Source organism: Lysinibacillus sp. 2017, from assembly GCF_003073375.1.
GTDB lineage: Bacteria > Bacillota > Bacilli > Bacillales_A > Planococcaceae > Solibacillus.
The window spans coordinates 288,358-403,700 of the sequence record NZ_CP029002.1 but is presented as its reverse complement, the minus strand read 5'-3'; the positions used below and the strand labels follow the sequence as shown (position 1 = coordinate 403,700).

General features: G+C 39.1%; 99 protein-coding genes, 11 tRNA genes, 3 rRNA genes, 1 pseudogene and 1 riboswitch (2 of these 115 only partly in view). Of the genes and pseudogenes, 32 read left to right on the top strand and 82 right to left on the bottom strand.

Features of this window, described 5'->3' with window-relative positions:
• Together DCE79_RS01880 and DCE79_RS01875 are read right to left on the bottom strand one after the other, a co-directional pair.
• Positions 1 to 32 carry the beginning of an NADPH-dependent FMN reductase gene (locus DCE79_RS01880; protein WP_108711438.1) on the bottom strand. The gene continues 523 nt to the left of window position 1, outside the view, so the window shows 32 of its 555 coding nt (coding positions 1-32); its start codon is at positions 30 to 32; the stop codon falls past the left edge of the window.
• 163 nt (positions 33 to 195) lie between these two features.
• Positions 196 to 1,005 carry a Rossmann-fold NAD(P)-binding domain-containing protein gene (locus DCE79_RS01875; RefSeq protein ID WP_108711437.1) on the bottom strand — a complete coding sequence of 270 codons (810 nt, stop codon included), beginning with the start codon at positions 1,003 to 1,005 and terminating at the stop codon, positions 196 to 198.
• Positions 1,006 to 1,441: 436 nt separating this feature from the next.
• On the opposite strand from DCE79_RS01875, the gene DCE79_RS01870 reads away from it, so the two are divergent.
• From DCE79_RS01870 to DCE79_RS01845, 6 genes are all read left to right on the top strand, one after another.
• Positions 1,442 to 2,902 carry an IS1182 family transposase gene (locus DCE79_RS01870; RefSeq protein ID WP_108711276.1) on the top strand — a complete coding sequence of 487 codons (1,461 nt, stop codon included), beginning with the start codon at positions 1,442 to 1,444 and terminating at the stop codon, positions 2,900 to 2,902.
• 384 nt (positions 2,903 to 3,286) lie between these two features.
• A complete protein-coding gene (locus tag DCE79_RS01865) occupies positions 3,287 to 4,321 on the top strand; it encodes a PseG/SpsG family protein (protein ID WP_108711436.1) in 1,035 nt (344 codons plus the stop codon).
• A gap of 69 nt (positions 4,322 to 4,390) precedes the next feature.
• The gene (locus DCE79_RS01860; protein ID WP_108711435.1) at positions 4,391 to 4,576 is read left to right on the top strand and encodes an SE1832 family protein; all 186 of its coding nucleotides are present in this window, start codon (positions 4,391 to 4,393) and stop codon (positions 4,574 to 4,576) included.
• 57 nt (positions 4,577 to 4,633) lie between these two features.
• Positions 4,634 to 6,214: an ABC-F family ATP-binding cassette domain-containing protein gene (locus DCE79_RS01855; RefSeq protein WP_108711434.1), complete on the top strand. Its 1,581-nt coding sequence runs from the start codon at positions 4,634 to 4,636 to the stop codon at positions 6,212 to 6,214.
• Positions 6,215 to 7,439: 1,225 nt separating this feature from the next.
• Positions 7,440 to 7,841 (top strand): transcriptional regulator Spx, encoded by a 402-nt coding sequence (gene spx / locus DCE79_RS01850; RefSeq protein ID WP_108711433.1) that lies wholly within the window; start codon positions 7,440 to 7,442, stop codon positions 7,839 to 7,841.
• Positions 7,842 to 7,865: 24 nt separating this feature from the next.
• Positions 7,866 to 8,291: a MarR family winged helix-turn-helix transcriptional regulator gene (locus DCE79_RS01845; protein ID WP_108711432.1), complete on the top strand. Its 426-nt coding sequence runs from the start codon at positions 7,866 to 7,868 to the stop codon at positions 8,289 to 8,291.
• A gap of 35 nt (positions 8,292 to 8,326) precedes the next feature.
• On the opposite strand, the gene DCE79_RS01840 is transcribed toward DCE79_RS01845, so the two are convergent.
• From DCE79_RS01840 to DCE79_RS01825, 4 genes are all read right to left on the bottom strand, one after another.
• On the bottom strand, positions 8,327 to 9,364 hold the full coding sequence (locus DCE79_RS01840; protein WP_108711431.1) for an NAD(P)/FAD-dependent oxidoreductase: 1,038 nt from the start codon (positions 9,362 to 9,364) through the stop codon (positions 8,327 to 8,329).
• A gap of 164 nt (positions 9,365 to 9,528) precedes the next feature.
• Complete coding sequence (locus tag DCE79_RS01835) at positions 9,529 to 10,077, bottom strand: RNA polymerase sigma factor (protein WP_108711430.1); 549 nt, start codon at positions 10,075 to 10,077, stop codon at positions 9,529 to 9,531.
• Positions 10,078 to 10,297: 220 nt separating this feature from the next.
• Positions 10,298 to 11,824 carry an aminotransferase class V-fold PLP-dependent enzyme gene (locus DCE79_RS01830; protein WP_108711429.1) on the bottom strand — a complete coding sequence of 509 codons (1,527 nt, stop codon included), beginning with the start codon at positions 11,822 to 11,824 and terminating at the stop codon, positions 10,298 to 10,300.
• Positions 11,811 to 12,371, bottom strand: coding sequence for a glycerol-3-phosphate acyltransferase (locus DCE79_RS01825; protein ID WP_108711428.1), 561 nt, complete (start codon positions 12,369 to 12,371; stop codon positions 11,811 to 11,813). The genes DCE79_RS01830 and DCE79_RS01825 overlap by 14 nt, the downstream gene beginning before the upstream one ends.
• A gap of 145 nt (positions 12,372 to 12,516) precedes the next feature.
• Here DCE79_RS01825 and DCE79_RS01820 point away from each other — a divergent pair, with 145 nt between their 5' ends.
• The 3 genes from DCE79_RS01820 to DCE79_RS01810 all read left to right on the top strand — a co-directional run bounded on the left by DCE79_RS01820 (position 12,517) and on the right by DCE79_RS01810 (position 15,768).
• A complete protein-coding gene (locus tag DCE79_RS01820; RefSeq protein ID WP_108711427.1) occupies positions 12,517 to 13,047 on the top strand; it encodes a DUF4275 family protein in 531 nt (176 codons plus the stop codon).
• 244 nt (positions 13,048 to 13,291) lie between these two features.
• Positions 13,292 to 14,674, top strand: a complete 1,383-nt coding sequence (locus DCE79_RS01815) for a dipeptidase (protein WP_108711426.1) — start codon at positions 13,292 to 13,294, stop codon at positions 14,672 to 14,674.
• 512 nt (positions 14,675 to 15,186) lie between these two features.
• The gene (locus DCE79_RS01810; RefSeq protein WP_108711425.1) at positions 15,187 to 15,768 is read left to right on the top strand and encodes a TetR/AcrR family transcriptional regulator; all 582 of its coding nucleotides are present in this window, start codon (positions 15,187 to 15,189) and stop codon (positions 15,766 to 15,768) included.
• 52 nt (positions 15,769 to 15,820) lie between these two features.
• Here the strand turns inward: DCE79_RS01810 and cyoE are convergent, their stop codons facing one another.
• Entirely contained in the window at positions 15,821 to 16,717 is an 897-nt protein-coding gene (cyoE, locus tag DCE79_RS01805; RefSeq protein WP_108711424.1) for a heme o synthase, read from the bottom strand.
• A gap of 93 nt (positions 16,718 to 16,810) precedes the next feature.
• Positions 16,811 to 17,818, bottom strand: a complete 1,008-nt coding sequence (locus DCE79_RS01800; RefSeq protein WP_108711423.1) for an AbrB family transcriptional regulator — start codon at positions 17,816 to 17,818, stop codon at positions 16,811 to 16,813.
• Between the two features lie 499 nt (positions 17,819 to 18,317).
• Between DCE79_RS01800 and DCE79_RS01795 the strand changes: the two genes are divergently transcribed.
• Positions 18,318 to 19,838, top strand: a complete 1,521-nt coding sequence (locus DCE79_RS01795; RefSeq protein WP_108711422.1) for an acetaldehyde dehydrogenase ExaC — start codon at positions 18,318 to 18,320, stop codon at positions 19,836 to 19,838.
• A 78-nt stretch (positions 19,839 to 19,916) separates the two neighbouring features.
• Positions 19,917 to 20,243 carry a DUF779 domain-containing protein gene (locus tag DCE79_RS01790; protein ID WP_108711421.1) on the top strand — a complete coding sequence of 109 codons (327 nt, stop codon included), beginning with the start codon at positions 19,917 to 19,919 and terminating at the stop codon, positions 20,241 to 20,243.
• A 132-nt stretch (positions 20,244 to 20,375) separates the two neighbouring features.
• On the opposite strand, the gene DCE79_RS01785 is transcribed toward DCE79_RS01790, so the two are convergent.
• The 17 genes from DCE79_RS01785 to DCE79_RS01705 form a co-directional block, all read right to left on the bottom strand.
• Positions 20,376 to 21,539, bottom strand: coding sequence for an MFS transporter (locus DCE79_RS01785; protein WP_159083035.1), 1,164 nt, complete (start codon positions 21,537 to 21,539; stop codon positions 20,376 to 20,378).
• A gap of 37 nt (positions 21,540 to 21,576) precedes the next feature.
• A complete protein-coding gene (locus DCE79_RS01780) occupies positions 21,577 to 22,857 on the bottom strand; it encodes a TRAP transporter large permease (protein WP_108711419.1) in 1,281 nt (426 codons plus the stop codon).
• Positions 22,854 to 23,363, bottom strand: coding sequence for a TRAP transporter small permease (locus tag DCE79_RS01775; protein ID WP_108711418.1), 510 nt, complete (start codon positions 23,361 to 23,363; stop codon positions 22,854 to 22,856). Before DCE79_RS01775 ends, DCE79_RS01780 begins: the two co-directional genes overlap by 4 nt.
• A gap of 37 nt (positions 23,364 to 23,400) precedes the next feature.
• Positions 23,401 to 24,426 (bottom strand): TRAP transporter substrate-binding protein, encoded by a 1,026-nt coding sequence (locus DCE79_RS01770; protein ID WP_108711417.1) that lies wholly within the window; start codon positions 24,424 to 24,426, stop codon positions 23,401 to 23,403.
• Between the two features lie 15 nt (positions 24,427 to 24,441).
• The gene (locus DCE79_RS01765) at positions 24,442 to 24,642 is read right to left on the bottom strand and encodes a 4-oxalocrotonate tautomerase (protein ID WP_108711416.1); all 201 of its coding nucleotides are present in this window, start codon (positions 24,640 to 24,642) and stop codon (positions 24,442 to 24,444) included.
• 13 nt (positions 24,643 to 24,655) lie between these two features.
• Positions 24,656 to 25,429 (bottom strand): 2-keto-4-pentenoate hydratase, encoded by a 774-nt coding sequence (locus DCE79_RS01760; protein WP_234417307.1) that lies wholly within the window; start codon positions 25,427 to 25,429, stop codon positions 24,656 to 24,658.
• Positions 25,426 to 26,439 (bottom strand): 4-hydroxy-2-oxovalerate aldolase, encoded by a 1,014-nt coding sequence (gene dmpG / locus DCE79_RS01755; protein WP_108711415.1) that lies wholly within the window; start codon positions 26,437 to 26,439, stop codon positions 25,426 to 25,428. Before dmpG ends, DCE79_RS01760 begins: the two co-directional genes overlap by 4 nt.
• Entirely contained in the window at positions 26,436 to 27,329 is an 894-nt protein-coding gene (locus tag DCE79_RS01750) for an acetaldehyde dehydrogenase (acetylating) (protein ID WP_108711414.1), read from the bottom strand. Before DCE79_RS01750 ends, dmpG begins: the two co-directional genes overlap by 4 nt.
• A 127-nt stretch (positions 27,330 to 27,456) precedes the next feature.
• Positions 27,457 to 28,236 carry a 2-keto-4-pentenoate hydratase gene (locus tag DCE79_RS01745; protein ID WP_108711413.1) on the bottom strand — a complete coding sequence of 260 codons (780 nt, stop codon included), beginning with the start codon at positions 28,234 to 28,236 and terminating at the stop codon, positions 27,457 to 27,459.
• Positions 28,237 to 28,252: 16 nt separating this feature from the next.
• Complete coding sequence (locus DCE79_RS01740; RefSeq protein WP_108711412.1) at positions 28,253 to 29,713, bottom strand: aldehyde dehydrogenase; 1,461 nt, start codon at positions 29,711 to 29,713, stop codon at positions 28,253 to 28,255.
• A 117-nt stretch (positions 29,714 to 29,830) separates the two neighbouring features.
• Complete coding sequence (locus DCE79_RS01735) at positions 29,831 to 30,289, bottom strand: RidA family protein (protein ID WP_108714398.1); 459 nt, start codon at positions 30,287 to 30,289, stop codon at positions 29,831 to 29,833.
• 2 nt (positions 30,290 to 30,291) lie between these two features.
• Positions 30,292 to 31,296 (bottom strand): amidohydrolase family protein, encoded by a 1,005-nt coding sequence (locus DCE79_RS01730; protein WP_108711411.1) that lies wholly within the window; start codon positions 31,294 to 31,296, stop codon positions 30,292 to 30,294.
• Entirely contained in the window at positions 31,293 to 31,850 is a 558-nt protein-coding gene (locus DCE79_RS01725; protein WP_108711410.1) for a 3-hydroxyanthranilate 3,4-dioxygenase, read from the bottom strand. Before DCE79_RS01725 ends, DCE79_RS01730 begins: the two co-directional genes overlap by 4 nt.
• Positions 31,851 to 31,938: 88 nt before the next feature.
• A complete protein-coding gene (locus tag DCE79_RS01720) occupies positions 31,939 to 32,688 on the bottom strand; it encodes an IclR family transcriptional regulator (protein WP_108711409.1) in 750 nt (249 codons plus the stop codon).
• A gap of 16 nt (positions 32,689 to 32,704) precedes the next feature.
• Complete coding sequence (locus DCE79_RS01715; protein WP_108711408.1) at positions 32,705 to 34,183, bottom strand: 4-hydroxyphenylacetate 3-hydroxylase family protein; 1,479 nt, start codon at positions 34,181 to 34,183, stop codon at positions 32,705 to 32,707.
• A gap of 21 nt (positions 34,184 to 34,204) precedes the next feature.
• Complete coding sequence (locus DCE79_RS01710) at positions 34,205 to 34,684, bottom strand: flavin reductase family protein (protein WP_108714397.1); 480 nt, start codon at positions 34,682 to 34,684, stop codon at positions 34,205 to 34,207.
• A 516-nt stretch (positions 34,685 to 35,200) separates the two neighbouring features.
• Entirely contained in the window at positions 35,201 to 36,175 is a 975-nt protein-coding gene (locus DCE79_RS01705) for an S-layer homology domain-containing protein (protein ID WP_108711407.1), read from the bottom strand.
• A 413-nt stretch (positions 36,176 to 36,588) separates the two neighbouring features.
• Between DCE79_RS01705 and mutT the strand changes: the two genes are divergently transcribed.
• Positions 36,589 to 36,981, top strand: a complete 393-nt coding sequence (gene mutT / locus DCE79_RS01700; RefSeq protein WP_108711406.1) for an 8-oxo-dGTP diphosphatase MutT — start codon at positions 36,589 to 36,591, stop codon at positions 36,979 to 36,981.
• A gap of 18 nt (positions 36,982 to 36,999) precedes the next feature.
• Positions 37,000 to 39,870 carry a DEAD/DEAH box helicase gene (locus tag DCE79_RS01695; protein WP_108711405.1) on the top strand — a complete coding sequence of 957 codons (2,871 nt, stop codon included), beginning with the start codon at positions 37,000 to 37,002 and terminating at the stop codon, positions 39,868 to 39,870.
• 47 nt (positions 39,871 to 39,917) lie between these two features.
• Here the strand turns inward: DCE79_RS01695 and DCE79_RS01690 are convergent, their stop codons facing one another.
• Entirely contained in the window at positions 39,918 to 40,823 is a 906-nt protein-coding gene (locus DCE79_RS01690; protein ID WP_108711404.1) for an HNH endonuclease, read from the bottom strand.
• 183 nt (positions 40,824 to 41,006) lie between these two features.
• Here DCE79_RS01690 and DCE79_RS01685 point away from each other — a divergent pair, with 183 nt between their 5' ends.
• From DCE79_RS01685 to DCE79_RS01675, 3 genes are all read left to right on the top strand, one after another.
• Entirely contained in the window at positions 41,007 to 42,710 is a 1,704-nt protein-coding gene (locus DCE79_RS01685; protein WP_108711403.1) for an ABC transporter ATP-binding protein, read from the top strand.
• A gap of 59 nt (positions 42,711 to 42,769) precedes the next feature.
• On the top strand, positions 42,770 to 43,708 hold the full coding sequence (locus tag DCE79_RS01680) for a dipeptidase (protein ID WP_234417305.1): 939 nt from the start codon (positions 42,770 to 42,772) through the stop codon (positions 43,706 to 43,708).
• Between the two features lie 86 nt (positions 43,709 to 43,794).
• Positions 43,795 to 43,992 carry a YwbE family protein gene (locus DCE79_RS01675; RefSeq protein WP_108711401.1) on the top strand — a complete coding sequence of 66 codons (198 nt, stop codon included), beginning with the start codon at positions 43,795 to 43,797 and terminating at the stop codon, positions 43,990 to 43,992.
• A 48-nt stretch (positions 43,993 to 44,040) separates the two neighbouring features.
• Here DCE79_RS01675 and DCE79_RS01670 read toward each other — a convergent pair whose 3' ends face one another.
• From DCE79_RS01670 to DCE79_RS01610, 13 genes are all read right to left on the bottom strand, one after another.
• The gene (locus tag DCE79_RS01670) at positions 44,041 to 46,455 is read right to left on the bottom strand and encodes a collagen-binding domain-containing protein (protein ID WP_108711400.1); all 2,415 of its coding nucleotides are present in this window, start codon (positions 46,453 to 46,455) and stop codon (positions 44,041 to 44,043) included.
• A 271-nt stretch (positions 46,456 to 46,726) separates the two neighbouring features.
• On the bottom strand, positions 46,727 to 47,443 hold the full coding sequence (locus DCE79_RS01665) for an amino acid ABC transporter ATP-binding protein (RefSeq protein ID WP_108711399.1): 717 nt from the start codon (positions 47,441 to 47,443) through the stop codon (positions 46,727 to 46,729).
• The gene (locus tag DCE79_RS01660) at positions 47,436 to 48,092 is read right to left on the bottom strand and encodes an amino acid ABC transporter permease (RefSeq protein ID WP_108711398.1); all 657 of its coding nucleotides are present in this window, start codon (positions 48,090 to 48,092) and stop codon (positions 47,436 to 47,438) included. Before DCE79_RS01660 ends, DCE79_RS01665 begins: the two co-directional genes overlap by 8 nt.
• A 166-nt stretch (positions 48,093 to 48,258) precedes the next feature.
• Entirely contained in the window at positions 48,259 to 49,056 is a 798-nt protein-coding gene (locus tag DCE79_RS01655) for a transporter substrate-binding domain-containing protein (RefSeq protein ID WP_108711397.1), read from the bottom strand.
• Between the two features lie 15 nt (positions 49,057 to 49,071).
• Entirely contained in the window at positions 49,072 to 50,376 is a 1,305-nt protein-coding gene (locus DCE79_RS01650; protein WP_108711396.1) for an aspartate aminotransferase family protein, read from the bottom strand.
• A gap of 577 nt (positions 50,377 to 50,953) precedes the next feature.
• Positions 50,954 to 51,595: a GntR family transcriptional regulator gene (locus tag DCE79_RS01645; protein ID WP_234417304.1), complete on the bottom strand. Its 642-nt coding sequence runs from the start codon at positions 51,593 to 51,595 to the stop codon at positions 50,954 to 50,956.
• A 187-nt stretch (positions 51,596 to 51,782) separates the two neighbouring features.
• A complete protein-coding gene (locus tag DCE79_RS01640; protein WP_108711395.1) occupies positions 51,783 to 53,060 on the bottom strand; it encodes a TRAP transporter large permease in 1,278 nt (425 codons plus the stop codon).
• Entirely contained in the window at positions 53,057 to 53,578 is a 522-nt protein-coding gene (locus tag DCE79_RS01635; RefSeq protein WP_108711394.1) for a TRAP transporter small permease, read from the bottom strand. Before DCE79_RS01635 ends, DCE79_RS01640 begins: the two co-directional genes overlap by 4 nt.
• Before the next feature lie 141 nt (positions 53,579 to 53,719).
• Entirely contained in the window at positions 53,720 to 54,775 is a 1,056-nt protein-coding gene (locus tag DCE79_RS01630) for a TRAP transporter substrate-binding protein (RefSeq protein ID WP_108711393.1), read from the bottom strand.
• An 84-nt stretch (positions 54,776 to 54,859) separates the two neighbouring features.
• Positions 54,860 to 55,240, bottom strand: a complete 381-nt coding sequence (locus tag DCE79_RS01625; RefSeq protein WP_108711392.1) for a RidA family protein — start codon at positions 55,238 to 55,240, stop codon at positions 54,860 to 54,862.
• On the bottom strand, positions 55,233 to 55,958 hold the full coding sequence (locus DCE79_RS01620) for a 4-carboxy-4-hydroxy-2-oxoadipate aldolase/oxaloacetate decarboxylase (protein ID WP_108711391.1): 726 nt from the start codon (positions 55,956 to 55,958) through the stop codon (positions 55,233 to 55,235). The genes DCE79_RS01625 and DCE79_RS01620 overlap by 8 nt, the downstream gene beginning before the upstream one ends.
• Positions 55,958 to 56,695, bottom strand: coding sequence for a PIG-L deacetylase family protein (locus tag DCE79_RS01615; protein WP_199912296.1), 738 nt, complete (start codon positions 56,693 to 56,695; stop codon positions 55,958 to 55,960). Before DCE79_RS01615 ends, DCE79_RS01620 begins: the two co-directional genes overlap by 1 nt.
• Before the next feature lie 28 nt (positions 56,696 to 56,723).
• Entirely contained in the window at positions 56,724 to 57,695 is a 972-nt protein-coding gene (locus DCE79_RS01610) for a VOC family protein (protein ID WP_108711390.1), read from the bottom strand.
• A gap of 312 nt (positions 57,696 to 58,007) precedes the next feature.
• Here DCE79_RS01610 and DCE79_RS01605 point away from each other — a divergent pair, with 312 nt between their 5' ends.
• Positions 58,008 to 59,141, top strand: coding sequence for an MFS transporter (locus DCE79_RS01605; protein WP_159083034.1), 1,134 nt, complete (start codon positions 58,008 to 58,010; stop codon positions 59,139 to 59,141).
• A gap of 25 nt (positions 59,142 to 59,166) precedes the next feature.
• Here the strand turns inward: DCE79_RS01605 and DCE79_RS01600 are convergent, their stop codons facing one another.
• From DCE79_RS01600 to DCE79_RS01580, 5 genes are all read right to left on the bottom strand, one after another.
• The gene (locus DCE79_RS01600; RefSeq protein ID WP_108711388.1) at positions 59,167 to 59,799 is read right to left on the bottom strand and encodes a 3-oxoacid CoA-transferase subunit B; all 633 of its coding nucleotides are present in this window, start codon (positions 59,797 to 59,799) and stop codon (positions 59,167 to 59,169) included.
• Positions 59,799 to 60,497 carry a CoA transferase subunit A gene (locus tag DCE79_RS01595; protein ID WP_108711387.1) on the bottom strand — a complete coding sequence of 233 codons (699 nt, stop codon included), beginning with the start codon at positions 60,495 to 60,497 and terminating at the stop codon, positions 59,799 to 59,801. Before DCE79_RS01595 ends, DCE79_RS01600 begins: the two co-directional genes overlap by 1 nt.
• Before the next feature lie 141 nt (positions 60,498 to 60,638).
• Entirely contained in the window at positions 60,639 to 61,259 is a 621-nt protein-coding gene (locus DCE79_RS01590; RefSeq protein WP_108711386.1) for a general stress protein, read from the bottom strand.
• 375 nt (positions 61,260 to 61,634) lie between these two features.
• Positions 61,635 to 62,198, bottom strand: coding sequence for a nitroreductase family protein (locus tag DCE79_RS01585; protein WP_108711385.1), 564 nt, complete (start codon positions 62,196 to 62,198; stop codon positions 61,635 to 61,637).
• 76 nt (positions 62,199 to 62,274) lie between these two features.
• On the bottom strand, positions 62,275 to 62,778 hold the full coding sequence (locus tag DCE79_RS01580; protein ID WP_108711384.1) for an amidase domain-containing protein: 504 nt from the start codon (positions 62,776 to 62,778) through the stop codon (positions 62,275 to 62,277).
• 163 nt (positions 62,779 to 62,941) lie between these two features.
• On the opposite strand from DCE79_RS01580, the gene DCE79_RS01575 reads away from it, so the two are divergent.
• Entirely contained in the window at positions 62,942 to 63,964 is a 1,023-nt protein-coding gene (locus DCE79_RS01575) for a DUF2804 domain-containing protein (protein WP_108711383.1), read from the top strand.
• 141 nt (positions 63,965 to 64,105) lie between these two features.
• Complete coding sequence (helD, locus tag DCE79_RS01570; RefSeq protein ID WP_199912295.1) at positions 64,106 to 66,334, top strand: RNA polymerase recycling motor HelD; 2,229 nt, start codon at positions 64,106 to 64,108, stop codon at positions 66,332 to 66,334.
• A 47-nt stretch (positions 66,335 to 66,381) separates the two neighbouring features.
• Here helD and DCE79_RS01565 read toward each other — a convergent pair whose 3' ends face one another.
• On the bottom strand, positions 66,382 to 67,254 hold the full coding sequence (locus tag DCE79_RS01565) for a GNAT family N-acetyltransferase (RefSeq protein ID WP_108711382.1): 873 nt from the start codon (positions 67,252 to 67,254) through the stop codon (positions 66,382 to 66,384).
• 473 nt (positions 67,255 to 67,727) lie between these two features.
• Here DCE79_RS01565 and DCE79_RS01560 point away from each other — a divergent pair, with 473 nt between their 5' ends.
• Positions 67,728 to 69,731: a sensor domain-containing protein gene (locus DCE79_RS01560; protein WP_108711381.1), complete on the top strand. Its 2,004-nt coding sequence runs from the start codon at positions 67,728 to 67,730 to the stop codon at positions 69,729 to 69,731.
• 38 nt (positions 69,732 to 69,769) lie between these two features.
• Here the strand turns inward: DCE79_RS01560 and DCE79_RS01555 are convergent, their stop codons facing one another.
• Positions 69,770 to 70,258: a threonine/serine exporter family protein gene (locus DCE79_RS01555; protein WP_108711380.1), complete on the bottom strand. Its 489-nt coding sequence runs from the start codon at positions 70,256 to 70,258 to the stop codon at positions 69,770 to 69,772.
• A gap of 22 nt (positions 70,259 to 70,280) precedes the next feature.
• On the bottom strand, positions 70,281 to 71,027 hold the full coding sequence (locus DCE79_RS01550) for a threonine/serine exporter family protein (RefSeq protein ID WP_108711379.1): 747 nt from the start codon (positions 71,025 to 71,027) through the stop codon (positions 70,281 to 70,283).
• Between the two features lie 227 nt (positions 71,028 to 71,254).
• Here DCE79_RS01550 and DCE79_RS01545 point away from each other — a divergent pair, with 227 nt between their 5' ends.
• Positions 71,255 to 72,658 (top strand): polysaccharide deacetylase family protein, encoded by a 1,404-nt coding sequence (locus tag DCE79_RS01545; protein ID WP_108711378.1) that lies wholly within the window; start codon positions 71,255 to 71,257, stop codon positions 72,656 to 72,658.
• Positions 72,659 to 72,748: 90 nt separating this feature from the next.
• Here DCE79_RS01545 and DCE79_RS01540 read toward each other — a convergent pair whose 3' ends face one another.
• The 4 genes from DCE79_RS01540 to DCE79_RS01525 form a co-directional block, all read right to left on the bottom strand.
• On the bottom strand, positions 72,749 to 74,914 hold the full coding sequence (locus DCE79_RS01540) for a beta-propeller domain-containing protein (protein WP_108711377.1): 2,166 nt from the start codon (positions 74,912 to 74,914) through the stop codon (positions 72,749 to 72,751).
• Between the two features lie 138 nt (positions 74,915 to 75,052).
• On the bottom strand, positions 75,053 to 76,246 hold the full coding sequence (locus tag DCE79_RS01535; RefSeq protein WP_108711376.1) for an acyl-CoA dehydrogenase family protein: 1,194 nt from the start codon (positions 76,244 to 76,246) through the stop codon (positions 75,053 to 75,055).
• 10 nt (positions 76,247 to 76,256) lie between these two features.
• Positions 76,257 to 77,429, bottom strand: a complete 1,173-nt coding sequence (locus tag DCE79_RS01530; protein WP_108711375.1) for a saccharopine dehydrogenase family protein — start codon at positions 77,427 to 77,429, stop codon at positions 76,257 to 76,259.
• 65 nt (positions 77,430 to 77,494) lie between these two features.
• Positions 77,495 to 78,976: an aldehyde dehydrogenase family protein gene (locus DCE79_RS01525; RefSeq protein WP_108711374.1), complete on the bottom strand. Its 1,482-nt coding sequence runs from the start codon at positions 78,974 to 78,976 to the stop codon at positions 77,495 to 77,497.
• A gap of 179 nt (positions 78,977 to 79,155) precedes the next feature.
• Between DCE79_RS01525 and DCE79_RS01520 the strand changes: the two genes are divergently transcribed.
• Positions 79,156 to 79,953, top strand: a complete 798-nt coding sequence (locus DCE79_RS01520) for a TIGR00266 family protein (RefSeq protein ID WP_108711373.1) — start codon at positions 79,156 to 79,158, stop codon at positions 79,951 to 79,953.
• A gap of 97 nt (positions 79,954 to 80,050) precedes the next feature.
• Here the strand turns inward: DCE79_RS01520 and DCE79_RS01515 are convergent, their stop codons facing one another.
• The 7 genes from DCE79_RS01515 to DCE79_RS01485 form a co-directional block, all read right to left on the bottom strand.
• The gene (locus DCE79_RS01515) at positions 80,051 to 81,340 is read right to left on the bottom strand and encodes a globin-coupled sensor protein (RefSeq protein ID WP_108711372.1); all 1,290 of its coding nucleotides are present in this window, start codon (positions 81,338 to 81,340) and stop codon (positions 80,051 to 80,053) included.
• Positions 81,341 to 81,479: 139 nt separating this feature from the next.
• Positions 81,480 to 82,304: an undecaprenyl-diphosphate phosphatase gene (locus tag DCE79_RS01510; RefSeq protein WP_108711371.1), complete on the bottom strand. Its 825-nt coding sequence runs from the start codon at positions 82,302 to 82,304 to the stop codon at positions 81,480 to 81,482.
• 18 nt (positions 82,305 to 82,322) lie between these two features.
• Positions 82,323 to 83,396, bottom strand: a complete 1,074-nt coding sequence (locus tag DCE79_RS01505) for a metallophosphoesterase (protein ID WP_108711370.1) — start codon at positions 83,394 to 83,396, stop codon at positions 82,323 to 82,325.
• A 134-nt stretch (positions 83,397 to 83,530) separates the two neighbouring features.
• Positions 83,531 to 85,717, bottom strand: a complete 2,187-nt coding sequence (locus DCE79_RS01500; RefSeq protein WP_108711369.1) for a HAMP domain-containing sensor histidine kinase — start codon at positions 85,715 to 85,717, stop codon at positions 83,531 to 83,533.
• A 16-nt stretch (positions 85,718 to 85,733) separates the two neighbouring features.
• On the bottom strand, positions 85,734 to 85,946 hold the full coding sequence (locus tag DCE79_RS01495) for a hypothetical protein (protein WP_108711368.1): 213 nt from the start codon (positions 85,944 to 85,946) through the stop codon (positions 85,734 to 85,736).
• The gene (locus DCE79_RS01490) at positions 85,936 to 86,622 is read right to left on the bottom strand and encodes a response regulator transcription factor (protein WP_108711367.1); all 687 of its coding nucleotides are present in this window, start codon (positions 86,620 to 86,622) and stop codon (positions 85,936 to 85,938) included. Before DCE79_RS01490 ends, DCE79_RS01495 begins: the two co-directional genes overlap by 11 nt.
• A gap of 454 nt (positions 86,623 to 87,076) precedes the next feature.
• Positions 87,077 to 87,943 carry an EamA family transporter gene (locus DCE79_RS01485; RefSeq protein ID WP_108711366.1) on the bottom strand — a complete coding sequence of 289 codons (867 nt, stop codon included), beginning with the start codon at positions 87,941 to 87,943 and terminating at the stop codon, positions 87,077 to 87,079.
• Positions 87,944 to 88,073: 130 nt separating this feature from the next.
• Between DCE79_RS01485 and DCE79_RS01480 the strand changes: the two genes are divergently transcribed.
• Positions 88,074 to 88,304: a DNA-binding protein gene (locus tag DCE79_RS01480; RefSeq protein ID WP_108711365.1), complete on the top strand. Its 231-nt coding sequence runs from the start codon at positions 88,074 to 88,076 to the stop codon at positions 88,302 to 88,304.
• Between the two features lie 43 nt (positions 88,305 to 88,347).
• On the opposite strand, the gene DCE79_RS01475 is transcribed toward DCE79_RS01480, so the two are convergent.
• A complete protein-coding gene (locus DCE79_RS01475; RefSeq protein ID WP_108711364.1) occupies positions 88,348 to 89,334 on the bottom strand; it encodes a homoserine dehydrogenase in 987 nt (328 codons plus the stop codon).
• Between the two features lie 377 nt (positions 89,335 to 89,711).
• Between DCE79_RS01475 and DCE79_RS01470 the strand changes: the two genes are divergently transcribed.
• The gene (locus DCE79_RS01470) at positions 89,712 to 90,488 is read left to right on the top strand and encodes a carbonic anhydrase (RefSeq protein WP_108711363.1); all 777 of its coding nucleotides are present in this window, start codon (positions 89,712 to 89,714) and stop codon (positions 90,486 to 90,488) included.
• Between the two features lie 177 nt (positions 90,489 to 90,665).
• Here the strand turns inward: DCE79_RS01470 and DCE79_RS01465 are convergent, their stop codons facing one another.
• From DCE79_RS01465 to DCE79_RS01455, 3 genes are all read right to left on the bottom strand, one after another.
• Positions 90,666 to 91,766 (bottom strand): NAD/NADP-dependent octopine/nopaline dehydrogenase family protein, encoded by a 1,101-nt coding sequence (locus DCE79_RS01465; RefSeq protein ID WP_108711362.1) that lies wholly within the window; start codon positions 91,764 to 91,766, stop codon positions 90,666 to 90,668.
• Between the two features lie 133 nt (positions 91,767 to 91,899).
• Positions 91,900 to 93,330, bottom strand: coding sequence for a sodium:solute symporter family protein (locus tag DCE79_RS01460; RefSeq protein WP_108711361.1), 1,431 nt, complete (start codon positions 93,328 to 93,330; stop codon positions 91,900 to 91,902).
• Between the two features lie 130 nt (positions 93,331 to 93,460).
• A complete protein-coding gene (locus tag DCE79_RS01455) occupies positions 93,461 to 94,666 on the bottom strand; it encodes a CdaR family transcriptional regulator (RefSeq protein ID WP_108711360.1) in 1,206 nt (401 codons plus the stop codon).
• 262 nt (positions 94,667 to 94,928) lie between these two features.
• Here DCE79_RS01455 and DCE79_RS18695 point away from each other — a divergent pair.
• Positions 94,929 to 95,096, top strand: a pseudogene (locus tag DCE79_RS18695) (IS5/IS1182 family transposase); the annotation flags it as partial.
• 156 nt (positions 95,097 to 95,252) lie between these two features.
• On the opposite strand, the gene DCE79_RS01445 reads toward DCE79_RS18695, so the two are convergent.
• From DCE79_RS01445 to DCE79_RS01375, 15 genes are all read right to left on the bottom strand, one after another.
• Positions 95,253 to 95,324 (bottom strand) — tRNA-Glu (locus DCE79_RS01445).
• A gap of 1 nt (position 95,325) precedes the next feature.
• Positions 95,326 to 95,401, bottom strand: a tRNA-Asn gene (locus DCE79_RS01440).
• Between the two features lie 12 nt (positions 95,402 to 95,413).
• Positions 95,414 to 95,487, bottom strand: a tRNA-Ile gene (locus DCE79_RS01435).
• A gap of 5 nt (positions 95,488 to 95,492) precedes the next feature.
• Positions 95,493 to 95,566, bottom strand: a tRNA-Gly gene (locus tag DCE79_RS01430).
• Positions 95,567 to 95,569: 3 nt separating this feature from the next.
• Positions 95,570 to 95,645 (bottom strand) — tRNA-Asp (locus DCE79_RS01425).
• Between the two features lie 3 nt (positions 95,646 to 95,648).
• Positions 95,649 to 95,723: transfer RNA gene (locus tag DCE79_RS01420), tRNA-Met, on the bottom strand.
• 27 nt (positions 95,724 to 95,750) lie between these two features.
• Positions 95,751 to 95,827, bottom strand: a tRNA-Met gene (locus DCE79_RS01415).
• A gap of 90 nt (positions 95,828 to 95,917) precedes the next feature.
• Positions 95,918 to 95,994: transfer RNA gene (locus DCE79_RS01410), tRNA-Arg, on the bottom strand.
• A 17-nt stretch (positions 95,995 to 96,011) separates the two neighbouring features.
• Positions 96,012 to 96,096 (bottom strand) — tRNA-Leu (locus DCE79_RS01405).
• A gap of 19 nt (positions 96,097 to 96,115) precedes the next feature.
• Positions 96,116 to 96,191, bottom strand: a tRNA-Lys gene (locus tag DCE79_RS01400).
• A 15-nt stretch (positions 96,192 to 96,206) separates the two neighbouring features.
• Positions 96,207 to 96,281 (bottom strand) — tRNA-Gln (locus tag DCE79_RS01395).
• A gap of 23 nt (positions 96,282 to 96,304) precedes the next feature.
• Positions 96,305 to 96,420: ribosomal RNA gene (rrf, locus tag DCE79_RS01390) — 5S ribosomal RNA — on the bottom strand.
• A 124-nt stretch (positions 96,421 to 96,544) separates the two neighbouring features.
• Positions 96,545 to 99,472: ribosomal RNA gene (locus DCE79_RS01385) — 23S ribosomal RNA — on the bottom strand.
• A 322-nt stretch (positions 99,473 to 99,794) separates the two neighbouring features.
• A 16S ribosomal RNA gene (locus DCE79_RS01380) occupies positions 99,795 to 101,347 on the bottom strand.
• The 16S, 23S and 5S rRNA genes sit together here with 11 tRNA genes alongside, the layout of an rRNA operon.
• 390 nt (positions 101,348 to 101,737) lie before the next feature.
• Complete coding sequence (locus DCE79_RS01375) at positions 101,738 to 102,613, bottom strand: LysR family transcriptional regulator (RefSeq protein ID WP_159083033.1); 876 nt, start codon at positions 102,611 to 102,613, stop codon at positions 101,738 to 101,740.
• 135 nt (positions 102,614 to 102,748) lie between these two features.
• Between DCE79_RS01375 and hutG the strand changes: the two genes are divergently transcribed.
• Complete coding sequence (gene hutG, locus DCE79_RS01370) at positions 102,749 to 103,675, top strand: formimidoylglutamase (protein WP_108711357.1); 927 nt, start codon at positions 102,749 to 102,751, stop codon at positions 103,673 to 103,675.
• A gap of 14 nt (positions 103,676 to 103,689) precedes the next feature.
• Positions 103,690 to 104,874 (top strand): sodium/glutamate symporter, encoded by a 1,185-nt coding sequence (gltS, locus tag DCE79_RS01365; protein WP_108711356.1) that lies wholly within the window; start codon positions 103,690 to 103,692, stop codon positions 104,872 to 104,874.
• A gap of 121 nt (positions 104,875 to 104,995) precedes the next feature.
• On the opposite strand, the gene DCE79_RS01360 is transcribed toward gltS, so the two are convergent.
• Together DCE79_RS01360 and DCE79_RS01355 are read right to left on the bottom strand one after the other, a co-directional pair.
• On the bottom strand, positions 104,996 to 105,394 hold the full coding sequence (locus tag DCE79_RS01360) for a hypothetical protein (RefSeq protein WP_108711355.1): 399 nt from the start codon (positions 105,392 to 105,394) through the stop codon (positions 104,996 to 104,998).
• 232 nt (positions 105,395 to 105,626) lie between these two features.
• Positions 105,627 to 106,931 carry an O-acetylhomoserine aminocarboxypropyltransferase/cysteine synthase family protein gene (locus DCE79_RS01355; protein ID WP_108711354.1) on the bottom strand — a complete coding sequence of 435 codons (1,305 nt, stop codon included), beginning with the start codon at positions 106,929 to 106,931 and terminating at the stop codon, positions 105,627 to 105,629.
• Positions 106,932 to 107,053: 122 nt separating this feature from the next.
• A riboswitch (SAM riboswitch) is annotated at positions 107,054 to 107,170 on the bottom strand.
• 423 nt (positions 107,171 to 107,593) lie between these two features.
• Between DCE79_RS01355 and DCE79_RS01350 the strand changes: the two genes are divergently transcribed.
• Both DCE79_RS01350 and nfsA read left to right on the top strand, forming a co-directional pair.
• Positions 107,594 to 109,072 (top strand): DASS family sodium-coupled anion symporter, encoded by a 1,479-nt coding sequence (locus DCE79_RS01350; protein ID WP_108711353.1) that lies wholly within the window; start codon positions 107,594 to 107,596, stop codon positions 109,070 to 109,072.
• Positions 109,073 to 109,156: 84 nt separating this feature from the next.
• Positions 109,157 to 109,891 (top strand): oxygen-insensitive NADPH nitroreductase, encoded by a 735-nt coding sequence (gene nfsA, locus DCE79_RS01345; protein ID WP_108711352.1) that lies wholly within the window; start codon positions 109,157 to 109,159, stop codon positions 109,889 to 109,891.
• 851 nt (positions 109,892 to 110,742) lie between these two features.
• On the opposite strand, the gene DCE79_RS01340 is transcribed toward nfsA, so the two are convergent.
• Positions 110,743 to 111,630, bottom strand: coding sequence for an IS3 family transposase (locus tag DCE79_RS01340; protein ID WP_108711351.1), 888 nt, complete (start codon positions 111,628 to 111,630; stop codon positions 110,743 to 110,745).
• Positions 111,570 to 112,196 (bottom strand): helix-turn-helix domain-containing protein, encoded by a 627-nt coding sequence (locus DCE79_RS01335; protein ID WP_108711350.1) that lies wholly within the window; start codon positions 112,194 to 112,196, stop codon positions 111,570 to 111,572. Before DCE79_RS01335 ends, DCE79_RS01340 begins: the two co-directional genes overlap by 61 nt.
• A 210-nt stretch (positions 112,197 to 112,406) precedes the next feature.
• Between DCE79_RS01335 and DCE79_RS01330 the strand changes: the two genes are divergently transcribed.
• Positions 112,407 to 112,820: a hypothetical protein gene (locus tag DCE79_RS01330; protein WP_108711349.1), complete on the top strand. Its 414-nt coding sequence runs from the start codon at positions 112,407 to 112,409 to the stop codon at positions 112,818 to 112,820.
• 45 nt (positions 112,821 to 112,865) lie between these two features.
• Here the strand turns inward: DCE79_RS01330 and DCE79_RS01325 are convergent, their stop codons facing one another.
• Entirely contained in the window at positions 112,866 to 114,545 is a 1,680-nt protein-coding gene (locus DCE79_RS01325; protein WP_108711348.1) for a hypothetical protein, read from the bottom strand.
• A gap of 89 nt (positions 114,546 to 114,634) precedes the next feature.
• Between DCE79_RS01325 and DCE79_RS01320 the strand changes: the two genes are divergently transcribed.
• Positions 114,635 to 115,282: a lysoplasmalogenase gene (locus DCE79_RS01320; RefSeq protein ID WP_108711347.1), complete on the top strand. Its 648-nt coding sequence runs from the start codon at positions 114,635 to 114,637 to the stop codon at positions 115,280 to 115,282.
• Between the two features lie 45 nt (positions 115,283 to 115,327).
• Positions 115,328 to 115,343, top strand: the 5' portion of a protein-coding gene (gene pepT, locus DCE79_RS01315; RefSeq protein ID WP_108711346.1) for a peptidase T. The gene runs 1,211 nt beyond the window's last position; only the first 16 of its 1,227 coding nucleotides appear in the window; it begins with the start codon at positions 115,328 to 115,330; the stop codon falls past the right edge of the window.

The following is a 115,343-nucleotide window of genomic DNA, read 5'->3' as shown; positions in this document are numbered from 1 at the left end:
AAAATTGTGCCGTCAACAAGTAAAATTTTCATAGTTGTTCCTCCATATAACGAATTCTACTCATATTGTATCAGAACGGAGCATAGTTATTATAGGTAGTTGCTTGCAAAAGTTCAATTTCAGTCTTTCGGCCGACATCGTTATTTTAAGATAGAGTAACCCTTCAACCAATAGGATTCCTACTGCCGGATAATGCTAGTTATCTCGGTCCACCTCATTTATTTTACTGCGATCAAACACAACTTCCTTATCAACTGGTGGTAGTTCATCCTTTTTATACTTGTTCCAATTAAAACCGACCTCTTCCTCAGTAAAATGCTCTGGATTTTCTTCGGAGATTGGCATTTTCATCGTTACAATTTCATCGGATAAATAAATGGCGACCTTTTCTTGCTTTCCGTGTAGCGCCATCACTTTCATTGCTAAGGCAATTTGCTCTGCAGGAATCGAGCGAACTTTTTTTAGTGGTCCAACTAATAGTGGATTCATCACACTAAGTGCTTTGGCCCCTATCATTTCCCCGAGACGAAATTCACTGCGGTTTCCTGTAATTAGTGAAGGCCTGACAATCGATAATCTCGAGAAATCCATTTTAATAAGCCCTGTTTCTAATTTGCCTTTCACACGACTATAGTATGCAAGAGCTTTTTCGTCTGCTCCCATGGCAGAAATAACGATAAAATGTCCGATACCTTTATTTTTTGCGAGTGCTGCAATGGTCATAGGATACTCAAAATCCACTTTTTCAAACGCTTCTCGTGTCCCTGCTTTTTTTATCGTTGTCCCTAAACAGCAAAATACTTCATGTGCAAATTCAATATCACTTTCAGCAATTTGATCAAATTCACGCAATGTCACGATTAATTTTGGATGAAAATAATCGAGTGGTCTTCGTGAAATAACATTAACCGCAGCATATTCTTCACTTTCGCACAATAATTTCACCAATGTCGAACCGACCAATCCTGTTGCTCCAACGACTAAAGCTGAGCGCATTTCTTTCATTACCTTCACCCTTTCTTTTGGTTCATCACAGTAACATCAGGTTGATTTTTATTTGTATTCGTAGTGTCATTCATTTAACCTGGTTAAATGCGTCTGATAATACCGCTTGCGCTATCGCGAGGCGGTGGGTATTGATCAAGTTTATCCTCTATTCTTAGTGAATTTTGAATCATAGTTCGTTATTAAAATGAAAGTGAATGCCATGGTTTATTTATGATGAACACACTTTCCTATAAACTATTTTAATTTTTATAAAAGATACTTTATCGAATAAATCTTTTCTAAAAACAACTTATTAAAAAAATTGTATTTCAAATAGAGTGACGCGAAGCGCAGGGGGCGACTCCTTGGGGATTAAGCGGAGGGCACTGAAAAAGTCCCGCAGTCGCTTTTTTTCATAGTATAATAAAATTAATTAATTACAGGCGGTGTGACCATGATTCCTAAACAAGAAACCCTAAATTTAAGCCCTTATATGGCTCTTTATGATTTAATCATTCCAAAAGATAATATGCTTCGCCAAATCAATGAACTTGTTGATTTTTCATTTATTTTGGATGAGCTAAAAAATAAATATTGTTTAGATAATGGTCGAAATGCCATCCCACCGATTCGTATGTTTAAATATCTACTTTTAAAAGTGATACATGATCTATCGGATGTAGATTTAGTTGAACGTTCAAAATATGATATGTCATTCAAATATTTCTTAGATATGGCGCCAGAAGATGAAGTCATTAATCCAAGTTCTCTCACAAAATTCCGTCGTCTTCGACTTCAAGATGTGAATCTCTTAGATTTATTAATTCAAAAGACCGTTGAAGTTGCTTTAGAAAAAGACATTCTTACGAGTAAAATGCTTATAGTCGACGCAACACATACAAAAGCACGTTTTAATCAGAAATCTCCTAAAGAATTTTTACAAGAAAAAGCGAAAAATGTGCGTAAAGCTGTTTATCAAATTGATGAACAAATGAAAGAAAAATTTCCTGTCAAGCCAACAACAAATGAGCTAGAAGATGAATTAGCTTACTGCCATCAAGTGGTACAAGTCGTTGAAACACAATCAAAAATGGCACAAGTTCCAGCTGTACAAGAAAAGTTAAATGTTTTAAAAGAAGTGATTGAAGATACAAACTTTCATCTTAGTTACTCAAGTGACCCAGATGCACGTGTTGGTCATAAAACAGCGGACTCCTCTTTCTTTGGATTCAAAACCCATATTGCGATGAGTGATGAACGAATTATTACAGCGGCAGTGGTAACGACGGGCGAAGCAAGCGACGGGCACTACTTGAAAGAGTTAATTGAAAAAAGTAAAAGCACAGGCATGGCATTCGATACCCTATTAGCAGACACAGCGTATTCAAGTAAAGAGAATTTAACCTATGTCAAAGATGAAAAAATTCAACTCGTATCAAAACTACACCCATTAATTACGAATGGACATAAAAAAAATGACTTATTTACTTTCAATAAAGACGCTGACTTATACGTATGTCCAGCAGGGCATTTAGCAAAAAGAAAAGCGATTGTGAAAAGACCTGACGAATCCAAAAGAAACGATCAATTGAAATATTACTTCGATATTAAAAAATGTAAGGTTTGCCCTATCAAAGAAAATTGTTATAAAGAAGGTGCTAGAACAAAAACCTATAACGTAACAATTAAATCAACAGAGCATGTAGAACAGGAAGAATTTCAAAATACGGAGGAATTCAAAAAACTTTCTAAAGAACGTTATAAAATTGAGGCAAAAAATAGTGAATTAAAGAATGGGCACGGCTATCATACGGCAAATAGCACGGGTCTATTTGGCATGGAAATACAAAGTGCCACAACCATCTTTGCGGTCAATTTAAAACGGATATTAAAACTAATAAACTTAAAAGAATAAGGAATAGACAAAGTAATAAGACATTTTCTGTTGAAATTGAACCGAACATGCCTTATTTTTTTATGTCAAAAGGGATTCAATCTAAAAAACGATAGTTTTTCAGTGCCCTCGATTAAGCGTGTGCGGAATATCCACTTGTTGCTTGCCGCCGTAGAGGCAAGTAACAAGTTAGATGGAGCCACGCCCCCAGGAAAGCGTCCCCCGTAGCGTAGCAGAACGGACTTGATTAAAAAGGAATCACTTTCAATCAAAATTATGTCATCTCCAACTTATGGCGACGATCCTTTATTTTCAAATTTTTCTTCCTTATCCCATATTCTCTCTATACATACTTTCGGACAAATTACCATATTTTATAGGGATAGCGGAAAGGATGGGATTGTATTGCCAAAAAAGAAAATTGTATGGATCGTGGAGCATTGCGAAACGAAAGGTACTTATGCATTCGAACGAGCGGTCACTTTAGCAAACCTTTTGCAGGAGGAAACCGTTTTTCTTTTTATAAAGACAAACAATACGCGAATCATTAATGAATTGGCACAGACGAAGTTAACGATTATTTTGTTCGATCATTTTCACGAAATTAAGAAAAAATTACGGGAGCTCGAACCGCAATTAGTAATTCATGATGGAAAAGATACGCAAGTAGAGCAAATTGAAATGATTCGTCCGTTTTGCACAACGCTTGTCCATTTTGATGATTTTGGACTCGGTGCACAGCTTACAGACTGTCATTTAATCGCATTATTTGAAGAATCCTATGAGCAGCCACTCGCACATGAGCTTGCGGGTAGCTATGCATTTGCCGTACCACCAAACTTAGAAGCAACCGCAAAACGAATCCTCGCCAATCCTGATTGTTCAATTAAAGATACGTTGCCTCATATCGTCATTGCATTTGAAGATGGGGACGCAAATAATTTAACGTACCGTACACTACGTCATTTAACACAACTTCAGATTCCGTTGAAAATTTCCGTTGCAGTGGATGATGACTATCATCATGATGTTGATAGTTTGCAAATGATGGCCCTAAGTCGACGTAACACCGAAATCGTTCGACGTCCAGATGCCCTACTTCACCTAATGCCACAAGCAGACTTAATCATTTGTAATTCGAATTACACACCGTATAAAATTGCCGCGGCTGGTATTCCGTGCATTACAACCGCACAGCATGAATCTGAACTAGGCTATGCATTTTCACGAGAGGCTAATGGTTTTATTCATATTGGGCTCGGTAGAAAAATGAAACAATCGATTTTGCAAAATGCTGTCATGGAACTGTTATTACATGATCAACGCCGAGAAAGAGCCGTTCGTAAGCAGCGTTCGCTCGAAATCTTAACGAACAATGAAATTTTACAAACTTTGCTACTCGATTTAGCTTATTCTCGTCATAATATTGCACTCATATAGTGAAAAAAACTTGTGCCTTGTGATACAATACTAAAAGAATAATTTTGGTTATCAGAAGGAGCTATCACAATGCTAACAAAGGACCAGCTACAACAAGAAATCGCTGAATTAAAGATGGATTATATCAATCTTCAAGGCGATATGGAAAAGCTAGAATCAGTCGGTCATCCAGATTCAGTGAAACAAGCGCTTGTACGTCTTGAAAATATGGAAGTAAGACTTGCAGAACTAAATAAACAGCTCGCAGCATTATAGGCCTGCGAGTTTTTTTTGAGTAAATAATAGATATTTTAAACATTCGGAGGAATATACATGGCAATTTTAACAGTTGAAAATTTAGGTCATTCATTTGGTGACCGTACATTATTTAAAGACGTAACGTTTCGTTTAGTTGAAGGTGATCACATTGGTTTAGTTGGTGCAAATGGTGTTGGTAAATCAACATTAATGAGCATCATCACTGGCCAAGCCATTCATGATGAAGGGAAAGTAGAATGGCTACCAAATACACATTACGGCTATTTAGATCAACATACTGTCCTTACTGCCGGCCGTACAATGCGCGACGCCTTACGCGATGCCTTCCTTCCTTTATACAAAAAAGAAGAAGAATTAAATGCCATCACAGCGAAAATGTCTGAGCCAGACGCTGATTTTGACCAATTATTAGCAGATATGGCTGAAATTCAAGATGCACTAGATGCAGGTGATTTCTACACATTAGATATGAAAATCGAAGATGTAGCACGTGGTTTAGGTTTAGACGCTATTGGCCTTGAACGTGATGTAGCAGCCCTTTCTGGTGGTCAACGTACGAAAGTTTTACTAGCAAAACTTTTACTTGAAAAACCAAAAGTATTATTACTAGATGAGCCTACCAACTATCTTGATGAAGAGCATGTCACTTGGTTAAAGAACTATTTGAAAAACTATCCACATGCATTCCTTTTAATTTCGCATGATACAGAATTTATGAATGAAACGGTAGATGTCATTTTCCAATTGGAGTTCTCTAAATTAACACGTTACACAGCAACTTATGAAAAATTCTTAGAGCTTGCTGAGATCAATAAACGTCAGCATATCGACGCATACGAAAAGCAACAAGAGTTCATCAAAAAACAAGAAGACTTCATCAATCGTAACAAAGCGCGTTATTCAACTTCTGGCCGTGCAAAATCTCGCGAAAAACAACTTGGCCGTTTAGAGCGTATTGACCGCCCTGAAACAGCTGTGAAGCCTGAATTTGGCTTTAAAGAAGCGCGCACACCTAGCCGCTATGTAGTAGAAGCAATGAACTTAGTCATTGGTTACGATAAAGAAAAACCTTTACTTCCACCACTTACATTCGAAATCGAGCGCGGTGAAAAGATTGCCCTTGTCGGCATGAACGGTGTTGGTAAATCAACATTACTAAAAACAATGCTTGGTAAAGTACAACCACTTGATGGGAAGGTTATTTTAGGTGATTATCTGGAGCCTTCATACTTCGAACAAGAAGTAAAAGCAGACAAAATTACACCAATTGACGACGTATGGAATGCCTTCCCTTCTATGGAGCAAGCATCTGTCCGTGCAGCATTAGCAAAAGCTGGTTTAAAAACAGATCACATTACACGCCCATTGAACTCATTATCAGGTGGGGAACAAGCAAAAGTACGTTTATGTAAATTAATGATGGACCCTGCGAACATCTTAATCTTTGACGAACCAACAAACCACTTAGACGTGGATGCAAAAGAAGAATTAAAACGTGCCATGAAAGAATTCAAAGGGACAATCGTTCTCGTATCACATGAACCTGAATTCTACGACGGATTAGTATCGAAAATTTGGAACGTCCAAGATTGGTTCACAACGGGTGAAACAAACGAGTTAAACGAATTTAAGTAATAATTTCAGTAGTTAGCACGCTCAATTTTTATTGGGGGTGCTTTTTTCTATTGGGCAACTTCATAAATGCTTGTTTTTCTAATAAAGTGGGATTTGGGGTAGTCATTTGGCGGGCTCAGCACACATTCACAAAGCCTCTTTGCAGAGTCTTTCGCGAATGTTCTTTGTGCTGTGTGTAAGGCCCGCCGATATCAGGTGTGTCTTTACCAACCTTTTTAAATATCGTAGGCGCTGTGCTATCGCAAGGCGCAGGTTTTTCTATATATCAAAGCATTTCCTTCTAAAATAGTGGATATTTCGGGATAATCATTCGGCAGGCTCAGCACACATTCACAAAGCCTCTTTGCAGAGTCTTTCGCGAATGTTCTTTGTGCTGTGTGTAAGGCCCGCCGATATCAGGTGTGTCTTTACCAACCTTTTTAAATATCGTAGGCGCTGTGCTATCGCAAGGCGCAGGTTTTTCTATATATCAAAGCATTTCCTTCTAAAATAGTGGGGATTTGGGGATAGTCATTCGGCGGGCTCAGCACACATTCACAAAGCCTCTTTGCAGAGTCTTTCGCGAATGTTCTTTGTGCTGTGTGTAAGGCCCGCCGATATCAGGTGTGTCTTTACCAACCTTTTTAAAATACCGTAGGCGCTATGCTAAGCAAGGCGCGGTCTTCTAAAAAAAATAGCTATTCCTATGTAAATGATTAAGGTATTATCACTGCATTTCAATTGCTTTATTTAGCAAATTCATTTTATTTATGAACGGCGCCTTTGCTTGCAACAGTGCCTTACTTCTTTAAACACAATTTAATAGACTATGCCTTATTTGGCAGGCTTTGCATAAAGCGCAAAGATGAGTCGTACAGATTTGTGCAACAAAGCTGTGCGATTCATGCACTTAGCCCGCCAAACCCCATACACTTCCTTAGCCCCTTAAATAGGACTAGCTATGACAATTCCCTTGCCTCACTATATTTAGCAGATTCGTTCTATTAAACAAACGGCGCCTTTGCTTGCAACACTGTCACAGTTTCTTTACAAAACTGTAATATAAAAACTGAAACTTTTTATTTTCAAATACGTATAAATTATTAGTAAAACGGGTAAACATATAATGGAAATAAAACTCAAATAACAGTTGCAACACAAGTAGCTTACTGGTAAGATATATTTACAGATAAATGTCTTACAACTAAGCTATCACCAAACGATTATGGGAAAGCGAGGAAAAAACATGACAGTAACAATCTATACTCAATCAAGCTGTTCCTCATCACGAAAAGCATTAAAATGGTTAAATGAAAACAACATTGCTTACACGGAAAAGAGAACAACTTCTCAACCTTTAACATTAGCTGAATTTAAACATATTTTAAGTATGACAGAAGATGGCACCGATGAAATCATTGCAACAAACTCAAATGATTTCAAAAACTTAGCCGTTGATATCGACCAACTTTCAATTCAAGAGCTCTATAATTTAATTCAGCAACATCCACGTATGTTGCGTAGCCCTATTTTACTTGATGAAAAACGCATTCAAATCGGCTATAACGAAATGGACATTCGCCGTTTCATTCCACGTAAGGTGCGTGCATTTGAATTAAATGCACTACAACAACTGGCCGTAGAATAGCGATTACATTTGGAGTTGACACTTATGAATGAGCCTAAACGCGAGCAATTATCGACACTTTTTGAAACGATGACTTCTTTAGAACGCAAAATTGCGAATCAATGGAACAGTCACGATCTGCTTGGCTTTTCTAAATCTCATATTTTGATATTGGCTTTCCTTCACACAGAAGGTCCGAAGCGCCCCTCTGCCATTGCTGAAAAGTTAAAGGTTACTACGGGTGGTGTCACGGTTTTAACAACGAAGCTGATTAAAGCAGGATTAATCGAAAAGACGCAACATGAAACGGATCGCCGCGCTTCTCAAATTCATATTACAGGTGCCGGTATCCAAATGCTCGAACATACGCGCCAGCAAGTGGATGCCGTATTAGAGAATCTGTTTGGCATGTTGTCCGAAGATGAACTAAAAACCTTAACCAATATATTCGAAAAATGTGCGAGACTATAAAAAATGCTAGCCAATGATGGCTAGCATTTTTTTGTCTATTGTTTTGCAAAAGTCTCTTCTAAAATTTTACGATTTTTTTCATTGAACATATCATTATGTGACGACACCATTCCGTACGCATTGGCTTCAGGTTCAATATATAATTTCGCACTATTCACTGCTAATACGGCATCTTGGAAAGTTCCGACAAGAAGGTTCACTTTATCATCGTAGCTAATAATGTCCCCTGCTCCAAAAATTCCAGGTACTGACGTTTTACATTTACCTTCACTCATTAAATAATAGTCATCTTTCAAATCCGGATGATTTTTTTCATCATAAGTTAATGAAGTTTCACGGTTATACCCGTGGCTGATTAACACATCATCTACTGTCAACGTATGCTTTTCACCATTTTGATCAATGATTACTTGCTCAATAGCCGTTTTTTCACGGTTAGATAGGACTGTTTGAATTTCAGCATTTAGCATGATAGTCACACCATGCTGCTTTAATTTTTCGATTTGCGCTTCATGTGCAGTAAGCTGATCTTTTCGATAAACAACGGTTACTTCCTTTGCCACATATAATAATTCCACTGCCCAATCAATCGCGCCATTCCCGCCACCAGATACAAGAACTGATTTATCACGGAAACGTTCTAGCCCTAAAATTGTGTAATGCAAGTTCGTCATTTCATACTTTTCTGCACCTTCAATATCAAGCTTAATTGGGCTTAAAATCCCCCCACCGACTGCTACGATAATTGTTTTCGAATAATGTTTTTCGCCCGTTGCCGTTTCAATAACGAAATACTTTTCTTCTTTTTTAATTGTATCTACTTTCGTATTTAAGCAAATCGTTGGTGAGAAGATTTGCGCTTGCTCGATTAAGTTTTTAATAAAGTATTGTGCTTGAATGGGCGGTTGTCCTCCGATATCCCAAAGCATTTTTTCAGGATAAATATTAACTTTCCCTCCAAGTTCGGGTTGGAATTCAAGTATTTTTGTTTTCATCGTACGTAAACCGCTATAAAATGCACTATATAAACCAGCAGGACCGCCACCAATAATTGTTACATCATAAAGTTCCATCTGTATTCCTCCAAAAGTATCATTAACATCCTATTTCATATATCTCATTGCCTTTAGTATATCGATAATGATTCTCACTTTCAATTTAAATTATTCCAAATTCACAATGGCTTGCGTATTAAAAAAGCCATGGCAACCTTTTGCCATGGCTTTCGTTCTATTTATTAAGCTGGTAATAATGCGTCTTTCACGCCAACATCAGATAATAGAATTTCCTTTAAGCGTGCTTTTGCTCGGAATAAACGAGACTTAACCGTACCAATCGATACTTTCATCAGCTCTGAAATCTCAGCTAATGAAAATTGATCCACGTAAAAATACCATAATGTTTTTTGATAAATTGAATCCAATTGGACCATTTTTTCTTGAACTATTTTTGTAATCTCTGTTTTTTCAATCATTTCTTCTGTAGAAATTTCATTATTGGGAACCAAATCTAAAATCGGTACGTCTAATTGTTCAGGTTGATTCATCATATATTTGCTACGACGAACATTTTTGCGATAGCGGTCGCGGAATGTATTCATTGTAATCGTTGTAAGCCATGCTTTCACGTGGTCCACTTCTGTTACAGATGCTTCGTAGCGTACAACCTTTACCCAAACTTCTTGCATTAAGTCTTCTGCTTCATTTTGATTACGTGTTAATTTTAGGCATAGGTGATAAATGTAACGGTTGTATTCTTCGTACAAGTTGTTTAATAGTTCGTTCATGATATTGTCCTCCGATAAAGTTTATTTTATGTAAAGTCAATTTATGTTTAATTTGATAAAGTTTATTTCCTTGTGACTTTATTTTCCCAAAATAAATGCTTACACTCTATCGGATTGGCTTTCAATTACCTTACAATGATGTAAGTTATAGAGTAATCATTTGATTATATGAAATGTGCATTCCTCTACATACTACGCGTTTTCCATCTATCCCCTCACCTTACAATGTTTCCACTAAGCATGAAAATAACGCATTACACTTTTTAAAATCTTTTTCAAAGCTCGGTTGAATTACACTAATTTGTGCAAGGTTTCGTTCCTTTAAATAGGTACTTTCACTATGTAGTAAAAAGCCGTTTAATTCGCAAGTTTCTATGATTTGTGGCATTTTTTCATGCTGTATCGTTGCAATCATCGGATGTACATCCCCTACTATAAATGGCGCGAAGCTTGAATTTTTCACTTGTTCCATACGATTTACTAGTATTTCATAGCGTTCCGGATAAGCCTTTAACACCTCACTTACTGCTACGATCAAATGATGAGGCAGCGTGAATGGGATTTCTTTTTCGATAGAATAAGGTAAGTTCATATAAAGTGGTGCTTCACTTTTTGTTGGTGCTTCCTTACAAAAGATGAAAGAAAGACCGGCGATTGTTCCGAGTGACTTGCCACTTACTGCCGTCGCGTAATGTAAATCTTCCATTGAAAAAGGAAGTGATCCAAATGAGCTAATGCAGTCTGCACAAAGTTTTACATGATAGCGCTTTGTAAGCTCGGCTAATTTTTCAAGTGGATTTAATGCACTGTTGGACGTTTCACCGTGAACGAAAATTACGTAGCTGTAAGCATTCGTTTTTAGTGATTGTTCAATTAAGGTGATGTCAAAAGAGTTCCCCCAACCGAAATCAAGCGTATCCATTTGCAAATTCCACTGCTGTGCTTGTTTTTTCAAGCGACTGCCGAATTCCCCATTGATAAGGACAAGCCCTTTTTCCATTCCAAACTCACTTTTCAATTGTCCAAGCATTGCATCATTGGCAAGTGTCCCTGTGCCAACAAGTGGGATGACGACATTCGTTTTTGCTAATTTAAATAGCTTTTCTTTCATCAAATGGAGCTCTTGCTGAAATTTTTTAGAGCGATGCGATACAATCGACTGCTCAAGTGGGGATTGTAGTGCAACAGGACCTGGGTAAAACACCGCCGTTTGCTCACGTAATCGTTCACGAAACACGCTACTTGCCTCACGCGTTAGCACCATTGGTAAATACCGTGCTTCTTCTGTTCCTACTGGTGATGCGAATTGACGGAAACCCATTTGCGTATATAATCTTTCTTCACGCACTGTCCCAGAAATAACGCAGGCCGTATACCCTTTATCATAAGCATAACGATAGATAGCAGATGATAGCTTTGCAAAAACACGCCCGTTGCGATGTGCTTTTTTCACTGCAAGGAGGCGTAGCTCACATAAAAATCCGCATAAGTTTGCATCTAAATAGTGCTCGACTCCACCTAGTTTTTGATCAATTGAAAATGGTCGAACATCTCGAAAGGCAACCATTCCAACGATTTCCGTGTTTTTGTAGACAATAAGATAGACGTTTTCTTCATGAAATTTATCGATTAAACGATGTGATTCATTTTGCTCGTGCTGGGGAATCTCTTCAACAAATGTTTCATAGTTCAGTGCTGCAATCGCATCAAATTCTTGGTTTGCTGTCGCTATTTTACTCCAATACATTCGGCTTCACTCTTTCTATTATGCTATTTCGTTGTTTCCAAATAACGAGTAACAGAGCTATACACAAAATAATGCCGCCCTCTAATTTCCAAGAAACGAGCACACCGTAAAGCGCAAAGCCCACAACCATACTCAATGTTGCACTTTTTGTGAAAAGCATGCCTCCTAAAAATCCGACAATTAACCAAATGGTATAGAAAGGTGAAAACAAGAGCATCGCGCCAACAATCGTTGCTACCCCTTTACCACCTTTTCCTTTATTCCAAAACGGGTAGAGATGTCCGATGGTAACAGCAATGACTGCAAGTGCAATAGTTAGTTCAGGCAGTTCTAGCATACGTCCAGCTACTACAACGAAAGCCCCTTTTAACGCGTCTCCAACTGCAACCATGACAAATGCTGATTTCCCGAGTGTTCTTCCAGCATTTCGTGCGCCGAGATTCCCGCTATTTTCATTTTGTAAATTGACTCCTTTAAATTTGCCTACAATAGCCGCCATTAAAACGGTTCCGAGCAAATAGCTAAGGAGAATGTAGAGTACTTGCATACGTCACCTCTTAGTTCATTTGAATTTTATTTACTAATCGTATCGTATTTTACTACGCAATGGAATTCCGAATTTTCCGTGAACTTATTGTATGTATCTAGATAAGATGTTACGGTAAATTAAAAGCTTAGATAGGAGTTTTTCTATGTCTCGTAAATATATTGATGAACTATTAAACGAATTTTCAGAAGAAGAATTGGACCGTACCTATTATGTACTCGAAGATTTAAACTGCCAATTTCAATTCGAACGTCATTTAGCAAAAAAGGGCATTCAAATTGGAAATCTAGATTTAAATTTAGATACGGACTGGAATTCCCTACAATTACAACGAAAGTGGGATAAAACATTCGCTACTCTTACTGAGGATGAAAAGCGTGCGATTTATTTTTATAGCTATCGATGGCATATTTGTAGCTATGATAAGGTTAGCTGTTTAGATAGACAAGCAGCACGTGAAGCTTTTGACAAGGTAAAAAAATCCACATTATTTTTCATGTATGAACATGCTCGAAATGTTCAAACGTTTCAACATGCATCAACCATGACCTCAACAGATCTTGACTCACAAGATGATATTTACGTGTTCGATGAAACATTTAGCTGGACGTATATCCATACACATGAAGATTCGATTGGACCTTATTTTATTTGGAATGACCTTAAGGCAAAATAACTTATACGAACAAGTAGCTAAACAACAGCTCCTTGTTTTTTAATCCCTTTTCAGTACATCGGCAACACTACAAAATCGAGACATATGCTATACTTATTTCCATATTCGAAACATAGTGAACCTTCAATCAATGGTTCTCTTCCATTGATTGTTAGGCTTCACCAGTCGGAATTTTATGGGCAGTCAATTTCTATTTAAATTGTTACTACCCGTTAATTCGGGAAAAAGGGAGGCCATACAAGTTATGAGTCATTTACAAACATTAGATGCTTATTTTACAGAAAATCGTGAGCGTCATTTAGCAGAGTTAACCGAGTTTTTACGCATTCCTAGTATTTCTGCCTTATCGGATCATAAAGCCGATATGCAAACAGCGGCAAAATGGTTAGCTGACCACTTAAAAACGTTAAACATTGAAAACGTTGCAGTAGAAGAAACAGCGGGACACCCAGTTGTTTATGGTGAATGGTTACATGCAGAAGGCAAACCAACCATCCTTTTCTACGGTCACTACGACGTGCAACCCGTTGACCCACTTAACTTATGGGAAACGCCACCATTTGAGCCTTCTATTCGTGATAACAAGCTATTTGCGCGTGGTTCTTCAGACGACAAAGGCCAAGTATTCATGCACTTAAAAATGATTGAAGCGTTATTTGCAACAGAAGGCACATTACCTGTAAACGTTAAATTCATTTATGAAGGTGAAGAGGAAATCGGTAGCCCTTCTTTACCACAATACACAGAAGACAATAAAGAAAAATTAGCAGCGGATTTAATCCTAATCTCAGATACAGGTCTTTATGCAAAAGGTAAACCTGCAGTATGCTATGGCTTACGCGGTTTAACGGGCGTTCAAATTGATGTGCGCGGTGCAAAAGGTGACCTACACTCAGGGCTTTATGGTGGCGGTGTTCAAAATGCGATCCACGCATTAACAGAAATTTTAGCGTCATTCCGCGATGAGCACGGTACGATTCAAGTAGATGGTTTCTATGACAACGTGCTTCCATTATCTGATGAAGAGCGCCAAGCTTACCGTGAATTAGAATTTGATGAAGCTGCGATTAAAGAAGAAGTTGGCGTAAAAGAATTATTCGGTGAAGCTGGTTATTCTTACCTTGAACAAACATGGGCACGTCCAACATTAGAAATTAACGGCGTATTCGGTGGCTTCTCTGGTGAAGGGATTAAAACGGTATTACCTGCTGAAGCGGGCGCGAAAATTACATGCCGTCTTGTTCCAGATCAAGACCCTGAAGAAATCGTTGCTTTACTAAAAGCGCATATTGAAAAACACAAACCAACAGGTGTTGAAGTAAAAGTTTCTGAATTTGATAAAGGAAAACCTTACTTAACTCCATTCGATCACCCACTAATTCAAGCAGCTGGCCGTTCTTACGAAAAAGTTTATAACGTGCCAACAGCTTATACACGCGGTGGTGGCTCGATTCCAATCGTTGCAGCCTTCGATGAAATTTTAGATTTACCTGTAGTGTTAATGGGCTTCGGACTTTCAAGTGAAAACTTCCATGCGCCAAACGAACACTTCCATTTAGAAAACTTTGACCAAGGCTTACGCGTGCTTGGCGACTATATGTTCGAAGTAGCATCACTTAAATTTTAAAATGTGAAAGCACCGTCCCCTCAAATGTTATGGGAGACGGTGCTTTTTCTTATATAAATATAAACAAAAAAACTCCAATACCCACTATGCATTGGAGTTTTTCCTATTTTTCCGTACTTGACCATATAAAAATAGGGGGTTTTATATGTTGTCGATGTCGTATACGAAGTTAAGTGAGTAAAATCTGCAATCTCTTAATAAGTGTGAAATCATTCATGCGAGCAAGGTGCTACGCTCGATAAATTCATCATAGCATCTACAGGATTCCGGTAATATATTCGCCGAGTGATTGTCATATTATTATCACAAATATGTTCACAATTTCTTAACTTTTCTATAAAAATGCTAAAAATCATAGTTTATTATCCCTAGTTATTTCATATCTTTAGTTGATTAATCCACCCATTTTCTAGTATAATTAAATCAATTTGTTAGAATTTTAAAATATTAATTTGAACTTCTCTACCGCCTAAATTTAGGGCCATTTTCATATAAGAAAGGAGCTTTGAACTATGTCATCGCAACGTATTAAAGCATCCGCGCTTTGTTTATTTACAGAAAGAGGATATGAAGGTGCATCACTTGCTGATATTATTGCAGATGTTGGCATTAAAAAATCTTCAATCTACAATCATTATAAAAGTAAAGACGATTTATTTTTATCAATTTATGAGTCATGTATTATAGATGAACTTAACGCTATGAAGGACTTTTTTTCAAAGCCCATCCAACCAGATGAATTACTTTCACAGTTAAAAGCCTATATCAAATACAATGCCTACCGTGCAAAAAATATTTTATCTTCACAATTTTTATTTCGCTTTATCGTGTTTCCACCGCATCATTTAAAAGAGCTATTGGTAGAAAAAGCTGAACATTATTTTTCGAAGTTGCAAGGTCAGTTTATCGATTACTTACAAACTCATGACGCCTTTAGCACACTTTCTGATAAACAAAAAAATGACTTCACCCATTTATACTGTGTCCTATTACAAGGAATCCAGGTAGATCAATTTTTAGGTGGTGGCTATTGCACACAAGAGCGACTTGAAATTTCTTGGGCATATTTCGAACAACTTATTAACCTTAGTTAAATAATTACATAAAAAAAAGCTGTACAGTATGTAGCTGTACAGCTTTTTTATTTTAGAGTGCATTTAAAATCATGCCGACTGTCGCATAAATAATAACTGTTCCGAAAACAGCCATCATATGGAATAACGAGTAAGCAAACATTTTATTGGCCCATTTTTTCTCTTCTTTTTGTTTCGATGCTAAAATACTCATGTAAAGCCAAATGACACTAAGCACGAACGAAACAATTGTTAATCCTAAGCTTAATGGTAAAAATAAAAAGCTAGAAAGACTTAGTAAGACTAAGTAGACATTCGATTGAATATATGTGCGGCGTTCCCCTTTTGCAACAGGGAGCATCGGAATACTTGCTGCAGCGTAATCCTCTTTTTTACGAATGGCAATGGCATAAAAGTGTGGCATTTGCCAAATGACCATTATTAAAAACAGTGCCCATGCGGCTGGATGCCAAATGTCTGGAGCAACGGCTGCCCATCCGATTAACGGTGGCATCGCGCCTGAAATACTACCGACTTCGGTGTTCCAAATCGTACGGCGTTTTGTCCACATTGTATAAGGTACTACATAGAAAAATACGCCTAAAAAGCCCATCAATGCTGCAAGTGGTGTTGCCAGATATAACAAGACTAGCCCTACGATTAATAACAGCGTCGCAACTACTAACACCGTTTTCGCTGACAGTTCCCCAGTTACAGTCGGACGAGTTTTCGTACGTGGCATAATTATGTCAATATCTCGGTCATATACGTTATTGTACGCACCAGCTGCTGCAATGACTGCTGCTGAACCAAGAATCGAATAAATAATTGCTGGAATATGTTCAATAAAATTTAGTTCATATGTGTAAAGTGCGAGCATAAGTGCCGCGATCATCGGAATTAAATTTGACTTAATAATGCCGGTTTTCACAGCTTGCGCCCACAATTGTCGTTTCGATTGCGTTTGCATGTTCCTAGTCCTACTTCCTCAATTAATCACTCTCACTAGTATACCTTAAAGTTGAGAGAAACGGTCAAGATACGCGTCTTTTTTCTAATATTTTCATTTTTTTGTACGTGTAAACCATTTAATAACTGGGATGATACATAAAAAGATAAATAGCATTCGAAACAGCTGAAATACCGTCACGACAGAAATATCTGCATGGACAGAAGATGCAATTAAGCCCATTTGATCAATGCCACCTGGTGCAGTACTAAGGAAACTTGTTGCAAAGCTTAAATCTAAATATTGTGCGATAAGTATACTTGTACCGTACGAAACCGCAACCATCGCAACTGTACTTAAAAGACCCGTTACTAAGACTTTTAACGGCAGGCGTAGCGTTTCTGGTTTTAATAAAAGTCCAATGTACGAACCAATTAAAATTTGCGCGACATGCAACACGTCACTCGGCATTTCTGGTGTCTCAACATGGAATAACTTTATGATAATAATAAATAGGATGGGCGTTAAAAAATAAGCAACAGGAAATTTAAGTTTCTTACCAAGCGGTACAAGTGCCGCTGCAACTAGTATTAGAAGGACAACTTGCCATGAATCGGCGGTAATCGGAACCTTTCCCCCACTGACAGCATGTCCCGATATTAGAAACGGGATAAGTAGCACGACCCCCAACACGCGGATAATATGAAAATAGGTCACCTGCGTTAAGTTAACATCTTCCTCTTCCTCCGCAAAAACTACAATTTGCGATAAACCACCTGGTACGTTCGCTACAACAGATGTTTTAAATGACATCCCGGTCACACGCGAAACAATCCACGCCATCCCTAAACAAAAACCAAACAATAGAAGATTGACGATAATCATAAAAAAGAATAACTCATGAAAATTTTGAAAAAGTCCTAAATCAAATTGTTGCCCAATAGACAAACCGACAACAATTAACCCGGTATTACGAAGAATCACTGGCCAACGAAGTCGGTCTTTTATAAAGAACTGCGCAACTAGTACAGAAAATATCGGTCCAAGTAGCCATGGAATCGGTAGCGATAACACATTAAAAAGGAATGCTCCGATTAATGCAATGATGAAAACTAATAACATGTCGAATTTCCTTTCTATAAATGTTTTGTTTTTATTTTAGCGAAAATTATTTCGAAATGCGAATGAGTTAACAAACTTCTATGAGTAGTATAGCGTTTATATTGGTTCGGCCCTTTCCACAATAAGTCATCCCTTTTACTCATTAAGGTATTTTCCCTAAGGTATTTATTACTATAAAATATTTTTATGAAAGAATTTTTATTTTTGTAATTGAATAATTATGCAATTAAATTCACTGTACTTCTTTGTTATACAATAACAGAAATTATCATATTATAACGTTGGCGCTATGTTTCTAACATTTTACTTACTTACAAAAATACCACTGTATCAGTACAAACGGTTATATAATTATTTGCAATTAATATACAACATTACTCTATAAGTATAATTTTCAAAGATTAATGATAAGACTTTTCATTTGTAATAATGCATATATAATCGCATAATCAAATTATAAAGTTAACAAACTTTAAATCTATTATAGAGGTGTATATATATGATTTATGCAAATCCTAATACTACAGGCGCTGTTGTAAATTTCAAAGAGCGCTACGAAAACTTCATTAATGGTGAATGGGTAGCCCCAGTTAAAGGCCAATATCTAGACGTAAAATCTCCTATTACAGGTAAAGTATTCACACGTGTGGCTCGTTCTTCTGAAGAAGATATTGAGTTAGCATTAGATGCAGCACATGCAGCTAAAGACGCTTGGGCTCATACTTCTGTTGCTTACCGTGCTAATATTTTAAATAAAATTGCTGACCGCATCGAAGAAAACTTAGAAACAATTGCTGTTGCTGAAACTTGGGACAACGGTAAAGCAGTTCGCGAAACATTAAATGCTGATATTCCATTAGTAGTGGATCACTTCCGTTACTTCGCTGGTGCCATTCGTGCACAACAAGGTGGTATTTCTCAAATTGATGACGATACAGTTGCTTACCACTTCCATGAACCAATTGGTGTTGTAGGTCAAATTATTCCTTGGAACTTCCCATTACTTATGGCTTCTTGGAAAATTGCTCCTGCATTAGCTGCTGGTAACGTCATCGTTATGAAACCAGCTGAGCAAACTCCAGCTTCTATTTTAGTATTAGCGGAACTTATTCAAGACTTATTACCAAAAGGTGTATTCAACATTGTTAACGGTTTAGGTGTAGAAGTTGGTAAACCACTTGCTACGAACCCACGTATCAACAAAGTTGCTTTCACTGGTTCTACTGGCGTTGGTCGTTTAATCATGCAATATGCTACTGAAAACATCATCCCTGTAACATTAGAACTTGGCGGTAAATCACCAAACGTATTCTTCCCAGACGTAATGGATCATGACGATGAATACTTAGACAAAGCAATTGAAGGTTTAGTAATGTTCGCATTAAACTCAGGCGAAATTTGTACTTGTCCTTCTCGTGCATTAGTCCACGAATCAATCTATGACAAATTCATGGAACGTGTATTAGAACGCGTAAAAGCAATTAAAATCGGTAACCCTCTTGATACTGAAGTAATGATGGGTGCACAAGCTTCAAATGAACAATTACAAAAAATCCTTTCTTATATCGAAATCGGTAAAGAAGAAGGCGCTGAATTATTAATCGGTGGTACACAAAACAAACTTGAAGGCGACCAAGGTGAAGGTTACTACGTAGCTCCGACTGTCTTCAAAGGTAACAACAAAATGCGTATCTTCCAAGAAGAGATCTTTGGTCCAGTATTATCTGTTACTACATTCTCTACTTTCGAAGAAGCAATGGAAATTGCTAACGACACTGAGTTCGGTTTAGGTGCTGGTGTATGGTCTCGTAACATGGATACAGCTTACCGCGCAGTTCGTGGTATCCAAGCTGGTCGTGTTTGGACTAACACTTACCACCAATACCCTGCACACGCTGCTTTCGGCGGATACAAAAAATCAGGTATTGGTCGCGAAAACCACTTAATGATGTTAGATCATTACCAACAAACTAAATGTATGTTAGTAAGCTACAACAAAAACGCTCAAGGTTTCTTCTAAGCCGAAAAGCTAAATTAAACCAAAGAGGATGTGCTGTTAAAAGCGCATCCTCTTTTTTTTGATAAGGAGGTATTTCAAATGGAAAAATTAATTGCTACTGAAAAAGCAGTTGAGGTCATTGAACTATTGAAAAAAAAACATGGGAATCTAGTATTTCAACAATCATCCGGTTGCTGTGATGGAACGGTGCCGATGTGCTTTGAAGCGGATGGTCATTATATAAGCAGTCAAAATGTGTTGGTTGGCGAAATTTCTGGTGTACCGTACTACATTGATAAAAATCAAAATGACTATTTAAAGCATATGCAAATCATTGTCGATGCCATTGAAGGTCAAGGCGCTTCTTTTTCATTAGAAAGTGGAGAAGGTTTTGCTTTTATGATGCGTTCGAAGGTAATGAAATGAAAAGTCGATTCATACTAGAACTTAGTATGAATCGACTTTTATTTTTATAAAATCAAGAAAACCAAAATTAATTACTATGAATTCCCGAAATGCATTCGCTTTTAAGAAGCTTCGATGTAATCGAATATACCTCTAATCTATGACACTATTCTTCTTTTTACTAAAAAGCATTGCTCCAATAATGAGTGCACATAAGCTGCTTACACACGCTAAAAAGGCCCCTGCATGTACATAACTTGTTTTATCTAAAATAAAACCAAAAAACGGCGGGATAATAAAGACCCCTACCGACGCAAATGTCACGCTATAGCCACTTGCTGAGCCACTTAATGTTTTCGGGACACTTTCAACAGCTAAGTTCATCCACACACCATTAAATCCCGAAAGTGAAAAGCCAATTGTTGCGATGACGAGAAACACCAGCAATTGATCTTGCACTATATGTAAACCATATAAAGCGAGCGGTAGCCAAAGCGCAATTATCAACAGCGCTAACCAGCGATTGCTATTTAAAAATTTATCACTAACTGAACCCCATAAAACGCGACCGAGTGCACCAAAAATTTCAGAGCATGCAAGCGCCCAACCAGCTAAATAAATAGCCCATACCTTCACCTCTATTAAATATAATAGAAGATACGTATTAAACGTAACTTGCAACCCCATTAACATGAGCGCAATTAATGTAGCAAAGAAAAGCGGTGTTGAACTCATTAGTTTTTTTAGTTGCGAAATTAAGGAGACTTCCGTTGCACTATGTGAACGAAATGTTTCCTCATGCGGCTTCAAAAGTAAATATATAATTACGCCCATTCCCAATAATAAAAGTGATGCCATTGCAATCGTTGGTTTCCAACCGATGCGCTCTGCAATAGCAATCAACACAATACTTGCCATAGCTGAGCCAAGCGTAATCGACATTTGCTTCACGCCCATTGGTAGTGCTATTTTTTGAATGGGATAAAGCTGTACAAGCATTTTATTCGTTACAGGATGCATCCCGCCATAACCAAGCCCCGCTAACATAATAAAAAGAAGCGCTAAAAAATAGCCCCCATCAATTGTCGCTAGTAACAAAAATCCACTACCTACAATTGACATCAATAGCAGCAAAAGTCGATGGGTTGCCGTATAATCAGCCATAAATCCCATCGGTAATGTCGCTATAAATTGTCCAACGAACAACGCTGTTGGTAAAAAGCCAATTTGAAAATTTGTCAGCGCAAAGCTTTCTCCAATGTAGGCTGCAAAAGGATTTAGGCTCCGACCAATAAACGCGGTTAGTAGTTGAGCCATAACAATGAGCAAAACAAGCGATCTTAGCCGCTTCATATTAGAACCCTAGCATCCTTGGAACGGCCAATACTAGACTCGGAATATACGTAATAATAAATAATACGACAACCGATATGATAATGAACGGGAAAACCGCCTTTACTAGTCGTTCAAACTTAATATCTGCCATCGATGATACGATGAATAGCCCTGTCCCTACTGGCGGTGTTAATAAACCTAACGTTAAGTTAATACAAATAATTACTCCAAAGTGTACTGGATCGATTTGAAGCGCGTGAACAAGTGGCATTAATACTGGTACTAAAATAACAAGCGCTGCAATACCATCGATTAACATGCCGACAACTAATAATAAAATGTTAACTAATAGTAAGAACACCCAAGGACTTTCTGTGAAACTTAGAATTAAGTCGGCCATTAATTGTGGAATTTGCTCAAATGCAATCATCCAGCCAAAAATGTTCGCCATAATAATTAAATACGTCACCGTCGCTGTGTTTGTTACGGTGTTAACAAGCATTTTAGGGAACTTTTTAATATCTAGCTCTCGGTAAACAAATAATCCGATAATAATTGCTAAAAAGCACGCAATAGCTGCCGATTCTGTTGCTGTAAAAATACCGCGTAAAATCCCCACTACTACTATTAAAGGAATTAATAACGCTGGTATTGTCTTTACTGTTCCTTGCAAAATCTCCTTTAAAGAATGGCGTTTACTTTTTGGAAAATTATTTTTATATCCCATAAACGCAATCATCCCCATAAACGCAAATCCATACAAAATTCCTGGGATAATTCCCGCCATGAACATTGCACCAATCGATGTGCTCGACAGCGTTCCATAAATAATGAAAATCATACTCGGTGGAATAATTGGTGCAATAATTGATGAAGCCAGCGTAATTGCCCCTGCAAATTCACGTTTATAGCCCTCTTTTTCCATTTGTGGCACCATAACTTTACTCATCATCGCGGCTTGTGCATTGGCAGAGCCTAAAATAGACGCTAAAAACATATTCGCTACTACTGTCACATACGCCAACCCACCACGAAAATGCCCCAAAATTAACTTTGCAAAATTAACGAGACGTGTTGTAATACCGCCTTCATTCATAATTTCACCCATTAACATGAACAGCGGAATTGCTAATAAGCCAAAGTTTTCGAGCCCTGAAAACATGCGCATCGGCGTCGAATTAAGCAGTAAAGCTTGCCCATTAATCAAAAAGTAAACTACTGTCGTAATCCCCAATACTAAAGAAATCGGAATACCTAAAATTAATAAAATGACAAATATAGCTATCGTAATAAATGTCATACTAACTCATCTCCAATCTCTTTTTCTTGTGGTTTTTCTTCATTTTTAAATAGACGAATTAGACGAGCAACAATATGAATCATCGCAAATAAAATTCCCGTCGGCACAGCGCTATAGGGAATCCACATTGGCATACCAAGCGACGTAGATTTTTGGAGCATCGTTGAAGGTAGTATAAGCCACTTCACGGAATATACTAAAATAATGATTAAAAAAGCTAACATAATCACATCTTGGACAATTTTTAAAATTCTTTGCTTATTCTCTGATAAAGCATCAAGTAAAAAAGTAACTGCGGCTTGTGTACCATACTTCAAGCCCCAGCTACCACCTATAAATGAAAACCAAATGAATAAGTAAATCGAAACTTCTGTTGCCCAAGGGAGTGGATCAGATAATACGTAGCGAAAAAATACTGCTGTTACCATGATGATCGTTAAAATCGCCATTAAAACGCCCATAATAACTTCCTCTACTTTAGTAACAATATTGCTGAGCTTCGTCATCCTACACCCTCCAAATCTGTTCGAATACTACATTTGATTAACGGTTCGCTTCAATAAATTGCTTAATTAAATCCGACTGACTACCATACTCACTATCGAATGCTTCAATTTGTTTCGCAAACAAGCTTTCATCTAAGTCATATACTTCCATACCTTGACTTTCAAGCTCTTTGCGGAACTCTTCTTCTTGACCAGAACGCGTTGTTACTGCGTAATCACTCGCTACTTTCCAAGCTTGTGTTATCGCATCTTGTGCATCTTTTGAAAGATCATTGAATTTTTTCTCATTTGTTAAAATTGTAGATGGCCATACCATATGGTTTGTTACTGCAACATATTTTGCGATTTCAGCATATTTATTTGTAATTGTTGCGTCTAAATCCATGTCCATCCCATCAATAACGCCTGTTTGTAATGCTGAATATACTTCTGTTAATGATAACGACTCTGGCGCCGCACCTGCATTACGATAGAATGACTGTAGTGCTGGACTTGGTGTTACACGTAATTTCAAGCCGTTTAAATCCGCTGTAGAATTAATTTTTACGTCCTTTGTTACCATCGTACGTTGACCTGCGAATAGGTATGTTAAACCTTTAAGACCTGTACCTTCTACTTTCTTTAATACTTGCTGTCCTAAATCTGATTGTGCTGCGGTATTTGCTTCTTCTAACGTCTCGAATAAATATGGTGCAAACCATGCAGCCATTTCTGGTGTACGAGATGTTAAATATGCCGCTGTAATCATCGCCATATCAACTGAACCAGCTTCAACTTGCTGTACCATATCCGCCTCAGAACCTAATTGACTCGCTGGGTAAATTTCAACAGACATTTTACCACCTGTAATCGACTCAAGTTCTTCTTTGAATTTTTCAGAGGCTTGATGCCACATGTGATCTGTTGGTGTAATATGCGCTAATTTAAACGTTACTTCCGGATAATCGCCTGATCCTGTTGAGCCGTCGCCTGCTGTACCACCTGAAGTTTCTTTATCGTTATTACATGCCGCTAAAACTAGAAGTAACATAAGCATTACTGCAAAACTTAAAAACTTTTTCATGAAATTGACTCCCCTTTACCCTTTGTTTTTTCGAAACTCGGTCATTGTCTCACCCGCAATACCCCAATGATCTAATGGGATTTCTTGAATAATGATGCGAATGCTTTCTTTCGGAACGTCAGCAACTTGTGCAAGCGTCTCCGTCATTTCATAAATAATACGTCGTTTTTGTTCCGCACTGCGACCTTCTAATAATTGGATTTGTACAATTGGCATATGGTGATCACCGCTACTTCACATTAATCATTAAACTGCCTAATGCACCATAATCTGCTATCACTGTATCCCCTGACTTCACAGCTACTGCGTCAGTCATTGCGCCCGCTAATACAAGTTCGCCTGGCTGAATACCGCGCCCTTCTTTGCTCAACATATTCAGTAGCTCAATAACTGAATTAATCGGGTGATCTAAAATTGCTGCACCAACCCCTTCACATTTCAACTCCCCATTGTGATACAAATCCACTTTAATTTGCGCCCAATCCGTCGTTGTCGGTGCATATGGCTGGCTTCCCATTAAAAATTTTGTAGAAGAAGCATTATCCGCAATAACATCCATTAAAGAAAATGCAAAGTTTTCGTAGCGACTATCAATTACTTCTAGTGCCAAATAAACATATTCAACCGCTGACCAAACTTCATATGGCGTTAAATTTTCACCAGCAATCGGCTTTTGGAATGTAAAAGCAACTTCTGGTTCGATGCGCGGATGAATGTGATCTGCCGCTATAATTTCATTGCAATTCATCAACATATTGTTCGTTAAACGCCCGTAAATCGTTGAGTCAACACCAACTTGAAGTTGCTTCGCTCTACTCGTTAACCCCATCTTCCATCCTATAAATGCATTGCTTGCTGAAATTGATTTTTCGATGCTAAGACGTTGAATTTCGTAAGCTTCCTCTAGCGTCAAAGCTGGGTTACTATTCGTAATTTTTTCAATTACTGTTTTTTTCGATTGTGCAGTTGCAACGCGCTCTACGTATTCATAAATTGTACTCACAATACACTCACCCTTTTTCCCGCCATTTGTTGTGCTACTTCAATAATCATATCTTCTTGTCCACCGACGACTTCACGCTTACCAAGCTCGACTAAAATATCGCGTGCATCTACATCAAATTTTTCGGCTGCTACGACTGCATGACGCAAGAAGCTTGAATAGACGCCGGCATAGCCCATAATGAAACTACCGCTCGTGATATCTTGTGGAGCTGGTAAAATATTGGCGCGCACATCATCTGCTAAGTCGAGCATTTTGTAAAGATCGATGCCCGTTTCATAACCCAAGCGGTCTAATACACCAACTAACACTTCTGTTTGCGTATTTCCTGCACCTGCACCTAAACAGCACACGCTCCCATCAATATAGGTTGCGCCTGCCTCAATTGCTGCGAGGGTATTGGCCACCGCTAATGAAAGGTTATTGTGCGCATGAAAGCCGATATCTACAGACAAATGCGCCTTTAGCAAACTAATACGTGCTGTTACATCATTCGGCAGCATTGCACCTGCAGAGTCCGTAACATAAACAACTTTTGCCCCGTACGATTCCATGAGCTTTGCCTGCTCCAAAACAACTTCTGGTGGGGCACTGTGCGCCATCATTAAAAAGCCAACAGCCTCCATCCCCATCTCTTTTGCTGTTTCAATATGCTGCTTTGAAACATCCGCCTCTGTTACATGTGTTGCTACTCGTACCATGCGAGCACCCGCATCGTATGCCTTTTCTAAATCCTTGATTGTACCGATACCAGGTAACAGCAAAACAGAAATTATTGAATTGCCCGCTTCTTCCACTGCTACCTTCACAAGCTCGATGTCATATTCCTTTGAAAAGCCGTACTGTAAAGAGGAGCCACCTAAACCATCGCCGTGCGTCACTTCAATATAAGGAACACCGGCAGCGCTTAGTTGTTTTGTTACAGTGCGTACTTGCTCTTTTGTGAATTGATGCCCTACAACATGGCTTCCATCACGTAACGCTACTTCTGTTATCAACAACTTTTTCATGAAATTTGCACCCCTTTTTGCTGGAGCTGCTGCTGTACAATCATTTCAGCCACTTTCAAGCCTGCAGCCGTCATAATGTCTAAGTTACCGGCGTAAATTGGTAAATAATCTCCAAGCCCTTCTACTTCTAAAAATACTTTTACTTCGCGTCCATCGATTAATGGCTCGATTTTTAATCGGTATCCTGGCACATAGGAATTGACTACCTGCACCATTTCCTCAATTGATTGCTTAATTTGCATAGGATTTTTCACTTCTTCTTCTAATAAACAAGACACAGTATCACGCATAAGCATTGGTGGCTCTGCTGGATTTAAGATAATAATTGCCTTTCCTTGCTTTGCACCGCCTACTTGCTCGATAGCACGCGCTGTTGTTTCCGTAAACTCATCAATGTTAGCTCGCGTCCCAGGACCAGCGCTCTTTGAAGCAATAGTTGCAACAATTTCTGCATAGGCTACACTTTGTACACGCTGAATCGCATACACAATCGGAATAGTTGCTTGTCCACCGCATGTAATCATGTTCACAACAGCTTGCTGGATATGCTTTTGCAAATTAACTGCTGGAACAACAAAGGGTCCGATTGCTGCAGGTGTTAAATCAATGACACGCTTGCCTAGTGGCACCAATGCATCAAGATGTGCTTGATGTACTTTTGCTGATGTAGCATCAAATAAAATATCTGCTAGCTCTGGCTGCTGTAAAAATCCTTCGATTCCATTTGAAATGGTGCGTATACCAGCCTCTTGCGCACGTTTTAATCCGTCAGATGCTGGATCAATGCCGATTAACACTGACATTTCTAAAGAATCAGAGCGCATTACTTTTTTCATAAGATCGGTACCAATGTTGCCCGAACCAATAATTCCTACCTTCACCTTTTCCATAGAACACCCCTATAAATATTGATATATCAATAACTCATGCCACTTTTATTTTCTTACGAAGTGGGTTCACTTGGCATGTTGTGTAGTAGTAATATACTGCTATAAAAACTGGATTGATGTACCGCTATTAGCGACAGCTTAATTGAATTTTTCCGAGCGTATCTCCAAAGTCCGCTACAAATTCGTCCATTGGGCTTGCATCAAGTGCAGCAGATAGGGCGCCTGATAAAATCACTTCGCCCTTTTTCACCCCAATATTAAAATCAGCCAAACGGTTTACGAGCCATACAACACAAGCTGCTGGGTTACCTAATACATCTGTTCCTTTGCCGCTATTCATAAGCTCACCATTCTTATAAAAGTCCATTTTCACTCCGGGTAAATCAATCATATCGAGTGGCTTCTTTATGACACCCAACACATATTTGGCTGACGATGCATTGTCCGCAATCGTATCTAGTAGCTTAATCTTCCAATCTTTAATACGGCTATCGACGACTTCAAGACTCGCAACGACATAATCGGTTGCTGCAACTACTTGCTCTAACGTGATATTCGGACCGATTAATTCTTCTTTCATGACGAACGCAATTTCTGCCTCTACACGTGGCTTAATGCACTCACTGCAGTCAAGTACATTGTCTGTAATAGCCATCGATGCCAGCAAATGACCATAATCTGGCTCATCTACTTTTAGAAGTTGTTGCATTGCAAGTGATGTTAAGCCAATTTTCTTACCCGTAATCTGGTCGCCTGCATTTACTTTACGATGTACTTGTTCAAGCTGAATCGAATAGGCATCCTTCAGGCTTAAGCTGTCGATTTGCTCTGTTAACGGGGCGATACCTTGACACGTTTTTTCTGCTTGTGAAATTTTACTTGACCATTCAATTAAATTTACACTCATCGTGCGTCACCTACTTTTATAATTTGATTGTTACGTTCGATTGCTCACAATAAAACTCAAAGCTATGTGCTCCGCCTTCACGCCCGATTCCACTTTGCTTCATGCCACCAAATGGTGTACGTAAATCGCGTAAATACCATGTATTCACCCATACGATGCCTGATTCAATTTGCCCTGCTACACGATGCGCACGACGTAAATCATTCGTCCAAATAGTTGCCCCTAAGCCATACGTTGTATCATTCGCATAACCAATCACTTCTTCTTCTGAATCAAAGGGCAATATTGTAACGACTGGACCAAAAATTTCTTCCTTTACACAGCGTGAATTTTCATCTAAACCAACAATGATCGTCGGCTCGATAAAGTAGCCTTTTTCCATATGTGCTGGACGTTTACCACCTGTTAAAATCGTACCGCCTTCTTGTTTTGCAATATCAATATAGTGCATGACTTTTTCGTAATGTTCTTTCCCTACAACGGACCCGATATTCGTACTGGCATCGAATGGATCACCGACAACAAGTTCTTCTGTGCGCGCTACAAACCTCTCTAAAAAAGTAGCCATGATAGAACGCTCAACGTAAATGCGTGACGCACATAAGCACACCTGCCCTTGATTACGGAAGCTTGAGTGCAGCGTCGTTTCCACTACTTCTTCGATATCCGAATCCGCAAAAATAATGGCAGGGTTTTTACCACCTAGCTCAAATGACACTTTCTTTAACGTTGGTGCAGCTGCTTTCATAATTGTTGTTCCTGTACGCGTTTCACCAGTGAATGTAATCGCATCTACAAGTGGATGCTCAGATAAAAATGCCCCTGCCGAATCTCTTCCGAAACCATGGACAACATTGACAACACCATCTGGTACGCCCGCTTCCCTACAAATTTCTGCTAGCTTCGTTGCCGTCATCGGTGTTAACTCTGCCGGTTTCATAACAGCTGTACTGCCTGCAGCTAAACATGGCGCAAGTTTCCACGTTAACAATAAAAGTGGTAAGTTCCATGGATTGATCATTGCCACAACACCTACTGGACGTGTTACTGTATAATGCAGCGCGATATTGTCCTGGTTATAAGCCTCATTTCCTAACGAGGTAACATAATCCGCAAAAAAGTGGAAGTTATGTGCCGCGCGTTTAATATCCATCTCCATCGCTAATACGTAAGGCTTGCCTGTATCAAGCGCTTCTAGCATCGCAAATTCCTCGACATTTTCTAAAATAAGATCGCCGATTTTGCGGAGAATTTGCGAGCGTTGCTTCACTGTATACGCAGACCATTCACCTTTTAATGCTGCCTTTGCCGCTTTCACCGCGAAATCAACCTCATCTTGTGTGGCCTCTGCTACCCAGCCAATTACTTCTTCAGTTGCTGGATTAATATTCAAAAACTTTTGATCTTCAGCCGCCTCTACATATTGACCGTTAATGAAATTGCGGCAATCAATTCCTTTTACCTGTACTTGTCGCATATCATTCCTACACCTTTGTGCAGGATTCACCTCGCTTTACATCGATGTATAAAAAATAAAGCAGCCTCAAAGAAGATTTAACTGTGACTTCCTTAAAGCTGCCTTACGCGCTGTTAGTTATTCTTCTACTTCAACAATCATTTCAATTTCGATTGCTGTATTATTTGGCAACTGTGCCATTCCTACTGCTGAACGTGCATGCTTTCCTTTTTCACCAAACACTTCGACAAGTAAATCTGATGCACCATTCATAACCTTTGGGTGTTGTGTGAAATCCGGAGCAGAATTGACCATTCCTAAAATTTTCACAATGCGCTTCACCTTCGACAAATCACCTAGCTCGTGCTTTAACACTGTTAGTAAGTTAATCATTGATTGACGTGATGCAGCATAGCCATCCTCAACTGTTAAATCCGCACCAAGCTTACCGTGATATTGATCAACCCCCTGGCCCGATGTGAAAATTAAATTTCCTGTGCGTACACAGCTTACATAATTTCCAACTGCCAAGCGTGGCGTACCAAGCGTAATGCCAAGCTTCTCCAATTGCGATTCTGGTGTTTGTGTACCATTCATCATTATTTACTTACACCACTCTTTGCTAAATTTAAAAACTGACGTGCATTTTCACCGAGCACAGCCTTCTTCACTTCGTCTGAAAGCTGTAGCGATTCATCTATGACTTTACCGGGATTAATTTCACGTAGTAAGAACGGATAATCTGAGCCCATAATGATTTTGTCATGACCAAAGCGCTGTAATAAAAAGGCAAAATTATCTTTGTCATATACGAGTGAATCGAAGTAAAACTTTTTCGCATAATAGCTTGGTGGGTGCTCTGTCAAACGTAAATGTGGCCATACTTCCCACCCTTGATCTAAGCGCGGTAAAATATAGGCAAATGACCCGCCGCCATGCGCAAAGCATACTTTAAGGTTCGGATATTTTTCCATCACACCACTCCAAATTAAGCTTGCAGCAGCAAGAGCTGTCTCACTTGGCATCCCAACTGTATACATAAAATTATGGCGTGGTGTGCGTTCTTTCGCCATCGTTTCCCACGGGTGGATAAAAAGCGGCATTTCTAGCTCCTCCGCCGCTTGGAAGAATGGTAACAAATAGTCTGCATCTAAGTTTTCGCCATTGACATTTGTACCAATTTCAATACCCGCTAAGCCAAGCTCCTTGCAACGACGCATTTCTGCAATTGCTACCTCTGCATCTTGCATGGGCACTGTACCTAACCCAACAAAATGCGCTGGATACTCATTTACTGTGTCCGCAATGAAATCATTTTGAAACTGTGCCATTTCGAGCGCTTGCTCAACCGGTGCCCAGTACGAAAATGTTACAGGAACAGGCGATATCACTTGCATATCGACACCTTCTCTTGCCATATCTTCAATGCGCTTTTTCGGATTCCACGCCTGGTCGGTTACTTCGCGAAATAGATTGCCACTGACCATAATGTCCGCGCCACACGAACATTTTTGTTCCATTACTGGCCATTTATCATTGCCATATTTCTCCGCAAAGTTCGGTAAATTTAGCGGGTAAATGTGCGTGTGGAAATCGATTCTCATACTTGCCATTCCTCAACTTTTTCAGACATTACGTGACGGCATTTATCGCACGTACGTAACTCTTCTGATTGGTTGAAATTCGCAATACCCTCTGCAATTTGTTGCCCAATGTTTGTTACTTGTAATGTTACGCGGTGTACTTCGTGATCACATTTTTCACATAACCAAACTAAGTCTTCTAATTCGCCTTCTTGACGTTTATATTCAATTACGATGCCGTATGTTTCAGTTACGCGGTGCGGAGAATGCGGTACTTTGCCTGGTAATACAAACATTTCGCCTTCTTTTACTTCGATTACTTCCCGTTTCTTTTCATCGTTAATAATTTCAACATAGCAAGAGCCTTTTACTTGGTAGAAAATTTCATCTGAAGGGCTCACGTGGAATTCACGACGCGCGTTTGGACCGCCAACTAGCATTACTAAAAACTGTGAATCATTCCATAGCACAGTATTATTTACTGGTGGTTTTAATAAATCTTTATTTTCCTCAATAATTTTCCAAATGTTTTGAGCACGTGCCTGCATTTTGCTTACTTCTGTAGAATTATTCATGGTAAAACCTCCTATTTTTTCTGTTTTATTCGCTCTTTCTTACTTAACTTTATAAAGATAAAGAGTAAGCAGCTCACAAAAGCAGTTTTTAAATTGTTATATAGCCAATCTCGCGCGATATAACCTGCGCAGAGCGGATAACCGCATTTAAAATAAGCTGATAATTATGTCCCTGAATGTAATCCACATCACATACGAAGTTGACTGCCGCAATAACCTGCCCACTATAGCTTTTAATTGGGGCGGCGATTCCAAATGTACCCGTTTCATTTTCACCGTTACTTATAGCAAATCCTTGTTTATGAATCACCTGTAGTTCCTTCTTCAAAACGCCAATATCTGTGATCGTATTTTCCGTAAACTTTTTCATCCCGTATTGCTCAACTGCCTTTACAAAAGAAGGATTATAAGCAAGCAATACTTTGCCGATGCTTGTCGCATGAGCCGGGAAGCGCGTTACGCCGATATATGTTGGCAATACATCCGTATGTGACGAAACAGTTTTAAAAATGAAGCGCACTTCGCCGTTATTAAACATCCCAACGTGCACACTCCCCTTAAAACTATTGACTAGACTTGCTGCAATAGGTGCTACCTTTTCATTCATGTCCTGCTGGTACATTACTTTGTTGCTCCACTCTAAAATGCGCCAACCAAGACGATATTTACGGTCTTTATCCTGCATTAAAATATTTTCCTCGCACATCGTCTTTAAAAAATGATGTACAGAGCTAACAGGAAGATCTAGCATTTCTGCAATTTTTTTGTTGGACAAAGCTGACTCACTTTCAAAAAACAAATCAATAATTTGTGCCATTTTACTTACAGAAGCGATCATCCCCATTACCTCCTGATTAGTTTGTTTGTGGCTGTTTTACCGTATCTTCTTTCGATAAAATTGCATCGGCTAGCTCAGGTGCATTATCTTTTTTGTACTTGTTGTAGAAAATTGCGCGCTTACGAACTGGATCACCCGTGTAATAGCGTTCATACTGTAACGCACGCATACCGAACGCCTCACCACATAAATCCCAAGCTAGCTTGAAGATTTTCATTCGTGCCTCTGCATCGATACCTGCACGACCACCATAATGACGATCAATCGTTGGTCGCAATTCCTCATTTAAGAAATCTGCTTCGGTTGGCATCATAAGTAAGCCACCTGCACCAATCGCCTGCATAACTTCAATTGTGCGCGGATACATATCTGGCATCATGCCGCGAATTGTTTCCAAAACGACTGGATTCAAACGTGCCTCACCATGCTCTGTAATCGTATATTCACATTCAGCTGTGCGCAGTAGCGAACGAATAACCTCTGTATTTTGAATTAATTCACCTAAATCGCGTTGCACATGCAAATATTGGTCTGCCCCGATTGAATCTGCTACTTTACAAGCAACTTCTACTGCAAACTTCAATTTAATATAGCCGCGCACACCTGATTGATGGGCCGGTTGCTCTGCAATACCTGTCATAGGATATAGTAAATTTGCCGCCTCTACGTTGTTGTAAAGGAATACTTTATCCCAAGGAACAAGTACATCCTCAAAAACAAGTAGCGCATCCATTTCCTCATAGCGTGATGCAAGTGGATGGTCGAATGTCGAACGTGTCCCATCTTGTACTGGCTCGCGACAAATAATTTTCAAACCTTTGACATCAACCGGTACAGCAAACGCTAGCGCATAACGCTCATCGCCTGGTGCAAAACCTGGAAATGAATAAATAATTACTTCATCCGTTAAGGCTGCTAATGTTGCTAACATTTTTGCCCCGCGTACAATAATCCCCTCAGCACGCTCCTCTACAACTCCAAGATGCGTAAACTGATCTGCCTGCTCATGCGAATTTTTACTACGGTCATTTTGCGGATTCACAATCGCATGCGTTAGGAAAATATCATTATCACGTAAATGCTCATAGTAGTTTTCAATATTCGTTGCCCAGTTTTCATTGTATTTGCGTAAAAACCAAGAATTTTGTGCTAACGATGTAACAACTGTATTTAAAAAATCTGGTGTACGACCCATTAATCCGAATGTTTGCCGTGCAACAACTTCAAAGGCCTTACTACGCTTCATAATATCTTCGTAGTTGTGCGGCATTAAAAACGATGTCGCCATACGCTCGCCCGTTTCTTCACATACAACTGTCAAATCTTCTTGATACGCTGGATCATGCTGCATATCATACAATTTCGCAATTTCTAATGCAGGTTGTTTAAAATATGGCTCATCCAAAATGTTTTCTACGATTTTCCCGTTCAACCAAACTTCCGGCTTACGAGACTTCAATGCTTCAATATATTGTGCTCCAGTACGAATCCCCAACTTGTACACTCTCCTTTAAACTTATTGCACTTCTTGGCTCTTATACGTCTCCGTTGACCCCATCTTGCCCTCAAAGAATGTTAATGAATTTCCGCTTTTGCAATCAAATTCTGTAATTTCTCCTACAAACAGCACATGATCCCCTGCATCATATTGCTGCCACTGCTTGCATTTAAAATAGCCTGATGTACCACCAATACTTGGAGAATCGCCCTTGGTATTCCAAGTAATGTCCAACCCTTCTTGAGGGCGCCCCGCAAACTGCCATGCAATCGCCTCTTGGTCATCCGCTAACACATTAATCGTGAAAGGTTTGTTTTGTAACTGCTTATATGAATTTGCTTGTTTATCAATCGACACAAGCGCAAGTGGTGGCTCTAACGACACCGATGTAAATGAGTTAACTGTAATTCCATTAATGGCATCTTCATCGAACCAAGTCACAACTGTTACACCTGTCGGAAATTTTCCAAAAGCCCTTCTTAATAACTTACCGTCTATTTTAAAAACCTCCCTTGATCTTATTGATTTGATAATATCAAAGGAGGATATAACGCATATACAGTTAAATTTCACAATATGAAATATTCTGAAATTTTTGTTATCTTTACATTTTCTCTTCTTTAATTAATATTTTCTATTAATATAAATCTAACATTCCCCTCCCACTACGAGTTTTTAACCATTTTAAAATACTCTGTTTCGTCTATAAATTACACATCAACTCTTGCTATAAGACGTGTTATATGTTGTAAATCAAGTGCACGCTGTCATTACCGCAATGCCCTTTATTCAGGCGGAATGTGTTGTCCTCATACCCTGTATTAATAATCTATGCTAAAATTGTTTCGATAATTTCTTATCATAAAGTAATTGTGTGTCGGTGAAGCTGTTTGCACTGGCTAGGTTTGGGCTGGAGGGGTTTGCATTTATGATGCATTCGAAGGTTTTGAAGGATAAATAATTTAATAAACGCGGTAGGAAAGTCACATTGAACCTCCCTATCACGTTTGTCTTTTATATATTCAACGCACGATACAAGAACACGACAAATTGTGCTCGGGTTACGGGTTCGTTTGGTAAGAATAACCCATTATTACCAAACGCTATTCCTGCATCCGCAAGTGCTGAGATATAAGATGCACTCCAATGATTTCTTGAAACATCGGCGAATGTGCTAATTCCTCCTGCTGTTAAATCAAATGCGAGGACTAGCACTTTTGCGAGTTCCGCTCTTGTCATTGGGGCATTTGGTTTGAATTTACCCGCATAGCCTTCAATAATCCCTGCTTTGGCAAGTGCCATGATGGCTTCGTAATTTGGATGGCTTTTTGGGACATCATTAAACGCATTTATTTCTTTAGTTGGAACTAGTTTCATTGCACGCTGAATCATGACTGCGATGTGTTCACGTCGTACAGGATCATTCGGACCAAATTTACCGTCTGGATAACCATCGATAATGCCTTGTGCTGCAATTTTCCCGATGATGTCTTGAGCCCAGTGGTTTTGGGTATCGCTAAATTGAATTGTAGGAATTTCTGGTGGTACTGGCTTTGGCTCTGGAATTGGATTAGGTGTTGGTGTTGGTGTTGGTGGTATTGGCTTCGGACCTGGATTTGGTATTGGTTGTGGTGTCGGCATTGGATTTGGGTTAGGTGTTGGTTGTAACGCTGTCCATTTTGCAAAAAGTGTGAGGTTTATTCTAGCAATCGAACCATCTTCCCAGCGTGATAAAAAGTATCGATCTTCATACCAACCCTCAAAATGATAGCCCTCTTTTAGTGGCACTGGCAGATCATACACTTTGTCATTGTAAGGTACGCTCAATTCATCAATACTTGTCCCCCCATTGGTTTCAAACGAAATGGCCACATATTTCGGCACAATCGGTGTTGAATGAGACGCTTCATAATTACTGCCTAATGTCATCTGTAAACCAACTAGACAAACGAGCATTATAAATACTTTTTGATAAAATGATAGCTTCATGGTTTTCTCCCTTTCTATGATTTATTATCTCTTTATAGTAGTTTATCGATAAGAGGTTGAAATGATGTTAAAAATGATGAAATGTTCTATTTTTATTTGGGTGCTTTCCCTATGAAATGGATGCTTGTATTTCCATCAGAAAATTATTGTCATGGAACATCCCTTTTTAACGTTTAATTCCCTATATGCAGTTTAAATTTTGTGGAGGAATTAAAAGTGAATTTACTTATTGAAGATTCGCCGCTTATTGTATTGCTGGTTACCTTTAGGCATTTTCAAAAACTGAATGCCATCCTTTCGATAATATATATATAAATTTCATTAATGTTAAATAAATCCTTTAAATTAATATAACCGTTTACCTACTTCGTTTTATATAATAAAGAGAGGAATACAAGATTGGACTGATACCTTTGAAAAAACAAGTACACGTTGTTGGAGCGATTATTGAAAACGAACAAAATGAAATCTACTGTGCACAACGTAGTCCCAAAATGTCGTTGCCAAACTATTGGGAATTTCCAGGTGGGAAAATTGAAAAAGACGAAACACCTCAACAAGCATTAATACGAGAAATTTCCGAAGAATTTGCTTGTGAAATTTCTGTTGGTGAAAAAGTAGAAGATACAACCTATGATTACGGTACGTTTATCGTTCGTCTTGAAACATATATGGCCAAAATCATCAATGGTGAACCCACTGCATTAGAACACGCAGACACAAAATGGGTAACTCGCAAAGCACTTAAAACATTAGACTTTGCACCAGCGGACATTCCTGCTGTGGAAAAAATTTCACAATCATAATCGTAAGGTGGAGATTTAATGGAGCAACTTATACGTAAGTTCGAAGATTCATTACATAAAGGATTCATCGACCAGAACAAAGCCGTTTCTTCTCAGTTTAAACCGAGATTATTATCAAACAGGGCACATGAAAATGTCCTCACAACACTTTTACAAGAAATGAAAACATGTAAAACCTTCACCTTCTCTGTCGCCTTTATCACAGAAGGTGGACTTGCAACGATTAAAACAATGCTTTATGACCTTGAGAGAAAAGGCATTCGTGGTCGCATTTTAACTTCGACATTTTTAAGCTTCAATCAACCAAAAATGTTTAAAGAATTATTGAAATTAACAAATGTAGACGTCCGTGTGACAGATGTTAAAGGCTTTCATTCAAAAGGCTATATTTTTGAGCATGAACAGCATTACTCGCTTATTGTGGGAAGTTCAAATTTAACAGATAGCGCATTAAAGGCGAATTTTGAATGGAATGTATACTTAACTTCTCTTGAAAATGGGGAAGTCATTAATCATTTTAAAAATCAATTTGAATACGAGTGGGAAAAAGCAACTCCTTTAACAGCAGAATGGGTTGGAAAATATAATGCCATCTACGAGAAGCCTGAATTTGCGAGAAATAAAGTCGCTTCTCCACCTCTTTATATGACAAATCCATTACAAGAAAGCTTAAAAATCCAACCAAATAAAATGCAAACTGATGCTCTCGAGCAATTAAAGCTGCTCCGTGATAGTGATGCAAAGCGCGGGCTTATTATTTCTGCAACCGGTACTGGAAAAACATACTTATCTGCATTTGATGTTCGAAATTTCGCACCTAAAAGAATGCTATTTATTGTACACCGGGAACAAATTTTAAAGAAAGCGATGCAAGATTTCAAAAATATATTATTAGGTGACCCAGATGATTACGGCATTTTATCGGGAAATTCTAAAGAACTGGACGCCCGTTATATATTTGCCACAGTTCAAACAATGTCAAATGACCGTTTTTTACAACAATTTGCTAAAGATCATTTCGATTACATTTTAATTGATGAAGTACACCGTGCCGGAGCAGAATCTTATTTAAAAATTATGGATTATTTTGAGCCTCAATTTTTATTAGGAATGACAGCAACACCAGAACGTACAGACAATTTTAATATTTTTGAGCTGTTTGATTACAATGTTGCCTATGAAATTCGCCTTCAAGCGGCATTAGAAGAAGATATGCTTTGCCCCTTCCACTATTTCGGTGTGACGGACTATGAGCTGGATGGTGAATTAATTGATGAAACGGCCGATTTACAAAAACTAATTCACAAAGAACGAATTGACCATATTATCGATAAAGTTTCTTATTATGGATTTTCTGGTGATCGCGTGCGTGGTTTAATGTTCTGTAGTACGAAAGAGGAAGCGCGTTCCCTTTCAAATTTACTAAATATGCGTGGTTACAAAACCATTGCACTTACAGGGGACAACTCACAGGAAGAACGAGAAGAAGCAATTGCCAAATTAGAAAATGGTGAATTAGAATACATTTTAACTGTGGATATTTTCAACGAGGGAATCGACATTCCCTTCTTAAATCAAATTGTTATGCTTCGTCAAACTCAGTCGAGCATTATTTTCATCCAACAACTTGGTCGTGGATTACGTAAACATGATGTGAAAGAATTCGTGACGATTATTGATTTTATTGGGAACTATAAAAACAACTATTTAATTCCGATTGCCCTTTCTGGTGATAAATCAATGAACAAAGATAATGTCCGACGACGTACAGTAAATACTGATTACATTCAAGGTGTTTCGACGATTAATTTTGAAGAAATTGCGAAGAAGCAAATTTTTGATGCGATTACAAAAGTTCAATTATCAACAAAGAAAATTTTAGAAGATAGCTATCATGCATTAAAAAACAGAATTGGTACGCAGCCCACTTTATTTGATTTCATGAAACATGACTCATTAGATCCAGAAGTCATTATTAACTATGCAAATACTTACTATGATTTTCTAGTAAAGATAAAAGAGCCTATTCCTTCAATTACTAATTATGAAAAAGCTGTGTTGATGATGATCGGCAAGGATCTATTGCCTGGCAAACGTATTCATGAAATTCTTTTGTTGGAATTACTTACTCAGCAAGAATCCATTACAAAGCAAGCGTTCATTGAGCAATTAAAAGCTAAATCTATTTATTATGATGAAAATACAATGGCATCTATTGAGAATGTATTTTCTTTAGATTTTTTTGTGGAAAATGATCGTAAAAAATTCGGTTTAAAGCCTTTTATCGTTAAAGTTAACGATACTTATCTATTCAATGAGGAACTTCAACAGTCTCTGCAAGATAGCAATTTTAAACAATACCTTGTTGATTTGCTTCATTGCGCGTTTGAAAAAAACAAAGAATATAATAATGCCGAAATGTTTACCCTTTATCAAAAATATTCGCGTCGTGAAGTATGCCGCTTATTAAATTGGCTGAAAAATGAGGAAGGCACACTGAATGGTGGTCGCCCTAAACATGGAGACTTCCCTATTTTCGTAAACTATCACAAAAATAACGAAGACGATATTGAAACAAACTATATGGATGAATTTCTTTCTACCGAATCTTTTAGATGGTGTTCAACTAAAAATCGTCACCTCCATTCACCAGAAATGAAAACACTTATTCATTCTGTAGATAATGGCACCAATGTTTATCTTTTCGTAAAGAAAGATAATGGTGTCGGAAAAGACTTCTACTATCTAGGTAAAGGACAAGTTATTCCAAGTTCAGCTCGACCAGATCAGGTAATCGAAAATGATAAAGCATACCCCGTTGTCACAATGGAAATGGTATTAGAACAGCCCGTTCAATATGATATCTATCATTATCTAGTGGAAGAATAAAAAAGAGTTAGTGTTGTGGTACTTGCCCACACACTAACTCTTTTCTATTATCCTTTAAAAACATTCCTTTTATGCCACTTAAAATAACTCTTATTCTCTTCCACCCTGGCAACACGCATCTTGTCATGAATCCCATATTTCACATAATCAATCTTTTCAATCTCAGGTGAAATATGAATCTTCCCAGTACCATCAAAAGCGATATAGCCTTTGTCATACATTGCGTCATGGTTGCTGCATAAAAGAATGCCGTTGTACGGATTTAGTCGTTCCTCATCCGTTGAATCCTTCCAAGGTTTTGAATGACTGGCACGTAGTAATTCAGGTAGGTCAATGCCGCATAATGCACAGTGATGATCCCATAACGGCGCTAATTGCTTGTGGAATTTTTGTTGACCTTTGCGGATTTTTACCTTGGCTTTTGCTTCTGTTTCAATAAGTACGGGGGCTAATGTGTTACGTTCTTTTTGCGCGATTAACCCCATCGCGAATTCCAGTTGCTCTTCGTTTTCCTCGTAAATATTGGCGTCACTAATCAGTTCTAGTAGCTTAATCGCTAACATTTCGTTGCACGGATATAAAAAGCCTTGGTTGCCATCACCATTTTGTTGGAACGGTGAGTACTTGGTAGGTAGTAATGGCTGGACCTCATCAAAATGTACTTTTATGTTCAATGGGAATATAAGTTCTTCATAAATCGATTTAAATAAATGACCCACTTGACCTGAACCCGTTAATGGATCGATGCCTTGTTGACAATCTTCTTGTGCGATACTAAACGCCACAATTTCCCCTTTGACACAATGGAAAATCGCATCGCCCTTTTTGACTTCCTTCATACGTTCCCAAGAATGCGGTGTTTGTCCACTGCTATCAAGAATTGAGCACCAAACTACTTGTTTATTTTTTGCCTCATCATAAGTTTTGCCTTGCATTACAATATAAAAATTCATACGAACACCCTTTAATTAGTCGTTTTATTTAGTTTACCATTGTTCATCCATTCGTTATAAGTTATGTGCCTCTCTTATTTCGTTTCTCGAAAAACTTCTAAAAAATGTTATAATCCTACTAACTATTCCAACTACAACATGTTGCGTTCACTTTAGTGAATGGTCAAACAGAAAGGACTTGAAATGCTATCTAGATTTTTTACGTACTACAAGCCACATAAGCGCCTGTTTATCATCGATTTTTCAAGCGCGATTTTTGTGGCGATTTTAGAATTACTTTTCCCCGTAGCCGTGCAGTGGTTTATCGATGAATTGTTACCTACTGGGGATTGGGGCATGATTACAAAGATTAGTGCACTCCTCCTACTGACGTACATATTAAGTACAGTAATGAACTTTATCGTCAACTATTTAGGGCATAAGCTCGGGGTGAATATCGAGAGCGATATGCGCCAGCAACTGTTCAATCACGTGCAGCGTCAGCCTTATACGTTTTTTGACAATACCAAAACCGGTCATTTAATGAGTCGGATCACGAATGATTTATTTGATATTGGGGAGTTCGCGCATCATGGTCCAGAAGATTTATTCATCGCAATCATGACATTTATCGGGGCATTCACGATTATGTACAACATCAACGCAACCTTAGCGACGATTATTTTAATCTTTGTTCCGTTTTTAATTATCGTCATGTACATGAGCAACAAGCGCATGAAAAAAGGTTGGACGGTTATGTATGGGGAGATTGCGAACATCAATGGTCGCGTGGAGGACAGCTTTTCAGGGATTCGCGTGGTGAAATCATTTACGAACGAAGAATTTGAAAAAAACCGCTTCAAAGAGCAAAACGCCTTGTTCCGTAAAGCGAAAATTTACGCGTACAAAGTCATGGCGGGCACGCATTCAAGTATCTATCTATTGACGCGTCTGCTGACATTACTTGTACTAGTTGTTGGGGCTTGGCTTTCATATCAAGGCGATTTAAAACCTGGTGAATTTGTCAGCTTCGTACTATTTACCAACGTTTTAATTAAACCAATTGATAAAATTAGTGCACTACTTGAGCTTTACCCTAAAGGAATGGCTGGCTTTAAGCGCTTCTGCGATTTACTTGATCAGGAGCCGACTGTTGTCGATCGTCCGAATGCAATTGCTGTCGACTATTTAAACGGGGATATCGAATTTAAAAATGTAAGCTTCAACTATGCCGATAGCAAGCAAGTATTGAACAACCTTTCATTTAGCGTAAAAGCTGGAAAAACAGTGGCATTCGTTGGTCCATCAGGTTCTGGTAAAACGACAATTAGTGCACTTATCCCCCGCTTTTATGATGTAACAGCAGGTGCGATTACCATCGACGGAGAGGATATCCGCGACTATACACAGGAATCCCTTCGTAAACAAATTGGTACTGTGCAGCAGGATGTGTTCTTATTCACAGGAACTATTCGTGAAAACATCGAATATGGTAAATTAGGCGCAAGCTTTGAAGAAATTTTAGCCGCGGCTGAACAAGCAAATTTACGTGAATTTATCGAGCAATTACCAGAAGGCTTCGATACGCAAATCGGTGAACGTGGTCTGAAATTATCGGGTGGACAAAAACAACGCTTGGCGATTGCGCGTATGTTCCTGAAAAACCCACCGATTTTAATTTTAGATGAAGCGACGTCTGCTTTAGATACGGCAACAGAGCGTATCATTCAGCAGTCACTCAATGATTTAGCGAAGAATCGTACAACGCTCATTATCGCGCACCGTTTAGCAACGATTCGTGATGCGGATTATATTTTTGTTGTGACGCCAAATGGCATTGAAGAGCACGGCACATACGAGGAGCTTGTTGAAAAAGGCGGCATTTTTGCTGGCCTGCATCATGCGTAATGCTCTAGGAATACAATTTAAGGTGAATGATTTCGGTCATTCGCCTTTTTTAAATTTCAATGAAGGTAGGTTTTACTATGGCGATTCCGATTATTGATTTACATTGTGATGCACTATTACGTATGTATGAACATGATTACGATTTCTATTCTTCCCCTCACCTTGATGTGAATGTTGAAAAATTGCAGGCTGGTCATGTTCAGGCACAGGCATTTGCGATTTTTGTAATGCCGGATTGGTCAAAGGAGCAAAAATTAGCGGCCGCGTTGAAACAGGTTGACTATTTCAACAAGCAGGTCATTCGTGAAAACGTCGTACACATTAAAAAGTGGGCTGACTTTAATCAGCTGCGTCCTGGTCAAATCGGCGCCTTTTTAACGATTGAAGGCGTTGGCTTTTTCGGTGGCGATATTGAAATCTATCACCAGTTCCAAAAATTTGGTGTGCTCGTAATTGGGCTGACATGGAATGGAGCCAACGAAGCAGCAGATGGACTTTGTAGTGATCTAGGACGTGGCGTTACAGCATTTGGCAAGGAAATCATAAGGCTTAACAATGCGTATAAAATTTTTACAGATGTCTCGCATTTAAATGTCCAAAGCTTTTGGAATGTACTTGAACATGCTGATTATGTCCTTGCAACGCATTCGAATGCAAAGCGCGTTTGCGACCATCCTCGCAATTTAAATGACGCTCAAATTAAAGCGATGATTGCTAAAAATGCACCGATTCATGTTGTTTACTACCCTGAATTTACAACAGGTACGAACAATGCGACTATGCAAGATTTACTACGTCACGTGGATTACATTTGTGCAATGGGCGGCAAACATTTAATTGGCATCGGCTCTGACTTCGATGGTATCGACTATAAAATTGTGGATCTTGAGCACGCTGGAATGCATCAAAACTTCATCAATGAATTATTAAAGCATTATAGTGAAGCCGATGTACGTGGTTTTGCCTATGCGAACTTTTTGACTCATTTGCCGAAATAATCATTTAGTACGCCTTGCTTTGTTGCAAGGCTTTTTTCATTTCACGTGGTATACTGAGTGAATGTTGATTTAAAGGAGTTTTGTAGATGAACGGAAAAAATCGTAGTGATGTATTTGCTGGCTTAGAAGTGGATATCGTCTTGAAAAAGGATCAGCGTACAGGTACAACAACGCGCGGAATCGTAAAAGATTTATTAACGAATAGTAGCTCTCACCCACACGGCATTAAAGTGCGTTTAACAGATGGTCAAATTGGACGCGTTTGTCAAACATATCCGAAATGATGAGAAAAAGCGTATCCATTTAAACAAGTGGCTACGCTTTTCTTCTTTTTAAAACTGTTTATGACGGCGTTTTACAAACGCTAGCACGCTGCCTAATAATAAAGCTAAACCCGTGTACATGATGCCTTTTTGAGATGCGCCATCGGTTTGTGGTAATTTTTCAATTGTCGTTTCTGACTCAGTAGTAATTGTCTGAGTAGCGGGTACTTCCTCTACGATTTCTTTATTCGTTGCCATTCCACTTTCAGCAAATACATTCGGCACTGACATCAGTTCATTTCCAATTTCAACCGATACTTCTATTTCTTCATCAGGTATTTCTATATCATTGGTACCTAGAACTTCTTCAGGTTCTGGCGTTACCTCTGTTCCTGGGTTAGTTTCAGGCTCTAGTGTTCCTTCTTTTCCTGGAGTTACTTCAGGTTCTGGTGTTATCTCTGTTCCTGGATTTGTTTCAGGTTCTGGTATCACTTCTGTTCCTGGGTCTGTTTCAGGTTCTGGTGTTACTTCTGTTCCTGGATTTGTTTCAGGTTCCTCTGGCGTTCCTTCTGTTCCTGGGTTAACTTCAGGCTCTGGCTTTACTTCTGTTCCTGGGTTTATTTCAGGTTCTTCTGGTGTTACTTCTGTTCCTGGGTTTATTTCAGGTTCTGGCATTACCTCTGTTCCTGGGTCTGTTTCAGGTTCTGGTGTTACTTCTGTTCCTGGATTTATTTCAGGTTCTTCTGGCGTTACCTCTGTTCCTGGATTTGTTTCAGGTTCTTCTGGTGTTACTTCTGTTCCTGGATTTGTTTCAGGTTCTTCTGGTGTTATTTCTGTTCCTGGGTTTGTTTCAGGTTCTTCTGGTGTTACTTCTGTTCCTGGGTTAACTTCAGGCTCTGGTGTCACTTCTGTTCCTGGTTTTATTTCAGGTTCTTCTGGCGTTACTTCTGTTCCTGGATTTATTTCAGGTTCTTCTGGTGTTACCTCTGCTCCTGGATTTGTTTCAGGTTCTTCTGGTGTTACTTCTGTTCCTGGATTTGTTTCAGGTTCTTCTGGTGTTACTTCTGTTCCTGGGTTTGTTTCAGGTTCTTCTGGTGTTATCTCTGTTCCTGGGTTTGTTTCAGGTTCTTCTGGTGTTACTTCTGTTCCTGGGTTTATTTCAGGTTCTTCTGGTGTTACTTCTGTTCCTGGGTTTGTTTCAGGTTCTTCTGGTGTTACCTCTGCCCCTGGATTTGTTTCAGGTTCTTCTGGTGTTACCTCTGCTCCTGGATTTGTTTCAGGTTCTTCTGGCGTTGCCTCTGTTCCTTCTACTACAGTACCTTGGAAGTCCCAACGATGCGTTTCTCCACCCTTATTTTTAAACTTTTTCGCAATAATATTACCATCTACATTATGATAGTTTGATACCTCTGCATTCGGCGCTAAAATTGAACCTTGCCATGTATTCATTAAATTAGCAGTTCCACTAAACGATTGACTACCATTTACAAAGTTCCAAAGCACAACATTGTCATCAAAGTATTCACTTTCACGGTTATTTCGTTCTACACCGTTATAATTCAAGACGATTTTACTACGTGTATTAATTACTTCACTTCCTGCTGCATCAACGTTAATAATAACCATCGTACCTAAAGAAAGACCTTTAATTGTTAATTGTGTATCTAGTTCTAAAACATCACGACTAATCGTTACATACACATAACCATCTTTGGCTACTGCATTCGAAACATCGATTGAACGTCGATTTCTATCTTGATAATCCGTCACAATGCCTTCACTTTGCTCTACTGTTGCTAATTGATTTGATAACGTCGTTAAATTGTTAAACTCTTGATCAAAATCAATATACTTTTCTCCATTTTTATCTTGGAAAAGTGTTTCCGCATAATAAAAACGGTTCATTTCATTATTTTGTAGCTGTCCTGTTTTACGAATATCATCAAATTTCACAATTGTTCCATCTTCATTTTGAACATAAAATGATGGATCACTTGTTCCTCCAACGATTTGTTTACCATTTTCATCGCGTTCATTAAATTGCTTGAAGAAGCTTACACTCTCTCCAAAAATAATTTTATTCGGACGCTTCGTTGTAAATGGTTTAGCTGTCATAGCTTCAAAGTTTTGAATATATGAAATGTCCTTTAAGCGCGAGGCAAACTGTTGATTACTTGTTCCGCCAACTTCATTTGAACCTTTCACACTTGTTCCGAAATTTGCTGTGCCGATTAGTAGCTCTGTTGCAATATTTCCGTTCGTATGTGTTGAACCAATAGCTGCTTCACGTGCGAAAATATGAAAGCCTTGTGCCGCTCCCAGAAGCTGTGTTCTTACATTGGAAATATCTTGTATATATGTACTACCAGATTGAATTGTCTCAGTAATTGTTTCTAATGGACTTTGCGCAAAAACTGCATAGGGTACAGTGACAACTGCTGCCGTAGATAATAATGTAGCTGTATATAATTTAATTGTGTTCAATTTATTACTCTCCAATACTTTCGTTCGTAATGAAGAATAATACGCTTCCAAAAATACCTATTCAATTTTTATTACTCAAGAATAGTAAAACGATATTTATTACATTATTAACTCCCACCATTATCCCTTTTACTCAACAAATAGCACTAATAACAACTTTTCTAATAACGTGCCTCCCTTTAGTTCAATCGGTTTAATTCTTTATATAAATATAGTTTTAAATACCAAAAAACGCATCCACCGGTAAGGGTAGATGCGCTCTGATCACATATTATAAAACTTTGTCTAAAAATTCTTTCGCACGTTCTGATTTAGGTGCTGTGAAGAATTCCTCTGGTGGAGAATCTTCCACTAATACGCCCCCATCTAAGAACAACACACGGTCTGCTACTTCTTTGGCGAAGCCCATTTCATGCGTTACGATTAACATTGTCATGCCTGATTCAGCTAAAGATTTCATAACCTCTAATACCTCTTTAACCATTTCTGGGTCCAGTGCACTTGTTGGCTCATCGAAAAGGATCGCTGTTGGGTTCATCGCCAACGCACGCGCGATGGCTACACGTTGCTTTTGCCCACCTGATAAACGGTTCGGATACTCGTTACGTTTGTCGTAAAGACCAACTTTTGACAGTAATTCTTCCCCTAATTTCACAGCTTCTTCTTTTGAAACACCCTTCACATTAATCGGTGCATACGTTAAGTTTTCTAAAACGGTTTTATGCGGGAACAGGTGGAAGTGTTGGAATACCATGCCTAAGTTTTCGCGCACTTTCATCACATTTTTATCGGTAATTTCGACGCCACCCACTGTAATCACACCAGCAGTTGGTTCCTCTAAACGGTTAATGCAACGTAAAAAAGTCGATTTACCAGAACCAGATGGCCCGATAATGGCAATTACTTCTTTTTCTTTAATTTCGGTTGTGATCCCTTTTAGTACTTCGTTTTTGCCATATGATTTTTTTAGATTATCAATTTTAATCACTGCGTTTCATCCTCTTTTCTAGCATTTTGCCAAGGAATGATAATACTAGCGTCATCACATAGTAGATTACACCGGCAATAAGTAGCGGCTCTAAATATGTGAATGTTGAACCACCCACAACGTACGCACGACGCATAATGTCTAACGCACCGATTACTGTCACGATGGCCGATTCTTTATTTAATGTAATAAATTCATTCATTAACGATGGTAAAATATTTTTCATTGCTTGTGGTAAGATAATGTCTTTCATCATTTTGCCGTACGGGATACCAAGTGCTTTGGCAGCTTCCATTTGACCTTTGTCGACTGCATTAATACCTGCACGAATAATTTCTGAAATGTAGGCACCTGAGTTTAAGCCGAATGCGATAATGGCTGCTGGAATCGCATCAATTTGAATGTCTAATACTTGAGGTACTGCATAGTAAATCAACATTAATTGTAGGACAAGTGGTGTCCCACGGAAAATCGATGTATAGAATGTAGCAAACCAACGAAGTGGCTTTACTGTTCCGATTTTACATAATGCTAAAAGTATCCCTAAAATTAACCCGAGAATCGTCGCGAAGACAACGATCTGTAATGTAACGCCTATTCCTTCTAAAATATAAGGAATAGAGGGCACGACCTTTTCAAAGTTGAACATCGTAGCCCTCCTTTCTTTGTTTGAATTTAAAATATAGGAAACCTGTTGATTACCCTACTCATTTTATTATCTTTTCACAATTAGAACTAATCTAAAACGCTAGAAACGTCATTCAGCCATAATAGCTGAATGACGTTGATTTTGTCATGCCCAATTTAACTTAAAATTATTCTACAACAAACCATTTTGTTTTTAATTCTTCAATAGTACCGTCAGCTGTTAACTCTTCGATGACTTTATCGAATTCAGCTTTTAAGTCACTGCCTTCTTGGAATACGATTGCTTTATAGTCTGGGTCTTCTACTTCGATTGGGAAAGCAGCTAAATCAGCATTTTGAGATAAATAGTTTTCAGAAACGATGTTTTCGATTACGGCTGCATCAAAACGGCCTGTTTTTAATTCTTGAACTAACTCAGGAATTAAGTTACGGCTTTCTACTTTGAAGCCATGTTCTTCACCAAGCTCTTTTGCTAAATCTTCTTGGATAGAAGAAATTTGAGCACCCACTACGCCGCCTTTAATATCAGCAGGAGTTTTATAACCTTTTTCTTTATCGAAAATCATGTATTGCTCTGTTTCATAGTAAGGAATTGAGAAGTCTACTACTTCGTCACGTTCTTCTGTTGGTGTCATACCTGAAATGACAACATCAAATTTTTTCGATTGTAGCGCTGTGATTAGTGAGTTGAAATCCATGTTTTGTACTTTAATGTCATAGCCTAATTTTTCACCAACTAATTTGATTAAGTCGATATCAAAACCGATAATTTCATCGCTTGTTGCAGTCTCTACGTATTCGAATGGTGCGTAGTCAGCTGATGTACCTACTACTAATGTTTTTTTGTCTCCAGAATCTGTACCTTCACTGCCTGTTGATGTTTCTTTTTCATCTGATGCGCCACATGCTGCAAGTACAGCAATGACCATTGTCGTTAATAATGCTAATAAAAACTTTTTCTTCATCATTTTCATCTCCTATTATTGTTCTTGTAAATATCTTTGAATGGCTTTTTCTAACATTTGTAAGCCGTCGTCAATTTGTTCTTTAGTTATTGTAAGTGGTGGAATCATACGAATGACTTCGCCTTCGTTCCCACATAAGTAGAATAGTACGCCTTCTTCAAGTGCGTAATCTAAAACTTTCCCTACTGCTTTGCCGTCCACTTCACCTGTTTCAGGATTTGAAAGCTCAATACCGATCATTAACCCTGCAGAACGCACGTCGCTAATAATAGCGTACTTTTCTTTCATTTTAAGCAGTTGTTCACGGGCATATGCACCGACAACGCGAGAATTTTCAACTAAGTTTTCTTCGTGGAAAATTTCTAAAGTTGTGCGTGCTACTGAACATGCGATTGGGTTCCCACCGAATGTTGTACCGTGCATACCGATTGGCCATTTTTCCATTAATTCTTTTGAAGCAACTGTTGCGCTAAGTGGTAAGCCTGATGCAATCCCCTTTGCAATCGCCATGATGTCTGGTGTTACGTCAAAATACTGCGCCGCAAACCATTCACCTGTACGACCGAAGCCTGTTTGTACTTCATCGAAAATTAAAAGAATGCCGTGACGGTCACAAATTTCGCGTACTTTTTTCACCCATGCTTTTGGCGGAATGATGTAACCACCCTCACCTAAAACTGGCTCTAAAATAACAGCTGCCACTTCTTCAGGTGTTACTTGATGCTTGAATAATTTTTTGAAGTCTTTTTCAAGTTGCTCTACAACGTAAGCTTCTGGGTCAACACCCGCTGGTACACCTTTTACATCTGCATACGGAATTTGGTATGAAAGATGTGAGGGTTGTAAGAACTTGCGGTATTTCGATTTGGAAGTTGTTACGCCAAGTGCGCCCATTGAGCGACCGTGGAAACAACCAGTAAATGAAATGATGTATGGACGTTCTGTTACGAACTTCGCTAATTTTAATGAGCCTTCGATTGCTTCTGTACCACTGTTTGCAAAGAAGAAGCAGCCAAGATCACCTGGTAATACTTCACCAAGCTCTTCAGATAATTTTAAAATCGATTCGTACATAATAACGCCTGATGGACCATGTACTAATTGGTCTGCCGCATCTTTAATACTTTGAACAATTTTCGGATGACGGTGACCTGTATTTGTAACAGCGATTCCAGATGTAAAGTCTAAATATGTTTTCCCATCTGCGCCGTAATAATAACAGCCTTCTTCCTTTACTACAGGAAGATTTGGGTGATCTTTTGCCATACTTGGTGCTAAGTAGTCGCCCATTTCATTATATAATTCTAACCAATCCGCCATTTATAAGGACCTCACAATTTTTTGAGTAAAATTTGATAAATTTCATTGAATGTTGATGGATTTTTTTGAATGTTCATCAACTGTTACTCATTCTACTCTCGTTTGTATAAATATTCAATAGATAATTATCTAAAAATAATAAGTTTAAATATTCAGATAAATATTAATGGTCATTTTAATGTTTTTTATTCATTTTTTCTGCATATATCAGCCGAAATAACGGTTATTTTCACAACTAGTTGCATTAATAAAAATTAAAGATAATTTAGAAATCACTATTAGTTAGTGTATATAGTTGTATATTAATTCATTTATTTGTCGATTCATTTCATAATTCACCCCTATGCCCTGCTTTTTATATTACGAACAACGAGATTAAATGAATTAAAAATAGGCTTTCACAAATAGCATTTTTTTGGCAACCACAATAAAACCTATGTTTTCTTATACTCCATACCCTTTTTCATTTAAAATTCCATAAAAATGAAAAGAAGCATGTTAAATTTTTCATTTACCATGCTTCAAGACGTTTATTCAATTTCTATGCGTTAGGCTTTTAAATAAGAAACCGGTTTGATTACATTAACACATTATAATGATTTACAATCGTATGACGGACATTGGCAACATGATTTTTCAATTCAATTTCTGCTCGTTCTACATCACGACTACGAATGGCATCTAAAATTGCATGATGCTCTTTGAATGAGTTTTCATTACGTCCAGGTACTAAAATCGTTTTAAATTGCACGCGCTTTAATTGCTGTTTAATAATACGTACGATATCCACCGCTTGCTGGTTATTGGACGCACGATAAATGACATCATGGAAACGTAAATTTCCTTGCGAGTAAGCATCAAATTGATGTGTTTGTAAATGTTGCTTCATCTCTCCAAGAATATTCTCCAATTGCTCAATATCCATATCTGTAATATTTTTTGCCGCATCAGCTGCGATCAGTCCTTCGAGCGCCTCACGAATTTTTAAATAATTACTAATTTCCTCTAATGAAAACGATTTAATCGTCGCACCCTTATTGTTCTCCAACACAACTAGGTTTTCTTGCTCTAATTTCAGCAACGCTTTTTTCACCGTATTTCGGCTTACACCGATTTCCAGTGCTAAATCATTTTCAATTAACTTTTGAGAAGGTTGGAATACGCCATCTAAAATCCGCTCTTTCATGAACTCGTAGGCAATCTCTGCTGGTCTTTTCAAGATGACCCCTCATTTCTTTACTTCCTTTTATAATCGATAAAATACTTTAGCAATTCATTTTTCATTGCATTTAAAGTATTTTATTTTTAAAGTACATCTACCCACTAAGAATAACTACTTATCTCTTATTCTAAAGGACCCTATATTGATTAGAAAGAGCTATTAGAACAAAATTTCATTATTCGTATTATTTATTCACGACACTTGGTAACCATGTCGTTAAAAATGGAATGTATGTTACTAAGAACAGCACAATAATCGATACGAAAACAAATGGAACAATCTGACGAATTAATTTTTCCATTTTTACTTCTCCGACACTGGAAGCAATAAACAATCCTGCGCCAACTGGAGGTGTTAATAAACCAATTGTGGCATTTAAGCAAAGCATAACCCCGAAGTGAACTGGGTCAATGCCAAAGCTATGAACAAGTGGCATAAAGATTGGTAATAAGATAATCATAACAGCAAGCTCGTCTAGGAAAACACCTGTAATCAGTAAGAAAAGATTCACTAATAATAAGAACACTAGTGGATTTGAAGAAATATTCCCCATCACTTCAACGATTGATTGTGGAATACGTTCAAACGCTAAAATCCAACCAAACATACTTGCTGTCGACATTAATAATGTTACAACTGCTGTTGCAATCGTTGCATTGATTAATAATCCAGGGAATTTTTTAAACGATAATTCTCTATAGAAAAACTTCCCGACAATAATCGCAATGACACATGCAACCCCTGCGGATTCTGTCGCTGTAAACACACCTGACAGTGTCCCAACAATAATTGAAGCAGGCACCAGTAATGCAGGAATGATACGAATAAAGGATTGAAGTACTTCCTCAAAAGCAGCTTTTTGAGAGCTCGGATAATCATTTTTAATCCCCAAAATCATAATTAAAATAACGAATGACAGTGCTAATAAAATCCCTGGGAAAATCCCTGCCATGAACATATCATTAACTGAAACATTTGCACCTACAGCATAAATGATAAATAGCATGGAAGGTGGAATAATTGGACCTAAAAGTGCGGCAGACGCTGTTGTTGCAGCAGCAAATTCACGCTTATAGCCGGCCTTCTCCATTTCTGGCACCATAATTTTACTCATCATCGCTGTTTGCGCAGTCGCAGAGCCGATGATCGATGCTAAAAACATGTTCGCAATAACGTTTACATAGGCTAGCCCACCTTTAAAATGGCCTACAGCTTTTTTCGCAAAATCAATTAATCGCACCGTAATTCCTGATGCGTTCATAAGTTCACCAGCAAGCATGAAGAGCGGAATTGCTAGTAAACTAAAACTTTGTACGCCTGAAAACAATTGTTGTGAAATATTATTCAGTAAAAATGTTTGTCCCGTTGAAAGAATATAGACTAAACTAATAATCCCTAAAATAAGTGCAATTGGAGTTTTAATGACTAACAAAATACAGAATGCGACTAGAGCCCAAGTCATGATGCGTCTCCTCCTTCATTGGCCGTCTCCACTTCAGCTTCGTTATAAACAAAGCCTTGTAAAAAGTGATGAAACGCATGAATCAATAAGCAAATCATGCCAAATGGAACGGCTAAATAAGGTAAAAACATGGATATTTTTAATCCTGGAGAGATTTGTGTTTTAACGGAAGGATTCGATATCCATTGAATTGCCATATACGCAACAACCCCCGCAAAAATCATGACACATAAGTAGCCAACAACTAAAAATATCCGCTTCCATAATAAGCTCATTTTTTCGAATAATAAGTCTAAGCTTGCTGCGCGTAAAGTTTTGACGCTCATACTTCCCCCAACAAACGTCAGCCAAATTAACATATATACGGCAAGCTCATCTGACCATGTAAGTGGGTTACCAAAGATATATCTAAAAAATACACCTAACGCAATACTACAAAGCATTGTTGTCATTAATATAACTGCTAATAATTTTTCGAATTTGTACAGCGAATCGCTGATGGCTGAAACAATTTTCATGTTTCTCCCCCCTTTTCTTATCTATGATGCTATCCACTTAAGACCAATCTAAAAATGAAAGGGCAGCAGGAATTTAGCACTTCCTACCGCCCTCTTCCATCACTTTCAAACAGGGCTTAATGGACAGCCTTGTTTAATTAACTATTTGTTTGCATCGATAAATGCTTTAATTGTTGGATTTGATGAATATTGGTCGTACACTGGTGCGCTTAATTGTTTGAATTCATCTACATTTGACAGTTCATTTACCTTTACACCTAAAGATTTTAACTCTTTAAGTAATTCGTCGTTGCTTGCAATACTTTCTTTTACGCCCCACTCAATAACTGAAGCCCAAGTATCTGCTACAATTTGACGATCCTCTTCGCTCATACTATCTATTGTTTTCTTAGCCCCAAGTACTACCTCTGGGAAAACGATATGACCTGATAATGTTAAAATATTTGCTGATTCATAAAATTTTTGTGAAACGGCAGCGTTGAAGTCTGTATCCACCGCATCAATTACCCCAGTTGATAACGATGTATATACTTCTGGTAATGGCATAGAAGCTGGTCCTGCACCAATTGCTTTGTAGTAGGATTCAAAAACTGGGCTTCCTGGAATACGGATTTTTAAGCCCTTTAAATCTTCTACTGTTCCTATTGGTTTACTAGATAAAATATGACGTTGACCAGCGAAGAATACTCCGTAGCCGTGCATATTTTTTACTTCTAAATCTTTTAACATTTGTTGTGCTGGCTCAGTTGAAGCTGCATCTGCTGCTGACTGAAGATCATTAAATAAGAATGGCATAAACCAGCCGTTAATTGATTCTGAAAGGCTCGAAACTGTACCATTACTTAAAATAGCGAAGTCTAATGTGCCCGATTCAACTTGCTGTGCCATGTCTGCTTCTTTACCAAGCTGGTTCGCTGGGTAAATATCCACTGTCATACGGCCATCTGAATTTTTCTCAAGCTCTTCACTAAATTTTTCAGCAACTTCAAATTTAATATGCGATTCAGCTGCTTCGTGACCTAGCTTGAACTTGTACGTTTCACCTTCACTTGCTGTTTCCCCTGAACCTGCACTTGTACCTGAATCCGATTCTACCCCTGATGATGATGAGCTCGAATCACTCGTATCATCATCACCACATGCCACTAAAACAACCGCTAACATTGACAATGCCAGCATTAGTAACCACTTTTTCATATAAATCCCCCTTTGTGATGTGCATAAAATTTTGAAACTTTTATTATAAATGGTGGCTTGCCACGATTTACAACCCCTATAAAGTTACAGCACGGCTGTCATTTCAAATTGAACACGTAAGTCTTTTTTTAAGCTTTTTTCCGTCGTATGTCGCGCTGGACGGTCGTTTTCATTTGGAAACATTTTCAGCCATTCAATATTCACATTTTCCTTATACTTGCGGTCGACCATATACACACTTAAATGCGCGATATTATCCGTCGTACCACCGGCTGCTTTCATAATTTCTTCAAGATAATAAAATAAATTTTGAATTTCCTCATTTACATCTTCTGGAACAAGCCCTGTATCTGGGTCTGAGCCGATAATGGCAGATGTGTATACCATATTGCCAACTTTCACAGCTGCTGGAATCGGATTATCATGCTTAGTGCCTTTAATATGCAATACTTCACGTTTAGCCATTTTGCTTCACCGCATTTCCTGCAAGCTGACGATCTTGTTCTGTTTCGTAATACACGACCCCTTCTGCTTCAAGTACTGGACGCAAGTTGTAGAAATCAATGCTAATTTGACCATTTTCGATTTTTTCAATTGTGCCCGCTTCCTTGGCAACGCGTGCTTTAGAAAGTTCTAAAGTGGATTCGAAATCCTCTTTTTTCACGACAACAATGCCGTCATCATCAGCCATTACTAAGTCCCCTGGAGCTATGCTGACGCCTCCACAAATTGCGGGTGCATTTACCCAGCCACCTTTAATTTTGTTTGTGCCTTGCGATAATACTTCACGTGTCCAAATCGGGAAACCTAGCTCACGAATTTGGCGTACATCACGAATACCAGAATCCATAATGACACCTTGCACACCTTTTTTCATAAGCGCCGTGACAATTAATTCACCAATCATTCCAGCAAGTCCTTCGCCTTCTGTCGTGATGACTAAAATATCACCAGGCTTGCAGACTTCAATTGCCGCGTGAATCATTAAATTGTCACCTGCTGGGCAAATGACTGTGACTGCAGGACCGACAATCATCGTGTCAGATATAATCGGCTTTAGTTTTGGACTTAAAATACCTTGCTTGCCTTGTGCCTCGTAAACTGTTGAAACGTCGAGTTTTTTGTAATCAACAAGCACTTGTTCTGAAGGTCGATCAATCGTTTTTATAACGTATTTTTGCATTAGATTAACTCCTCTCCTACGAGTGGGAAGAAGCGAGAAAAGGCTTCTGCTTGCTTATAATCGTTATTACCTGAGCAGCGACGTGCATGGTTTCCGCGCAGTTCTGCTTTATAGCCGTAATAGCTAATTAAATGTCCTTGCGCTTTGAAGCAGTTCATTGCAGCTTTCTTTTGCTCAAACACATCTGAAATATCTAAAATGACATCTGGATTGAAGCTTGAAATTTCTGATTGGTGTGGTTCGAAACCAAACAGCTTTGCTTGCTTAGCAGTCGTTGTCCCCTCAATACGCACCCCATTCGAAGTCGATAACACTGCTGCATCAAACACGAATTTCGAAACAGCTTCATGGTCGGGATTGAATGCATCACGTGGTCCGTGTGAAATAATGATTTGCGGCTTTACTTCACGGATTTTACGTGTCAGCTGTTCCATGCGCTCATCGTTAATCGCCATATGATAGTCTTCATAATCCCAAATTTCGATTTTATCTTCCGTTAAGCCTAAGCATTTTGCTGCGGCTAAAAGTTCCTCTTTACGCGTTGCTTTTACGTTTTCTAATGTTTGCCCTTCGACATTCCATAGATCATTGGATTCTCCGCGCGCCCCATAACTTAAAATAACGAGCTGCACGTTCGCCCCATTTTTCACGTATTTCGCAATCGCCCCACCCCCGCGCCATACGAAGTCTGCTGCGTGTGCACTCACTACTAATACATTTGTATTTGAATCAATCATTTGCATTGCCTCCCATTTTCCCTTTGTGTTATTTCACTGTTTGTTTGACAATCGGTGTTCCGTAAGTGTGGAATGTTTCGATTGTTTTGTTCCCCCATGCTTGCCCGCGCTTACGATCTTCCTCCGTCCAAGTAATTGGCTCAAAATCAGGATCTAACACTAAATAGCCACCTGCACAAATTTCAATACGGTTACCACCTGGCTCATAGACATATAAGAAGTACGTTTGGTTAATCGCATGTTTGCTTGGTGCGAATTCGATAAAGACATTTTGATCGATGAATAAATTCGCTGCGCGCGTAATGCTTTCAAAGTTCTCTACCGCCAAAGCTAAGTGGTGGAATCGCCCTTTAGTCCCTGTCGCATCTCTTGAATAAACAAGCTCATAAGACTTAGCGTTTGTACGGTACCAAACTGCGCCACGCGTACCATTATCCAAGCAAATTTGCTCTGTTAAACGCATTCCTAATACATTCTCTGCAAAGTCACCGTCTGCATCTGGATCTGAAGATAGGAAGTTAATATGGTCTAAATTTTTCACTGCAGCACCACGACCTAAAAACTTTTGGTGCTGATTTTTAAGTGTTGGTTTTAAATGTTCTGGTGCAACATACTTTTCAGTTTCAAAATAAAGTTCCATTAAATGTCCATCTAATCCGCGGTATTGATACGCCTTACCGTGACCAAAATCACCATCAATCCATTCTCCTTTAACGCCTGCTTCTTCAATCGCCTTCACACGACGCTCTAATGCTTGCGGACTTTTCACGCGAAATGCCGTATGCCCAACACCTGGTTCTTCGGATTGCGTTAAGATGATCGAATATTGTTCGTAATCATTCCAACAACGCATGTAAGCCTTCTCATCTGTGCGGTTTACAAGCTCCAAACCCATACTTTCATAGAAGAAGTTAATACTTTCCTCCAACACTGGTGTAAGGATCTCCACATGTGCGATATGTACGATATCATCATGACGCTCTTTTATGATTTCTGACATAAATGTTCCCCTCCTGATAAATTGTTGAACAATCTTGTAACTCAATTATAGTTTGCAATTCATTATGTAGTCAATACTATTTTCTGAAAATTATAAACTAAGTAGCGTCATTTTATTTCTTCTTTAGGTATGCATTTTGCTCTTAAAATAATTATTTAGTTTTTATCAATTTCTAAAATCACTGTTGACTCAACATTTCTACGCACTTTATCTTTCAACCTATTGACTTTAAATAGATGTATTTTACAATGAAATTGTTCAACAAAATTGTTTATCGGATGTGTTGAGATGCCATTTTTATTCATTGTATTTTTGACTTTACTATTTCAAATTGCCTTAAAAGGAAATATACTTTTAGTTTCATTGTATGGATTGCATTTACAAGCAAGCCCTGCTTTTTTAGGGGTAATTATCGCAGCGGGTTCGCTTTTCCCGATGTTTTTAGCTTCGTTTGTGGGACGCTTGTCAGACCGTGTGTCACTTAATTTCTTACTGACGATTGGGATGATTGGCAGCGGCCTATCACTAGTTGCTATTTATTTTTTAGTAGCAAATTTATGGGTGCTGTTAGCCATTCAGCTACTATTTGGCTTATTTCAAATTATTACAGTCGTTAGTAGTCAAAATCTTGTCGGTGCACTTAGTAGCGAGGGAACTCGTACGAAAAATTACGGTGCCTACACATTAAGTGTCTCAATTGCCAATTTTATCGGTCCATTATTAGTTGGATTTGTAATTGATTGGCTTGATTTTGCGGTGGCATATTTAATGCTCGGTATTTTTGCACTCCTACCAGGATTATTGTTTTTAGTTATTCCGATTAAGGGCGTCGCAAAAAAAGAGAAGGATACTGTTGAAAATACAAGTTTTCTACAGTTGTTGCTACACCAAAAATTACGCAGTGTCTTTATAACGAGTGGGGTCATTTTAACTGGGGTCGGGTTATTTGAATTTTATTTTCCGATTTATACAAGTTCAATTGGCTTGTCTACTTCTGTCATTGGGGTACTTGTTGGGGTAAATGCGTTAGCGTTCATTATTAGCCGGTTATTAATGACGCCTCTGCAACGAAAATTTTCACCAGAACAAATGATTGGTGGTTGTTTACTTATCGCGGGGTGTGCTTTTTTCGTATTACCATTTATCAAAGCCGTGCCACTTCTTGCGGTAATTTCATTCGTAATGGGTCTTGGATTAGGTTGTTGCCAGCCGCTATCAATTGTCATGGCATACAATGCTTCTCCTGCTGGTTATACAGGTGAAGTGCTTGGTATTCGATTAACCGTTAATAAAGCGGTGCAATTCGCCGTACCGATTGTATTTGGTAGTATGAGCTTTGTCGGATTTTTTCCGATTTTTTGGTTGAATACCGTATTGTTAGGCTTTAGTGGTAGTTCGTTATTAAAATGGTTACCAAATAAAAAAAATGTCACGAAAAGCAATTGAACCAGGCTTTTCGTGACCTACTCTATTATAACTTCACTTCAAACTCAGCTTCCGTTTTTTCCTTTACTTCTGCTAATGTCACACCTGCTTGTAGTTCCACTAGCTGCATCATACTATCAACAAAGTCAAACACAGCTAAATCGGTAATTAGTCGATGCACAACCGTACGTCCTGTAAGTGGTAGCGTACATTCACGTTTCACTTTTGATTCTCCGTGTTTATTGGTGTGCTCCATAATGACAATGACTTTTTTTGCGCCCACAACTAAATCCATCGCACCACCCATCCCTTTCACAACTTTACCTGGAATCATCCAATTCGCGAGGTCACCAGCTTGTGATACTTCCATACCACCTAAAATTGCCACATCAATATGACCACCGCGGATCATAGCAAAGCTTTCCGCGCTATCAAAAAACGCAGCACCCGCTTTTGCAGTTACCGTTTCTTTTCCTGCATTGATTAGATCTGCATCCACCTCTTGCTCTGTCGGGTACGGTCCAATACCAAGCATGCCATTTTCAGATTGCAGCATGACATTATAGCCTTCCGGAATTTCATTCGCGATAAGCGTTGGCATTCCGATTCCTAAATTCACATACATGCCATCTTCAATTTCTTGTACTGCGCGACGAATAATTTTTAAACGAGTTTCCATTACGCTTCCTCCCTCACGATACGACGTTCAATGCGCTTTTCAAATGACGGGCTCTGTACGATATGCTGCACATAAATTCCTGGCAAATGAATTTCATCGGGATCAAGCTGGCCAACTTCCACAAGCTCCTCCACTTCCACAATCGTGATGCGTCCTGCTGTTGCAACGAGTGGGTTGAAATTGCGCGATGTTTTACGGAATACAAGATTACCTGAACGATCGGCTTTCCATGCTTTCACAAGCGCAAAATCGCCTGTTATCGCACGTTCTAATATGTATGCTTTCCCGTCAAATATGTTTTCTTCTTTTCCTTCCGCAATAGGCGTCCCAACACCTGTTGCCGTATAAAATGCTGGAATTCCTGCTCCGCCCGCGCGAATACGTTCAGCAAGTGTGCCTTGTGGCGTTAGTTCCACTTCCAGCTCCCCACTTAAAAATTGTTGCTCGAATGTTTTATTTTCCCCAACATACGATGCGACCATTTTTGAAATTTGCTTGTCCTTTAGGAGGATGCCTAACCCAAAATCATTAACGCCGCAGTTATTACTCACAACGGTTAAATCTTTTACCCCTTTATCTTTTACAGCTTGAATTAGATTTTCTGGTATCCCACAAAGCCCAAATCCGCCAACTAAAACAACTGCGCCATCTTCTAGCCCTTCAAGCGCTAATTGTGGTGATGCTACTACTTTCTCCACATTTCCCAACACCCTTCACTTCAATAAATTTCTATTATAAACTCTTATTTTCTGCAAATACGATAGAAAAACCTTCTTATTTCCAAACAAAAAGCTAGCAGAGGAAGTTTGTTTCATCGTGTCCTTTGCTAGCTTAAAAGTTTACTCGTAAGGATGTGGTCCTTGATAAATACTGAGTACCTTCGTTTTTGGATGTCGTACATAACGCTGATTGTCTTTTAGAGGAATTTCATCCGAATCGACAGGACTCGCTTGGCCAAAATCACTTGCCACACCCATTTCTGGTACCATTCGCACTTCTTGCTTCGGTGTAAATGGTATTACGCGTTCATCCTTCACGTTCCAATCGATTAAATTTGACGCATTTGAACGATTTGTAATCCATTTATTTAGTGTATGTCCTGTCCATCGTTGTTCATTAAATGGATCACTTCCTGAAATGATAACAATATCACCATTTTTGATCGCCGCTTCATAGCGACTTTGTTCAGATGGCGACAGTTCCATACGACGTAACGACTTTTCAATTGGTGTTTCTTTAAATAATAATGTTTTAATAAAGCTGCCAATCCCGTGTGTTGTGATAATGTCGATTTGCTCGTCACGATTAAGCGAATGAAATTCATCTACATGTTTTGATAAAATATAAATTTGGTTCCGTTCCACGATGTCTGGTGTTTTACGCATTTCTTGGAGTTTTTCAAGCAATTCATTTTTCGTTTTCACAATTTCAACGGTACGTTTTTCCTCATTGCTAAACATATGCATCCCTCCAAAGGTTTCATTATCCCTTCTTTTCCCCTATGCATCGATAATAAAAACATTTCCTACTATAGTATTAATTTACTGAAAAGTAGTGTACGAGTTTCATCAAGCACGCCTTGTTGTTAGAAAGCAGTCTTTTAAAATTTATGCCGTGGTCTTGAATATCATGAGACACTTGCATCAAAAACTAAGAAAGTTTCTTTTTCGCACTTTTTCAGCTGTTGAAATAATTATGAACCGTGGTTATTTACGACGCGATCTATCAACATAAATGCGTACCTTATTTAGTTGAAACAAAAAAACGAATGAGACTAGGTAATCACCCAGCCTCATTCGCTTTTCAACTATTTAACTATTTAACTATTTAACTATTTAACTAGTAAACTCTGTGATGAATCCTGATACTTCTTTACGTTCTTTTGCTTTTGGTGCTTCGTCAAAATGACCGAATTGTAACATTGACATCACACGTTCATTTGCGCTTGCATTTAACGCTTCTCGGAATTTCGGATGGTCTAAGAATCCTGGTGTTTTCCAGCATGTGCCGATTCCTTTATCCCATGCAAGCAACTGCACATTTTGTAAGTAACAAGATGTGGCCGCATAATCTTCTAAACGCTCTTTTTGACGCATATCTTCCTTCACTAAAACAAAGGCATAGGCACCTGCTAATGTATACTTTTGCATTTGTGTTGCTAGTACCTCTTCAGAAAGTTCCTGCCATTTTGGAATTGCTAAATCACGAAGTAATTCATGAACTTTTGGTAAGGTTTCACCCGCACCTACAACAACACGCCAAGGTTGACGGTTCCCGTGGTTCGGCGCCCATTTGGCATCATCTAATATTTCTACTACTGCTTCTTTTTCTACGGATTGTCCGTTAAATTTTTTGATTGAGCGACGTTGTAAAATCGCTTCTTTTACTGTTAATGTCATCAACAAATCCTCCTTCATCCAACTAGTTCCACCTTATCATAAATGTTCATCGTTTTACATATTCCAAATTTTATTATCAGTGTGAAAATACATCCGCAATATGATAAAAATAATAGCGCATTTGCGGTGTATAGGCGCTCGAATCTACGTAGCTAAAATGACGATTAATGCTACTTGTTGTATGCGCGGCAACATAAGGCACACCATCCTCAATTTTCGTCACGATCGTACTATGATCAATGCGGCCATTGTCTTGAAAATCATAAAAAATAACATCACCCAGCTGTAGTTGTGACGGATCATAAACCCTTGTCGCCATCAACCCGCGTTCTGATGTTTCTAAATACCAACGAAGTGAATGGGAGACGGACCAACTATAGCTCCAACGCTCTTGAAGTCCAATCATCCACCACCCTTGCTCACGATTTGACATGCCTCGCATCGGAGCTTTTCCCGCATACAAACACTGCGAGATAAAATTTGTACAATCATCTTGAAACACAGGAAACGCTGGATTAAAGCTATCCCAATAGCGATACGCGTAAGCCACAGCTGCCCCTCGATCATATTGAATCGGCAATTTTCACCCTCCCACCATTATTGTCATCGTATGTCGAAGGTTTTTCGATTATCCCAATTTTTATAGGAATTTATGTAAACATCGCGCAGAAGTCGCCCGTTTCATTAAATGTCTGATACAATATTTTTAACAGTACATCGTTACATACTTGAGGGGGATTCCAATGAAGCAGCATGCAGAAAAAGAAATTTTACAGCCTACATTACTTTGCGATAAAAAGGGCAATTTAAATCCTGAGGCGATTGGCTTTGCGCGTACTCCCGTAGTGGATTGTAATTTATCGGGGCATTTCATGCGCAAGAAGAAATGGAATTATTGGTGCGTTTTTGGTGAAGAGATTTTATTTTCTACGACAATTAGTCACTTGGATTATGCTGCAGTTTGCTTTGTTTACTTCCTCGAATATGAAACACAGCGCTATTTCGAAAAAACAATCACTATTCCACTTGGTGCCAAGGTAAAAATGCCAACCCAAGTATTAGAAACGATAAACTTCGCTAATAACGAGATGACTATTACGATTACCTATTTGAATGGGGACACCCATTTAACTGTCATTTGCCCTGATTTTGATGGCGATCATTTACACGCTGAGCTTACAATCAAGCATCCACAAGATGACGAGTCATTAAATGTTGTAATTCCGTGGAATCGACAAACATTCCAGTTCACTGCGAAACACCACACATTACCCACATCAGGCAGTGTAAAAATTGGGCATCGCCAATTTAAATTCTCTTCGGAGGATAGTTTTGCGGTGCTTGATTATGGGCGTGGTGTTTGGCCGCGCGAAGCAACTTGGAATTGGGGGATGGCCTCGCAACTAGTTCGTGGTCAGCGCATCGGACTAAACTTTGGTGGACAGTGGACGGACGGCACGGGAATGACGGAAAATGCGATTTTTATCAACGGGGTGATGACGAAAATTTCAGAAGACGTGATTTTCTCTTATGATTGCAAAGACTTCATGAAACCTTGGACCGTCAAATCAAAATTTAGCAAACAAGTGAACTTAACATTTACACCATTTTTCGAGCGCATCGCTGAAACAAATGTCAAAGTCATCGCATCGTCCGTGCATCAAATGGTCGGTTATTATGATGGGGAGATTCAATTAGACGACGGTGAAATTTTGCATATTCAGCAAATGCTTGGCTGTATTGAAGAGCATGTGGCGAAGTGGTGATCTAGGGAGATAGCGATGAAGCTATCTCTATTTTTTTGAAACACTATAAATTTACCTTCTTTACACCCCTACCCTTGAAACTCCCTCTTCATATTTGATAAGATTAAATTCTGACTTTAATTGGTGATAGGAGGAACGACGATGACGATGGAACATACTGATTTTCAAAAGGAACAACAACATTTAACAGAAACAGTACATTACATGGATCAAATTTTACATAGCTCAAAAACAGATATTGAAAACGCACAAACAAATATTAAAAACGCCATGTCCAATGTAGAATACCTCGATTCAAGTGATAGCTTTTTAAATGTTTTGATGAACACGCGCTTTTTTGAACTCGCTCGCAATCAAAAAGAAGGACTAGAGGCGATTCGCCAAAAGCCGTATTTTGCACGCATTCATTTCCAGCGTGAAGGTGAAGAAGAGGAATTTCTTTATATTGGGAAAACGTCTCTTTTCCATAGCGAAACACATGAACCAATCATCGTCGATTGGCGTTCCCCTGTTGCAAACGTGTATTATGACGGGCGACTTGGCGATCTATCGTATGAAGTTCGTGATGAAGAGCTAAGCGGTCACTTATTTGCCAAACGTCAATACAACATCAAAAACGCACAGCTCGTCAATTTCCGTGATGTGGATTTAACGACAAATGATGAATTACTACAAGAAGCACTTGAAGGAAAGGCAGACGTTCGCTTAACTGAAATCGTTTCAACGATTCAAAAGGAACAAAACGAAATTATTCGTGCACACTTACGTCAACCGATTCTCGTCCAAGGCGCAGCTGGTTCTGGCAAGACAACCATTGCCCTCCACCGAATTTCGTATTTCCTTTATACGATGGGGGAACATTTTAAGCCAGAACAGCTCATGATTTTAGCACCAAACAAGTTATTTATTGATTACATTGGTGACGTATTACCAGAGCTTGGTGTCGATAAAATTTGTCAAACAACTTATGCCGAATACGTTCAAAACGCGACGAAAATTAAGCTTAAACTGCAAAACCCGAATGAGCAGCTCGAACAAATTGTGGCACAAAATAAAACCATGCACGACGAATTCCCGATTTCTAAAATTAAAGGCAGCCCATATTATCAGCTCATGATGGACCGCTATTTAGAACGCTATGAACAACAGCTTGCTGAACTTTTTGACGATGTTTTTATTGAGAAATACCGCATTATGAAGGGTGACCATTTACGTAAGCTGTTTTTAATTGAATTTCATTACATGCCGATTGAAAAACGACTCGAGCGTATTAAAAAAGTCGTTCAAACGGAAGTCAAACGGAAAACAGCTGCGGTGCTTTCCACATTAAACGCACGCTATGAAGATGCAATTGGCCGTTCACTAAATGGAATCCGCGAAGATGAAAAACGCCGACGCATCGTCACGAAATTTATCGACGAGCGTGATGAACGCATCCCTAAAATTAAACAAGAGGCAAAATCGACCGCTTCTGCTTATATGAAAAAATTCGTAAAAATCAAAGTGAAGCAAACGTACCGAGAGATCCTCACAAATCGTGAACTGCTCTATGAAATCGCTCCAGAGTGGGCGCCAGAACATACGGAACAATTTATTGCGTCCCATAAAAAAGAACAGTGGGCACTTGAAGATTTAGCCGCACTGTACTATTTACAAGCCAAAATTAAAGGAATCGCGGAAGATTGGAAAATGCGCGTGGTCTTTATCGATGAAGTACAGGACTATAGCTACTTCCAGCTTGCTGCACTGAAAGCTGGACTTGAAACGGATATGTTCACGATGGTAGGTGACCTCGCACAAGGAATTCATAGTTACCGTTCACTGACGGATTGGGGACCAGTGCTAGAACTGTTCCCACGCGCGACCTATGCGACACTGCAAAAAAGCTATCGTACAACAATTGAAATTATGGAAATTGCTAATGAGATTCTAATGAAAATGGACGAAGAATTACCGCTTGTCGAGCCCGTTGTTCGTCACGGAAAAACGCCAGAATTCATTCAACAAGACCATTTTAGTTCACAAACGATTGAAGAAACATTCTCAAAGATTAAAGCGAACAACCACCGTTCTGTTGCACTTATTTGTAAAACGACGGACGAAGCGGATGAAATCATGAAGCAGCTTGAACAAACCGAGATTCCTGCACAATTACTCGATGAAAATTCAGGGATTGACCAAGAAAAATTACTTGTTGTACCGAGCCATTTAGCAAAAGGACTTGAGTTTGATGCGGTCATGATTGTTGCCTTTGATGCCCCCTACTACGACCATGCGATTGACCGCAAACTTCTATATGTGGCATTAACACGTGCCATGCATGAACTGTATTTAATCGGTCCATCGAAAGAAACATTTTTATTGCAATAACAAAAAGGAAGCAACTGAAAATTCGACTTCAGTTGCTTCCTTCTTTTTTACATAACTCGCACAAAATAATCCAATTGATAAGACTTTATAAAGCCTGCTTTTTCATAAACGCGTAGTGCACTACTATTTTCAATCTCAACATCAAGTGAAATTGTCTTTTCACCACTGTGAATCGTATAATCTTTCACCCAATTTAAAATTTGTGTACCGATGCCGTGCCCCTGCTTATTTGGTGCAACCGCAAAAGCTGAAACCCACTGCACTTCGCCCTCTTTACGTGTTGTCACCGTGCCGACCACTTCTCCGTCTAATTCAACTGTCCACAATTTAAGACCTGCTGTTGTCGAATTAAATTCGATTAGATCCAGTGATTCCTCACGCATATCACCAAATGCCTCACTAAAAATCGATACAAGGGCCTCGGTATCTTTTTGCATAAACGGACGAATGGAGACAGCCCCAGATTCAATTAAAATTTCCGCATGAGCTTCTAAAGTTGCCTCCGAAAAGCTATATAAATAACCATTTCGTTGTAAAAAATCGCGACCAAAATGAGAGCCTTCTATCATTAATGCTAATTCGCCGTCGCTCTCACGCATGTCCATTCCGTCACGAAGTACATGTAATACAGCCTTCCCTATTCCTAACTGACGATACATAGGCGCTACTAAAAGTGACCATTCATACGTATTTAAGCCCATAATATCAATCGCTGTCCCTGCACCAACAAGCTCATTTTTATCATCATCATACACTAGCACATAAAAGCCTCGTGTTTCATAGCTTTTGGCCACCGGTAAATTCATCACATTATGATAAATGTGTCCATCACTTTCTGCTGCCTTTTTACAAAGCTCTTGAACTTCTCCGTATGTTTCTTCATCTAAAGGAAACGACACAGTAATTGCCGATAAATTCATTCTTTCTGCTCCAATTCAATCTATAATGTTCTTATTTTAGTAGAGCTCGTAAGGATTTTCAACTAAGAAAAGCTTAATAGACCTATAAATCCATCATAACCAATCAATCATTTTTTATATTTTACGCGATATTATCTATTTTTTATCGCATAATTGGGTATAGGGTATTTATATATATTATTATAAGGTTATATTACTTATAACAGTTATTCCAAAATTAAAAGCCTTTATAACTATAACGATAGCTTAACAAAACAAATTTACCCTAAAGAACTATAATTGATTTCATCTATTAAATACTTTATAATCAGTATTGTAAACTATTGGCATTTTTATATTAACAAGGGTTATAAAGGGGATAAAAATCCTATAACTTCTATTTAAAACTAGCAACTTTTTTTATCATCAGTGACTAATGTCCATTATTTATTTATAATTATAGTATTAATTTACGAATTAAGGAGACCTAACTCATGACGAATGAACAAACTTTTTCTGTTGATACCGAGCCGTTGAATGTCACTCCTTTCCCGTCTTTCATACTTCTACCTACTGGAACAATTGCCAAAGGGACCTTTATGACTTTTGACTATTCAACAGTAGAACAAGAAGAACTAAAGAAGCAGCCAATCCGCGAGACCTTATTTGCATCCATTAGCGACGACATCATTGAATCCATATTAACGAGCACACGACCATTATGTTTGCATGACATTGTCATTACAGTAAAAGAACAAACTACAATAACGGTCACTTTATATACAAAGCCCATTACTTACGAAAATCATAATGCAGTTTACGTTCTTTGCGTACCTACAGAAGATCTTCGTTCACTTGATGAAGAGCAACAGCATTTAATGGATTTAAAAAATGGGATTCATCAATCCTTTATGACTGTAACACTTGATCAGGACGGTTTTATAACACAAACGAATCAGCCTTTTTTAAAAACAAGTAATTGGACACCAAAACGTGTTATCGGAAAAACATTTTGGCAGCTTTTCCCGAAAACAGAGGCATCTGAAAAAGAGGCACAAGACATTTGGAAAACCTTGAAGAGTGGGAAGATTTGGCAAGGTGAGGTTCAAAAGCTCACAAAAGATGAGCAAGTGTATTGGGTTCAATTAACTGCGATTCCGTTATTCGGTCAAACAACTGAAACGAATCACTATTTACTCGTTGAACATGATATTACAAAAGACAAAACAATCCAATTCCAGCTAGAAAAAATTGCCTATATCGATCCAGAAACAGGCATGATTAATCTTCATCGACTTGAACAAGTAATTACAACGATGATTGAGGAGCAACGTCACTTCTCATTCGTGTATTTGAGTATCGATAAATTTTATACGATAAAAGATATCCATGACGAATTAGCTGGAAACTCATTAATTATTGAATTTACGAAGCGTATGAAAATGTATTTCCAAGACAGCACAATGGCGCGTATTAACGAAAACGAATTTGTTGTTATTACCCCTCTACCTGAATGGTTCACACAAGGCTTCTTAAATTATTTACAACAAAATCCGATTTACAACGGGAATGTCGCCGTACCACTTTCTATAAGCGGTGGTATTACACGTTATCCAGAAGATCAATCTACTTTTTCTCAGTTAATGAAAGCATCTTTAGCAACCATTACTTCGGTTCGTGAAGCAGGTGGCGACAGCATTCTGTCTTTATCTAAATCTTCTCACGCTGCATTAAACCGCAAATCAATTGTTGAAACGCGTTTATTACAAGCGCTTGACCAAAAAAACTTGCATGTTTTATACCAACCGCAGCTTGATATTAAAACAGGTAAAATCACATCTGTAGAAGCATTAGTTCGTTGGGAAGATGAAATCATTGGTGTTGTTTCACCAGACGAATTAATTCCTATTGCCGAAGAAACCGGTCTTATTAACAATATCGGTTCATTCATGTTAGAAAAAGCATGCGAACAAGCCGTCATTTGGAAAGAGGCAGGACACGGGATCAAAGTGAGTATTAACTCCTCTGTGCGTGAGTTCCGCGATAAAAATATGGCCAATTCGATTTTAGAAACACTCGGTAAGACAGGTTGCCCTGCTAACTTGCTTCAAATCGAAATCACAGAAAAATTCGCATTAGAAGCTGAGTCTGAAACAGGGATTATTAAGCAAATGCGCACGCTCGAAAACGAAGGGATTTCATTTGCACTGGACGATTTCGGTACAGGTTACGGATCATTCCGTTACATTCATTTATTACCGATTTCCTCATTAAAAATCGATAAAACCTTTACAAGTGCCTTATTAAAATCTGAAAAATCCCAGCAATTAATGAACGGTATGGTGCAATTAGGGAAATCGATGAATTTAACAGTTATTGCAGAAGGTGTTGAAACCGAGCAACAACAAGAATTACTCATCGACTATGGCTGTGACGCACTGCAAGGCTACTATATTAGTAAACCCATCTCAAATGATGAAGTAACGAAACTATTTTAAACAACAAAAAAGCTTGTAAAGCTACTGATATCAGTACTTTACAAGCTTCTTTTTTTCGCTTTCATAAACGATTGGATTGACGTTTTTCCTTGATTCATGAAACGTGAAAAGATTTGCATAATGACTTCCGCAAAAACAAGTCCCATGGCAATCGCACCAGAAATCAGAAATGCACGTATCCCATTTTGTAGCCCCGTAATATAATCCAGCTCCATGACATTCCGCATCGTATTGTAAGCAATTCCCCCAGGTACAAGTGGAATAATACCAGAGACACTAAAAACAATCATCGGCATACGGAATTTCCGTGCAGAATAGTGGGCAACAAGCGCTACGATAAACGCTCCAATGAATGAAGCACGCACATCATCCAAACCATAATCTACAAGTAAATAATAAATAATCCAACCAACCGCTCCAACAACTCCGCACGCAGGTATTGCCCTCGTTGGTGCATTAAATACAACGCCGAAGCAGGCTGTTGCGATAAAGCTAATGACGAGCTGTACGACAATATGATCTACCATTATTCTTTACCTCCTACTTCCATTAGAACGCCAGTACAAGTGCGATACCTGAACCAATCGCAAACGCGGTTAAAAAGGCTTCCGCACCCTTTGCCATGCCCGCTGTAAAATGCCCTGCCATTAAATCACGTACTGCATTTGTAATGACTAGCCCTGGTACGAGCGGCATAACTGAACCAATAATAATTTTATCAACCTCTGTTCCGAGACCAAAATGCACGGCAAGAGAGGCAACTGTACCGACTGCTACAGCAGCTGAAAATTCTGAGAAAAATTTCACGCGCGTTTTATTGTGAATAACTGTCACAATATATAAACCTAATCCCCCTGCAACAAATGCGGCTGGGATATCACTTAACATTCCATTAAACATTAGCAAGAAACAACCACTTGCAATACTCGCAGCCAAAACTTGAATTAAAATCGGTAAAAAATAATTCGTTTTTTCAATCTTCTTTAACTCGTCATGTGCCTGTTCTAATGTTATCATTTGAGATGTAAGTTTTCTGGAAATATTATTAACAAGCACAATTCGATGCAAATCAGTAATTCGAGTAGATATTGACGTAATTCGTGTCGGCTGTGTTTTACCGAGCGAAAAAATAATACCAGTTGGCGTGACATAACTTTGCGCATCCATCATATTTTGAGAACGTGCCATACGCAACATCGTATCTTCCACGCGATACGTTTCTGCACCACTCTCCATCATGATACGACCCGCAAGTAAAAAGCAGTCAATCGCCATTTCATTCTGTTCAGAATTCATAAGAGTAGGGTCCTCCCCTTCTTTTCACTACTAAGCCCATATTACTGGATGATTCACTAAAAAGACAGTCTTTTTTCGTACAATAAATGCTACAATGATAGCTTCATTTCCTTTGTTTTTAATACCCTTTGTACAGGAAATTAAATCCAGTAAATTACCAGTATTCATTATTATATTTTCATAAACGATTAGATTCATTGTTACCAATAGAAAGGGGCGTACACAACATGAAAAACACATATCGAAAAAAACGCGGACCTTGGATAGATTTGCTACTTGTTGGCACCATTTTATTTCTCGGAGCCATTATCGTCTATTTAACCGTTTTAAGTGATGAGCCCATTTTTCCAATCGACAAAAAAATTGATAAGATCGTAGCACAATCAATTATTTCTGAAGAAGAATCGAGCTTTCCTGGTGTACGTATTGTAACTGACATTTCGAATGACAAAAAAATGCCCTATGCGATTCAGTATCCTCTGACCAATTTCGAATCAGTTAATGAAGCCATCACAACCTATATAAACAATGCCAAAGACTATTACATAAATATGATGCGCATCCAGCAAGTAGCACCCGAACAAACCGGTGAACTTAACATTAGCTTACAAACATATGCGCATGATCATTACTATTCTTTCATATTAACAAACAAAACCATTTTAAATAGCAATGAACGTGAAACAACGATTGAAACATTCTTAATTGATTCTACTACAGGTGAGCTCCTCGACATTCAAACACTTCTTAATGAAGATGTAGAAAGCTTGGAAACATTCGCAACCCATATCCAATCAGAAATCGCAAAAAACCCTGCCTATGAAGGCCTTATTATAGAAACGGAATTGGCGAAGTTATCTGAGGTAGATTGGAATACATTTAAGCGATTTTCTTTAAAGGAGGAATCACTGGTTATTTATTTTGATGAAGGTGAAGTAACTCAACCAATCGCAGGTCTACCAACTGTCGAAATGTCCCTATCATTTATTAATCCCTTACTTGCAGCCGATTTTCAAATTGGCATGGAAGCAGAAGAAACGATTTTACCAAAGAAAGATATAGACCCAAATAAAAAGCATATTGCGCTTACATTTGATGACGGCCCACATCCGCAAGTAACGAAGCAAATTTTGCAGTTGCTTGAAAAGTATGATGCAAAAGCAACCTTTTTCATGCTAGGAAGTCGCATTCAATTTTATCCTGCACTTGTTCAAGAAGTACGTGATGCGGGGCATGAAATCGGCAATCATACATGGACACATCCAGTATTAACGAAAATGTCAGCAGCAGCCATCCAAAAGGAATTTGAATCAACCGAGCAAGCACTTGTCAATACAATTGGCCAAAACTCTACGTTATTCCGGCCACCATACGGAGCGATCAACGACTCTGTACGTGCACTGATTCCACGGCAATCGGTTAACTGGACGATTGACACGCTAGATTGGAAGCACCGTGATCCAAACAAACTGCTGCCAATGGTAAAGAAGTCATTGCACAACAACGCGATTGTATTAATGCACGACATCCATCAATCGACAGCGGATGGACTTGAATCTGTATTGAACTATTTACAAAGTGAAGGATACGAGTTTTTAACGGTTTCCGACGTGTTGCAGTATCACCAGTAAAATCATATACGCTTAAAAATAAATACCTCGTAAAAGAAGAAATTTCTACTTTTGCGAGGTATAGTTATTTTCAAATTCTAAACTAATCGTTTAAAAACCAATCATCTGCTGCTTTTCAAATGTTTTGCCATTATAGCTCGTTATCTTCGAGCGTGACACCGTAAATAATTGATCCCCTACATATAAAATACGTTGCACAGTATTATAGCTATCTTCATACTGTTCACCTGGACGAGCCTTTTCGATTAGCTCTGCTGTAAGCGTAATCCCGTCTGCTGTTACTTTATAAATATTGGCACCCGTCCCTTCATATTTCAAACGATCTTGGTCTTCGTCATCAGCTGGCTGATATACAGTAATCGGGAAACCAAAATAGTGATTACGTGGGTCTCTAAACAACGCTTTATGGTCGTACTGAACATTTGAATACGTACCGCGCCCTCCAATTACAACGGATTGTTGCTCTTTAGGTTGGCTAAAATCCGTAATATCGAACAGACTTAGTTTCATACCACCTGTTAGAACGATTGGCTCCTTAGAACCTTCTTCCATACGTACTTCTGTGTCATAACCTATGCCTAGTAAATGATTTTCATCAATTGGATGTAGGTAATTACTGAAGCCTGGTATTTTTAGCTCCCCTAACACCTTTGGGGCTGCAGGATTTTTGGTATCAATGACAAATAGCGGATCCGTCTCTTTAAATGTTACTAAATACGCCTTGTCGCCGACAAATCGTGCCGAGTAAATGCGTTCACCCTTCGCTAAATCACTCACCACGCCTACTTGCTTTAAATTCCCATCTAAAATGAATAAATGGTTTTTCGAATTCGTAGTTGCTCCCCAAGAGTTCCCCTCTGTTGTCGCAATACGGAAATAGCCATTATGCTCATCCATTGAAAATTGATTTAATACAGAGCCCTTTACTTTTCCTTCACCCGCTAATGTAATCTTCGTCTGATCTACTTTAATTTTATAAAGCTTTGTTTCATTTTCTTGTACTGGCGGTGCGATAATTTTTGCCTCATCTACTAAAGTCGTTTCCGCAATGCCTGTTGTCAACCAGTTGTAATTCATTCCTGCAATATAAATCGCATTTTTAGACATATACAGTTGCCCACTATTGCCTAAAAAGCTTTCTGTCGTCCATTTCGCATTCGTAACGTTATCCACGTCAATTGCCGATACTAGCAAATAGCTTGGCTGATTGCTTTCTGGTAATATACGAATTTGATCAAATGGGAGTAACTTTTCCTTTCCATCCTCATAAGTAGCAGGGCGTAATTCCAGATTCGGCGTTTCCGACATCATCCAGTAATTCGGTGTACGGCTTGAAACAACATATAAAAAATTTCCGGATTTACGAACATTCATCATGTCCCCGTCTTGCCCTACTTCACGAATCAGCTTCGGATTTTTTGCATCAGTAACATCATAAAAAACAATTTTCGTTACCGATTTTCCATCATAATAGGGCTCTCTTTGAAGCTCCACATAATCTGAATACGTAACAATTAACGTATGCTTGTGTAACATCAGATTTGTTGGATACGCATTTTTGGTTACCGTAAGACGTTTCACCACTTTTAAATTTTCGGCATCAATAATGATAATACGATTATCAGAAAGCGTATAAATGTATTTTCCATCCGTTACCGACATGTCACCTTCTTCAATACCGTCCACTTGGTTATTCGTCGTTGAAAAATCCCCACTACTGCCCCTTCCACTATCGCTCTTGCTTTCTTGCGTCGCAGTGTTTGAAGAAGATTCAGTTTCACTCATTAGCGCATTTTGTTCCCATCTTTCAGCGGCTACCTGCTCCATGGCGATATATGCTTCAAAATAACTTTTCAAATCTTCTTGTGATGTAATTTGCTTTACTGTCGCTACAACCTCAATCGAAATTTCACGGTCCCGATGAAGTTTCGTCGCCTTTACATAAGCATCACTTTTTATAGATAGCGTATATTTACCTGTTGGCAAACCTTTTATTGTCAATGTTTTCCCTGACTTATCTAATGTTATCGAACTTCCTACAGATTCGCCCTTTTCATTTAAAATTACAACTGAAGCACCATCCGTTAAACGTTCCTGTGCAATTTCTTCGTTGAATGTAAATGCATGTGCTTCCCCTTCACGGACAACCACCTTTTCTGCAGCTTCTACTTGTTTATCAACTATAAAGTAACTTCCTACTAACAGCGCTACAAATGATGCAATAATACCTAACTTATAAAGTTTTCCTTTGTTCATCTAAAACCTGCCTCCTTTTTCATCGTATGTAATGAATTAGACTCGCAATTCAGATAATAGTTACGCATTTTTTAGCGTTATTTAAAATTTCTAACCTAAAAAACGAAAGGTTACACATGTCCCTTTCGTTTTTATCATCTATTCTTTAAATGGCCAACTAGGCAGCATACAACGTAACTGCTTATCCTCACGCTTTCCAAGTACATAATCCGCTTGTACGATCGTATGAATCTCACGTGTGCCTTCGTAAATAACAGGCGCCTTCGAGTTTCGTAAATAACGTGCTACAGGATAGTCGTCCGAATAACCATATGCCCCGTGGATTTGTAGTGCATCATCCGCTGCTTTATTGGCAAAATCACATGCTTGCCATTTCGCTAAAGATGTCTCGCGTGTGTTGCGTAACCCCTTGTTTTTTAACTCCCCCACACGATAAACAAGTAAACGGCTCATTGCATAACCTGCTTCCATTTTCGCAAGCATTTGTCCAACAAGCTGATGCTCACCAATTGGTTTACCGAATGTTTCGCGCTCATGACAATACTTCACGCTCGCTTCGAGACAAGCTTGCATTAAACCAACCGCGCCTGCAGCAACTGTAAAACGACCGTTATCAAGAGCTGACATCGCGATTTTAAAACCTTCTCCTTCTTCTCCGAGCAAGTTCTCTACTGGAATTTTCACGTCTTCAAAAAACAGTTCGCCCGTGTTCCCTGCTCGAATACCGTACTTTCCTTTAATCGCCTTTGAGCTAAAACCTTCCCATTCACGGTCCACAATAAATGCTGAAATGCCGTGGTGTAGCTTTTCTTTATCGGTATAAGCAAATATGATAAAATAATCGGCCACATCACAAAGAGAAATCCATGTTTTTTGCCCATTTAGCACATAATAATCGCTTTCTCGTTTTGCATAACAACTCATCGCCGCAACATCTGATCCTGCGCCAGGCTCGGTTAAACCGAATGCACCAATTTTTTCTCCCTTTGCTTGAGGGATTAAATACTTTTGTTTTTGGCTTTCAGTGCCCCATTGCATCAGTGTCATACTATTTAACCCTGTATGCACCGACACGGCTGTACGGAACGCAGTATCCCCGCGTTCCAGCTCTTCACATACAATGGCGAGTGAATTGTAATCCATGCCCACTCCGCCGTATTTTTCAGGTACGCAGACTCCCATCAATCCAAGCTCAGCAAGTCGCTTCCAAATTGTTTGGTCAAACCCGCCCTCAGCATCCCACTGGGCGATGAAAGGCATGATTTCCGCATCGACAAATTGACGAACGGTTTTTCGTAAAAGTACTTGTTCTTCTGTAAAATCGAAGTTCATCCAATCACCCCTACCACTTTACAATCATTGCTGAACGATGCGATGTTTCCTTAATAACAACACCGCGCTTTGCCATTTCCTGAATGAATTCTTCACCTGGTACAACCGTTTCTGGTGTGTGTACTCCGCGCTGTATAATCGTTCGATTGCCAACCATTTGCGCAACAATCGAAATGGTATTTGCCGTAGCACGCGCCATTGCCGTTACGTTTTTCTCTAAATCTTTACGCACAATCATTTCATATTCATACGTAACTTGCTGTTCTTGCTTTTCACCTGAAATAATTACGCGAAGTAATACGGCATCCGCCTTTTTGCCAAGTTCTAATTTCTTTTTCAATGCTTCACGTGTTACTTCACGAACATTTACTTCTTGGCCGCCTGCTTCCACTATGTTCGTTTTATCTAAGAAACCTAAATCGGCTAACAACTTAAATTTCTCCGCATGTCCTTTATAACGAATTGTTTTATATTCAAGTGTTTTTACATCTGGGAAGGTTTTATACAATGTAGAGATTCCACCAGACGTATAAAATGCCTCTAATACGCCGAATTCATCAAAGTAAATTGGCTCAATGCCTGTTAATGATTCTACTTCTGTTAAAGCACCTTTTTGAATCATTTTTGAAGGCTCTGTATAGTGATCAAACACGCCGTCTAATGAAAACACCTGTGTATAGTGAAGTGGCGGTTTCGGTTCTGTTGGAATCCCACCAACAAATAGCTTAATAGAATCTACTGAATCCAACTTCGATGCACCATATCCTGTTAAAATATTGATCATTCCTGGAGCAACCCCTAAATCTGGAATAATGGTTACCCCTTTAATAGCGGCTTCTTCCTTTAACTGTAAAATTGCTTCTGTTATACCCCCAATGTGCCCACCTAAATCTACAGAATGCACACCCATCTCAATCGCCGCACGTACGACACGCTCATTAAATGAATAGAAGAGCGCATTAATAACGACGTCTCCTTTTGAAATAACTTTACGTAAATCGTCCTCACTATCTGCATCAAGTTGAACGACTTCCACCTTATTCGTATTTAATGTCGCGACAAAATCCTGCGTAGGCGCCACCGAAACGTCCGCTAGAAATACTTGCTCGACCTGTTCACTCGCCACTAAATCGCGTGCAATTTCTTTCCCCATTAACCCTGCACCTAACACTACTACTCTCATCTAAACATCCCCTTTGTTTGTTTTAAAGTAAAGTAATCTATGAGCAACCGTTAATTTAACGGAGTTCATGCATTGTTATCGATTTGAGCACGTTGTAATTTCCCACTGTAATCTACGTATATACTTTTCCACTCCGTATAAACATCTAAAGCTGCCTGACCTGAATCGCGGTGTCCATTTCCCGTTCCTTTTGTACCACCAAATGGCAAATGAATCTCAGCCCCTGTCGTACCAGCATTAATATAGACAATCCCCGTATCTAGTAACTGCTGCGCTTTGAAAACTTGGTTAATGTCTTGCGAGAAAATCGAACTCGACAAACCAAACTTCACGCTATTATTCACTTCAATTGCCTCTTCTAAATCTGAAACTTCTATTATACTTAAAACGGGACCAAAAATTTCCTCTTGCGCCAAAATGCTGTCGGCCGCCACGTCACTAAAAATTGTCGGTGCATAATAAAAGCCATTCGCAAGTGCGCCTACTGTTAAAATTTCTCCACCTAATAATAACTTTGACCCCTGTTGCTTACCAATTTCTACGTAATGATTAATCTTTTCAAGTGCTGCTTTATTGATAACTGGACCAACCTTTACTGTCGGGTCTAACCCATCACCAATCATCAATTGCTTCGTTGCTGCGACAAGTCGCGTTTCTAATTCCTGCTTTACATCTTTATGCACAATAACACGGCTACATGCTGTACAGCGCTGACCAGCCGTTCCAAAGGCACTCCATAAAATGGCTTCTACCGCTAAATCTAAATTCGCATCATTCATAACAATGACCGCATTTTTGCCACCCATTTCTAGCGACACCTTTTTCAAGTGCTTCCCACCAAGCTCCGCAACCTTACTTCCCGTCACCGTTGAACCTGTAAATGAAATAACGCGAATGTCTGGATGCTCAACCATGGCCGTTCCAACCGTTGGACCCGAGCCAAACACTATGTTCACAACGCCTTCAGGTAAGCCCACTTCTTCAAAAATTTTCGCAAGTTCATATGCCATGAAAGGGGTTTCATTTGATGGTTTCCAAATAACTGTATTCCCTGCAACAAGAGCAGGGAAAGCTTTCCACGTTGCGATGGCAATTGGGAAATTCCATGGTGTAATCAGTCCCACTACCCCAATCGGTGCGCGTACACTCATCGCAAATTTATTTGGCAATTCAGATGGCACGGTTTCCCCGAACAATCGTCTTCCTTCAGCCGCCATATAAAGTGCCATATCAATACCTTCTTGCACTTCTCCGCGCGCTTCTTCAATTACTTTGCCCATTTCACGTGTTAATGTTTGCGCCAAATGCTCTTTCTTCTCTTTTAATTTAAAAGCAATGTCATATAAATAGTCCGCACGTTTCGGTGCTGGTATAAGTGCCCAAGATTTTTGTGCTTCTTTTGCTTTTTGTACTGCCAAATCCACTTGTACTTTTGTTGAAAGCGGTAATGTTCCGAGCTCTTCTCCATTTGCAGGATTTATAACAGGCATAGATTGAAGCGTTGTATCCTTTACCCACTCACCGCCAATAAAATTTAACAATTCCATTCCTTCCACCTCACAAATACTTGATTTATGTTTAAATATTCGACATATTCTGTTTCATTCCCTTTTTCTCTAAAATAAATATAATTCATCCACAAATAATTTCCCCTGCAAATGAAACTTCTTCCTCATGCATGTCGTACATAGTATGACAATAGTATTTTTAAAAGGAGCAGAAAAAAATGAAAAATCACGAAATCGATTACGTACTACACGGCGATGATATGCAATTTGTTGAGGTTGAGTTAGATCCACAAGAAACCGTTGTGGCAGAAGCCGGCAGCTTAATGATGATGGAAGACCAAATTCAAATGGAAACGGTATTTGGGGACGGTTCAAATGGTTCAGGCTCTGGCTTTATGGGTAAATTAATGGGCGCAGGAAAACGCTTAATTACTGGGGAAAGTTTATTCATTACAACATTCACGAACACAGGCATGGGCAAACGCAAAGTGTATTTCGCTGCACCCTACCCTGGTAAAATCATTCCGATGGATTTAAGCCAAATGGATGGAAAAATTATTTGTCAAAAGGATGCGTTCCTCGCTGCAGCTAAAGGGGTTACAGTTGGCGTAGAATTCCAGCGTAAATTAGGGGCTGGCTTCTTCGGTGGTGAAGGTTTCATCATGCAAAAACTTGAAGGTGATGGTATGGCATTCGTACATGCGGGCGGTACAATGTATGAACGTAAATTACAACCAGGTGAAACATTACGAATCGATACAGGTTGTTTAGTCGCGATGACACAAGACGTACGTTATAATATCGAAATGGTAAGCGGCGTAAAAACAGCGCTTTTCGGCGGCGAAGGTTTATTCTTTGCGACACTTTCAGGACCTGGTACAGTTTGGGTACAATCATTACCATTCAGCCGTTTAGCGAGCCGTGTATTCGCAGCAGCTCCTATGTCACAAGGCGGTGGCGGTAAAGGTTCAGACGAAGGCGGCATCGGTGGTTTATTCGATTTATTTAATAAGTAATCTAAAATTTGAAAACCCGTTTAGCGATTATAGGCTAAACGGGTTTTCGTATGATCAAATAGGTGTATGTAAAATTCGTGATTATTGCTCGAAAAGTTTAGAATCTTTGAAGCGTTTCTTCTAATTTTCCTGCTGCTTGCTCAAGTGATTTCGTTGATTCACCAATTGTTTCGACTATATTGTCCAATGCGCGCACTTGCATGCCCACATGTTGAAAGTCATCAATTGTCGTATCCACTGCTTTTGAAATCTTTTCAAATGCGACTAATGATTGCTCATTTTGCTCCATACTATTTTGTACAAGCGCTTGAATGTGGTGAATCGCTTCAATTACTCCCGTCGTTACCTGGCTAGAATCGGCAATCAGCCTTGCAATTTGTTCGACTGAAGTTTTCGTTTGATCAGCAAGTTTCCTTACTTCATCTGCTACAACCGCAAACCCTTTTCCGTGTTCACCTGCACGTGCAGCCTCGATTGCAGAGTTTAGTGCTAGTAAATTCGTTTGACCTGCGATGCCTTTTACAATTTCAATCACGGCATATATTTCAGTAGAGGATGAATTTAGTGCTTCAACCATTTGAGACATTTCAACAGTTTTCCCATTAATCTCATTGGCTTGTTTATTTACTAACAACATTTGTTGGTAGCCTTCTTCTGACGCGTTTTTAGTACCTGTCGCACCTTCAATACTATTTTGTACATACTGATCAACGGTCTTCGTATTATCGATCAACCCTGCAACAATTTCATTGGTATCACGTGATTGTTGCTCAAGCTCTGTCGAAATCCCACCGACCACTGTTTTCACGTCATACTTAATTTGATTTTGCTGATCTGTTTGAATTGCAGCTGCAACATTCTCATATTCTTCAAGTACAAGCTGTTGTTCAAAGTTGCAAATTTTTCCGATAGCATCAATCATTTTTTCTTTCTCATCATTAGAGCTATTTAACGTGTAAATAATTTGACGTAGATTACCTTCTAGCTTTTGAAAGGCCGCTAAATACCATCTCGTTGTTAAGCCAATACGCACATGAACTCTTGACACTTTACGACGATTTTCTAAGTAATTCTCATCAATTCGCCCTTCCATCATTTCAATAATATGATGGCGTAATGTTTGACGTAAACGTTCTGACGTACTGTTTTGGCTAATAATATCACGGAACTGTGAAGCGGACTCAAGCGCTTTATAAAATGCTTCCACCACATCAAGAATACGCACTTCTACAAAAGGTTTCACGCGTCGAAGTAATCGCAAATCCTCTACTGTCAAATCAATAATCTCCATTTGTAGCAAACGTTCTTTGTCTTTTATAAATATCCCTACATTACTAAAATCTTCAACCGACTCAACAGATTGAGATTTCTTTTTAAAAGAAAACATGCGATCATCTCCCAAGTTATTCCGTACTTTCCTAATTGTAATCCAATATAGATGATGTAGGTATATTTTACAAGTGAACTTTATCACATCGGCATAAAAAAACGCCAAATTATTACAATAATTTGGCGTTTTTCTAATATTATAGGGCTAAAACAAAAATCAATACTATAGCGAGTACGATTCGGTAAATCGCAAACGGTGTTAATTTCACTTTTGAAATGAGCTTTAAGAAGAATTTAATCGAGATTAGCGCAAAAACAAAGGCACTAATAAATCCAACTACATAAAATGATAAGTGATCAAAATTTATTTGATCCCAGTGTTTAATCAGGGATAACCCACTTGCACCAGCCATAATTGGCACAGCCATAATAAATGTAAAATCAGCTGCTGTTTTATGGTCTAAGCCAAATAATACCCCACCTGAAATGGTAGAACCTGAACGTGAAAATCCTGGCCATAATGATAAACATTGAACTAATCCAATTTTTAACGCCTTGCTATAAGAAATGTCATCAAGCGATGTAATAACAGGCTTTTTTGGACCAAATTTATCCGCAATAATCATAAAGATTGCCCCAATAATTAGGCCAACAATTACCGTTTTAATACTAAATAAATGTTCATCAATAAAATCTTCAAATAATACGCCGAACACACCCGCTGGTATAATCCCCATAATGACATGCCCTAAATTGAAGCGAGAAGATTGTTGATCTTCCATTTTATAAAGCCCAATTAAACTGAGCATACGCTTCCACATGACAAACACGACTGCTAAAATCGAACCGAGCTGAATGACAATTTTAAATGTATTCGCTGAGCCCGATCCTAAAAATTCTTTTGTTTGTAGCCACATATCATCAACAATGATCATATGCCCTGTTGAAGATACTGGTGCAAACTCAGTCATCCCCTCAACAAATCCTAAAATGAGTGCCTTTAGTAATTCAATAAATTCCATTTTTTTCTCCTAACGCGATCATTTCTTCGCAAATTGTATATCAATGACCCACAATTCTGAGCGACTACCAATACGTGTTGGTGGTCCCCAAAATCCGAAGCCACTTGAAACGAGTGCATGCATTTTTTCTTTTACACGATGTCCATAGTCGAGCTCAAATGTTCGCTCAGTTATTAAATGATTGGGCCACAGCTGTCCTTTATGGGTATGTCCCGAAACATGAAAATCGGCCCCTAAATTCGCTGGCTCGTCTAAATCATCTGGTGTGTGGTTCATCACAAACCATGGCATCTCCGTATTTTCAGGCTTCATCTCACTTAATGGTAAACGATTTTTATTCGTTACATCTTCGCGCCCCGTCAAATAAAAACGTTTTCCAACTAAAATAGTTTCATCCATTAATATTTGTACACCTGCATCTGCCATCGCCTGCTTCACCGCAGGAATTTCATTGCCGTAATATTCATGGTTACCAAGTATCCCGTAAACACCATATGTTGACTGCAAATTTTTCATGACTTCTCCCATACCCGTACGAATAAATCGTTTTGGACTATCATCTACAAGGTCACCAGCAAGTAGCACTAAATCTGGTTTTTGCTCATTTGAAAGCTGCACAAACTTTTCTAAATGCCTTTTACCTGACAGCACACCTAGATGAAAATCAGAGGCCATGACAACGCGCATATCCTCACCTGGCTTGTCGATTTCAATCGTTACATTACGCACAACGGGTGAATACGCCAAATATGTACCTACTGCGAGTAAAATAAGTAATAACACAACTGAACTTGTTCCAACGAATCTTACTGTAAGCGGTGTAAATTTCACAAGTATATTCGCTAGTATACAAATCATCAAACCATACTCTAAAAAGAACATCCAATAGCTGCCGAGCACACTAAATGGCGTCAATAAAGGATGCAATTTTCCAACAAAGTAACCAAATGCAACTACAAATAATGTAATCCAATACACAACCGGCCAGCGAAATTGGTGAATGGAAAGTAGCCAAGCTCGTAAATTCCACCCAAGATAAAATGCAAGACCACCATATAAAGCAATTGCTACTATTCCTATTATCATACGCATCTCGAGTTGCTCCTTACTTCTATCTATTTTCTTTTAGTTATTGGCTATTTTACTATATCTGCACAGAGTAAGGGTAATAAATGAGCATAAAAAAGCTACAGTAAGGCTTTACACCCTATTGTAGCAAAATTTTTCTATTTATCTGCACGAACCAAAACAGTTACTTTAAATAAATCTCCGTCCACAGCGATCTCCATTTGACCACCATGCAAGTCAACAATCGATTGCGCAATGGCTAGGCCTAAGCCAGATCCATCTGTATGGCGCGAAGCATCCGCACGTTTAAAGCGTTCAATTAATTCCGATGCATCTTCATGTAATTCATACTTTGCCACGTTTTTCACAGTTAGTTCTGCATTGCCTTCATTCAACTTCAAGTTCACATAAACTCGCGTACCTTCAAGTGAATATTTACGTGCATTAACGATTAAATTATCAATCACACGCCACCACTTTTGCCCATCCACATAAGCAAAGATTGGCTGTTCTTGAATATTCACACGTAAATCAAGATTCGAGGATGCAAAATCTTCCCCATGCTCCCCGGCAGCTTGCTGGAGAAGCTGTGCAAGATCAATACGTTGTTTTGAAATTTCAATATTCCCACTCGCCATTTTCGAAACTTCAAATAAATCTTCAATTAACGTTTTCAAACGATTCGATTTCGAATCTAAAATTGCGATATATTTCGCACGCTCATCCTCGGTAATATCCGGATTTTTTAGTAAATCAGTATACGTAATAATCGATGTTAACGGTGTACGAAGATCATGACTAACATTCGTAATTAGCTCTGTTTTCATGCGCTCGCTTTTCGCCTGTTCATTTAAGCTATTCCGTACGCCATCACGCAGTCCATTTAAATTTGCCGCGTGTTTTGCAAGAGGTGACTTCCCTTTTACCTTTAAATCATTCGTCAAACGACCATTTGCCATATCCTCTGTATGCTTCATAATACGGTTTAAATACCCCATACGACGCATGAAGATGAACAACGCCGGGATGAAGAATACGACGAATAACAACGCATAAAATAAAAATACTTCGCCATCACCTGACATCGTAACCACAGCAAAGCCAAATCCGCCAAGGAAAATTACCCCTAGCAAAATCAGTGATTGTATACCGATTGAACGGTTTTCAAACATATTAACAGAAGCATTCACTAATTTTGAAAGGAACGTTTCTGGCCAAATTTTTTCGATTGCTTGATTTTCTTTAAAATATTGCCAAATCCACGCGACAACATATACAAAGGCAATGAAGCTGACATAACTTACTATGGCAATAATAATACCCTCAATCAAATTGATATAGCGCTCATAAAAAAACATTGATTGAATGTTATTAGTCAGTGCGCCATTGAACAGGAATCCGAAAAACCCTAAAATAGCGGCACCAATTAAACGTAAATCAATCGGCATACGCTCAAATAAGCGGCGGAATTGGGATTGATTATTAAATTGCTCTAATGAAACTTTAAACTTCGTTAGCAGTAACAAAAGGCTTAAAGCACCAACGGCTATAATGCAGTAGTATACGTATTTCGTCACCTTAAAAGATTGCATATCTTTACCTAAAGAGGAGCTATCAAACCACGCTTTTGGGATTGTGATGGCTCCTGAAATATTCGATAAATCTTGCTCGAGTGTATAGTCACCTTCCGTAACACCAAGCGAATCATATTCACTATAATTTATCGGATAAATGCCTGTATAAATACTCCCTACATTGTTATACGTTTTTTTATAAACAGCTCGTTCATTTATATCTCCATTACTAAAAATTTCACCGGTACCTTTATCCACAAATTCATAAGCAAAATGGCTATAATCATTTAAAACTCTTTTCTTTTCACGTTCAATAGAAGTAAGCTTTTGTGTAACCGCCTTTTTCTTAATCGCGATTATCTTATCTTTCACATACTCATCATCTTCAAAATTCTTCTTAATATCCGCAATTTTCGCATCGCGCTCTTGCTCGATCGCCTCGATGACTTCAGAATCTGTTACACCATCTAAATCCTCCATATATTGTTCTTTAATATTTTGAATTTGCTGTGCAAGCGTTCCATAATACGTTCGGTAATTTTGGATTTCCTCTTCGGATACTGTTAAAACTTTTTCAAAATCGGCTTCTGTCGGTGCATTTAATACATATTGAGACAATTCATAAATGAATTCCCCCGTCTCATTTTCAAATTGATTCGATTCATAATACGTTTTACCAAAATAACGATTACCATTAGTAAAAATTAAAATTACCGCTGTTACAACAATAAACATAAGAAAAAGCTGGAGGTGTAATTTTGATTTTTTCATTTCTCATTCCCCCTCATTAGAACGACACCTGTTGCATAATAGAGTGCAATAGGATGTCCTTACTTGTGTCGATAGAAAGTTGAACTTTTGCATCGACTAAAAAATAGACGAACTGCTTCAAAGTTGGAACAAAGCGTTCGGTAAAATAGTGATAAAAGTACGTTCCAAGAAAATAAAAGCCGATAACCGCGCCCACGCCGCCAATCCATGAGAATAGTTTATTTTTCAATTTTATAACCTAGACCCCATACCACTTTTAAATAGCGTGGATTTTTCGGATCGGCCTCAATTTTTTCTCGGATTTTGCGAATGTGCACTGCGACAATGTTTTCGGCATTATAAGCCTGTTCATTCCATACAAGCTCATAAATTTCACTAATGGAAAAAACGCGACCTGCATTCTTTAAAAGGAGCTCTGTTATTTTGTACTCGATTGGTGTTAGCTTCACAGGTTCCCCGTCCACTCTTACTTCGCGGGCCGATGCATCTAATTCCAGTCCTGCAACGGCTTGCTCTGGCTCCCCATACGTCCCTAAATTCACATACCGACGAAGTTGTGATTTTACACGCGCCATTAACTCAAGTGGGTGAAAAGGTTTTGTAATATAATCATCTGCTCCAACTGACAGTCCGTGAATTTTATCCGATTGCTCGGCTTTAGCACTGAGCATAATGATTGGAATATTACGCTCGGCACGAATTTTGAATGTTGCTGTTATGCCGTCCATGTTCGGCATCATAATATCTAAAATAATTAGATGTACTTCATTTTCTTCAAGTAGCTGGATTGCCTCAAGCCCATCCGCTGCTTTCAACACATGATAGCCTTCGTTTTTCAAATAGATTTCAATTCCGTCACGAATGTCCTCGTCATCATCGGTCACGAGCACCGTTAGCTGATTCATCTGCTCACCTCATTTACTTTTTCTTATATCCTTATGATACGTTCCATTTCTTAACATCTTGTTAGTTAAATTCTGAAGAAATTCTTAAGATTTATTTTACTATAGGTTGATAAAGCTATTGTCAAAGTTAATCGGTTTTCTAATAAAGTGATGATTCAGGTGTATCGGTTGGGCGGGCTAAGCACACATTCACAAAGCCTCTTTGCAAGAGTCTCTGCGAATGTTCTTTGTGCTGTGTGTAAGGCCCGCCTATATTAGATCTATTTCATTAAATTTTCTTCAAAAATAGTGAGGCGCTATGCTAACGCAAGGCGCCTTTGCTTGTAATAGCGCCTTACCTCTTTAGAAATTAGAAATAATTTAATAGACTACGCTTTATTTGGCGAGCCTAGCATACACTTTCCTTAACCTCTAAATTAAAACAGGATGTCCTTTATTAGAAAAAGCCGCTTCATTATGAAGCAGCCTTTCTCGCACCTACTGTTAAAACAACAATCCCACCTAATAGTAAGCCAACCCCTACCCAAGATAGTGGACTTAAGTATTCACCCACTAAAAATACACCAAGAATTGCGGCTGTTAGTGGCTCTGCTAAGCTTAGTGTTACCGCTGCTGAAGAACTAATTTTTTTCAATCCGCCTAAAAACAATACATAAGCTACACTCGTCGCTGCTAATGCCATAAAGAGCATGGCACTTAAATTCGTACCTTCTGTAAGCCAACCCAACCCGTCACGTGCAGCAAATGGCATTAGAAATAGTGCACACATTGAAAAGGTCATTGCAACTGCTGGTAATGTATCCTCTCGCTCCATCAATTGTTTACTCACATTCGTATACAGTGCGAACATGAAACCCGCTGTTAAAGCAAGCCCTACTCCGACTGGATCAACAACTGCTTCTCCGCGATTGGCAAATAATAATACACAACCTACAATTGCTAAAATCGTCGCGATACCCCAGACCTTACTTGGACGTACTTTCCAAATAAGCCATTCCAGGATCCCAGCAAAAACAGGTGAACTACCAATCGTTACAACCGTTCCAACTGCCACTCCCGTAAAACGCACCGACGTGAAAAATAAACTTTGGAACAAGGCTATGGCAATCGCCGCTAAAATCGTCCATTTCCACGACCACTTTTTAAAAGAAATTTTACGCATTGCAATTGTCGCGATTAATAGCACACCTCCCCCAATAGCCGAGCGAACACCCGCTACAGAAAATGAAGAAATCCCTTCTGTTAAAAAGGTTTGCGTTGTGCCCACTGTCCCCCAAAGCATCGCCGCAAGTAATACACATATGTATGGCCAGATATTCACACTACAGCACCCCTGTAATTACCATATTTTATAATATTATGCTAGCATACAAAAGAATCTTTATCGAGATGAAGTTTTCCGCAATTCGTTTTATAATAGAGGTAGTACAGATTAAAGGGAGGTCATCATTATGTATAAATCAGTCGAACAAACTGCTCGTGACATTGGCATGCCGGAGCATCAGATTCTTCAATACATTTATGCAGGTCGAATTAAAGCAATTCCTGATGGTGAAGACTTTTTAATTAATAGCGCACAATTTGACACATACCATCAGCAGCTTGAACGCATTAAAGAAGAAATAGAAATTTGGCGAAATACGCCGATCCCTGAAGATATGGATGTAAAAGACGAAGACTAAAAAATGAAGCGAACTCATCCAATTTGAGTTCGCTTCATTTTAATTAAATCGTCACTGTAAATCCAGCGCACTTACCGATAATCTCTGCATAATCTTCCACCATGACACTCGCCGTTGGATACATGCCTGCACCTGGACCTGTAATCGATAAATTACCGATATAATTTGTATCCATCGCTACTGCATTGAACACATCGTCCACAGGGTAAAGTGGATGTTCCTTATCGACTAATAACGGTGCCACTTTCGCAAAAATCGTCCCATCTGCTAACTTTTCTACTTCTGCTACATGGCGATAACGAAGTCCTTTTTCCGTCGCCACAGCCACTTGCTCAGCTGAAATCGTATCAATTCCGATCACCTCAACGTCCGACCAGTTTGGCTGCTCTCCGAAGGCTAAGCTCGATAAAATCATCAGCTTTTTTAACGCATCTTGACCAGAAACATCATTAAACGGATCCGCTTCTGCATAACCTAAACGCTGTGCTTCTTTTAACGCATACTCAAAGCTCCAGCCTTCTGCACGCATTTTCGTTAAAATATAGTTCGTCGTTCCATTCAAAATTCCTTGAACACGACTGATATCATTTACAAGTAAAATGTTTTTCATCGTTTTAATAATAGGTACACCACCAGCTACAGATGCTTCGTAACCAACGAATACACCATTTGCCTTCGCTAACGCTTCAAGCTCTTCTCCGCGCTTAGCTAGCATCACTTTGTTTGCTGTAATGACATGGCACTTTGCCTCAACCGCACGCTTTAAATAGCTAAATGCTGGCTCTTCGTTTACGATTGCCTCAAATACGACCTGGAGGCCATTCTCTGCTAATACGTCCTCCATTGACTCTGTCATTAAATGCATCGTACCCGGTACACGCTCTCGGCTCGCATCCGTTACTAAAATCTTCGCTACTTCTAGTTCTACACCTAGCTTTTCGCGAAGCTCCTGCCTCTTCTCTTTTAAAATATGGTAAATCCCTTGACCTACTGTGCCAAATCCTAAAATGGCCGCCTTGATTGTTGCCATGCCTTTCTCCTCCAAATTCCTAACACATCTATATTGACTAATAATTCTAATAATTTAACTTAAAGAAATTCTATCCTATATAATACACGAAAACAAGGGAAATCTCGCCTAGAAGGACATTTGTTCCCCCTAAACGGTCAATATTCCATAGAAAATCATTTTTTGCTAGCGAAATTGGGAATAAGGTCATTGTCCTAGTTGGTCACATGAGGGTGTATATTTACGCTAAATGCACAGCGCTATAAAAGCAGGTGAACCACTACCCTTTGTGAGCTTTGTAATTCTTTATATGGATAAAGGAATTTGAATAGGAGCATTTTATAATTATCGTAGTATCCTGCGAATAGTATATAGAGAAAAGGAGGGCTTTATCAAAGGTGAGGAAACACGGTTACCTATTCTTAGCTGTATGTTTAAACTTAGCACTTGTTGCATGCTCGGAACAAGTCGCTAGTACCGAACAAAGTAGTTGGTCATATGATGAATTCAATGGACCTGAATACTGGGGGGAACTAACTCCTGAAAACTCAGCGTGTGTCAACGGACGCGAACAATCACCCATTAATCTTGAATTTTCCCAAGTAAAAGCAGATAAAAAATTAAAAGGAATGCCCATTTACTATGAGCCCACAACGATTACACTCCAAAACAACGGTCATACCATACAGGCTAATGCCACAGATGAAATTAACAGCATTGTCATTGAAGGAAATGAGTATAGGCTTTCTCAATTTCATTTTCATACGCCTAGTGAACACCAGTTGAATGGTCAAAATTATGATATGGAACTACATTTAGTACATAAGGACAACAATGGTAAACTGGCCGTCCTTGGAGTGATGATTCAAGAAGGTCGAGAAAATGAAACACTCGCATCTATTTGGGCTGTCTTACCAAAGGGAAAAACTAAAAAAATTATTTCTAAAAAATATCTAATTGACTTACAAGCGTTACTACCTCCAAATCAAATAGCTCTCCATTATGACGGTTCATTAACCACACCTCCTTGTACAGAAGAAGTAAAGTGGATTGTTTTTGAACAGCCAATTGAAATGTCAAAAGAACAAGTTCAAGCATTTCAGCAAATTTTCTCAGATAATCATCGTCCTGTTCAACCTCTAAATGAACGAGAAATTATTAAAAGACTGCGTTAGGCGAAGGTTATTCCAACCCTAAGGTTACTGATGAACGCCCTCATGAGATTGGATTACTATTGTGAATAACGTTTCCAAATAAAGATCTGGTAACACACCAAAAGGCACGAAACGCTGTTAAAACAGTTCGTGCCTTTTCGATGATAATATAGAGATGTCTAATAACCTTTTAAACTATTACTTAGCTATAAGAATTTGACCTGTAGTTACATATTCCTTTATCTCCGAAACAGACATTCCATTTATACCCAAATCCTCAATTGTTCTACCCTGATCTTCTAAATCTTCATTTACTAATATAGTGGCCAAAGTTATTAAAGAATCCATAACTGGTGTTTTAATGCCTAAGTAAGTAGCAATTGAAGCATAAGTTTTTAAGCCAAAAGGAATATCCTCTGTTAAATATCGCGAATTTAAATTACTAGGTCCTTTAATCGGTGTTAAACTACGGCTACCATTTAAAACTTCCCATGTATCTCCTTTTGGTCCATATCCTGAAGTGTGAAGTAAATCGCCAATTGTCATTAAGGATAGTTCAAATTTACTTCCTATTGCTATGCGCTCATTATCTAATTGTTCCATTACACGTATTACAGAAGGTGTCATACCTTCTTCGTAAATATAAAAATCCCCATTTGAACGTTCAATACGACCAGCATTTAAAATCGTGCCTGGGGGGTGATCGATAGGGTTCATACTACTCAGCCCAGCCTCTAATACGTTACTAACCATTCTTACATTTAAGATATCTTTTAATATATTTTCTGCCCAGTCTGTTTTAGTTGCTGGGAATACACCTATTTGAACAAGGATTTTAACGTTTACTCGTACTTTTCCTGGTCCTTCAAGTCTCGTAGCATAAGGTAAAGTATCTGATTCTGCAATCACTACATCTTTATTTGCATTTAACTCTTTCCAAGTGTTGACGAACTCTAATGATCCTAGCGTTCCTGGTAATAAAACTACAAGTTGGTTAGAATTCACCTTTTCAGCAAGTAGTTCAGCATACCCTTTATGCGCAAATGCCGGAACAGCTACTAAAATAACTTCTGCCCCTTCAATTGCTTCTTCAATGGATGATGTCACCAAAGAAATGTCGGCTACACCGCTGAGTACTTCCCCAACACATTCAATTTTTCTTGTTTCAAATACGCTATGCATATTCCCTTTAAACTTTTCCATTTCGAACAATCTAACTTCATGACCAGCTAAGGACAAATCCGCAGCCAATGTATGGCCCCCATTTCCTCCACCTAATACCGCTACTATTCTTTTCATCGTTATAACCCCTTTAAATGATATATAGTCTTATTTTGAGTCGATAATATCCTCTTTATAAAATTTTGCACATGTAATTCCGGTCCATAATGTTGCGACAATCAAAATTATAGGAATACCGTACAATAAAATATTAAATAACATCATTTTTTACCAGCTCCTCATGATCGGAATAATTAACTTTTTCGAGCCCAGACTGTTTAGTAATATTGTGTGTTATGCAGAACGCAATAATATTAGCTACAAACCCTGGTGCTACTCCTGACATACTAAATGGCTCATTTAAAACAAATGTCCATATAATTGTTGTAATTGCTCCAACAATAATTGAAACAATTCCTGCGGTTGGATTTTTTATCTTTAATAGAATCCCTATTACTAACGGGAATACTATAGTTGGGGCCCATAAATAATACGAATATTCTAAGGCCGAAATAATACTTGGTACGTTCAATGCAAAAATAACTGCAATTACACCAATGACTGCTGTTAAAACACGCCCAATAAAGAGTTCTTGTTTATCCGTGATAGTTTTTTTATTAATAAATGGAAAAACATCACGCATAAATGATACTGTTGTTGAATTTAAAAAGGAGCTTGCCGTCGACATAATTACTGCTAATAAAGCTGCTACAGCTAAACCTGTGATACCAACTGGGAGTAATTGTTTAACGATTGCAGGGAGTGCCGTATCTGTCCGAATATCTGGATATAATACAAACGCAATTAAACCTAATGTTGCCGTTACAAAGTAGAACCCAAATGAGAAGAAACCAGAAATAATATACCCTTTACTTGCACTTTCTGGATCTTTGGAAGTAAATACACGTTGAGTGTAGGGTGGTATTAAAGCTTCCCCTAATAAAAATGTGATGAATAAACCAATAAAAGTAGCAATTCCCCATTCTCCTAAAAATGTGAAATGCAGATCAGGTACATTTGCTATTAAAACTTCTGCTCCACCTACTGCATTAATACCAATTATTAATGTTAAAGGAAGAATGACACCTAATAATACAAACTGTAAAACATCCGTTTGTATTACAGCCATTACGCCCCCAAATGATGTATATAATATAACTGAACCCATTCCTATAAGAATCCCCACTAAAGGCGGAATCTCTAAAATAACGTTTAACATAGTACCGATTGCTAAAGCCTGCCCGCCTAAAATTCCTGTACAAAGTCCAACAGATAATATTCCTGTAATCAATTTTGCTTTATTTCCATAATGAACTTGCATAATATCGCCGACTGTTTGAGCATTTTTATATTTTTTTAGTTTTGGAGCTATAAAAATCCCAATTAAAATACTCGCTATACCGTATGCAAAGAAAGCAAACATAAATACGTAGCCCTCTTTATAAACGTTTCCGGCCATCCCTGTAGAAGCTCCGCCACCCAAAATTGAAGCTGCTAAACTTGCGAACAAAATTGTCCAAGATATTTTTTCCCCTGCAACGTTATAGTCCTTTACCGTTTTAACCTTTTTGGTCGTTTGGTACCCAATTACAGCAATAAACACGAAATAAAGCACAATAAGAATCCAGTCAATTACCCCCATGTACACGCCTCCATTTTTTTAAAATTCCGACAATTAAATGATAACTGTACGATTCTTTTTAAACACTAGACAAATAGCACAAAAAAACATGATATAAAAACATGCTTTTTTGTGCTATTTGCATAATTCATTATGAATTTAGTATATGTAGCTTTATAGCTATATAAAGTGATACTGCAGATTTAAAATCCTTTAAATCCTTGCCTGTTAATTCACTTAGTTTCTCAAGTCTGTATAAGAGTGTGTTACGGTGTATGTTTAGTTGTTTTGCAGCTTTAACTACGCTAAAATTCGTTTCACACCAAACAATAATAGTCTGAAACATTTCATCAAAATTAGATAATTGCTTTAATTCTTTAAGAGTATGATTGATATAGTTTTCCGAAAATTCCTGGTGTACATACGAAAATAATTCTTCGATAATATAGTGATTAATATAGTATATTTTAGGGGTCTTATTTAACTTTTTACCTATTCTTAATGCTTCCCACGCCGTATAATACGCATTATGTAAAGACTTCAAATCACTTCCTACTCTGCCTATCCCAACAGACGCCTCAATTCCAATTTCCTTTATATTCTCTAAAAATTGTATGCATTTTGCATAAACCTCTTCATAAATCTCAACCTCACCATCTGTTTTAGAAACAACGCAAAATACAATATATTTATCTGACTCTAAGGAAACAGAAAAATCTTGATTTCTATAAAAAACTTCTCGGATTTTTTCCTCTATTTGCAGCTTTATAGATTGTATATACATCTCTGGAGAGTCTTTTAATAAATTATTTTTTAATACATCACTTATGAATGAGTTAAATTGGAATAAATCAATTACTAATACAACTCTAGAAATATTCAAATCAAGCCCTAATTCTTTTCCACGGGTCAATAATAATATTTCATTGTGAGAAAAGTTAGAATTATATGACGCGATTTCTTGAACTAAGTTTTGTAATATCTTTTCTTTTAGAAACTCTTTCTTATTAAGTAATTCTTCTCTTAAAAATAGTTCAGCATATTTTTTTGCCAACATACCGAATCGTTTAACTTCTCCTGGATTTCCTGTAATGCCGATTGTCCCAATTAACTCTCCTGATAAATTAATAGGTAACGTAATGCCAGGTTTAACACCAACCATTGTTTTGGATACATTCTCATTATGTGTTTTTTCTTTACGACTAAAAATGATTCCTAAAGATGCTTGATGTAATGTTCCTATTCTGGACAAATCACTTGAACCGAGCACAATACCGTGCTTATCAGTTATTAATACATTATGACTAATGACATCACTAGTTGCATCAGCAATTTTTTGTGCCACATTTTCTAACATTTAATCCCTCCTACATCTAATTTTCACATATGAGTTAATTTCATAATTTTTATCCCTTCGGTATCAAGGGTCTTTAAACAATAAAAAAAGGGCACCTCCCCAATTTGGTATAATTCGAGTGACCAAACCAAAATTACCCAAGAGGTGAATGCCCTATGACTATTGTAAAACAAATAAGTCTATTTGTGAATTAATGAAAATGGAGAGTTCTCGCCGTTTCGATGCGATTCTTGCCAAATTCGATGTACAATCGATTTTTCAGTTGTTTTCTAAAAAGACAATGCGTGGTGCGCCACGTGAATTAAATTACGGTGCGATGATTCAATCGCTGATTATTCGTATTATAGAACGCATTCCAACTGTAAAGGACTTAGTTAAGCGCTTGGTCCATGATCCTCTATTTCGTTTGGATTGTGGGTTTCTTATCTCGGCCCCACTCTCCAATTACTGACCATCTATAAAGTTGAAGATAGCAAAGAATTGTTATTAAAGAATTCAATCTTTTAACCAGGAACTTTTGACAATCACTGAAATAACTCGCTTGAAACACAAAAAAAGTATGCAGCATATGCTACATACTTATATATGACCCGTACGAGAATCGAACTCGTGTTACCGCCGTGAAAGGGCGGTGTCTTAACCGCTTGACCAACGGGCCATGGCTCCGAAGGCAGGACTCGAACCTGCGACCTGCCGGTTAACAGCCGGATGCTCTACCAACTGAGCTACTTCGGAAAAATACTATGATGGGCCTAAATGGACTCGAACCATCGACCTCACGCTTATCAGGCGTGCGCTCTAACCAGCTGAGCTATAGGCCCTAACTTGGAGCGGGTGATGAGAATCGAACTCACGACATCAGCTTGGAAGGCTGAGGTTTTACCATTAAACTACACCCGCATATGGCGGTCCCGACCGGGATCGAACCGGCGATCTCCTGCGTGACAGGCAGGCATGTTAACCGCTACACCACGGGACCATTTGGTTGCGGGGACAGGACTTGAACCTGTGACCTTCGGGTTATGAGCCCGACGAGCTACCACTGCTCCACCCCGCGATAATACTATAAGGTTTCAGAAAAAATTGGTGGCGGCAGAGGGAGTCGAACCCACGACCTTTCGGGTATGAACCGAGTGCTCTAGCCAACTGAGCTACACCGCCAGAAAATTAATTGGTTATTCTTTATGATGGTTACTAGAAAATTGAATACTGAGTCACATTCAGAATTCATCATTTCATTTTAAAAATATATGGTGCGCTCGACAGGACTTGAACCTACAACCTTCTGATTCGTAGTCAGATGCTCTATCCAATTGAGCTACGAGCGCATTATATTAAAGGAAAATGGTGCGGGTGAAGGGAGTCGAACCCCCACGCCTTGCGGCGCTAGATCCTAAGTCTAGTGCGTCTGCCAATTCCGCCACACCCGCAGCAGATATATTATAAAACTGGTGTGCCATGAAGGACTCGAACCTTCGACCCTCTGATTAAAAGTCAGATGCTCTACCAACTGAGCTAATGGCACTCAAAAAGATAAAAATGGCTGGGGAACCTGGATTCGAACCAGGGCATGACGGAATCAAAATCCGTTGCCTTACCGCTTGGCTATACCCCAATAATTTTTCCCAAAAAAAATAAGCGAAGCGATGTCCTACTCTCGCAGGGGGAAACCCCCAACTACCATCGGCGCTAAAGAGCTTAACTTCTGTGTTCGGTATGGGAACAGGTGTGACCTCTTTGCCATCATCACTTCACTTGTACACGGATGTACTGGCGTCTACGTTGTCACAGGACGTGACGTTCTTAGTAGACGTTCCTTTTAGAAAGAATTGTTCTTTCAAAACTGGATAAACGTTTCATTGAGTTGTGCAATAAAATGTGGTTAAGTCCTCGACCGATTAGTATTCGTCAGCTCCATGTGTCACCACACTTCCACCTCGAACCTATCTACCTGATCGTCTTTCAGGGGTCTTACTTACTTGCGTAATGGGAAATCTCATCTTGAGGGGGGCTTCATGCTTAGATGCTTTCAGCACTTATCCCGTCCACACATAGCTACCCAGCGATGCTCTTGGCAGAACAACTGGTACACCAGCGGTGTGTCCATCCCGGTCCTCTCGTACTAAGGACAGCTCCTCTCAAATTTCCTACGCCCACGACGGATAGGGACCGAACTGTCTCACGACGTTCTGAACCCAGCTCGCGTACCGCTTTAATGGGCGAACAGCCCAACCCTTGGGACCGACTACAGCCCCAGGATGCGATGAGCCGACATCGAGGTGCCAAACCTCCCCGTCGATGTGGACTCTTGGGGGAGATAAGCCTGTTATCCCCGGGGTAGCTTTTATCCGTTGAGCGATGGCCCTTCCATGCGGAACCACCGGATCACTAAGCCCGTCTTTCGACCCTGCTCGACTTGTAGGTCTCGCAGTCAAGCTCCCTTATGCCTTTACACTCTTCGAATGATTTCCAACCATTCTGAGGGAACCTTTGGGCGCCTCCGTTACTCTTTAGGAGGCGACCGCCCCAGTCAAACTGTCCGCCTGACACTGTCTCCTACCCCGCTAAGGGGTATGGGTTAGAAGTTCAATACAACCAGGGTAGTATCCCACTGACGCCTCCTCCGAAGCTGGCGCTCCGGAATCTCTGGCTCCTACCTATCCTGTACAAGTTGTACCAAAATTCAATATCAGGCTACAGTAAAGCTCCACGGGGTCTTTCCGTCCTGTCGCGGGTAACCTGCATCTTCACAGGTACTATAATTTCACCGAGTCTCTCGTTGAGACAGTGCCCAGATCGTTACGCCTTTCGTGCGGGTCGGAACTTACCCGACAAGGAATTTCGCTACCTTAGGACCGTTATAGTTACGGCCGCCGTTTACTGGGGCTTCAATTCGCAGCTTCGCTTGCGCTAACCACTCCTCTTAACCTTCCAGCACCGGGCAGGCGTCAGCCCCTATACGTCACCTTACGGTTTTGCAGAGACCTGTGTTTTTGCTAAACAGTCGCCTGGGCCTATTCACTGCGGCTCTTCATGGCTATTCACCTTAAAGAGCACCCCTTCTCCCGAAGTTACGGGGTCATTTTGCCGAGTTCCTTAACGAGAGTTCTCTCGCACACCTTAGGATTCTCTCCTCGACTACCTGTGTCGGTTTGCGGTACGGGCACCTCTCACCTCGATAGAGGCTTTTCTTGGCAGCGTGAAATCAGGAACTTCGCTCATACGAGCTCGTCATCACAGCTCAACGTTAAAGTATGCGGATTTGCCTACATACACGCCTTACTGCTTGAACAGAGACAACCAACGCTCTGCTTACCCTATCCTACTGCGTCCCCCCATTTCTCAAACGGTGAGGAGGTGGTACAGGAATATCAACCTGTTGTCCATCGCCTACGCCTATCGGCCTCGGCTTAGGTCCCGACTAACCCTGAGCGGACGAGCCTTCCTCAGGAAACCTTAGTCATACGGTGCATGGGATTCTCACCCATGTTTCGCTACTCATACCGGCATTCTCACTTCTAAGCGCTCCACCAGTCCTTCCGGTCTGACTTCAACGCCCTTAGAACGCTCTCCTACCACGCATCCATACGGATGCATCCACAGCTTCGGTGAATCGTTTAGCCCCGATACATTTTCGGCGCAGTGTCACTCGACCAGTGAGCTATTACGCACTCTTTAAATGATGGCTGCTTCTAAGCCAACATCCTGGTTGTCTAAGCAACGCCACATCCTTTTCCACTTAACGATTACTTTGGGACCTTAGCTGGTGGTCTGGGCTGTTTCCCTTTTGACTACGGATCTTATCACTCGCAGTCTGACTCCCGTGTATAAATATCTGGCATTCGGAGTTTGTCTGAATTCGGTAACCCGAGATGGGCCCCTAGTCCAAACAGTGCTCTACCTCCAGTATTCTCAATCACGAGGCTAGCCCTAAAGCTATTTCGGAGAGAACCAGCTATCTCCAGGTTCGATTGGAATTTCTCCGCTACCCACACCTCATCCCCGCATTTTTCAACATGCGTGGGTTCGGGCCTCCAGTAAGTGTTACCTCACCTTCACCCTGGACATGGGTAGATCACCTGGTTTCGGGTCTACGACCACGTACTAATTCGCCCTATTCAGACTCGCTTTCGCTGCGGCTCCGTCTTCTCAACTTAACCTCGCACGTAATCGTAACTCGCCGGTTCATTCTACAAAAGGCACGCTATCACCCATTAACGGGCTCTAACTACTTGTAGGCACACGGTTTCAGGATCTATTTCACTCCCCTTCCGGGGTGCTTTTCACCTTTCCCTCACGGTACTGGTTCACTATCGGTCACTAGGTAGTATTTAGCCTTGGGAGATGGTCCTCCCAGATTCCGACGGAATTTCACGTGTTCCGCCGTACTCAGGATACACTCTGGAGGGAATGAACTTTTGACTACAGGGCTTTTACCTTGTTTCGCGGACCTTTCCAAGTCGCTTCGTCTAGCTCATTCTTTTGTAACTCCGTATAGAATGTCCTACAACCCCAAAGAGCAAGCTCTTTGGTTTGGGCTCTTCCCGTTTCGCTCGCCGCTACTCAGGGAATCGAATTTTCTTTCTGTTCCTGCAGGTACTTAGATGTTTCAGTTCTCTGCGTCTGTCCTCATCACGCTATGAATTCACGTGTAGATACTATCCGATTAAAGATAGTGGGTTCCCCCATTCGGAAATCCCCGGATCAAAGCTTACTTACAGCTCCCCGAGGCATATCGGTGTTAGTGCCGTCCTTCATCGACTCCTAGTGCCAAGGCATCCACCGTGCGCCCTTATTAACTTAACCAAAAGTTTAGTTAAACTTGAACAAGTTCAAGATTTAAGTTTGCACGTCAATTACTTGACGTTTGTGATCTATCATTACTAATAGAAAATTTGTTTATTGCTTTCAATGTCGTTTTATCCAGTTTTCAAAGAACAAAGCAGCTAACTTCAATCACATCGTGAATAAGTTTCGCTGAATTTGCTTCATGCAGCTTTGCGACAATAGCGCTAGCGACAGGAGCAAATATTTTTTTGAAGTTTTTCATCTTTCGATGAACCTTCAAAACTGAACAGCAAACGTTAATGTTTCATTCCCCGAAGGAATGATTCCGAAAAATCCTTAGAAAGGAGGTGATCCAGCCGCACCTTCCGATACGGCTACCTTGTTACGACTTCACCCCAATCATCTATCCCACCTTCGGCGGCTGGCTCCACAAGGGTTACCTCACCGACTTCGGGTGTTACAAACTCTCGTGGTGTGACGGGCGGTGTGTACAAGGCCCGGGAACGTATTCACCGTGGCATGCTGATCCACGATTACTAGCGATTCCGGCTTCATGTAGGCGAGTTGCAGCCTACAATCCGAACTGAGAACGATTTTATCGGATTAGCTCCCCCTCGCGGGTTGGCAACCGTTTGTATCGTCCATTGTAGCACGTGTGTAGCCCAGGTCATAAGGGGCATGATGATTTGACGTCATCCCCACCTTCCTCCGGTTTATCACCGGCAGTCTCCTTAGAGTGCCCAACTAAATGATGGCAACTAAGAACAAGGGTTGCGCTCGTTGCGGGACTTAACCCAACATCTCACGACACGAGCTGACGACAACCATGCACCACCTGTCACCGTTGTCCCCGAAGGGAAAACTGTATCTCTACAGTGGTCAATGGGATGTCAAGACCTGGTAAGGTTCTTCGCGTTGCTTCGAATTAAACCACATGCTCCACCGCTTGTGCGGGCCCCCGTCAATTCCTTTGAGTTTCAGTCTTGCGACCGTACTCCCCAGGCGGAGTGCTTAATGCGTTAGCTGCAGCACTGAGGGGCGGAAACCCCCCAACACTTAGCACTCATCGTTTACGGCGTGGACTACCAGGGTATCTAATCCTGTTTGCTCCCCACGCTTTCGCGCCTCAGTGTCAGTTACAGACCAGATAGTCGCCTTCGCCACTGGTGTTCCTCCAAATCTCTACGCATTTCACCGCTACACTTGGAATTCCACTATCCTCTTCTGCACTCAAGTTCCCCAGTTTCCAATGACCCTCCACGGTTGAGCCGTGGGCTTTCACATCAGACTTAAGGAACCACCTGCGCGCGCTTTACGCCCAATAATTCCGGACAACGCTTGCCACCTACGTATTACCGCGGCTGCTGGCACGTAGTTAGCCGTGGCTTTCTAACAAGGTACCGTCAAGGTAGCGCCAGTTACTACGCTACTTGTTCTTCCCTTGCAACAGAGTTTTACGAACCGAAATCCTTCTTCACTCACGCGGCATTGCTCCATCAGGCTTTCGCCCATTGTGGAAGATTCCCTACTGCTGCCTCCCGTAGGAGTCTGGGCCGTGTCTCAGTCCCAGTGTGGCCGATCACCCTCTCAGGTCGGCTACGCATCGTTGCCTTGGTGAGCCGTTACCTCACCAACTAGCTAATGCGCCGCGGGCCCATCTTACAGTGACAGCCGAAACCGTCTTTCAATAACTCTCCATGAGGAGAAAAATATTATTCGGTATTAGCTCCGGTTTCCCGAAGTTATCCCAATCTGTAAGGTAGGTTACCCACGTGTTACTCACCCGTCCGCCGCTAAATCAAAAGAAGCAAGCTTCTTCGTCATTCGCTCGACTTGCATGTATTAGGCATGCCGCCAGCGTTCGTCCTGAGCCAGGATCAAACTCTCCATAATAGTTAGTTTGAAAGCTCATTTGCTTTGCTAGCGTATCAACTAAAAGTTGATATCTATTTTTGCTTCATTTAAGAAGCTTTGTTTCATTAACGTTGCTTGTTCAGTTTTCAAGGTTCATTTTATTTCGTTTGTTGCGTCATCTCTTGACGACTTCTATAATATTACACGCTATCACCTAATAGGTCAACCCTTTTTTGAAAAAAAGTTTAAAATAAAAATCTCTTCTTATTAAACTACGAATATGCGTGAAAGGATTAAAACAATTTTTGCGAATAAATGAACATGGCCACGTGATATTAGATACCCTAATCCAGGCGTCTTACAAAGTGTTCTATTTAATTGAAAATCGCATCATCAAAATTTAACTACGTAAAAGCATGTGATCTCCTCTCATGCTTTTTCTGTATGTGCTGCCTTAATCAGCTCAAACAATTTCAATACACTTTTCGGGAATGTACGATCCTTCATCGTACATAAATAAACATCGCGATTTAAATATTCGCTTTGAATCGAGCGAGTGACAAGCCCCTCAGATAAATGCTGTGCTACATAGTGCTTAGGCAAAATCGTTATCCCGAGCCCTTCTTCAACTAACACTTTAATCATTTCAAAGCGTTCAATTTTATATTGAATATGTGGAATAACGCCCTCTTCTTGAAAGGCCTTTAGTATTTGTGCACTCGTTTGAAATTCAGGCATACCAATAATTAATGCATCATCAATAAAATCTGCTAATGTAATCGTTTGTCGTTCCACAAAAGGATGGTCCTTTCGCATTAGCACCACATACGGCTCATTATATAAAAGCTCACTCTTAATTTCCTTGTCTACAATATGCTGATTCGTAATAACAGCATGGACATTTAAACTAAGTAATGCCTGACGAACCGTTTGATTATAAAGTGTATCAATTAGTGTAAGTTGATTATTTGGATAATGTTTTTGATAGTCGAGCATGATTTGTGCAAACCAATAATTCGCTGATTCAATCATACCGAGTCGAATATCTAAATTTTCGCCGCGCGCTAGCTCCTTTATTTCCTTTTCCATTCGGTCAAATTGCGTTAACAGTTTCGTCGCCTGCTCATAAAATTGTTGCCCAAGATCTGTTAGCTGAAGTTTCCTCGTTGTCCGTTCAATAAGTGGTGCATTCATTTCCTGCTCCAGCGTTTTTATCGCATTACTAAGTGAAGGTTGTGAAATATGCAATACTTTTGCCGCCTGTGAAAAGCTTTGATGTTTGACAACTGTAATGAAATAGTACATTTTCCGTAAATCCAATCTGCTCACCCACATCATTTATAGTTTAAAGCTATTATATTATGTAATTATTGTATTTGTATTAATAAATAACAAAAAATATAATTAAATTATAAATTTTCAGTAATTTGGAGTGGTTACATGTATAAAGAAACAAGTGCTTCTGTTTGGCAAGGGCGCATCGATAGCAAAGAGGAGCTCGCGTATTTTCGCTATCATCAAATAATCGAATGTGCGACTGAACCGGTACAATGTGATATTGGTTTAATCGGCTTTATGTGTGATGAGGGCGTTCGACGTAATAATGGCCGCATTGGTGCAAAAGACGCGCCACTTGCATTACGCCAACAATTAGCCTCTGTTCCTTGGAAGCCTACTCATAAAAATTCGGTCATCGATTTTGGGGATGTCATTTGTGAAGACCAGCAACTTGAACAAGCACAGCAAGAGCTCGGAGATAAAGTAGCTCTTATTTTAACAACAGGGAAGGCCATTATTTTAGGTGGCGGTCATGAAACGCTGTATGGACAATATCTAGGTGTTCGACAAGCAGTCGGACCAGATGCTTCTATCGGCTTACTAAATATCGATGCTCATTTTGATATTCGTTCCTATGATGACCAACCTTCATCAGGAACCATGTTCAGGCAAATTTTAGATGCGGATAAACAGGCTCATTATTTTGTTTGTGGTATTCAAGAATATGGTAATACAACCGCATTATTTAATACAGCAGACAACTATCATGTCACGTACTTTTTAGACGAGCAATTAGAGGAAGATTCATTTTCAACAAGCTTGCAAAACTTTATGGACACGCATGACGTGCTGCTCGTTACACTTTGCATGGATGTATTAAATGCAGCAGAGGCACCAGGTGTTAGCGCACCGTCTCCGTTTGGCTTATCGGCAAAAAAGGTACGACAAATTTTACGTACGATGATGGCGCATCCAAAAACGACAAGCTTCAGCATTTGTGAGGTTAATCCAACACTCGACCTTAACAATCAAACAGCTAAGCTCGGTGCCTACTATATTAATGAAGCAATTATAAACAGCATCGTTTAAACATCACAAGGGGGATTTTTATGGCTTTAAATCAAATTACAACATTAAGTATTGCAATCGCATTATTTTTACTTGGTTCATTTTTAGTGAAGCGGATCGGTTTTTTAAGTAAATTTTGTATTCCAGCACCTGTCGTTGGGGGCTTGCTATTCGCGTTACTCGCAACACTTCTTAAAACCACAGGCACACTTGAAATTGCGCTTGATACATCTCTACAATCTTTGTTTATGATTACATTCTTTACAACCATTGGACTTGGTGCAAGTTTTAAACTGGTGAAGCTCGGTGGGAAGTTGCTAGTCATTTACTGGATCGCTTGTGGATTTTTAGCTTTAATGCAAAACGTCATCGGTGTTTCATTGGCCCAGTTAATGAATATTCATCCATTACTTGGTGTAATGGCCGGTGCGGTATCAATGGAAGGTGGTCACGGAGCCGCTGCTGCTTACGGGGAAACAATTGAATCATTAGGCGTTTCTTCTGCTTTATCGGTCGGCATGGCTGCAGCAACATGCGGACTTGTCGCAGGTGGTCTTATCGGAGGCCCAGTTATCCAATACTTAATTCGTAAATATAATTTAAAGCCTTCTTCTGATGAAACGGAAGAATATGTAGAGAAGGCACAAAAGCCAATTTCAGAAAAATCATTTATGGCACAAGTTTTCTTAATTACTTTCTGTATGGCAGCAGGTACATATGTAGGGGAATGGTTTACTAGTATAACAGGATTTGTCCTACCAGGTTATGTGGGTGCTATGTTTGTAGCGGTAATTGTTCGTAATATCATTGACCGTACAAAACCAGAGTTAATTAATATGAAGGAAATTAACTTAATTGGTGATATTTCATTAAGCATTTTCTTATCTATGGCTTTAATGAACATTAAATTATGGGAAATTGCAGATTTAGCACTACCTTTATTCGTGATTATTTTAGCGCAAGTAATTTTCATCGTGTTATTCGCTGTATTCGTGCTATTCCGCCTACTTGGCAAGGACTTCGATGCTGCGATTATGGTAGCCGGTTTCCTAGGACACGGTCTTGGTGCAACACCAAACGCCATGGCAAATATGGCAGCCGTTGTATCAAAATTTGGTCCTTCACGTAAAGCGTTTTTAATCGTTCCAATCGTTGGTGCCTTCTTAATCGACGTCTTCGGTGTACCGATTATTATTACGACAATTAATTTATTCAAATAATCTAATAAGCCCGAGTTTCTATTAAGTAGAAACTCGGGCTTATTTAATTAACAAATTCATCAACACAATGGCCAAAATAAAAAACATTAGTGAGGGGGATCACTAATGTTTTGGGTATATTTTATACTGCTACGTTTACAAGTTGGTAATTGCGTAAACGATGGGCAGTTAAAACTTTTTTCATAATAATCTCTTCTTTAGCTGTGAAGTTTGGCACCGCGAATGGGCGTTGCACTAACTGGAACTCACCATATTTTAAAAACCACTCTTTTGCCGGCTCTAAAAGATGGGCTGCTCCGTGCTCTTTATATTCCTCCGCTACTTCTCTTACAGTGTAGCCTGATGTCGCAAGATTATGAGTTGCTTCTGAGAAAGCACTGTGCCCAAACACTTTGTGCCACATTAAGTTCATATCTGCTAAGATTTGCTGGATGCCACAAGCATTCACAAATTCCTTTGCATCATTTAATTCATATATGGCGTAAGCTGCAATATTTTGTGCACTATATACGTTTCCCATGTCGAACAACTCCTTTTCTTTACGTTTTATTATCCCTATTGTATTACTTGGTTTTAATCTTGTCAATAAAACTTATACAAATAGTAGGGATTAATTTTTGTAAAATTCGCTCCCTTTTCGAATGGGAAATGGTGAGCGAGTTTCTTCTATATTAATTAAATATACTTCGGCATATTTGCGTCTGAATTCGGTTTGTGATTGCACAAATAACTCTTTACTGAATTCGAAGAAATTAAGCGTTCGTTTCTACTTCTATTTGAGTAGCTACTTTTGCTAATGCTTGCTCTAAATCAGCAATAATATCTTCAACAGCCTCTAGGCCAATCGATAAGCGAATGAGCTCTTCCGAAACGCCTGCTATTTTTAATTCTTCTACTGACAGTTGTTGATGCGTTGTTGATGCTGGGTGAATGATTAATGACCGAGCATCCCCTACGTTGGCTACGTGCGAGAATAATTCTACGTTATCAATCACCTCTCGCCCTGCTTCACGTCCACCTCTAATACCGAATGTAATAATTGAGCCGAAGCCATTTTTTAAATACTTCTTAGCTAAATCATGCGTTGCAAATTCTTCAAAGCCGTTGTAGTTTACATATTCCACAGATGGGTGGTTTTTTAAATATTCCGCTACTTTTTGTGCATTTTCATTATGACGAGTAATACGCAAATGAAGCGTTTCTAATCCTTGTAAAAAGTTAAATGCTGCGTCCGCTGATAAAGTTGGACCGAAATCACGTAATAATTGAACGCGTAATTTTGTGGCAAATGCAGCCCCTGCAGCATCAATTCCGTAACGAATACCATGATAAGAAGCGTCCGGCTCTATAAAACCTGGGTGTTTTCCTTTCGTCCAATCGAACTTCCCTGCATCGACAACGATTCCGCCGATTGTCGTACCATGCCCACCAATCCACTTGGTTGCGGAATGAATGACAACGTCTGCACCAAATTCAATGGGGTTACTGCCAAAAGGTGAAGCAAATGTGCTATCAATCAATAATGGGAGATCGTTTTCATGTGCGATATCCGCTACAGCTTCAATATCTAATACTGTCAAACTTGGGTTGCCGATAATTTCTGCGTATACCGCCTTCGTTTTATCGGTAATCGCTTTTCTGAAGTTTTCTGGATCTGACTCATCAACAAATTTCACTGTGATGCCGTAACGTGGTAACGTAGTCGCAAATAAATTGTACGTGCCTCCATAAAGTGAACCTGCCGCAACAATTTCATCACCAGCACCCGCTAAATTTAAAATCGAAAATGCGACTGCTGCTGCACCAGATGAAAGTCCAACCGCTGCTGTCCCACCTTCTAATTGCGCAACACGCTCTTCAAATACCGCTACTGTAGGATTCATAATACGCGAATAAATATTACCTGTTTCTTCTAAAGCAAATAGACGTTGCGCATGAGCAGTGTCTTCAAAAGCATAAGCCGTCGTACGATAAATTGGTACGGCTATCGCACCCGTTACGGGATCAGCCTTTTGTCCCCCGTGCAGTAATACTGTTTCTGGTCGTAAATTTGTCATTGTTTTGCCTCCTAAAATGTATTCGATGGTGAAATCGGTGTATTTTGAGGAGGATTTTTTGAGAAAACTAAAAAACCCTCTTCAGTTAAGAAGAGGGTCCCGCAAATGAGCAAGTTTTCCTCCTCTTATCTTTCAAAGTGCAGAATGCACTTTGTAGGATGTAGCACCTTAGTCAGTTGATCACTCACTGGTTGCCGGACTTTCATAGGGCCTATTCCCTCAGTCGCTCTTGATAAGAGTATGTGATTTATGTTCCATCGTTGTTTCACAGTATAAAACAATGCAAAATGATTCGTCAACTTAAATTTTTAATTTTCTGAATTCAATTTATTATAAATTCCCTATTGTGTTATTTTATTGCTAATAATGCCAAAAATTCTCTATTTAACGCAACTGAATTGCTATTTTAATTTCCACAAAAAATTACATTTCAATTATCTAACAATAATAAAATTCACCAAATATTAACAGTTTTAAAACACCTAAATGCTATAATAATTATGACAAATACCTTTTATTTACATGACTCATACATATCAAAGTGTTTTCCTACATCGTTATGTAATATTAGAAATTTTGTCTCTTAACTTTATTCTAAGAAAACATTCAACACCTAATTTATTATCGTTTTTAAAAATTACTATACACAAGGGGGAATTTTTATGGCAACAGAAAAAACGTCAAAACGTAATTTAAAGCCACTTTGGATTATTTTAGCCTTTGTCGCATTGATTACAATCATACTTTTACCGAATAACGGAGACCTTCCCGTTGTTGGTCAACGCGCATTAGCGATTTTAGCATTTGCTGTTATTTTATGGGTAACAGAAGCAGTAACCTATCCTGTCAGCTCAGCAATGATTTTAGCGGCAATTGCCGTACTTTTAGGGTTAGCACCAAGTATGGAAGATCCTTCTGTACAAATGGGGACAAGCAATGCATTAAAATTAGCATTAGGTGGATTTAGTAACTCTGCCGTTGCATTAGTAGGTATGGCGTTATTTTTAGCAGCTGCTATGCAAATTACAAACTTACATAAGCGTATTGCCTTATGGGTTTTATCATTAGTTGGTACAAAAACAAAAGCACTTGTATTTGGTGCAATTTTAGTAGCCATCGTGTTAGCATTCGTTGTACCAAGTGCGACTGCTCGTGCTGGTGCCGTTGTGCCAATTCTTTTAGGAATTGTTGCAGCGTTTGGTTTATCAAAGGAAAGTAAGCTTGCTGCATTATTAGTAATTACAGCAACACAAGCCGTTTCCATTTGGAACGTTGGTATTAAAACGGCTGCTGCACAAAACTTAGTAGCGCTAGGCTTCATTAATACAGAATTTGGTGTAGATATTTCTTGGGGCGAGTGGTTCATGTATGCAGCGCCATTCTCAGTAATTATGTCGATTGTCTTATTCTTCGTCATGACTAAATTAATCAAACCCGAAACAGACAATATTTCAAGTGGTAAAGATATCATCCGCAAACAATTAGCGGAACTTGGGCCACTAAAACGTAAGGAAATCACATTAATCATTACATCACTTGTATTATTATTCTTTTGGGCAACAGAAGGAAAATTACATCCATTTGATACAACAACAATCACGATTTTAGCAATTGCTTTCTTATTAACACCTAAAGTTGGTGTATATACTTGGAAAGAAGCTTCTAGCCGTATCGACTGGGGTACACTAATCGTATTCGCAGTAGGTATTTCATTAGGTTCAACACTTTTAAGTACAAAAGGTGCTGCTTGGTTATCGGATACAATCTTCGGTTCACTTGGTCTAGATTCTATGCCAATTTTAGCAACGATCGCATTAGTAACGGTATTCAACATCGTGATTCACCTTGGTTTCGCATCTGCAACAAGTCTTGCATCTGCGTTAATCCCAGTATTTATCGCACTTGCTATGAGCTTACCAATGCCTGTTGAAAACCAAATCGGATTCGTTATTATTCAACAATTCGTTATCTGCTTCGGTTTCTTATTACCAGTAAGTGCACCACAAAATATGTTAGCTTACGGTACAGGTTCATTTACAACAAAAGATTTCTTAAAGTCAGGTATCCCACTAACAATTTTCGGATATATTTTAATCCTTATCTTCAGTGCAACATACTGGCAATGGATCGGATTATTATAATCGACTTCCAGTAAAATATTGACTAGAATAGGCTTAAGGGACAATTCCTTTAAGCTTATTTTCATACATAAGGGGGAAATTTACATGGAAACTAGAGAATTATTACGCAGTCACTCATCTGTCCGTAAATATACAGGTGAACAAATTTCAAAAGAAACGGTCATCGATTTAATCGAAACAGCACAAATGGCAGCAAGTTCACATTTCGTACAAGCATACAGCGTGATTTGGATAACAGATGAAGAGAAGAAAGCGAAGTTAGGTGAGCTATCAAAAAATGACTTCCAATTCAAAACAGCGGGCGCGTCCTTCTTATTTTGCGTAGATTTCAAACGCCTACAAGTGGCGGGGCAAAAAAATGGTGTTGATATCATCGCTGACTCGGCTGAAAATTTATTAGTAGGTGTTGCGGACGTAGCACTATTCGCACAAAACTTTGTCATTGCTGCTGAGGCACAAGGTTATGGCATTTGCTATATCGGCGGTGCACGTAATAACCCAGCGGAAATTAGTGAATTATTCAACTTACCAGAATACGTTTTCCCTCTATTTGCAATAACAATTGGTACACCAACAAAACGCAATGAAACAAAACCTCGTCTTCCTGTAGCGGCTGTGTTACACGAAAACGGCTACAATGTAGCACAGTATGACACATTATTAGATGAATATGATGCAACGATGGAAAGCTATTATACAAGTCGTTCATCGAATCAAAAAACAGCGACTTGGACGAAGCAAATGGCAGACTTCTTAGTTGAACAGAAGCGTCCGTTTATTAAAGAATTCTTGGCGAGTAAGGGATTTACTTGGAAGTAGGAGATTTTTAAAGCCTATTTTTCCTATAATAAAGTGGGGATATGGGGATAGTCATTCGGCGAGCGCAGCACACATTTGCGCTGTGTTTAAGGCCCGCCAATACAAAGTGTATCTCTTTAAAATTTTTTAAATACTGTTAGGCGCTATGCTAACGCAAGGCGCCTGTTTTTTTATATGGAAAATTCCTTTTATAAGGTTAGTAAAGCTACAGTCAGAGTATTTCTTTTTCTAGTAAAGTGGGATTGATTTGGGTGTATCAGTTGGGCGGGCTAAGCACAAAGTCACCTAGATCCGTCGCACGTATCTATGCGACTTTTCTTCGTGCTTTGTGTAAGGCCCGCCCATATAAGGTGTGTCTTTTCAAATATGCTTTAAATACGGTTAGGCGCTGTGCTAACGCAAGGCGCCTGTCTTTTATATGGAAAATTCCTTTTATAAGGTTAGTAAAGCTACAGTCAAAGTATTTCTTTTTTCTAGTAAAGTAGAAATCGGGGTAGTCATTTGGCGGGCGCAGCACACATTCACAAAGCCTCTTTGCAGAGTCTCTGCGAATGTTCTTTGTGTTTAAGGCCCGCCAATACAAAGTGTATCTCTTTAAAATTTTTTAAATACTGTTAGGCGCTATGCTAACGCAAGGCGCCTGTTTTTTTATATGGATTTAATCATCCAATTATATTAAAAGTAAAACCGTGATAATTTCTTTTTCTCATCAAATTTAATGGAATCGCTTTATTACTCAAACGGCGCCTTTGCTTGCAACAGCGCCTTACTTTTTTAAAGAAATTTAATGGACCCCGCTGTGATTGGCAGGCCTAGCCCAAGGGTAGTGACCCCTTAAAGTTAGAGTTTTATTATGCAGCTAATTGGTTGACATGAGTTCGGTATTTTACTGGGCTCATGCCACCCAGTTTCTGTTTAATTCGTTCGTTATTATAGTAATCGATATAGTCTTCGACTTTCTTCTTTAACGCTTCATAAGAGGTTAATTCCTCACCGTAATACATTTCTTGTTTCAATAAGCCAAAGAAGTTTTCCATGGCCGCATTATCTGCACAAGTTGCTTTGCGAGACATGCTTTGGAAAATCTTGTTCTGCTTTAACGTGCGTACCCATGCCTTATGTTGATAGTGCCAGCCCTGATCAGAGTGAATTGTTATTCGATAGTTTGCGCCATCCTGTAGGACTGGGAGCGCTTGTTTCAGTGATGCCATGACGAACTCTAGTGTCGGCCGTTTTGAGATACTAAATCCAATTATCTCTCCATTATATAAGTCCATAAGCGGACTTAAATACAGTTTTTCGTCATTTGTACACTTGAACTCTGTTACGTCCGTTACGACTTTCTGTAAGGCATGTGGTGTACTGAAGCGACGATTCATACGGTTTTTAGCCACTTTTCCAACAGTCCCTTTATACGATTTATAGCGTGACTTGCGTACAAATTTCTCACATTTCAAGTTCAATTCCTGCATGAGGCGCTGTACTTTCTTGTGATTAACCATGTACCCTTGTGCTTTTAATTCCGCATGAATCCGACGGTAACCATATCGCCCTTCATGTTTCTCAAACGTCTCTAAAATCAAGGCTTTCCAAGCTTCATCCGGGTTCTCGTTTTTGAGTTGCTTGATGTGATAATGGTACGTTGCTTCTGGAATCGCTACTTGTTTTAAGACATCGATTAATCGGAATCCTTCTTCTTTAAGCTCGAAGGCAATGGTTGCTTGTGCTTTTCGAGGAATGTTTTTGGGTTCTCCCGAAAAGCCCTCAACTTTTTTAAATAAGCGACCTCTAAACGAAGTAGTTCCACTTCTCGTTCTAGCTGTTCTTCGCGTGACATTATTTCTTGTTTCGTTTTATTTGTTTTTTTAGGCATAGTTGGCCATCCTTTCACGCGTTCCAGGCCTTCTATACCTTCCTTTGAAAATTTAGCTTTCCATTTCGAGACCAAATTAGGGTCGTTCAAGTCAAATTGAATCGCTGTCTCCTGTAAAGAAGCACCTGTTTGTTTCATAAAGTTTAGTACATTTAACTTGAATTGAACAGAATAAACTTGATCCTTCTTTTTCACCGCTAACCCATTTCGCCCAAATGCTTTATAGGCGCTTACCCAACGTCTTACTTGTGAGGGTACAAGTGGTGCATATTTATTTGCAATTAATCGATAACCATATGGGCCATTTAAATATTCCTGAACGACCTTTAATTTAAATTCTTCACTATACTTCGCCTTAGGCATAACATCACCCCAAAAGTTCGTTTTTAGCTCTAACTTTTGGGGTGCAGTACCAAGGGTAGTGCCCGCCATAACCGAAACACTTTTATACCCTATATTAGAAAACGACCAGCTCTGACAATCCCCCTTTTAATCACTTCAACCCATTCCTTTTAGTACTTTTTGTATAATTACTGAGATTATCCTCTAATGTGGTATGATGAATTCATCCTTTATACCTTGAGACTTTCTTTACAAAATTTGATAAAATTAGACTAGATTATTCGATGGGAGGATACTCATATGGCTGCCAATTTTGTAGCGAAATCTTTAGAGCGTCAACATTTAAAATCGGCCCGTAAATATGCTTTACAACTTGTTGACATTAATACGGTCTTATCCAACATCCACCATCAAATTGCTCCACATATCGATCATTCGAAATTCGAAGCTGCCACAACATACGTAAATCAATATGTAGCACATACAGATATTTGGCATATTAAATTTGTTAGCAATTTGGAAAACCCTGAAGTTGTTTTAATGCAACTGTTTCACTTAATGCATATTTTAGAACTCGAACCAATGGATAGCTTTAAAAAAGAGCGCGAGATTATCGAGGAACAGCGTCTGAAATTCTTAGATATCACGCTTTACTCTGACGTACATATTGAAAAGCGTCTTCAAAAAATGAATGCTTATATTAAAGCATACTAAAAAGAAGCGGGTTATCCGAAAATGGATACCCGCTTCTTTTATCGTTTACTGTAGTCCTTGAATTTCTAATGCTTTTACAGGTTGGAATGCTTCGCCAGTTTTTGAATACGTAATGGCTACTTTATCGCCCTCTTGCATATAAATTGCATACGGTGCGGATTCTGAGCTGACAATGAAGTTTTCACCTGTTGTCGTAAAGAACGATACAATCGTAAAGTCCCCCACACGCTCTTTGTATACACGTACCACTTCCACTGTGGCTTTTGCCTCTTCAGCATTTGAAGAACCATCTACTGTACTACCCCCGCGGCTAAGTGCCGTTTTATAAAGCTTTAAGGCTTCATTTGGCGTCGTAGCATACGCTGAAATTTCAGGGTTTGCTGCCGAAACGATGAAATAGTTTTGTAAGAAACCATTAGCATCTAACACCGCTGATAACCAGCTTGCTTCTCCGTAGAAGTTATAAAGAATTGGCATTTCGCCTTCCCATTCTTTTTCAACGAATTTTTTCTCGATAATTTGAAGTGCCCCTTGTGAATCCATATACGACTCTTCCAAGTTGCCCGTATAGTAAGTCGCCTCGCCTGTATGCGCATTCGTTAACGCGTAACCAAGCATGGAATCCACGCCTTCTTTTGGACTTGTGAAATCTGTGAAGTAATACATCTCGCCGTCTTCCATGAAGACTGGACTTACATTAGCTTCTGTCCCTTCATCACTTGGCAACTTCACTTCTTTTTTCCCTACAACACTATTCCAAAAGCCATGCACATAATTACCGTAATAACTATTTTGTAAACTTACCGTTTCAGGAGACACAGCCCCATCGATAAATTCTGGTACATCACTCATTGCGAGTTTTTCTGTCTTACCTGTGTTTGCATCGACTAACACAATTCCTAATACATCAAAACCATTACGTGCTGAAATAAATTCCCCGTATGATCGAATGTAATAAGGCTTTCCATCTTCATCAATCTCTAACTGCGAATCTCCGTAGAACACTAATGACGGATATTGCATTCGAATATGGCGCTCTAAATTTTTATTTAAAAACGCTGATGACACATATCGCATTTCAGATTTTATGAATTTCGGATTATCACTTGAATCTGTCGCACTCATGGTGAAGTAACCTGGTGTTGTTTTACCATTAATCCATTTGAAAAATCCAGAAAATTCAACAGGTGCGATATAAACATACTCACCTTTCACTTTTTGAATTTGTAAATTTCCAAGCTCATAATAGCTTGTATTGGGTACTTGCCCAAATGCTTTTTTCATTTTATTTTTTGCAAATTTCGGTGGTACGCTTGCTGGTGTTTTCGTTTCATCGAATGGCGCAATTTCCACCTTTTCTTTCATTTGTGCAGAATCATATTTCTCATCTGCATTTAAAAGTGGTGCCGTTAGTAAATACGCTACCCCGATAATTCCTACTAAAACGAGTACCGATTTGATTTTTTGTTCGGCTCCTACCGTTAAAATAGCCCCAACTAAAGCCAAAACGGGTAATACATACAAAAAAATTGTCCAATTTAAATCAATTTTCGATACATAAACGGTACTAAATACCGAAATAAAGCTTACTACAAATGTAAGTACTGTAATAATTGAAAATTGTTTCATCGTTAACTTTCGAGTTCGAATCTTTCGAGTTAACGGTACTAGTAACACTGTCACTAAAAGTGAGCTGATTGCTGTAATGAATAATAATTGACCCATATCACTCATCCTCTCTATGTACTATTTACGAATAACCATTCAAAAAGATTCATAAACAATAGAAAACTATTATCTTTGGAGGCTATTACATGACACGTAAAATTTTAACATTATTATTTTTAGGGTTTGGAATCTATTACGTTTTCTTTTTTCAAACTATTGACCCTTCGTTAAAAATGGTATTTAAACTACTGCCGATGCTTCTACTAATTGTGCTCGCTTTTGCAACGAAAGTACAGTTGAAAGCCCCCTATTATTGGCTTGTTTCAATTGGCCTGATTTTTTGTGCCATTGGCGATTATACGCTGCAATGGTTCATCGTCGGTCTTAGCTTCTTTTTAATCGGTCATATATTTTATATTTTCGCATTCCGTTCGACAAACGTAGCGAAAACACCACTTTATGTGAAGGTTTTGCTCAGTATATACGGTGCGATTATGCTAATTTGGATTGCTGGAAGTCTATTCCAAAAAGGCGATACCGTTTTAGCTATTGCTGTTATTGCCTATATTCTGGTTATTTTAACGATGGGCTGGACATCTTTCCGTACTGGAAGTAAGTATGCCATTATTGGTGCTGTGCTCTTTATTACTTCAGATTCTATCCTTGCAACTAACCGTTTTATGTTCGATGTTCCGTATGCGCACGAACTAATCATGTTCACATATTATGGTGCCCAATTTTTCTTAATGCTTAGTATTGCGCAATACTTCAAAATAGTTCAAAATCCGAATTAAAAAGTGGTACAATAAGAGCAACATATTTTTAGGAGGCCTTTTCTTATGAAAGAAAAAGTAA

Bases quoted from the DNA above. Each gene is read 5' to 3' on its own strand.
- DCE79_RS01875 (WP_108711437.1), bottom strand. From the start codon at position 1,005: ATGAAAGAAATGCGCTCAGCTTTAGTCGTTGGAGCAACAGGATTGGTC.
- DCE79_RS01870 (WP_108711276.1), top strand. From the start codon at position 1,442: ATGATTCCTAAACAAGAAACCCTAAATTTAAGCCCTTATATGGCTCTT.
- DCE79_RS01860 (WP_108711435.1), top strand. From the start codon at position 4,391: ATGCTAACAAAGGACCAGCTACAACAAGAAATCGCTGAATTAAAGATG.
- DCE79_RS01855 (WP_108711434.1), top strand. From the start codon at position 4,634: ATGGCAATTTTAACAGTTGAAAATTTAGGTCATTCATTTGGTGACCGT.
- spx (WP_108711433.1), top strand. From the start codon at position 7,440: ATGACAGTAACAATCTATACTCAATCAAGCTGTTCCTCATCACGAAAA.
- DCE79_RS01845 (WP_108711432.1), top strand. From the start codon at position 7,866: ATGAATGAGCCTAAACGCGAGCAATTATCGACACTTTTTGAAACGATG.
- DCE79_RS01840 (WP_108711431.1), bottom strand. From the start codon at position 9,364: ATGGAACTTTATGATGTAACAATTATTGGTGGCGGTCCTGCTGGTTTA.
- DCE79_RS01835 (WP_108711430.1), bottom strand. From the start codon at position 10,077: ATGAACGAACTATTAAACAACTTGTACGAAGAATACAACCGTTACATT.
- DCE79_RS01830 (WP_108711429.1), bottom strand. From the start codon at position 11,824: ATGTATTGGAGTAAAATAGCGACAGCAAACCAAGAATTTGATGCGATT.
- DCE79_RS01825 (WP_108711428.1), bottom strand. From the start codon at position 12,371: ATGCAAGTACTCTACATTCTCCTTAGCTATTTGCTCGGAACCGTTTTA.
- DCE79_RS01820 (WP_108711427.1), top strand. From the start codon at position 12,517: ATGTCTCGTAAATATATTGATGAACTATTAAACGAATTTTCAGAAGAA.
- DCE79_RS01815 (WP_108711426.1), top strand. From the start codon at position 13,292: ATGAGTCATTTACAAACATTAGATGCTTATTTTACAGAAAATCGTGAG.
- DCE79_RS01810 (WP_108711425.1), top strand. From the start codon at position 15,187: ATGTCATCGCAACGTATTAAAGCATCCGCGCTTTGTTTATTTACAGAA.
- cyoE (WP_108711424.1), bottom strand. From the start codon at position 16,717: ATGCAAACGCAATCGAAACGACAATTGTGGGCGCAAGCTGTGAAAACC.
- DCE79_RS01800 (WP_108711423.1), bottom strand. From the start codon at position 17,818: ATGTTATTAGTTTTCATCATTGCATTAATCGGAGCATTCCTTTTTAAT.
- DCE79_RS01795 (WP_108711422.1), top strand. From the start codon at position 18,318: ATGATTTATGCAAATCCTAATACTACAGGCGCTGTTGTAAATTTCAAA.
- DCE79_RS01790 (WP_108711421.1), top strand. From the start codon at position 19,917: ATGGAAAAATTAATTGCTACTGAAAAAGCAGTTGAGGTCATTGAACTA.
- DCE79_RS01785 (WP_159083035.1), bottom strand. From the start codon at position 21,539: ATGGCTCAACTACTAACCGCGTTTATTGGTCGGAGCCTAAATCCTTTT.
- DCE79_RS01780 (WP_108711419.1), bottom strand. From the start codon at position 22,857: ATGACATTTATTACGATAGCTATATTTGTCATTTTATTAATTTTAGGT.
- DCE79_RS01775 (WP_108711418.1), bottom strand. From the start codon at position 23,363: ATGACGAAGCTCAGCAATATTGTTACTAAAGTAGAGGAAGTTATTATG.
- DCE79_RS01770 (WP_108711417.1), bottom strand. From the start codon at position 24,426: ATGAAAAAGTTTTTAAGTTTTGCAGTAATGCTTATGTTACTTCTAGTT.
- DCE79_RS01765 (WP_108711416.1), bottom strand. From the start codon at position 24,642: ATGCCAATTGTACAAATCCAATTATTAGAAGGTCGCAGTGCGGAACAA.
- dmpG (WP_108711415.1), bottom strand. From the start codon at position 26,439: ATGAAAAAGTTGTTGATAACAGAAGTAGCGTTACGTGATGGAAGCCAT.
- DCE79_RS01750 (WP_108711414.1), bottom strand. From the start codon at position 27,329: ATGGAAAAGGTGAAGGTAGGAATTATTGGTTCGGGCAACATTGGTACC.
- DCE79_RS01745 (WP_108711413.1), bottom strand. From the start codon at position 28,236: ATGAGTGTAAATTTAATTGAATGGTCAAGTAAAATTTCACAAGCAGAA.
- DCE79_RS01740 (WP_108711412.1), bottom strand. From the start codon at position 29,713: ATGCGACAAGTACAGGTAAAAGGAATTGATTGCCGCAATTTCATTAAC.
- DCE79_RS01735 (WP_108714398.1), bottom strand. From the start codon at position 30,289: ATGAATGGTACACAAACACCAGAATCGCAATTGGAGAAGCTTGGCATT.
- DCE79_RS01730 (WP_108711411.1), bottom strand. From the start codon at position 31,296: ATGAGAATCGATTTCCACACGCACATTTACCCGCTAAATTTACCGAAC.
- DCE79_RS01725 (WP_108711410.1), bottom strand. From the start codon at position 31,850: ATGAATAATTCTACAGAAGTAAGCAAAATGCAGGCACGTGCTCAAAAC.
- DCE79_RS01720 (WP_108711409.1), bottom strand. From the start codon at position 32,688: ATGATCGCTTCTGTAAGTAAAATGGCACAAATTATTGATTTGTTTTTT.
- DCE79_RS01705 (WP_108711407.1), bottom strand. From the start codon at position 36,175: ATGAAGCTATCATTTTATCAAAAAGTATTTATAATGCTCGTTTGTCTA.
- DCE79_RS01695 (WP_108711405.1), top strand. From the start codon at position 37,000: ATGGAGCAACTTATACGTAAGTTCGAAGATTCATTACATAAAGGATTC.
- DCE79_RS01690 (WP_108711404.1), bottom strand. From the start codon at position 40,823: ATGAATTTTTATATTGTAATGCAAGGCAAAACTTATGATGAGGCAAAA.
- DCE79_RS01685 (WP_108711403.1), top strand. From the start codon at position 41,007: ATGCTATCTAGATTTTTTACGTACTACAAGCCACATAAGCGCCTGTTT.
- DCE79_RS01680 (WP_234417305.1), top strand. From the start codon at position 42,770: ATGAAGGTAGGTTTTACTATGGCGATTCCGATTATTGATTTACATTGT.
- DCE79_RS01675 (WP_108711401.1), top strand. From the start codon at position 43,795: ATGAACGGAAAAAATCGTAGTGATGTATTTGCTGGCTTAGAAGTGGAT.
- DCE79_RS01660 (WP_108711398.1), bottom strand. From the start codon at position 48,092: ATGTTCAACTTTGAAAAGGTCGTGCCCTCTATTCCTTATATTTTAGAA.
- DCE79_RS01655 (WP_108711397.1), bottom strand. From the start codon at position 49,056: ATGAAGAAAAAGTTTTTATTAGCATTATTAACGACAATGGTCATTGCT.
- DCE79_RS01650 (WP_108711396.1), bottom strand. From the start codon at position 50,376: ATGGCGGATTGGTTAGAATTATATAATGAAATGGGCGACTACTTAGCA.
- DCE79_RS01640 (WP_108711395.1), bottom strand. From the start codon at position 53,060: ATGACTTGGGCTCTAGTCGCATTCTGTATTTTGTTAGTCATTAAAACT.
- DCE79_RS01635 (WP_108711394.1), bottom strand. From the start codon at position 53,578: ATGAAAATTGTTTCAGCCATCAGCGATTCGCTGTACAAATTCGAAAAA.
- DCE79_RS01630 (WP_108711393.1), bottom strand. From the start codon at position 54,775: ATGAAAAAGTGGTTACTAATGCTGGCATTGTCAATGTTAGCGGTTGTT.
- DCE79_RS01625 (WP_108711392.1), bottom strand. From the start codon at position 55,240: ATGGCTAAACGTGAAGTATTGCATATTAAAGGCACTAAGCATGATAAT.
- DCE79_RS01620 (WP_108711391.1), bottom strand. From the start codon at position 55,958: ATGCAAAAATACGTTATAAAAACGATTGATCGACCTTCAGAACAAGTG.
- DCE79_RS01615 (WP_199912296.1), bottom strand. From the start codon at position 56,695: ATGATTGATTCAAATACAAATGTATTAGTAGTGAGTGCACACGCAGCA.
- DCE79_RS01610 (WP_108711390.1), bottom strand. From the start codon at position 57,695: ATGTCAGAAATCATAAAAGAGCGTCATGATGATATCGTACATATCGCA.
- DCE79_RS01600 (WP_108711388.1), bottom strand. From the start codon at position 59,799: ATGGAAACTCGTTTAAAAATTATTCGTCGCGCAGTACAAGAAATTGAA.
- DCE79_RS01590 (WP_108711386.1), bottom strand. From the start codon at position 61,259: ATGTTTAGCAATGAGGAAAAACGTACCGTTGAAATTGTGAAAACGAAA.
- DCE79_RS01585 (WP_108711385.1), bottom strand. From the start codon at position 62,198: ATGACATTAACAGTAAAAGAAGCGATTTTACAACGTCGCTCAATCAAA.
- DCE79_RS01575 (WP_108711383.1), top strand. From the start codon at position 62,942: ATGAAGCAGCATGCAGAAAAAGAAATTTTACAGCCTACATTACTTTGC.
- helD (WP_199912295.1), top strand. From the start codon at position 64,106: ATGACGATGGAACATACTGATTTTCAAAAGGAACAACAACATTTAACA.
- DCE79_RS01565 (WP_108711382.1), bottom strand. From the start codon at position 67,254: ATGAATTTATCGGCAATTACTGTGTCGTTTCCTTTAGATGAAGAAACA.
- DCE79_RS01560 (WP_108711381.1), top strand. From the start codon at position 67,728: ATGACGAATGAACAAACTTTTTCTGTTGATACCGAGCCGTTGAATGTC.
- DCE79_RS01555 (WP_108711380.1), bottom strand. From the start codon at position 70,258: ATGGTAGATCATATTGTCGTACAGCTCGTCATTAGCTTTATCGCAACA.
- DCE79_RS01550 (WP_108711379.1), bottom strand. From the start codon at position 71,027: ATGAATTCTGAACAGAATGAAATGGCGATTGACTGCTTTTTACTTGCG.
- DCE79_RS01545 (WP_108711378.1), top strand. From the start codon at position 71,255: ATGAAAAACACATATCGAAAAAAACGCGGACCTTGGATAGATTTGCTA.
- DCE79_RS01540 (WP_108711377.1), bottom strand. From the start codon at position 74,914: ATGAACAAAGGAAAACTTTATAAGTTAGGTATTATTGCATCATTTGTA.
- DCE79_RS01535 (WP_108711376.1), bottom strand. From the start codon at position 76,246: ATGAACTTCGATTTTACAGAAGAACAAGTACTTTTACGAAAAACCGTT.
- DCE79_RS01530 (WP_108711375.1), bottom strand. From the start codon at position 77,429: ATGAGAGTAGTAGTGTTAGGTGCAGGGTTAATGGGGAAAGAAATTGCA.
- DCE79_RS01525 (WP_108711374.1), bottom strand. From the start codon at position 78,976: ATGGAATTGTTAAATTTTATTGGCGGTGAGTGGGTAAAGGATACAACG.
- DCE79_RS01520 (WP_108711373.1), top strand. From the start codon at position 79,156: ATGAAAAATCACGAAATCGATTACGTACTACACGGCGATGATATGCAA.
- DCE79_RS01515 (WP_108711372.1), bottom strand. From the start codon at position 81,340: ATGTTTTCTTTTAAAAAGAAATCTCAATCTGTTGAGTCGGTTGAAGAT.
- DCE79_RS01510 (WP_108711371.1), bottom strand. From the start codon at position 82,304: ATGGAATTTATTGAATTACTAAAGGCACTCATTTTAGGATTTGTTGAG.
- DCE79_RS01505 (WP_108711370.1), bottom strand. From the start codon at position 83,396: ATGCGTATGATAATAGGAATAGTAGCAATTGCTTTATATGGTGGTCTT.
- DCE79_RS01500 (WP_108711369.1), bottom strand. From the start codon at position 85,717: ATGAAAAAATCAAAATTACACCTCCAGCTTTTTCTTATGTTTATTGTT.
- DCE79_RS01490 (WP_108711367.1), bottom strand. From the start codon at position 86,622: ATGAATCAGCTAACGGTGCTCGTGACCGATGATGACGAGGACATTCGT.
- DCE79_RS01480 (WP_108711365.1), top strand. From the start codon at position 88,074: ATGTATAAATCAGTCGAACAAACTGCTCGTGACATTGGCATGCCGGAG.
- DCE79_RS01475 (WP_108711364.1), bottom strand. From the start codon at position 89,334: ATGGCAACAATCAAGGCGGCCATTTTAGGATTTGGCACAGTAGGTCAA.
- DCE79_RS01465 (WP_108711362.1), bottom strand. From the start codon at position 91,766: ATGAAAAGAATAGTAGCGGTATTAGGTGGAGGAAATGGGGGCCATACA.
- DCE79_RS01460 (WP_108711361.1), bottom strand. From the start codon at position 93,330: ATGGGGGTAATTGACTGGATTCTTATTGTGCTTTATTTCGTGTTTATT.
- DCE79_RS01455 (WP_108711360.1), bottom strand. From the start codon at position 94,666: ATGTTAGAAAATGTGGCACAAAAAATTGCTGATGCAACTAGTGATGTC.
- DCE79_RS01375 (WP_159083033.1), bottom strand. From the start codon at position 102,613: ATGTACTATTTCATTACAGTTGTCAAACATCAAAGCTTTTCACAGGCG.
- hutG (WP_108711357.1), top strand. From the start codon at position 102,749: ATGTATAAAGAAACAAGTGCTTCTGTTTGGCAAGGGCGCATCGATAGC.
- DCE79_RS01360 (WP_108711355.1), bottom strand. From the start codon at position 105,394: ATGGGAAACGTATATAGTGCACAAAATATTGCAGCTTACGCCATATAT.
- DCE79_RS01355 (WP_108711354.1), bottom strand. From the start codon at position 106,931: ATGACAAATTTACGACCAGAAACAGTATTACTGCACGGGGGACAAAAG.
- DCE79_RS01350 (WP_108711353.1), top strand. From the start codon at position 107,594: ATGGCAACAGAAAAAACGTCAAAACGTAATTTAAAGCCACTTTGGATT.
- nfsA (WP_108711352.1), top strand. From the start codon at position 109,157: ATGGAAACTAGAGAATTATTACGCAGTCACTCATCTGTCCGTAAATAT.
- DCE79_RS01335 (WP_108711350.1), bottom strand. From the start codon at position 112,196: ATGGCGGGCACTACCCTTGGTACTGCACCCCAAAAGTTAGAGCTAAAA.
- DCE79_RS01330 (WP_108711349.1), top strand. From the start codon at position 112,407: ATGGCTGCCAATTTTGTAGCGAAATCTTTAGAGCGTCAACATTTAAAA.
- DCE79_RS01325 (WP_108711348.1), bottom strand. From the start codon at position 114,545: ATGGGTCAATTATTATTCATTACAGCAATCAGCTCACTTTTAGTGACA.
- DCE79_RS01320 (WP_108711347.1), top strand. From the start codon at position 114,635: ATGACACGTAAAATTTTAACATTATTATTTTTAGGGTTTGGAATCTAT.